The sequence below is a fragment of the Pseudomonas sp. Q12-87 genome (assembly GCF_001269755.1).
GTDB lineage: Bacteria > Pseudomonadota > Gammaproteobacteria > Pseudomonadales > Pseudomonadaceae > Aquipseudomonas > Aquipseudomonas fluorescens_S.
In genome coordinates, this window is sequence record NZ_LHVI01000028.1 from 1 (window position 1) to 115,065 (window position 115,065).

The following is a 115,065-nucleotide window of genomic DNA, read 5'->3' on the forward strand; positions in this document are numbered from 1 at the left end:
TTTGAAGTCCGCATCGGCGCTGTTGAGCGTGTAGGTGTAGGAGCCGTCGGCGTTGAGCACCAGGGTGCCGTAGGTGCCGGTGAACGTACCGGGCGTGATTGGGCCGGAGGCGACGTGGTCGGCGCCTTGGGTGTCGTTGGTTAGCACGCTGCCGGTCAGGGTCAGGTGGGTTTCCGAGGCGGTACCGTTGCTGTCGTCCACGGCTTTTGGCAGGTCGTCGACGATGTTCACGTCGAGGTTGCCGTTGGCGGTGGTGCCGTTGTCGTCAGTGACCACAACCGCAAACTGCTCACTGAGGCTGTTGGCGCCGTTGGCGTTTGGATGGGCTTCGTTGTCCAGCAAGGTGTAGCTGTAGCTCACGACGCCGGTGGTGGCGTTGTAGCCAGTAACGGTCAGGGTGTTACCCAACGCCGTGGTGATCGACTGAGGGAAACCGGCGGCCACACCGCCAGTGACGACGTTGATGCCACCGACGCTCAAGGTCTGCACCCCGTCCAGGGCCGTCACGGTGAAGGTGCCGTTTTGAGTCAGCGCTGGCGCATCGGGGCTGCTGCCGTCGCTGAGGTTTTTTTCCTGCAAGGAAAGCTCACCGCCCTCAGAGTCCAGGCCCACCAACACCACTGGGTCATCGTTGTTGTGGATTTGCAGCACCAGGTTGGCAGTGCTGGTGTCGCCATCGGCGTCGGTCAGGGTGTAGGCGAAGGTCTCGGTTCCACTTCCGCCACCGTGCAAGGCGACGAATTGTGGATCGCTGGTATTAAGGGTGTAGGTGTACGTGCCGTTGGGGTTGAGCACCAACGTACCGTAGGTGCCGGTGAACGTCCCGCCGATGATCGGCCCGCTGTCGGGCCCGACAGGAATACGGTCGGCGCCTTGGTGGTCGTTGGTCAATACATTGCCAGTGAGCGTAACCAGGGTTTCAGAGGCCGTGCTGGCGTGGCTGTCATCGATCGCTTGGGGCACGTCGTCGGTAATGTTGACGTCCAGGGTACCGGTGGCGGTATCGCCGTCGGTGTCGACTGCCACAACCGGGAATTGTTCGGTGATGTTGTTGGCACCGCCGCCTGCAGGATGGGTTTCATTGTCCGTCAGGGTATAGCTGTAGCTCACCACGCCGGTAGCAGGGTTATAACCGGTGATGGTCAACGTATTGCCCAGCGCCGAAGTGACGGATTGAGGAAACCCCGTGGGTACGCCGCCGGCGATGACGCTGATGCCACCGATGCTCAGGCTGCTCAGCCCGTCGGGAGCGGAGACGGTGAAAGTACCGCTTTGCACCAACGCCCCAGGATTGCTGGCCGAACCATCGGCCAGGTTGGCCTCGTTGGTGGTCAGTTCACCGCCTTCCACATTTACCCCATCAAGGGTCACAGGGTTATCCGGCGTTGGCGGGGTCACTGGCGGTACGGTTGCGTCATTGCCGTTGTCCGGCTCTGCCGCCAGGCGCAGCACTGGGAATTCGGGAATCCCGTTGAACCCGGCCGTGGGGAAACCGATCAGCGGATCGACCTGCCCGCCGACTTCTTCGAGCAGCACGAAACTGTGACCGCCGCCCAATCCTCCCGCTGCGTTACCGGCACCGGGGCCGGCAGCGGTGGCTTCGCCGGTCTGGGTCGGGTCGGCACCGGCGGCGATGGCTTGTTGCAGTTTCTGCACATCGGTCAGTTGCGCATCACTGGGAGCTGCAGCGTCCTGTGTGTCGACATGGGGCGCATGGTTGGCGAGCAACTGAGGAGTGAGGGTCAGATCGCTTCCGCGACCCAGCGTCAACGACTGGCCGTTCTGCAGATGCACCGCCACGGCCCCTTCGGCACCGGTGACCAGGTGTTCACCGGCATAGAGCCGATCGCCCTCAACCAGGGGCCGCCGCAAACCACCGGCCGCTTCTGCGAAAACCTGACCTACCACCTTGCTGACGGTACCGATGAGCGCTGCCATGTGCCTTTCCTCCGTTGCCAACCGCAGTCGGCACCTGTCTGGGTGAAGAATCCGTGCTTCGTTCGGCGATAAAAAATGCTGGAAAATCTGCCAGCTTTGACTGGGCAAGAAACGCTAGCTGTTTGCCACACCGACAAAAAACCGTCGCTCTAAATCGCCCTTTTCCTCGCCCGTTCGGCACTTCTTCACATCGCTTCGAAATATGAATGGAACTTTTATTTGACGTCTGAAAGCCGTCAGAACCCGCCAATTGAAAGGGTTTCGCTTTGAACAATGTGCCGGTTTTTTCCTAGGGCATAAGTTTTTTTCGGCATACCTGTTATGAGAAATTCTTCTTAGGCTTTCTCTAGAATGTTCTTAGCTGTGTTGTTACAAGGTTGAAACGGTTTTGATCTTTTTTACGTCAATATTTTGGCGACAGCCAAGCACTACGGACCAAGGAGATGCACCCCATGCGCGTTCTAACCCCCCTCTGCAGCGCGGTTTTGCTGGCCATGGCCTGCTCTTCTCAGGCGCAGGCCATGTCATTGACCGAAGCGATCCAGAGCACCATCGCGACTCACCCGGAGCTGGCACAACGGGTAGACAGTCGGCTGTCGGCCAATGAAGACGTCAAGGTCGCCAGGGGTGGCTTTTTCCCGTCGGTGGATTTGAACGCTGGTTATGGTCGCGGCTACAGCGACAACACCAATACCCGGGCGCTGGGCAACCATCACACCAATATCCTCACTTACACCCAGTCGGAGCTGCGCCTGCGGCAGATGATCTTCGACGGCTTCAACACGGCTAATGAAGTGGAACGCACCAAGGGAGTGGTCAATTCCCGGGCCTATTACGCCCAAGGCACCGCTCAGGATCTGGCGCTGCGCACCATCGAGGTGTACCTGGAAGTGCTCAAGCGCCGCGAACTGGTGACCCTGGCCAAGAACAACCTGCAAGCGCACCTGCGGGTCAACGACCAGATCGGCCTGCGTACCCAGCGCGGCGTGGGCAGCAATGCCGACTCCGACCAGTCCAATGCCCGTCGGGCCCTGGCGGAAAACAACTTCGATACCGCCGAAGTGGACCTGGCCGACGCCGAGGCAAACTTCTACAGCGTGGTCGGGCGCATGCCCGATGAACTGGAAGCACCGCCCTCGACCAAAGGCGAAATTCCTGCTGACTTGCGCGAAGCCCAGCAAAGCATGGTGGATAACAACCCGTACCTGAAATCGGCCCAGGCCGACATACAGTCCGCCGAAAGCCAGTATGAAGTAGCCAAATCGCCGTTCTATCCGCGTTTCGACGCCGAGGCGGCGGTAGGCGCCAACAACAACATCGGCGGCGAAGAAGGCCATGACAACAACTGGCGGGTCGGTGTGGTGATGAACTACAACCTGCTGCGCGGCGGCAGCGACAAGGCGCGGCTGGCATCCAATGCGCATCAGATCAACCAGGCCATGGACATCCGCAACAACGCCCTGCGCCAGCTCAACGAAGACACGCGCCTGGCCTGGAACGCGATGACCAACGCCCGCAAGCAGACCCCCACCGCGCGCGAATACGCCGACACCACCGCCCGCGTGCGCGCGGCGTACCAGGACCAGTTCGGCCTCGGCCAACGGACCCTGCTCGACCTGCTCGACAGCGAAAACGAGCTGTACAACGCTAACCGTCGCTACACCGAGGTGCGTTACACCGAGGAATACTCGATGTACCGGGTGCTGGCGAACATGGGCCTGCTGTTGCACAAACAACGGATCGTGCTGCCGGCCGACGCAATCGCCCAGACCGAAGTCAAAAACCAAGCACGGCTGCCCGAACTGAAGTAGCCCCGCCAAAAAAAGTGGGAGCGATCAACGTGACCAGCATGGAACCCGCAACGCCCGGCGCCGACCCGCGCCTGAATTTCGATGATCCCTTGCTGGACGGACTGTTGATCCTCTGCAAACTCCATGGCGCGACAGCCAGTCGTGCCAGCCTCAGCGCCGGGCTTCCTATGGCGCACCAACGTCTGAGCCTGGACCTGCTGCCGCGCGCAGCGGCCCGGGCCAGTTTGCAGGCGCGATTGCTGCGCCGCGACCTGGGCGACATTTCGCCGCTCAACCTGCCGGTGATGTTGATCCTGGCGGGAGGCCGCTGCGCGGTGTTGCGGCGCTGGGGCGAGGACGGCAAGGCGCTGATCCTGCCCAGCGAAGCCGATGGCGGCGAACAATGGGTCAGCCGCGAGGAACTGACCGCCAATTACAGTGGCCAGGCGTTATTCGCCCGGCCACGCCATGAACTCGAAGACCTGCGTTCGCCCCTGGTGCCGCGGGTCGAGGCGTGGTTCCGCGACACCTTGAAACTGTCGCGCTGGCTCTACAGCGACGCGATCCTGGCGAGCTTCCTGATCAATCTGTTGGGGCTGATGGTGCCGCTGTTCGTGATGCAGACTTACGATCGCGTGGTACCGAACCAGGCCACCTCAACCCTGTGGGTGCTGGCCGTGGGGCTGTTGATCGGCACTGGCTTCGAACTGGTATTGCGGGTGGTGCGTGCGCACCTGCTGGACACGGCCGGCAAGAAAACCGACGTGATTCTTTCCGCCACTCTGTTCGAACGCATCACCGGCATGGCGATGAAAGCCAAGCCGGTGACCATCGGCGGATTCGCCCAGAGCATCCACGACTTCCAAGGCCTGCGTGAATTTCTCACGGCGGTGACCCTCACCAGCCTGATCGACCTGCCCTTCGCCCTGCTGATGCTGGTAGTGATCGGCCTGCTGGGCGGCTGGCTGGTAGTGATTCCGGTGGTGGCGTTTCCCATCACGATTGTCTTCGCCATGATCATCCAGATACGCCTGCGCGACACCGTACAAAAAAGCCTCGCCCTCGGTGCCCAGCGCCAAGCGTTATTGATCGAAACCCTCGGCGGCCTGGAAACCCTCAAGGCCTGCAGCGCCGAAAGCGAACGCCAGCACCAATGGGAAAGCACCCATGGCGCCCTCACCCGCCTGGACAGCCATGCGCGCAACCTCTCGGCGTTGGCGACCAACGGCACCTTGTTTCTGCAACAACTGGCGGGCATGGCAACCATCGTCACTGGCGTCTACAGCATCATCGCCGGCAACCTCAGCGTCGGCGCGCTGGTGGCCACCTACATGCTTGGCAGCCGCGTGCTGGCTCCGCTCGGGCAGATCGCCGGGCTGATCACCCGTTACCAGCAAGCCCAGCTCACCATGCGCAGCACCGATGCCTTGATGGCCTTGCCCCAGGAACGCGATCCCAAGCAGCGGCCCCTGGATCGCACTCAATTGCAGGGTGCACTGGACGTCAACGGCGTGACCTTCCACTACAACGGCCAGAACGCTGCGGCACTGGACAATGTCAGCTTCAGCCTCAAGCCCGGCGAACGGGTCGGCATCATCGGCCGCAGCGGCTCGGGCAAAAGCACCCTGGCGCGCCTGGTGATGGGCTTCTATGCACCGGAGGAAGGCCAGTTATTGCTCGATGGCCTGGACCTGCGGCAACTGGATGTCGCCGACCTGCGCCAACAGATCGGCTATGTCGCCCATGACCTGCCGCTGCTGGCCGGCAGCCTTCGGGACAACCTCACCCTCGGCGCCCGCTATGTCAGCGACGGGCGCATGCTCGAAGTGGCGCAAATGACTGGGGTCACCGAATTGGCCCGCCAGCATCCCCAAGGCTTTGACCGCCCGGTGGGCGAGCGTGGGCAATTGCTGTCCGGCGGCCAACGCCAGGCCGTACTGCTGGCCCGCGCCCTGCTGCTCGACCCGCCGATCCTGCTGCTGGACGAACCCACCAGCGCCATGGACAACAGCAGCGAAGACGCCTTGCGGCAGAAACTCCATACCTACGTGCAAGGCAAGACGGTGCTGCTGGTCACCCACCGAACTTCAATGCTGAGCCTGGTGGACCGTCTGGTGGTGCTGGATAACGGCCGAATCGTGGCGGATGGGCCCAAAGACGTGGTTATCGATGCATTGCGCAAGGGACGGGTGGGGTCTGCGGCGGTTTAACAACTCATCCGACACCTGTAGGGCCGGGTACTGCTTTTGTGGCGAGGGAGCTTGCTCCCGCTGGGCGGCGAAGCAGCCCCAAGGCCATTCACCTCGCCGTGTCAGGTAGACCCCGTCGGCTGGTTTTACGACGGCTTCGCCGCCGAGCGGGAGCAAGCTCCCTCGCCACAAGAGCAGTGCTCGGCTTTATTTCCTTTAACCAACGGGTATCGCCCCATGTCTGCTCAAGCACCGGATCCAGTCGCCCGAAGCTACTTCGGCAGTTTCAGCAAAAGCGCCGAGAGCGAGTTCATGCCGGAAACCGCCGGCGCCGCGTTACAGGACTCCCCCCGCCGCTCGCGCGTCACCGTATGGCTGGCGGCCGGGTTGATCATCACCGGGCTGGTGTGGGCCAAATTGGCCGTCTTGCAGGAAGTCACCACGGGCGAAGGCAAGGCGATTCCGTCGAGCAAGGTCCAGGTGATCCAGAACCTGGAGGGCGGCATCGTCACCGAGATTTTCGTCCGTGAAGGCCAGATGGTGAACAAGGGCGACACCCTGCTGCGCCTGGACGACACGCGGTATCAATCGAACAAGGGCGAAAGCGAAGCCGACCGCTATGCCTTGACTGCTCAGGTCGAGCGCCTGTCGGCCGAAGCCGAGGGGCGGCCCTTCAAGCTTTCGGCGGAGGTGATCGCCAAGGCCCCGCAAGTGGCCGAGGACGAGCGCTCCCTGTACGAACAACGCCAGCGGCGCCTGGCCAGCGAACAACGGACCCTGACCGAGCAACTGCGGCAGAAGACCCAGGAGCTCGCGGAGTTTCGCTCCAAGCAAGGCCAGTTCAGTTCCGCCCTGGCATTGCTTCAGGAAGAAATGAACATGTCCGCGCCGCTGGTCGGCACCGGGGCGGTGTCACCGGTGGAAATCCTGCGGCTCAAACGCAGCGCCGTGGAGATTCGCGGCTCGCTCAATGCCACGACCCTGGCCATCCCACGGGCCGAATCGGCGATCAATGAAATCAAGAGCAAGATCGACGAATCGGAACAGACCTTCCGCTCCGACGCGGCCAAGGACCTCAACGAGAAACGCACCGAACTGTCGAAAATCACGGCATCGAGCATCGCCATCGACGACCGCGTGACTCGCACCACGGTGGTCTCGCCCGTGCATGGCGTGATCAAGCAACTGAAGGTCAACACCATCGGCGGCGTCGTGCAGCCAGGCAGCGACATGCTGGAAATCGTGCCCCTGGAAGACAACCTGCTGATCGAAGCCAAGGTCCGCCCCCAGGACGTGGCCTTCCTGCACCCGGGCCAGAAAGCCATGGTCAAGTTCAGCGCCTACGACTACACGATCTACGGCGGGCTCAGCGCCAAACTCGAACTGATCGGCGCCGACACCATCACCGACGACAAGGGCAACAGCTTCTATCTGATCCAGGTGCGCACCGATAAAAACCACTTGGGCGGGGATGCCAAACCGTTGCTGATCATCCCGGGGATGGTGGCGACGGTGGACATTATTACCGGGCAGAAAAGTGTCTTGGATTATCTGCTCAAGCCGGTGTTGAAGGCGCGGACCGAGGCGATGCGCGAGCGTTGATATCCTCGGAAAAATTCGTTGTTTGATAGGCCGCCTTCGCGAGCAAGCCCGCTCCCACATTTGATCTCCTGTGTACGAAAATTCATGTCCGTCGCAGATCCATTGTGGGAGCGGGCTTGCTCGCGAAGAGGCCCGCAAGAACAACCTCATTTTTCAGCATGATTACGCCGAAAAACCTCCTCCCCCATCGCCGCGATCTGCCCCTCGATCAACGCCTCGAATGGCCTCAGCAAAGGCTCAAAACTGATCGGCGCCTCTAGGGTCTGCAACGCCTGGACAATCGCTTCCACCGTCGACAACGCCCCCGGCCCCGGCGCCTTGCGCAAGCGGTAACGGGACACGCCACCTTCGGCCAGGGTCACCCTCGGCAACGCCGCCAGCAGCGGATTGAGGTGCAGCAGCTTGCGCGCCTTGCGCCAGGTACCGTCGGGCACGACCAATAGCAGTGGATCATCCGAGGGGGCATAGGCCTGCATCGGTTGCGCGTCTTCACCCGGAAACAGCAAGCGCGCCTGATAACCCGGTTGATTGAGCAACCCAGGCAAATCCTCGAACACCTCGCCCACGATCAACTCGGCATTGTTGAGCCCCAGGGCTGCCAGTCGGGCAGTGTTCAAGGCATGGTTCACTTCGCTGGGATGCTGCAACAGCAAGACTCGGGTGCGGCTGTCGAGGCTGGGGATCAACGGGCAGAGGCAATGGCTTTGCGGTCGCTGGCAGCGCGGGCATTGGATTCTGGACATGGTCAGGCCTGATTCAGTTGAGCTTTGAGCAAATCACGGAACGTCTGGATCAACGGTTCGCGGCTGCGGCCACGGCGCACGATCATTGAAAACGGCGCCTGGTAACCGAAGGTCGCCGGCAACAGCACGCGCAAATCGCCCTTGTCGACCCAGGCCTGGGCGTAGTGCTCGGGCAGGTAACCGACGTAGGCGCCTGAGAGCACCAGGATCAGTTGCGCCTCCATGCTTTCCACCGTCGCCGCGCTGTGCTTGAAGCCATGGCGGGCCAGTTCGGCCTGGCTCCAGTAACCGCGCCCGACCATGCGCTGCTGGGTAATGACTTGTTCGGGAATGCGCCGCTCGTTGAACAGCGGGTGGCGGTTGCTGCAATACAACCAGTGTTGCTCGCGGTACAGCGGCATGTAGACCAGCCCGCTCATGCGCGTGGAAAACGCACCGATGGCCAGGTCCAGACGGTTGTCCTGCACGCCGAGTTGCAACTCATAAGGGCTCATGACCGACAGGTGCAGGTGCACCGCTGGATGTTCCTGGCTGTAGGCGCCGATGGCCTCGGCGAACGGCAGGGCTTTGTCGCTGACGGTGGAGTCGATCACCCCCAGGTTCAGCGTGCCGCGCAATTCGCCCTTGAGCGCTGCGGCGTATTGCTCGAAGCCTTCGAGCTCGCCCAACAGGCGCAGGGTTTCCTGATGGAACAACTCGCCCTTGCTGGTCAGGCTGAACCCGCCTCGGCCGCGATGACACAGCACCAGGCCGAGGGCCGATTCCAACTGGCTCATGTAAGTGCTGATGGCCGACGTGGACAGGTTGAGTTCGTGCTGGGCATTGGCGAACCCCTGATGCCGGACCACGCTGACGAAAATGCGCAGCAGTTTCAGGTCGGGTAGAGCGTTGGCCATCAGATGCTCCTGAACGCTGGATGTATGGAGTTGCAGAGGCCTATGTGGCGAGGGAGCTTGCTCCCGCTCGGCGGCGCAGCCGTCGCAAACCCTGGCGACGCAGTCTGTCTGACTCACCGAGGTGAATGGTTTTGGGGCCGCTTCGCTGCCCAGCGGGAGCAAGCTCCCTCGCCACAGGGGCACCACGTCCACCAGGCCACACGGAGTACTGCACTGATTGGGAGTCTATCGCCCCGCCCGCCATTAGTTTAGAAAAATCTGAACTAAGTATTTGCCCCCAGCGATTCTTCACCGCAACGGCTTTTCGCAGAATCGGCCCCTGATAAATAAAACAACGATGAGGCCCTACCCGTGGACAAGATTCTTCACCAACCACTGGGCGGCAACGAAATGCCGCGCTTCGGCGGCATCGCCACCATGATGCGACTCCCCCATTTGCAAACCGCTGCCGGCCTGGACGCTGCGTTCGTCGGCGTGCCGCTGGACATCGGCACCTCCCTGCGCGCCGGCACCCGCTTCGGGCCGCGCGAAATCCGCGCCGAATCGGTGATGATCCGCCCCTACAACATGGCTACCGGCGCCGCGCCGTTCGACTCCTTGTCGGTGGCGGACATCGGTGACGTGGCGATCAACACCTTCAACCTGCTGGACGCGGTGCGGATCATCGAAGAGTCGTATCACAAGATCCTCGAACACAACGTCATCCCCCTGACCCTGGGCGGCGACCACACCATCACCCTGCCGATCCTGCGCGCCATCCACAAGAAACACGGCAAGGTCGGCCTGGTGCACATCGACGCCCACGCCGATGTGAACGATCACATGTTCGGCGAGAAGATCGCCCACGGCACCACCTTCCGCCGCGCCGTGGAAGAAGGCCTGCTCGACTGCGACCGCGTGGTGCAGATCGGCCTGCGGGCCCAGGGCTACACCGCCGATGATTTCAACTGGAGCCGCAACCAGGGGTTTCGTGTGGTCCAGGCCGAAGAGTGCTGGCACAAATCCCTGGCCCCGCTGATGGCCGAAGTGCGGGAGAAAGTCGGCGGCGGACCGGTGTACCTGAGTTTTGATATCGACGGCATTGACCCAGCCTGGGCTCCTGGCACCGGCACTCCGGAAATCGGTGGTCTGACCACCATCCAGGCGATCGAAATCGTCCGTGGTTGCCAGGGCCTCGACCTGGTCGGTTGCGATCTGGTAGAAGTCTCGCCGCCGTACGACACCACCGGCAATACCTCGCTGCTGGGCGCCAACCTGCTGTACGAGATGCTCTGCGTACTGCCCGGCGTGGTTCATCGCTGAGGTGCGCCCATGAACGAACAGGAGCAGGTTCTACACGCCGCCGCCGAGCTGGTATCGGCCTTCGCCCGCAATGACCGCGCCGCCTACTTTGGCGCGTTCACGGCCGACGCGAGTTTCGTGTTCTACACCCTCGAACAGCCGTTGCTGTCCCGTGACGCTTACCAAGCGTTGTGGGATCGCTGGCGGTCCGAGGATGGCTTCGAGGTGCTCAACTGCACCTCGAGCAACGCCTTCGTCAGCCTCCAAGGTGACGTGGCGATTTTCATCCATGACGTAGCCACCGAGCTGCGCATGCAAGGGGAGCGACACTTTAGCCAGGAGCGCGAAACCATTGTGTTTCGCCAAGAACAACAAGGCCTATGGCTGGCCTGCCACGAACATTTGTCCGCAATGCCGGAAGGGCTGCCATCCCCTTAGCCAAAACAGGCGACGCTCACATTCGATGAGCGCGCCTCGATGATCGGAGCAGATCATGAATAACAATAACGACAACAGCCTTACGCAAATCGAAACCTTCGGCGTCGAACAGATCCCGGACCACGAACGAACTGCCGGCCCGGGAGACCTGTTTCGCCTGATCTTCGGCGGCGCCAATACCTTCGCCACCGCCGTACTCGGCAGTTTCCCAGTGCTGTTCGGCCTGTCGTTCCAGGCGGGCGTCTGGGCAATTGTGCTGGGCGTGTTGGTCGGTTCGATCATCCTCGCCCCCATGGGCCTGTTCGGCCCGCTCAACGGCACCAACAACGCGGTGTCTTCCGGTGCGCACTTTGGCGTGCACGGGCGGATCGTCGGTTCGTTCCTGTCGCTGCTGACCGCCATCGCGTTCTTCTCGCTCTCGGTATGGAGCTCGGGTGACGCATTGATCGGCGGCGCCAAGCGGCTGGTCGGCGTCCCGGAAACCGACCTGAGCCTGGGCCTGGCCTACGGCCTGTTCGCCCTGCTGGTATTGACGGTGTGCATCTATGGCTTTCGCTTCATGCTGTGGGTCAACCGCATCGCCGTATGGGCAGCGAGTCTGTTGTTCCTGCTGGGCATCCTGGCCTTCGCGCCGACCTTCGACAGCCAGTTCGCCGGCACGGTCAGCCTCGGCCAACCGGGCTTCTACGCCGCTTTCATCGGCGCGGCGCTGGTGGCCATGAGCAACCCGATTTCCTTCGGCGCGTTCCTTGGCGACTGGTCGCGGTACATCCCGCGCAACACGCCCAAGCACCGCATCATGCTGGCGGTGATTGCCGCGCAACTGGCGACGTTGATCCCGTTCCTGTTCGGCCTCGCTACCGCCACCATCGTCGCGATCAAGGCGCCGGACTACATCGCCGCCAACAACTATGTGGGCGGATTGCTGGCGGTTTCGCCGAGCTGGTTCTTCCTGCCGGTGTGCCTGATTGCCGTGATCGGCGGCATGTCCACCGGCACCACGTCGCTGTACGGCACCGGTCTGGACATGTCCAGCGTGTTCCCTCGGGTCCTGTCGCGGGTCAAGGCGACGTTGCTGATCGGCTTGCTGTCGATTGCCTTCATCTTCATCGGGCGCTTCGCCGCGAACCTGGTGCAGAGCGTGTCGACGTTCGCCGTGCTGATCATCACCTGCACCACACCGTGGATGGTGATCATGATCATCGGCCTGCTGGTGCGACGCGGCTTCTATTGCCCCGACGACCTGCAAGTGTTCACCCGTGGTGAAACCGGTGGACGCTACTGGTTCAGCCACGGCTGGAACTGGCGCGGCCTGGGAGCGTGGATCCCCAGCGCATTGGTCGGACTGTGCTTCGTCAACTTGCCGGGGCAGTTCGTCGGGCCGCTGGGCGAGCTGGCCGGCGGCATCGACATCAGCCTGCCGGTGACCCTGGGCCTGGCTTCGCTGGTGTACCTGGTGCTGCTTGGGCTGTTCCCAGAGCCGGCGGCGGTGTATGGGCCGCAGGATCCGCGTAGCAAGGACTTTTCGGTGCCTATCGATAAAGCCTCCCTCAGACAGACCGCCTGACCTGAGCCAACGAAATATATGTGGCGAGGGAGCTTGCTCCCGCTGGGCTGCAACGCAGCCCTTAATCGCGACTGCTGCGCAGTCGAGCGGGAGCAAGCTCCCTCGCCACAAGGGCATCAATCAGCCGCCCTCACTATAAAAAAGACAATCGGAGACCCTCATCATGGCTTTGGATTTTATCGTCGTTCTTCTCTACGCCACCGGCATGATCGCCCTGGGCTGGTACGGCATGCGCCGCGCCAAGACCCGTGACGACTACCTCGTGGCCGGGCGCAACCTGGGCCCGGGCTTTTACCTGGGCACCATGGCGGCCACCGTCCTGGGTGGCGCGTCCACCATCGGCACCGTGCGCCTGGGCTACGTCCACGGCATTTCCGGTTTCTGGCTGTGTGGCGCCATCGGCCTGGGCATCGTTGGCCTGAGCCTGTTCCTCGCCAAGCCGTTGCTCAAACTGAAAATCTACACCGTGACCCAGGTGCTGGAGCGCCGCTACAACCCGGCCGCTCGTCAAGCCAGCGCACTGATCATGCTGGTTTACGCGCTGATGATCGGCGCCACCTCGACCATCGCCATCGGCACCGTAATGCAGGTGCTGTTCGGCCTGCCCTTCTGGGTTTCGATCCTGGTGGGCGGCGGTGTCGTCGTGCTGTATTCCACCATCGGCGGCATGTGGTCGCTGACCCTCACCGACATCGTGCAATTCTTGATCATGACCGTTGGCCTGGTGTTCCTGCTGATGCCGATGTCCATCAACGACGCGGGCGGCTGGAATGCGATGGTGGCGGCGTTGCCGGCCAGCTATTTCGATTTCACCGCGATTGGCTGGGACACCATCCTCACCTACTTCCTGATCTACTTCTTCGGCATCTTCATCGGCCAGGACATCTGGCAACGCGTTTTCACCGCCCGCAGCGAAGGCGTGGCCAAAGTGGCCGGCACCGCCGCCGGCCTGTACTGCGTGCTGTACGGCCTGGCGGGCGCGTTGATCGGCATGGCCGCCAAGGTGTTGCTGCCGGACCTGGAAAACGTCAACAACGCCTTCGCCAGCGTGGTGCAGACCAGCCTGCCCAGCGGCATTCGTGGGCTGGTGATCGCCGCGGCCCTGGCGGCCCTGATGTCCACCGCCGCGGCTGGCCTGCTGGCAGCATCCACCACGGTGGTCCAGGACTTGCTGCCGCGTCTGCGCAACGGCCGGGAAAGCGGCAGTGGCGACGTTCATGAAAACCGTATCGCCACCTTGTTGATGGGCGCCGTGGTACTGGTTATCGCCCTGGTGGTCAGTGATGTCATCAGTGCCCTGACCCTGGCCTACAACCTGTTGGTGGGCGGCATGCTGATTCCGCTGATCGGGGCCATCTACTGGAAACGCGCCACCACCGCCGGTGCGATTACCAGCATGTCGCTGGGCTTCCTGACCGCGCTGCTCTTCATGTTCAAGGACGGCCTGGACGCCAACACGCCGATCTATTACAGCCTGAGCGTGGCGCTGGTGAGTTTTGTGCTGGTGAGCGTGTTGTCGCCGCGTGCGAATGTGGTGGCGAAGGCGATCTAACCGGTACGACGCAGTACCCGTGGCGAGGGAGCTTGCTCCCGCTGGTGCGCGTAGCGCGCCCAAAGCCAGGCGCCTCGGTGTGTCAGAAAGGACGGAGGAGCTGATTGGGGTCTGCTTCGCAGCCCAGCGGGAGCAAGCTCCCTCGCCACAGATTGCATACAAAATAAAGATCGCAGTCTTCGGCCGTCTCGTTTGAAACGGTCGAAGACTGCGATCTCTCCAATATTCGGGTGTATTTACCGACGACGCGGCTGGCGGCGACGTTGTTCGTCATCCGTGCGGATCGGCACCGGTTGCAATGGCGGTTCGATCAGGCCAAGCGCGACACCGAGGTCGTGAAGCCAGTTCTGGATTTTCTCTTTCATCGTGGTGCCCCCTCAGGGTGGTACGAGCGGCAGAATGCTATGGCCCCTTCGCTCTGATCATAGTCCGATGTGCTACGCAATGCTCGTCTGTGTTTGCAATGATCTGTTACTGAATTGATCCAAATCCAACGCCGGGAGTTCAAGCCGATTTTGCCGCCAATAGGGGCGCTCGCGGCCAAGCCTGTTGTTGCAATTCGATCCAAGCGTTCAGGTTGGCCCCGACCATGCCCTTGCGCCACATCAACCATGTCGTCGCGCTGGCAAACGGCTCCGCCAGCGGATGCACCGCCACTCGCTCGCGGCCTGGCAGGCTGGCCAGCATCGACTCGGACATCAGCGCCACCCCGGACCCGGCGATCACACACGCCAGCATCCCCGGGTAGGACTCAATCTCCATCGCCCGGCCCATGCTCGCATGGTCATGGGCAAACCAGGCCTCCAGCCGCATGCGGTACGAACAGCCCTGGCGAAAGGTGAACACCGAACGCCCCTGCACATCCAAAGCGCTGCGCACCGGCGGATGATCGGCCTCGGTGATCAGCACCAAGCGCTCGTCACAGAGCGGCACGCCATCCAACCCCGCCAGTTCCAGCGGACCGTCCACCAGCGCGGCATCGAGACGGCCGGTCAGCAAGCCTTCGAGCAACTCACCGCTGGGCCCGGATTGCACTTGCAAATTCACCGCCGGATACGCGCGGTGATAACCGGCCAGCAGATCCGGCAAATGAATCGCCGCCGTGCTGTACATCGTGCCCAGCACAAAATCGCCGGCGGGTTGCCCACCCTGCACGGCCGCGTGGGCTTCGTCATGCAAGGCGAAAAGCTTGGTCGCGTAGTCCAACAGGACTTTTCCCGCCGGTGACAACTGCAAACGCTGACGCTCGCGCAGGAAAAGATCCACGCCCAATTGCTCTTCAAGCTGCTTCAGCCGGGTCGACAGGTTCGACGGCACCCGGTGCAAGCGCTCGGCGGCCCGGGTGATGGAACCTTCCTCGGCCACAGCCTGGAATATCCGCAGTTGGCTGAACTCCATAACCTTCTCCAAAAAAGAACAAGTTACTAACTATTATTCATTTTTAATGAAAGTCAATCAGTCCTAGCCTGACGGTCATTCGCCTCAATGCTGGAGAACGACCATGTCACCTCTTATTCGTCTGCTCGGCAGCTTCATCGCACTGATGATGGCCATGGGCATCGGCCGTTTTGCCCTGACGCCCCAGTTACCTCATTTGATCGGCGAAGGTCAGATCGACTTGACCGCCGCCGGTCTGATTGCCGCCGCCAACTACCTGGGCTATTTCCTCGGCGCGCTGGACGCCATGTTCGCCCGTCGTCCGGAACAGGTGCGCCGACGACTGCTAGGCGGCCTGTGGCTCTGTGTGCTGCTGACCCTGGCATCGTTCTGGGCGTGGGGATTCTGGCCGCATCTGGCGCTGCGCTTCGGGACCGGGGTGGCGAGCGCCTGGGTGCTGGTGATGATCACGGCCCTCAGCCAACCTTTGGCAGCGGCGGCCGGACGGCCACGGCTCGGCGCACTGGTGTTTGCCGGCCCGGGGCTGGGGATTTTCCTGACGGGTTTGCTCGCCCTGGGATCGAACCTGCTGGGCCAGCGTTCCGCGATTTTGTGGCTGGTGTATGCCGGCGTGGCCTTGGCGATGTTGCTGATGATTTTGCCAATCCTGCCGCAAACCAGTGCAACCGCGGCGGTAGCTGTGGCGGCGCCGCCCACCTCTTCGCCAAACCGTGGCATCGCCCGGCTCGGCGTGGTGTACGCCTTGTACGGCGTGGGTTACATCATTCCGGCGACGTTCCTGTCACAAATGGCCTCGGCGCAGTTCCACGGCCAATGGCAGGCGGACCTCTTTTGGCCCTGCTTCGGCTTGGCCGCCGCCATCGGCGTGCTGCTGGTGAGCTTGCGGCGGCCGGCCTCGAACACCACAGCATACTGGCTCATCGGCACGCTTTGGCTGCAAGCCGCCGGCGTATTTGCCTGCCTGCTGGGCAGCGGACCGGGCCTGGCGCTGGGCGTGATCCTGTGTGGCACGCCGTTCCTGGCTTGCATGCAACTGGTAATGCAGCGCTCCCGGGAACTGGCTCCCCACGCCACCCAGCGCAACGCCGGGCTGTTGACCGCCTGCTTTGCCGTGGGCCAGCTCAGCGGCCCGCTGCTGGCGGCGCTGAGCAGCCATTTCAACGGTGGCTTGCAGCCGGCGCTGATCGTTGCCGGCAGTGGCTTGGTACTGGCCGGCGGCTTGCTGCTGCGGCCCGTCCAGCAAGGCGCGGCGAGCCGATGCAGCCAAACCGCCCTGCGCTGATCAGGCCTGGCCGGCAGCGCTGAGGGTTTTGTCGAGGAGCGTGGCCGGCTCGCGCCGCGCCAAGGCGAAATACAACACCCCGCCGAGGAAGCAACCGGTGAACCAGGCGAAATTGGCCATCGGTTGCAGCACGGGCGTGAAGGTGATCGCCACACCCATCAGCGTCGCCGGAAGCAACGCCTTCACGGCGGTCCAATTGACGCCGCCGCTGTAGTAATACCGCCCGCTCGGCCCGTCATTGAACAGCGCATCCACGTCGATCTGCTGTTTTTTGATCAGGTAATAATCCACCAGCAGGATGCCGAACAACGGGCCGATAAACGCCGCCAGCACGTCCAGGGTGTAGTGAATCACCTCAGGATTGTTGAACAGGTTCCACGGCGTGATGAACACCGATGCCACGGCGGCGATCATGCCCCCGGCGCGCCAGCTGATCTTGCTGGGGGCGACGTTGGCGAAGTCAAAGGCCGGGGACACGAAATTGGCGACAATGTTGATGCCGACGGTGGCGGTCACAAAAGCGAAGGCGCCCAACAACACGGCCACATTGTTGTCGATACGCGCCACGGTGGCGATCGGGTCGTGAAGCATTTCACCGAATACCGGCAAGGTCCCGGACACAATCACCACCGTCACCAGGGAGAACGCCAGGAAATTCACCGGCAGCCCCCAGAAATTGCCCCGGCGCACGTCAGACATGCTTCGGCAATAACGGCTGAAATCGCCGAAATTCAGGGTCGGGCCGGAAAAGTACGACACCACCAGCGCCGTCGCCACGATCACCTGGCCGAACGCCTGCCAGCCGGACAGCGACTTTTCCGCCAGGGTGAAGCTGATGTTGCTCCAACCGGCCTTCCAGACAATCCAGCCGGCCAGCAAAAACATCACGGCGTACACCACGGGCCCGGCCCAGTCGATAAAGCGACGGATCGACTCCATCCCCGTCCAGAACACCAAGGCCTGTACGCACCATAGGCTGAGGAAACCGAACCAACCCAGGTAGGACAAACCGGCAAAATGTGGCGTCGCATAAACTTCCATTGCCGGGAAAAACCGCAGTACCACAATGATCAGCGCGCTGGAGGCCAGGTACGTCTGAATCCCGTACCACGCCACGGCGATCAAGCCGCGGATCACCGCAGGAATATTCGCCCCGAACACCCCAAACGCCAGCCGACAGATCACCGGGTACGGCACCGCCGCTTGCTGGCTCGGCCTGGCCACCAGGTTGGCGATCAGTTGCACAATGCAGATCCCACCCAACAAGGCGATCAACACCTGCCAACTCGCCAACCCCAACGCAAACAGGCTGGCGGCAAACACATAGCCACCGACGCTGTGCACATCACTCATCCAGAACGCGAAGATGTTGTACCAATTCCATTTCTGCGGCAGCGGGCCCAGGTCTTCGTTATAGAGGCGGGGGCTGTAGCCGTTGGGCAATTGCTCGGACATTGCGGGGCTCCTTTTGAGTACCGCCGTGCCCCCGGGTCGACCTGCTCACCATACTGCGCACGGGAGCCGGCATGGTTTGTATACGCGTTGCTACGCAGAATGCGTGCCATAGCGGCTAAATGTGAGACAAGCCGGGGTGTGCAGCGACGGTTAAAGCCGGGCAAGAGCAGGCATGCGCCCACGAAAAGGGCGCGGGTGCATGCTAAAGGTGCAAGATTTTGTATACAGCGAAGGTCAACCTGTGGCGAGGGAGCTTGCTCCCGCTGGGGCGCGAAGCGGCCCCTTCGAACATGCCACCTCGGTGTGTCAGCTTGGATTGAGTGCACCTGGTTTGGGGCTGCTTCGCAGCCCAGCGGGAGCAAGCTCCCTCGCCACAGGAATTGTGTGCAGTTAGCTCAATTCGATGCGATCGGCATGAATGACAATTTGCCCATTCTTGTACAGCGCACCAATGGCTTTCTTGAAGTTGCCCTTGCTCACGCCAAACAGGCTGCTGATCAGCACCGGGTCGCTCTTGTCACTGACCGGGAGGGTGCCGTTGTTCTCGCGCAACTTGGCGAGGATCTTGGCGTTGAGGCTGGTGGCGGCTTCCTGGCCCACCGGCTGCAGGCTCAGGCTGATCTTGCCGTCCGGACGGATTTCCTTGATGAAACCTTTTTCCTGTTTGCCGGCACGCATGAACTTGAAGATTTCGTTCTTGTGGATCAAGCCCCAGTGCTTGTTGTTGATGATCGCCTTGAAGCCCATGTCGGTGGCTTCGGCAACCAGCAAATCGACTTCCTGGCCCGGCGTGTAGTTGGCCGGCGTCTTGTCCAGATAACGATCCAGGCGCGCCGTGGCGGTAATGCGGCGGGTGTGTTTGTCGAGATAGACGTGCACTACACAGTATTCGCCTGCGCTCATCTGACGCTTTTCTTCGGAGTACGGCAGCAACAGATCCTTGGGCAGGCCCCAGTCCAGGAACACACCGATGCTGTTGACTTCAACCACTTTCAGGCTGGCAAATTCACCGACCTGGACTTTTGGTTTCTCTGTGGTTGCGATCAGTTTGTCGTCGCTGTCCAGATAAATGAAAACATTGAGCCAATCTTCATCTTCACTGGGAATATCCTTGGGGATATAACGATTGGGCAGCAGGATCTCGCCATCCGCACCGCCATCCAGATATAAACCGAAGTTAGTGTGTTTAACCACTTGCAAACTGTTGTAGCGCCCGACTAAAGCCATTTCCAATACCCTCATTGCGTGGGCGGCATTCTACCCGGTTTTGCCGTGCGATTCGTGGCTGCCGGCAAGGTTTGCCAGGCAAGCCCAGCGCAGCCATTGATTTTCCTGGGTTTTTGGTCAGTGCCCGGCCATTCGTCAGCCAGATAGCGGTTCGTACCGCGTGCCATCGGCGCCAGGTTTTTTCTGAGGTTGTTATTTAAAACAGTGGGTTAGGCAATAATTGCAGCATAAATCGGCGCTGCATCAATCGTGGGCACGAATAATTCAGGAGGATATTTGCCAAGCTATTGTCAAGTATTTCCTGTACTATGCCTGGCCCAATTAATTATCTACAGGTTAATGGCCGTCATGCGCGTAAAAGCATCCAACAGCAAAGCAAAGCCAGCTCCAGCCGTTGAAACCAGCGAGTCGATCAACGACCAGATCGCTGCGTTCCTCAAGTCCGGCGGCGAGATCCAGCAAATTGCCAAAGGCGTCAGCGGCCAGACATTCGGCCCGTCCAAGCAGATCAGCCTGGGCAAAAAGTAACCTGCGCGTCACCTGGTCCCAAAGCGCTTTGAGCTTCGAAGCGCTTGGACTGGAAGCCCTCTCCGCCCTCTTCATTTTCCATCAATCGACGAACGGCCTTCGCTGCCGAGCATTCGCCGGTATCCTTGCACCTCTCTAGCTCAAGCGTTTCAGCTTACTGACCCTTCCTGCTCCTCGCTATTTCATGGAGTGAAGCATGCGTATTTCCATTGTTCTGCTGATCAGCCTGCTGTCCTGCTCGCTGGCTCACGGGCAGGTGTTCCAGCGCGAACTCGGCGACTTCGACCTCAAGCTCGGCACCACCCCCAGCCGCAGCATGGCCGAGGGCCTGGTCACGCCATCGAGTACCGGCTCGTTTCATGGTGGGTTGGACCTGAGCCACGACAGCGGCTGGTACGTCGGCCAGTGGTCACCCAGCGCCGGCTACTCTGCTGACCTTGAGGTCGATTCCTACATGGGCTTTAAACAACCCTTCGACCAGACCCTTGGCTACGAAGTCGGCCTGATCCACTACAGCTATCCCACCGCCGATACCCTCGACAGCCAGGAGTTCTACGGCGGCCTGACCGTGCTCGGCAGCCGCTTCGGCGCAGCCCTGAGCAACGACCCGGACAAACAGAACAGCACGTTGTTCGCCGACCTCGGCGGTAATGTGCCGTTCGGCATCGGAGTCAGCGCCAAATACACCACCCACCAACTCAATACGCCGGTCTCGGTCGAGAACGGTTATGTAGGCAGCTTCAGCGACTGGTCGTTGAAAATTTCCCGTCCATGGAGAGGGATCGACTTGGACCTGATCTACAGCGACTCAAACCTGCGTGGCAGCAGTTGCTCGGCATATTCGGGCCACAACAGTGAATGCGACAGCCTGCTGACCCTCAAGATGGCGCACCCTTTTTACTAAGCGTTACTCATTAGTCGGCTGAACTGCCGCGCGCCTGCGATGCTCAAACAAAACAGCTACACCTTCGCAACCATGCCCTCGCAAGGACTCGCTCATGTCGCGCTGGTTAATACGTACCGCCATGCTCCTTACCCTGCTGCTGAGCGTCACGGCCTGCAGCCGCATCGGCCTGGCCTATCGCAACCTCGACCTGATCATCCCTTGGACCCTCAATGATTACCTGGACATCAAGGGCGAGCAAAAAGACTGGTTCAACGAACGCCTCAAGGAACACCTGACCTGGCACTGCACCACACAACTGCCCGGCTACCTGGACTGGCTGGACCGCCTGAAGACCATGGTGCAAACCAATCAGGTAACCGACGAAGCCCTGCAACAGCGCACCCGGGAAGCCAAAGCCGCCATCGCCGAAACCGCCCGGGAAATCACCCCGTCGGCCATCGAACTGCTGCAAGGCTTGAGCGACGACCAAGTCGATGACATGGACGCCGCTTTCGTCAAAGACCAGCGTAAACGCCAGCAGCAATACCTCAAGCCGACCTTGCAGGAGCAGATCCAAGAACGCAGCGAGCGCATGGAAAAGCGCCTGAACGACTGGCTCGGCCCGCTCAACATTGCCCAGCGCCAGCGAGTCGTGGCCTGGTCAACGGCCCTGGGCGACCAGAACCAGCAATGGATCGCCAACCGCGCCCATTGGCAGAACCAGTTCAGCGCAGCCGTGGCCCAGCGCCACAGCCCTGACTTTCCGAAACGCATCGAGCAACTGCTGGTCAACCGCGAAAGCCTCTGGACCCCGGCTTATCGAGAGGCCTATGACAAGACCGAAGCCCAGGCTCGTAGCCTGTTGGTGGACCTGATGGCCGAAAGCACGCCGCCCCAGCGGGAGCAGTTGCTGAAGAAAATCGATGGGGTGAAGAAGGATTTCAGTGATTTGAAGTGTTTAAAAGCGACACGATCTTAAAACCAACACACATCCCCTGTGGGAGCGGGCTTGCTCGCGAAGGCGGCACATCAGCAGGAATAACTACTGACTGACACACCGCCTTCTCGAGCAAGCCCGCTCCCACAGAGGTCTGTGTTTAGCTGTCAGGCAATCTGCGCCTTGGACGCGAGATCATCAAAGGTAAACTCATCCAGCGCATCCTCCTGCTCATCCAGCACCTGGCGCGGATGATCATTGCCCGGAATGCTGCTGTCGATCAGGCTCAACAACCGCGAGCCACGAGGCGTCAGTACAAAGTTCTCGCCATTGCCGCCCTCTTCCTCCGGCCGCGGCTCGATATAGCCGCGCTCCAGCAGTAACTTTTCGTACTCCCCGGCGACCGCTTTCAGATGATCGAGGTTCTCGATCTCCTCGCCTGCGGCTGCCTTCTGCGCCGCATACTGCTCCGCGTAAGGGCGAGGGGTGAAGCTGTGGCCGGCGCCGTTCTGCACTTCGTGCAACAACCGTTCGATCAAGTCCCAGTTATAAGTCGTCATCCTGGTCCATCCTCCAAAGAGTGAGATGCGTACTTAGGTTGTGACCGAGGCGCTACGCCGCCGTTCAGCCGGGTTTCCGGGCGGTCTATACCTTGAACCGACCAACGGCCTGTCGAATTCACCGAAGGCCAAACGACCAGTTGCTGAAGCGCCCACTCAGCGGCTCTGCCATATAGGAGAAATCACTATGAACGTAGAGAATCATCCAGTCGTCTCGCGGGAAGAATGGCTCGCAGCCCGTCGCCAGCACCTGGCCCAGGAAAAAGCCTTCACCCGCGAACGAGACAAACTCAGCGCCGAACGCCGCGCCCTGCCCTGGGTGAAGATCGACAAGCCCTACCGTTTCCAAGGCCCCCACGGCGAACTGAGCCTGGCCGACCTGTTCGGCGGCCGCAGCCAACTGATCGTCTACCACTTCATGTTCGGCCCCGGCTGGACACAAGGCTGCAAAGGCTGCTCATTCCTGGCCGACCACATCGATGGCGCCAACCAACACCTGGCCCACCACGACGTCGCCGTGGTGGCCGTCTCCCGCGCACCCTTCTCCGAGTTCCAGCCATTCAAACGGCGCATGGGCTGGGCCTTCGACTGGGTCTCATCGAACGGCTGCGACTTCAACCCCGACTTCGGCGTCACCCTCAATGCCGAAGACGTCGCAGCTGGAAAAGCCACCTACAACTACGAAAAATCCGACAGCACCGAAGGTGAACTCCCCGGCCTCAGCGTCTTCTATCGCAACGACGCCGGCGACATCTTCCACACCTACTCCACCTACGCCCGCGGCCTCGACATCCTGATCGGCACCTACAACTATCTCGACCTGACGCCCAAGGGCCGCAACGAAGAAGAAATCATGGACTGGGTGCGGCATCACGATAAATACGACGAGGCCAAGCCCCACGGCTGCTGCCACAGTTGATGCGCCAACCCGCACAAGTCGAGCGCGATCCCCGTGGCGAGGGAGCTTGCTCCCGCTCGACTGCGCAGCAGGCGCCTGCGCTGCCTGCCGACATAAATAGCGGGGTAATGAAAGGATGGGCAACCGAGGGACGCCTGTTTTCCAGACGAGAACCGGACCAGACTACGATTAAAAAGACAGGCCGATCTCGCTTGGTCTGTCTCGAATCCCCAACTCCGGCGACGTCTGGGGACGACTCAGGCGAAAGCGAGCTTTCTTACCTGCAACAAATCAACATGCTGACGAGCCACCCACAGATCGTAAGCATCCTGCATGGCCAGCCAACTCTCCGGCGAGCGGCCAAGCGCTACAGACAGCCGCAACGCCATTTCAGGCGAAACGCGGCTAGTGCCCTTCAAGACACGGCTCAGTGTCGAGGGGGCTACACCGAGTTTTTCTGCCAGCTCACGGCCGCTGATGCCGTTCGGTTCCAGATAAATCTCGGTAATAAACTCCCCAGGGTGGGGAGGGTTGTGCATGTTCATCAGTGGTAATCCTCGTAGTCCAGGACATAAGCGTTTCCGTCGCGAAACTCGAACGTCAGCCGCCAGTTGCCACTCACCATGACTGACCAGCGCCCACGCATTTCGCCTTTTAGCGGGTGAAGGCGGAAACCGGGAATGTCCATATCATCAATCGTCATGGCTGTATTCAAGGCCGCTAGCTGCATTCGTAGTCGCTTGGCATGAGCGGGTTGCATGCCTGCCGTACTGCCCGTTTCGAAGAGCTTGCGTAGCCCTTTGTGTTGAAAAGACTTGATCATGGGAAAGCCTAGCATGTTGCGCAACACGCAACAAAAATATGATGCCCCTCGAAACGCTCAAGATATTTATTTAACGACGAGCCAGATTGAGGGAGGATCGAAAAGGAAAACTATGAAAACGAGCGACTCGTAGGGCGGCCATTTCATAGCACGAAATAGTTCATCCCCGGCGGCCCTGCTGGGCCTGTATGTAATGGCGAAGAAGCTGATTGATGCGTGCCTGATAACCCTCGTCCTGCCCCTTGAAGTACTCCAGCACATCGGCATCAAGGCAAATAGTCATCGCCTGCTTTACCGGCACACGCAGCTCGGCGCGACGGTAGAAATTCTCCCCCAGTTCGGGGATATCGCTGGTGTCAATTTCCGCATCATTCAACTTGGCCAGGCGTCCCCAGTCAGTTTTCGACGTTTTCGACATAACGTATGGTCTCCTGCTTAGTGGCTTTTCGGCGGAGATGATGCGGACGACATCCGTCCCGCCGTTCGGTGTACACGACCACGCCAATCATCGCTTTGATCAAGCCGATGGTTCGACGCAGGGTGCCTCTTCACCGAAGACTACTGCCGAAACCGTCCCTCTGAAATCAGAAGCATCCCGTAAAAAAGTACGAAAGATCCTGCACAGACGTGGAAACCTCCTGCGAAACAGACGGACAGAATTACAGCAGGTCGTAGTGAAGGAAACGGGGACTTGCTCCGCTATCGTGATGAAGTAGGAAGAGGCTAAGCCACATGGCTGCTGATACGGCTAAACACAATCCTTAGGCCGAGCACCGCTCCGTGGCGAGGGAGCTTGCTCCCGCTCGACTGCGCAGCAGTCGCCTGCTTTGCCTGACCTGTCGCAGCGCCAAAGCCCACCGCTGCAAGGCCAAAGGTCCTACACAAAGCTCGGAAAGCGGCGTCTTGTGGCTCGGGAACGGGGCGGCCTATAGTCCCCCTCGTCGCCCTAAAAGGTGATTCGGGTTTGGCGACCCGACTACAGAGAATGCGAAAGCTACCAGCTCATTGCAGGTACCGACGCACCCGCAAAGCCGCTATATTCCACGGCGGCTGTGCGCGGGAGATCTTCGGATCTGCCGGTTTTCTCTGTAACCGGTTCGCCAACCTGCGCACAGCCACCACCCAATCGTTTGGCGACGACTGAGTGATGGCTTTCAGCCAATCAAACAGAGATCTTCAAAATGAATCGATACATGCCCATCACTGGCATCGACTGCGTTCCAGCAACCTTGCTCATCGACACAGAAGCCCCGTTGGACGTCCTCTTCGAAACAGCCGACTACCGCATCCGCACCGTGACACAGCTGCTTGAGAATATCGCCTTCCGCTCGGATATCAGCTCCGACACGTTGGTGCTTTCCGACTTCTGCAAAATGCTGACGATATCGCTACGCGATGGGTGTGATGTGATGGATGTGCTTGGGAGACGGCTGCGAGCGCAAGCGGCAGGATGATGAAAAATGGGCGACTTGAAGGTCGCCCGTTTCGTATTCCTAAATCGACTTAGAGGCCCGAGACGCTAGCGACAGGAATACGCTCTTGCGGCTGAGTAATGTTGTAGACATGCTGTTCACACCGATCGGCAATAAACTGAAACTCCACCAAATAAATCTTGCTTCGTTCCGGGGTAAAAGTGCTTCTGATTGGGCCGCAGCGATACCCACTATTGATGCTGCTGCCGCTGGCGTACCCCGATACCTCAAACGGCTGGTCGGCGTCGGCCTGTACCTCCAATTGTGGGAAGTGTTTCAAGGTTGCGCTGTGAACCGTTTCGTTGACCTTGAAAATCCTACTGGGAACGTGTTGCCTGACGCTTTCATGATGACCTTGGCGTGCTGACCGTCGACTGACACCTTGTTCTGCTGAAGTTGGATACCGTTGTTAAGCAAGGTGGGAGAAGAGTCTCGGACGTTGGATTTGCAGGCTGGCAGTGTCAGAACCAGGCTGAATACTAATATCGTAGTTTTTTTTCATAAACACTCTAAGCGCAACATTTAATATTATGAGGAAAGGGGACAGATTTATTTTCGAGGCTCAGTCCTCGGCCGACCTCACTGTGTTCAAAGACGAGAACAACCACACCATTCATATAAGTCAAAGTAACCACATCCCCTCCCTCAAAACCTAGCTTCTTTCTTACACCAACCCAGCCTTTATTTTCGCGAAGCACCTCGTGCACGCCAGCATTTGCTTCATACCAAGCTACTGACCCAATTAGATTCAGCACGGACTGAAAAGTAACACCTAACTGAAAACCTGCCGCACTAGCCTCAGGAACCAACTCCGCATCTAAATTCGGCACATAAATCTTGCTCATCTATACATCCTCACCAAGCCTGCCATTTACCACCAATATACTTCAGACGACTACCATCCCTATCAAAATATTGTTGATACTTGGTAATGGTTCCGGGACTAAAATCCGAACTCGAGTCAATAACCCTAATCTCCAGGCCATCCTTGTATGTAAATTTATAATACTCACCACCACCGTGAACCCCACTACCTGGATGATATTGGAATTCACTTATTTCAGGATGCCCCTCCACAACAAACGCTTCCACATTTCCAGAAGTACCTGTTTTTGGCGGTTTACGTGTAAGAAAAAAGGGGACAGATTTATTTCCCGATTCAGCCCTGGACCTATTTATTTTCCCGATTCAGCCCTCGGCCGCCCCTGCCCTCGCTGCTCTACCCGCACACCAGCAATCCGCTCGACCTCATCTACGAAACGGCTTGTCCCCGTCAGTTGACCTCGCTGCAAAGCGTCGCGGATCAATTGAAGCTGATCAGTCGGAATGGCCTGACGCAAAAACTCCTCATACCGAAGCCGCCGCTCCATCGGGGTATCACCCAAGGCCAAGAAGCACGGATCAGCATCTAACCAGCCCCTCCGGACTCATCACCTACCCGGCTTCGATAGCTTGACCACGCATAGTCTGCGACATCGGCGACCATACGAGCGCGCACAGGATTCAATTCAATGTAACGACTACAAGCGAGCAAATATGAATCCGACTGAACCACACTGGATTTGTAACGACTTTCCCACAAGGTGCCTGAACGCCCTTCCAATCGATTGCGGTAGCGCGTCGCACGGGCAGCCAGTGATTTCATTATTTGCCCCAGTCCAGCGGTTGTTTCCCCAGGAGCTAGCAACAAATGGACATGATTCGTCATCAGGCAATAGGCGTAGACCTTTACCCCGAATGCATCTTTCAGCTCGCGCAGATCAGAGAGATAGCGCTGATAATCCTCTGCCACCGCGAACACCACCTGCCGGTTATGGCCGCGCTGCACTACGTGATGCGGGTAATTCGGTAAAACAATACGTCCCATTCTGGGCATATAGGGTTCCTCCATCCGTGGAAGCTTTCAGCGTAGCAGAGGATTTAAAAATAAATCTGTCCCCTTTTTTTTCCAATTGAGTGAGAAGCTAGCTGGGCGATATTGCACTCAAAAAACAAAAAAGAAACAAATTTATTTTATGCGCACACCTTTAGAACATTGGAATCACACTAACCATCATTCAACCTACAAATAATAGCAAATTCTGATATCGGTATCTCCATGCAACTCCCCTCCCCCGAGTCGAGAACATCTTGAACAACCACAATTCCTTTTAAAAAATCAAATTCAATATCAAAGCAGTTAAACTCACACTGCCTAGCTAAAACCTTATCAGATTCAGCTCTTTGCTGAAGAGCCTCCCGCAACACCGCACGAACGTGATCACTCAGCTCTTGCGCAACAAAACGCTCAATCAGACTATTAACTTCCATATTCCCTCCATCACTTTGGGAAAGCCGTATTAATAATTCCATTCCGGACATTAATCTTAATATTTGTGGTCGCAACTCCTGATTCATTAGTACCGATCACTTTCCCTAAATCGTACTCAACAATGAATCCGCCTGGTCCGTTAGGAGTGACCTTTCCATATCTCAACGCACTATCGACATAGCTTGAAACATCTCGCAAGGAGGTTCCTTCTGCAAACTTGCTTACGCCAAGAAAAAAGGGGACAGATTTATTTTCCCGACTCTGCCCTCGGCCGCCCCTGCCCTCGCTGCTCTACCCGCACACCAACAATCCGCTCGACCTCATCTACGAAACGGCTTGTACCCGTCAGTTGACCTCGCTGCAAAGCGTCGCGGATCAATCGAAGCTGCTCAGTCGGAATGGCCTGACGCACAAATTCCTCATACCGAAGCCGCCGCTCCATTGAAGTATCACCCAAGGCCAAGAAGCACGGATCAGCATCTAACCAGTCCCCACCAGCCTCATCACCTACCCGGCTTCGATAGCTTGACCATGCATAGTCTGCGACATCGGCGACCATGCGAGCGCGCACAGGATTCAATTCAATGTAACGGCTACAAGCGAGCAAATATGAATCCGACTGCACCACACTGGATTTGTAACGGCTTTCCCACAAGGTGCCTGAACGCCCTTCCAACCGATTGCGATAGCGCGTCGCGCGGGCAGCCAGCGCTTTCATTAAGCGCCCCAGTTCAGCGGTTGATTCCCCAGGGGCTAGCAACAAATGGACATGATTCGTCATCAGGCAGTAGGCGTAGACCTTCACCCCGAATGCATCTTTTAGCTCGCGCAGATCAGAGAGATAGCGCTGATAATCCTCTGCTACCGCAAACACTACTTGCCGGTTATGGCCCCGCTGCACTACGTGATGCGGGTAATTCGGTAAAACAATACGTCCCACTCTGGGCATAAAGGGTTCCTCCATCCGTGGAAGCTTTCAGCTTAGCAGAGGATTTAAAAATAAATCTGTCCCCTTTTTTTTGCAGAGCCGGTGTGCCGAACCAACGTGGAGACCATCTCTACGGGCAGGCGCTTTCTGGCCTTACAGTAGGCGCCCGTATGGGCGCTATTGGGTCTCATGCCACTACAAGACCGTTTGATGGCCAAGTCGTTGACGGCGTTCTGGCAGGAGCGATCGGCACTCATCGCTTGAGCTAAGAACATGGAGAGTGTTTCAGTCGGCGGAAACAGACGTTCCCGATGTTCTGGCAGGGCTGACTCGACGCGCTGTAACAGTTCGGGAGCGGTGAGAAGATTGAAAAATGCATAGGCGTCGCAGTTCGAGGCGTGTCGGTGAAAACGTTGCTGTTGATGCTGAAGAATTTGCCGTCTACGATCCATTGGGGCTGTGTCCTTGGTTTGCTGGTGTGTGTTCGCAACTATCACCGTAGTCCAAGACCAGCCCCTCTTCATTTTTTGCTTTCAGTTCAAGCGTTTAGCCGCTAAGGAAGTGCCATTCAAATCTGTCCCCTTTTTTCCTTTTGCACCGACTAATTATCGGCTATGGGCAGTACTCCACCGTATAATCACTCTCTAGTTCTTGTTGTATCGATTTGGCCAGTTGCATCCCTTCGGCTATGTGCCGAAGCTCTGCCTCAGGCGTGGTAAAACCAGAATCTGGCGGGTAGTCACTGTTGAACGTCGCCTGATACTCACCGTCCCACTTACTGATTTTGGCCCTCAACTCTTGAGAAATCGGCAGATCTTCAATATCAATGTGCCCCATTCTATCCGGATCTGGGCAGAATATCGGCCCAGCCAAATACTCACTTGTTAGTCTTAACCTGATCATGGCAATGGCTTCCAAGAGCTGACCGGATTAGCTCGAACCACGAAGCCGTTTGAGCCAACCCCAACAGCAATATTTTGTTCAACACCATTGTAAGTGATGCGATAAACGTTAGCCGAACCATTGGTCCCGACAACTTTTCCACGCTCAAGAGCATTCATCACAACATTTGGAATGTCATCCCGGGAGATCCCTTTATTGATAAAGTCGACCTCGTGTCGCTTGTAGATGTGTTGCAACCCGGCGGCATCAGTACCATTTTCCAGCCAGACGGTTCGGCCGTCTGGCAGTCTACGGATATCAACCACATTTTCTGGTGTGATCTTAGTGCCTACAGGCAAGCCCGAGATCAATTCGTCTCTTGTCAGAGTCGAACCTGACACTCCTTTTGCACCAGCAATACTATTTTCCGCCTCAACCAACCCGCTAAGATTACCCCCAGCCTTCGGAGTCAGTCCATTGCTAGTCTCAAGATAGAGCTTGCCGTCCGCCGCCAAAACCTCCGTATTTCCGGTCTTGGTGTTGATGACTCTGCGATAGCCGTCGGGCAAGCCGCCCGTCGTGTTGAACGAGGCCCCTGCTGAAGTACCTTCTCGGTAGCCTGTCGGCAGAGTGGCTTGTTCCGCAATACCACCATTCTTGCCCGTAGACGCTCCATTGCGAACAGCCTTGGCTTCTTGGAATTTATCAAGAGCCGCCTGAACCCTAGGAGAAACACCTCCTTCGCCAGCGCCAGGACCGCGTGCACCACCGGAGCCCGGTATCACCAACGCAGCCAAGCTTGTTGCATTTTCCCATTGGTCAGTGACCTTCGCCAGGTTCGTCAAGTCATCCAATGCACGCTCGGTCAACGTATCCTTATATTGCGTGCAGGTCGGAGTTGTACATTTAAGATCCTGCAACGCAGTCAAGCCGCCCTGAATCGAGGTAAGCAAGGATTTAGCAAAAGCTCCGCTTACGGCCTTCTCAGACCAATCAGTAATTTCATTACTTCTTTGTTCGTACTTCCCTCCTACCCACGTGTTTTTCTGACAAGTCTCGTTAGTACCACAAGCGTTCATATCCCCGACGAAATCACTCATGTCGTGGTGGTTGAGGTTGTTGTACTGCGTCGCATTGCCAGCCACATACGAGCCGGTCTGCAAACTATTCGCATCGTCGCCAGCTACGGCGGCAGCGGCCACTACGCCTAGCAGTTGCGAGGCCATCAGCATCAGGTGGTCGCGATACTCCGGACTCATCTGAGCCGACATCCGCCGCAATTGGTTAGCGAACGTCTCGTTCACACCTGCCGCCATGGCACCGACAGCGAAGTCGCTGCCCGACGCTTCAGCGATCATGCCGCCTACCAACGCATGTAGGGCGATCTTTTCCGGGCTGCCGGTCTTCAGGTCGAGGTTACCTACCTGATCGAAGGAGTATGCCGCCAGGGTGTTGTAGACCGTCGACTGCAGGATGCTCGCCAACGTAACGTCCCGACCGAAAGCTTTGGCGATCGCAGCCGCAGATGCGTTGTTGATCAGTTGCTGACCCGCAAAATGGCTGACGGCTTCGATCGAACCTAAGTCAATTACCGTCTTGCCATTGACCTGCTTGGTCATGGTCATATTGCCAAGATACTTATCGGCCACACCGGCAGTAATGGTCGCGATAGCCGCGTCGGTAAGGCCGTCTTTGCTGACCACCGCTTTCAACCCGGCACCCAGGTCGCCCTTGTTGTTGATGGTCGCAACCGTGCCGGTAGTTGCCAGGCTGGCGGCGCCTGCCAGGGTTGCACCGCTCAGGCCAGCGCCAGCAGGGCCAAGCAGGACGGTCATCAGAATGGCAATTATCAGCTGAGCTGCCGGGCCCAGACCGGAGTTCGAGTACTTGAAGCTGGTATGGATCTCTTGTACCTGTCGCCAGTCAACACCGCCCTGTGCATCCAGTTCCTTGAGCCACGCTAGCTTCGGATCGGCCTTGACCATCGCATCGATTGATTCGGTCACCGTCTGCTTGTTGATCTGCCGAACGTCCGCGTGGATTTTGCCCACCGCATTGATCATAAGGTCGCCTTGGGCCGTCAGTTCGCTCTGACGAAGGGTCTCGTCGGTACGACCTTTGCCCTTCATGGTGAACCAGACGGCACTGGACTTGCTTTTTTCATGACTCTCTTGACGCAGGTCCTTAACACCTTCAAATGTGATGTCGCCACCGCTGTCTATGATGAGGTCATTGCCGCTGTTGAGTTCCGCCGCTTGGTACCGCTGGTCTCCTCCACTCACCAGAGTCAGATCGCCCCCCGTAGTGATCTCGCTTCCGACATTGATGACCTTTGTAACCTCGTCGCGCTGTGTTTGCTTACTGCCCCAACTACCTTTTTTCTTCTTGTCATACAGCGAATAATCACTGTCCTGTGCAGCCAGCAGTTCAAGTTTGTCACCGGCTACCAGGTAGGCTTCGTCGCCAGCAGTGATGCGGGTCGAGATCAGCGTCATGTCCTTGCCGGCATCGAGGGTAACGTCGCCACCCGCCGTCAAACTGCTACCAACCTGCTTGACGTGATCCTCTTGCGTCGTGAGTTTCTTGGATTTGGAATAGGAATGGGTTTCATCCGCTGCGGAACTCAGCAGAATGTTTTCGACGGCCGTCATACCGATGTCACGCTTGGCGTCAATCTGACTGCCAATTTCAGCAATGTCTCGACCCGCACGGATAGTCATGTCCCGACCGATGTCGAGCGAAGAACCGTATTGAATGATACTGGAGGTCTGCTTTCCGAGGTTTCCGCTGTTGCGCTGCTCAGCGGTGACGATACTCACATCTCGACCGGCATCGATGCGCGTGTCTCGCCCACTATCGAGCACACCACCATTGCTGATGAAATCCCGCCCAGCATTGATACTCAGGTCATTTGCAGCCTCAATACGCGCGGCACTGTCGACGAACTCTCGATGCAGATGCGTGTTGTCACCAGTAGCGCCAACAGAACGCTCATTGATCACGTCTCCCAAGAGGGTGACCATGCTCACATCACGTCCAGCAATAACACCACCGGCCTTATTAATGATGTTATTGCCTGCCAGCAGATCCAACCGCGCACCCGCTTCGATCAGGCCACTGTTAACAAGATCGTTACCCGCCGAAGCACTAAGGTTGTTAGTCGCCCGCAAAGTACCGGCGTTCATCAAATCCTGACCAGCAATCAGCTTGACATCCGCCCCATGAATCAACGCCCCATTCGGCGCTAGGCGATTGTTCACCTGGGCCATATACAACACCGGCACCAGCACTTTCTCGCCGTTCACCTCATGCTCTTCCAGCCAGACGATGTCATGGGTCAACGCCGCGACTTGTTCCGAGGTCAGCGTCACGCCCACCGACAGGCCGAGCTCCTGTTTGCTGGCGATGGCGTTGTTCATCAGGTACTTGAACATGTCCTCATTTGAGGTTTGGCCGTCGATAAAGCGCTGGCCGGTGCGGGCAACTACTGCTTCCTGGATCAACTTCTGCTCATAGAAACCATCGCCCAGACGCTTGGCGCTTACATCCGGGTCGTAGCCAAGATTTTTCAGCAGGTAATCCGAACTCATGAATGACTTAAGGTCGGTGAGCACCGGATTGGTCTCGATCAGGTATTTTTGCGGCTTGGATTTGAAAGAGGTGTCCGGTAAGCCTTGAACCCGAGTGACTGTCAGGGCGGCCATTGGTGTGGTGACCACATTACCGGCCAGCGGGACGAGGTTGGTCGTTGGGTTCAGACTGGTGCCGTCGACATTGACAGCCTCCACTTCGGTAACGGCGACAGAGCCGCTGTGGCGGGCGGGCATTGGTGTAGAGTGGCCGCCGCTTTCAACGGGGGCACTGACGTTGAGCGCACTGGCGCTCACATTGCTGCCGGTGGTTTGACGAATGGTCGCGATCAGTTGTCGATCGCTGGAGGCCACTGGGGCGCTAGCACCGATCTGTACGCTACGCGCCTGTGTATCAGGCAGGTCCTGCTGACGCTGGGCGGTGCTGATCGAGGCGCTGTTCATGCTCCAGCTTTGTGGCCCGGAGTTGACTTGGGTCGCCTGTTGAGCCGACCCGCCTTGGCCGCTCAAGCGAAACAGACCGTTTTGCCCCGTGGGTAAACTGAAACCCGGAAGAGTCAATGGATTGACCTGTTGTTGTGCGAGGTTGGGCGGGAGCTGACCATTGATCTGTATAACGGCCGGCGTCACCTGGCCGCTGAGTTGGGTCGAGCCAACTTTGGAGGCACCACCGGTTAAAGTGACACCTTCACGCACTACACTGTTGGTGAGGTTTTGGCTTGCATTGATGTGCACCGCACCGCCGGCCTGTACGACGGCACTGGCGAAGTTCGAGGGACCATCGTAGGTGATGGTGTTTTCAAAGAAGACACCGTTTTTTACAAAAGCGGGAGCGTCGGTGCGCACGCCGTCGCTGTAATGTGCTGGGGTAAAACTGTAGTGCCCACCGGCAAACTCCGCCCATATCCCGCCGAAGTTGAAGAAACGCATCGCTTCGCCCCCACTGAGGCGTCCCCCTACACGGGAGATGGACTCAACACCCTGACTGTTCCATACGTGCAAATTTGGGCTAATAAAGTCGCCATCCCGATATCCGGCAGCTCCCGAATCATAGGAAGGGTCATTGGCGGCGTTGTAATCCATGATCTGATGCCACCGTGACAAGTTGTCGCCGGGGGCCGAGAGCGAGCGTCTAACGATGTAATCGCCCACCGCCGCACCCTCGTTGGTGAAGCTCTGCAGGTTCAACGTCAGGTCATTGCCTGCACTGATGGTCGAGGCGTTGTTGAGCAGCTCTCGACCGTTGCCCGTAAAATTTCGACCTGCGGCGATACTGGCGGATGCAGAGTCCTGGACGATTTGTGAGTGGTAGTTCTCCACCCAAACCAGATAGCCGGGAAAGTGCGGTTGAAAGCCATCAAACGAAGAACACGAATAACACTGAACCCCGATAGCACCCGACACCAACCCACCCGTAGCCTCGAACACATCCTTGCGGTTCTCGATACGATCCGCCGCCAGGTTCAAGTCGCCGCCGCTTTCAATCGATGCCGAGATATTGGCAATCGAAGCGCTCCAGGCGTTGCTGTCATCGCGACTGATGCTGATATTGCCCGTGCCATAGACATCGGCAAAACGGTTGGTGAAGTCGTTCACGCGCAACGCCATGTCCGCGCCGCTGAAGATCAAGCCATTCTGGTTGAGCAGGCTGGACGCGACCAGGCGCAGGTTGCCGCCGCTGCCCAGCGTCCCGTAGTTGTTGATTGAGCCGGCATTGACGGTCAGGGCGGAGGCGGCAGTCATGCGACCGTAGTTGTTGAGTTGTCCACCGATATTGAGTGTGGCGTCTCCCCCGCTGGCGATGCTGCCCCCGCTGCCCAGATTCATCGAGGCTGCCGTCAGGGCCAGGTTACCCAGGCTGCTGTAGCGCCCGTTGCCACCATAACTCCCGCCCAACGTAAGACTGATCGAACCATCACTGGCAATCAGCCCATCGTTACTCCAATTCCCCCCACTCCCCACCAGGCTGGTAGAAGCCAGCAACTGCCCAGAACCCGTTTGAGTCAGGTTGTTCACGTTGACGGTCAGTCGCCCCGCCTGGATTACGCTGCTGTTGGTCCAGTTGTCAGCGGTCAGCGTCAACCCGCCACGCGTGACGAGGCTGCCGCCTGCGTTGGTGATGTTGGCCGTGGAGATATCAAAGACGCCGTTGCCTACATGCAACAGGCTGCCGCCCAGGTTCTGGAAGCGTGACGCGTTGAGGATCAGGTCACTGTTAGCGCTTTCAACCGTGCCGTTGCGGTTATCAAACAACCCACCAATCTGAAAGTCGGTCTTGCCACCGCTACCCAACGCCCGCAACTGCCCAGTCTGGTTATCCAGGCTCGCCGCCTTGATCGCCAGGGTGCTGTCGCTCTCGATAATCCCCAGGCGGTTGTTCAACGCGCCGGTGAGGTTCAGATCGATCTGGCTGCCGGCAATCTGCCCGTCGTTATCTCCGCTGTTATCGAAGTCGTTACCGGTGACGCTGACCTTGCCCTTGGCATAGAGGCCGCCGTTGCGGTTATCGAAGTTGCGGGTTGCGACGATGGCGTCACCGGTCTGCGCCGAGATGCGCCCGCCGTAGTTGTCGACTCCGCCCAGCGCGGTCAGGCTCAGGCGTTGGGCCTGGGTGATGCCGCCCTGGCGGTTGTTGTTCAGGTCGTAGCCGTTTTTCAGCACGCCGGTCAGTTGCGTGGTGAGCAGACCTTGCAGGCTGGCGAGTACGCCGCCGCGGTTATCGACATCGCGCCCGACGAGAGTCACGTCACCGGCCTTGGCTTGAATGCGCCCGCTCTGGTTGTCGATATCGCCAGCCACGGTGAGTTTCAAAGCGCCCTGGCTTTGCACGACACCCTTGCCGTTGCCAAGGCTGGCCGCGTCGATTTGCACGCCGCCGTTCTGGCTGTAGATCAAGCCATCGGCGTCGTTCTGCACCGCGCCTGCGGTATTCAGGATGAGTTGATCATTGGCCGCGACGGTGCCGCGATTGCGGTTGTCCAGGCCGCCGGTAAGCAGGATCAGCAGGCCTTGGCTGGCGATCTGGCCACCCTGGTTGTTGATTTGCGTAGCGCGTTCGACGCGCAGTGGGCCGGCGCTGGCGATCTTGCCATTGGTGTTGGTCAGGGCGCCGAGCAAGTCCAAGGTCACGGCGGCGTTGCCGATCAGGTTGCCGCCGCTGTTATCCAGGCTGGTGCCGGTGAAGCTCAGGGCTTTTAGGGCGTTGACGGTGCCGCCGGCATTGCCCAGGGCCATGGCGTTCATGACGAGCAGAGCGCCGCTGTCGATCAAGCCGCCTTGGGCGTTGTTCAGCAAACCACCCGTGACAGTCAGGGTCTGATCGCCGCCGCTGGAAAGAATCCCGCCGCTGCTGTTGTCCAGGCTGGCGGCGCTGACGGTGAGTTTGTTCTGGCCGACCAGTGCACCGGCGCCGCTGTTGAGCAGCGCCCCGCTGAGGGTCAGGCCGATGTCTCCATTGCGGCTGGAGAGCGTGCCGTTGTTGCGGTTGTCGAGGCTGGTGCCGTTGACATCCACACCCTGCCAGCCGGAGATCAAGCCGTTCTGGTTGAGCAAGGTGTCGCCGTCGAGGCTCAGGCTCTGGCTGCTGATCAGCTTGCCGCCGCTGTTGTCGAGCTTCTGGCCGCTGAGAGTGAAGCTTTGGCTACTGGAAATCTCGCCGCCCTGGTTGTCCAGGTTGCGCAGGCCGTTGAGGGTCAGCGGGCCTTTTGCGGTGATGAGGCCATTGCGGTTGTTCAGGTCATGATTGCCCAGGTTCAGCGTGAGGGCCTTCTCGCCCAGCAAGCGCCCGCCGTTTTGGGTCAATGCGGCCAAGGTCAGGTTCATGTCGCCCTTGGTCGACACCTCACCGCCGTTGCTGGAATCCAGCGAGTCGGCGCGAAGGGTGAGGTTGGCTTGGGCGTTGATCAAGCCGTTGGCGCTGTTGTTCAGCGCCATGGCATCGAGGACCAACGCGTCGCCCGCCAGCATACTGCCGCCCTGGTTGTTCAAATCGCCGCTGTTGATTGTCAGTAACTGCGCGGCGTTGATGAGCCCCTGTGCCTGGTTATCCAGTTGCTGATCGATCGCCAGGACAAGATTGCCGCGACTGGTGAGCGTGCCGCCGTTGTTGTTCAGGCTTTGCGCCTGGGCATCGACGCTGGCCGCGCCAATCATGCCTTTGACGTTGTTCAGTGCCTGGACGATGCGCAGGGTCAAGCCCTGGTTGCTGAGCAGCCGGCCGGCATCGTTGTTGAGTTTTTTAGCCGTCAGGGTGAGGGCTTGGGCGCTGGAGATTTCACCGCCCTGGTTGTTCACGCCGTTGAGGTTTTTCAGCAACAGCGTGCCAGGGGCATTGATCAAGCCGCCCTGATTGTTGAGCTGGCCGTTGTTCAGGTCCAGGCTCAGCGAGGTGTTGCTGAACAGTTGACCGCCCTGTTGATCCAGGCCGGACACCGATGCGGTCAACGCACCTTGGCTGCCGATGCGTCCGCCGTCCTGGTTGGTGACCTGGGCAGCGTTGAGGCCCAGCGTGCTGCCGCTGTTGAGGCGGCCGCTCTGGCTATTATTGAACGCGCCGGTGGTAACGGTGACCGCGCCTTTGCCGCTGATGCTGCCCTGCTGGCGGTTGTCCAGTGAGGTACTGGTCAGCAGCAACGCGCCGTCAGTCACCAGCTCGCCGCCTTGGTTGTCGAGTCGCCCCAGGCTCTGCACGGTAAGGTCCGCCGCGCTGGAGAGACTGCCCCCGGTGTTGCTCAGGTTGGCCGCGCTGACCTTCAATGTGCCTTCGCTGCTGAGCTGGCCTTGGGCGTTGATCAGATCGCTGCTCAGATCGATGCGTTGATTTTGTTGGCTGATCAAAAAGCCGCCGCTGTTATCCAACGATCCGCCGTCGAGGCTCAACTGGGCCTTGGCACTGAGCAAGCCTTTGGTGCGGTTGAGCACTTTGTCCACGGTCAACTTCAACGTTTGGCCGGCGAACACCTGGCCGCCATCGCTGTTGTCGAAGCTCTGACCTGCCAGCATGACGTCGGCAGTGCCCGTCAGCTCGCCGCCACGGTTGTCGAGCTCATCAACATTGAGATCCAGCGCTTTTGTCGCGCCGACCAGACCGGCCTGACGATTGTCGAGGCTCGACGCTTTCAGCGTCAGGGCGTCGGTGCTGACCAGCGTGCCTTTACGGTTATCCATTGTGGCGACGGTGGCGGTGAGCCCGGTCTTGCCGGCAATGCTGCCGGCACGGTTGTCCAGGCGATTGGCAACCAGTAGCAACGCACCGTCGGCGATCAACGAACCGCGCTGGTTGTCGAGTGTGTTTTTAACGTTCAGGTCAAGCTGAGCACGGCTGCTGATCAGGCCGTCGCTGTTGTCCAGGCTGTCGCTGCGACTGTCCACGGACGCGGCAGAGATGACCCCCTTGGCGTTGATCAACGCCTGCGCAGTTCTGAGCGTCAGGCCTTGGTTGCTGATCAGTTTGCCGCCGCTGTTATCGAGGTTCTGCGTCGCCAGGGTGAACGCCTGTTGGCTGGAGATTTCTCCGTTCTGGTTGTTGACGTCCTTTAGGTTGCTCAACAGCAACACACCGGCGGTGTTGATCAAGCCGCCCTGGTTATTCAACTGGCCCTGATTCATGTCCAGGCTCAGGCTGGTGTTGCTGAACAATTCGCCTAGCTGTTGATCGAGCCCGGTGACCGACGCGGTCAAGGCCTGGCTGCTGGCGATACGGCCAGCGGCGTTATTCACCTGGGCTGCAGTGAGTTTGAGTGTGTTGCCCGAGGTCAGGCGCCCACCCTGGCTATTATCAAGCGCACCGGTGGTGACTTGGGTCGCGGCCTTGCCCGAAATAAGGCCCTTTTGGCTGTTGTCCAGACTGGCGCTTGTGAGGGTCAAGGTGGCATCGGTGCTGATGGAGCCGCCCTGGTTAATCAATCCATCCGCGCTGGTAATCGTCAACGCACCCGCGCTGCCCAGGCTGCCAGCAGAGTTGTCGACGCTGCCCGCGTTGACTGTCAGTTCGCCCTCGCTGCTGATCAGGCCTTTGCTGTTCAACAGTGCGCGATCGAGCGTGATCACCAAGCCATTTAGGCTATCGAGTGCGCCTTCGCTGTTGTCGAATGTGCGACCGATCACGCTTATGCTGCCTTGGGCGTGGATCAGGCCTTTGCTCTGGTTGATGAGCTGATCGACTTTCAATTCAAGGTCAGTGCCGGCAATCAGTTTGCCGCCCGCGCTGTTGTCCAGCCGCTGGCCGCCGACCTTCACACCCAAACCGGCGGACAGTTCGCCCGCGCGGTTATCGATCTGCCCGACCTGCACATTCAGCGCTTTTGTGGTGCCGACCAATCCGCCGTTGCGGTTATCCAGTGTGTTGCCGGTCAGGCTCAGGTTGCCTTGGGAGACCAGTGCACCGCCCTGCTGCTGCAAGGTATCGATGACAGCGGTGAGGTCGGTCTGGCTGGAGATGCGACCGAGGCCGTTCTGCACTTCGGCGGCTTTGAGGTTGAGCGGGCCGACGCTGGTCAACAGGCCGCCGCTGTTATCCAGTCGCGTGCCTTCGACGTTAATGCCGGCCTTGCCGGTAATCAGGCCGTTGTTACGGTTGTCCAGTTGCGCGACCGTCAGTTGCAATGCTTTATCAGCGCGAATGTTGCCGCCGCGGTTGTCGAGCGAATCGCTGCGCACGGTCAACAGGTCATTGCCGGTCAGACGACCGCCACGGTTGTCGAAACGGCCGGTTTGCAGATCGAGCACGCCTTTGGCAGCCACCGTACCCAGCAGCTGATTGTCCAGTAGGCCGCTGATGCGCGCGGTCAGGGTGCCGTCGCTGATCAGCTGTCCGCCGTTGCGGTTGTCCAGGCTCGCCGCCTGGATACCCACAACCTTGCCCGAACCGAGCACACCGTTGCGGTTGTCCAGCGCTCCGCCAAGGGTGACGTTCAAGGCATTGTCGCCCAGGACCTGGCCGTTGCTGTTATCGAGCGCCATCGCGTTGAGCCGGGTCAGGCCAGCGCTGGAGATTTCGCCATCCAGGTTGTTCAGCGTCCCGTCGACGTTGACGGTCAAGTCGGCGTCGCTGCCCAAGGTGCCACTGCTGTTATCCAGGCTGGCTGCGCGCACATCAAGGCCATTGGCCGAGACAAGACCTTTGGCATTGCTCAATGCTTGGGCAACAACCAGGTTGAGGCTCTGCTTGCTGACGATAGAGCCGGCACTGTTGTCCAGGCTCGTGGCGACCAGGCTGAAGGCCTTGTCGCTGGATATCTCACCCTCGCGGTTGTTGACCGCCGCCAGGTTTTTCAACACCAGCAGACCCGGGGTGGTGATCAGACCGCCCAGGTTATTCAATTGCCCGTGGTTGAGGTCGAGGGCAAGGCTGGTGTTGCTGACCAATTGGCCGTTCTGTTGATCCAGACCGGTAACGCTGGCCTCCAGGGCCTTGGCGCTCGCTAAGCGACCGTCGGCGTTATTCACCTGGCCTGCCTTTAGCCGCAATGTGTCGCCGCTGATGACGCTACCGCCGAGGTTGCTCAGGGTCGCGGCGCTGTCGATGTTCAATGCGCCGATGCTGGATATTTGACCGGCGTCGTTATTCATCCCGACTGCTTTGATACTGGCCGTGGTGTCGCTTTTCACGCTGCCTTGAGCGTTGAGCAACTGACCACGCAGGGCCAGGTTCAAACCTTGTTGGGCATAAAGCGAACCCTGGCGGTTGTCCACTTCGCTCGCGTCAACGGCCAAGGTGGCACGGGTGGAAACCAGACCCTTGCTTTGGTTGATCAGGCGTTCGAGGGTCAGGCGCAGGTCGCCGTAGGCGATCAATTTGCCGATGCTATTGTCCAGCTCGCTGCCGGCCAGCACCAAAGCACCCTGGCTCGACACTTCGCCGCCTCGGTTATCGAGCTTGCCGACGTTGAGGCCTGCAGCCTGGGTGGTGGTGACCACGCCGCCCTGGCGATTGTCCAGGCTCGCCGCGCTGAGGGTCAGCAGCCCCGCCGATGAGAGCAGACCGGCCTGATTGAGCAACTGCGCCGAGAGGGTGGCCGTGAGTGCGCCGTCACTGAGCAGACGACCGGCGGTGTTATCCAGCGACGCAGCATTGAGTCGGGCGCCCTTGGTGGCGGTGAGGCGACCGCTCTGGTTGTTCACCTGGCCGCTGGCATTGATGTCCAGTACTTGCCCGGCTGATACCAGGCCCGCCACGTTATCCAGGGCAGCGACGCGCAACGTGACGTTACCCAGACTGTTGAGTTGGCCGCTGCTGTTATTCAACTGCCCAATATTGGCCGTCAGGCTGCCATTGCTGCTGACGAGGCCTTGCACGTTGATGAGCTTATCGGCAGTTAAATCCAGGGTGTTGCTGCTCAGCACCCGCCCTTTGTTCTGGTTGTCCAGAGTCGCGGCTTTGACCGAGGTGGCTTGCCCGGCGCTCAACGTCCCGCCCTGGTTGTTCAGCGTTTGCGCAACGTTGGCCGTCAGGCTACGACTGGCGACGATGCTCTTGCCGTTGTTGTTCAGGTTCTGCGCCGTAACGCTCACATCACCCGTCGCATTGCGCGTGGTATCGGCGTTGACGCCGGCTTCGATGATGCCGTTGTTGCTCAATAGCCCACCGGCGTTGAGCACGATGCTGTCGCGCGCCGCGAGGGTTTGCTGGTTGGTCAGGTCACCTTGGGTTTGAACGTTCAGCGCAGTGCCGGCATAAACCGGTCCCTGGGCGTTGAGACTGGCGGCCTTGACGCTCACCGCACCGCTGGCGGATGTCTCTGCCAGGCTCAACTGACCGTTGGCGTCGAGCTGGATATCACCGCCGCTGGCGATCAGTTTGCCGTCCAGCTTCACCCCGACACCGGCCTCGGTGCCCACCAGTTTGATGGCCCCGGCGTACATGCCACCCAGCGCCGAAGAGTCGATGGCCAGTTGCGGTTTGGCGCTGCCATCATCCGCGCGGGCGGTGGCGTTGAGGGTGTTGGCGTCGACGTCGTTGCGGCCGGCGACGATGGTCAGGTTTTTCGCCTGGATCTCGGCGTTGATTTTCGCGCTGCGGGTGATGATTTCGAAACGGTCGACATTGTTCGCATTGAGGCCCGCGCCTTCGATGGCGACGCTGCCCTGGTCCACTTGATAGCGGTTCAATTGGCCATTTTCGACAATCGGCTTACCGGTGCTCAAGGTCACTTGCGGGCTGTTGATGAAGCCGCAGCCGTTGCAAGTGATGCCGTAGGGGTTGGCGACGATGACGTGAGCCGACTGCCCCGCTACTTCGGTATAGCCGCGCAATTGGCTGGGGTTGCCGCCGTTGACTTCGTTGAGGATGGTCGTGGCGGCCGTGCCATTGAGATTCGGGTTGCCGAGGATGATCCCGCCCAACTGAGTCGATTGGGTGCGGGACGTGGCGTTGTTGAGGATCACACCGTTGCTGCCGACGTTGTAATCGCTGAACTGGTTATGAGACAGGCCGTTGCCGTTGGGCTTGGCGATGTTGACGATGGGCACGCCGTTGCCTGCCCGGTCCAGGCCGGTGCCCGGCGCACTGACCACAATGCCTTCGGCCTGGGCCCACATCGGCTGCCAGAACATGACGTTGGCCAACAGGAACGCCAGGCCACGCTTGGGCATGCCCCAGAATTGCTCGCGGGGTTGCAAGGCAGCAGAAGGTTGGCGGGCCAGGAAAGTGTATTGGCGGTCGTCCATGATCAAGTCTCGTCGCAGCGAAATTAGAGGAATGCATCCACGCGGAAGTAGATCGGCGCTTCGCGCTCGGTCAGGGCATCCGGGCGCTCCAGGGAGTGGGCGAAGGTGACGCTGGCACTCAGGTGCTCACCACGGGCGAACAACTCCACCGCGTTGCTCGACATGCGCCCGTGCTGGTCACCGTTGTAGCGGTCACCCCGAATCGCACCCTGGTCATAACCGAGGCTGGTGCCGTACTCGGCGAACACCGGGCGCAGCCATTCCAGGGTTACCGGGCGACTCCAACGCAGGTCGTTGCGCCAGTAGCCGCCGCTGTCACCGGAGAGGGATTAGTCCTTGTAGCCGCGAATCGACGACTGGCCGCCCAGGCTCATGCGCTGCGGACTGAACAGCACGTCTTCACTGCGCTGGCCGGTCATCAGGCTGCTGAAGCTGAAGGATTCGTCCCACAGCTTGAAGGGCTGCAAGTAACTGGCGGTGGCGGTGTATTTGCGATAGCGGGCGTTGGCCTGGCCGGGGCCGGGATCGTTGTCGTCCTGGGCATCAAAAGCGCCGATGCCTTGCTGCATACCCAAGTCCAGGTTGACGAAGGCATTGCCGAGCCGACGGCCATGGTTGATGCCGAACTGGGCTTCGCTCAAGCGATTGCTGCTCACCGCCAACTTGCTGTCTTCGATGAAGTTGTTGGTGCGCAAGTACGCAAGGCCAGTGTTGAGGGAGGTCTTGCTCAGGGCGTCGCGATGAATCACCCGCTCGACCCGCAACTGATGGTTCTGGCTGTCGCCGGTCTGCTTGAAATTGAAACCGTTGGCCGGGATTTGCGAGCGATACTCGCTCTGGCTGTAGGTGTAGCTGACGTTCCACCAACCCAAGGGCAAGTTGTAATTGAGCATGGCGTTGTTGGAGGTGTGCTGGTGGTCGGTCATCGCGTCATGACCGCCGCGCAACATCAGCTGATCGGCCAAGCCCAGCGGACTGTCCCATTCGAAGCTGGTGCCCCACTGCTGCTCGCCCGTGCTGCGCTGGCCGTCGTTGCTGCGCGACAAGCCTGCGCGCCAAGGCTTCTTCGGTTCGTTGGTCACACGTACTTCACTGCCACCGACGCTCTGCCCAGGGGTCAGCTCCATCTTCGCCTGGTTCGACGGCAGGCGATTGAGCTGGTCCACCATCTGCTCGATCTCCCGCAGGTTGACCAGGTCGCCGGCCTTGCCAGGGAATACCATCGCCAATTCGCGGTCCGAGAGTTTGCTGTTCTCGGCCCCCTTGAGCCCTTCAAGCCGTCCTTCCACCACCAGTACATTCAAATGTCCAGAAGACAAATCCTGCTGTGGCAGATAGGCGCGGCTGGTGACCAGGCCTTTGTCGATGTAGTGGTCGGTGATGACTTTGAGCAACTCGTTGAGCTGCGGCACGCCCAGGCATTGACCGATGTAGGGTTTGAGCAGTCCCTCGCGCTCGCTGGCGGAGAGGCTGTCGGCGCCTTTGAGCTCGATGGTCTTGATCGGGAAGCAGCGAGTCTGCGCCGGAGCGGTCGGCTCGATCGGCGCAGCGGCCTTGCCCGGCAGGTCCTGGAGTTCCTCGAGACGACGGCGCTGCTCTTCGAGCAAACGATTCTGGCGCTCGCGGATCAGGTCGGTGTCGCCAGGCGTGGGGGCGGCGTGAGCCAGGGTCAGCGGAGAAAGGCATAGCAAAGCCAGGCACAACCTCGCCCAAAAGGCGGGTGAGGACATGGTCGATCCCTCGAACAAAAGTGACATCAAAATAGTGGCGCGATGTTAATGAGCCATCATTTTGGCGTCAACTAAATGGTTTGAACTTCAAGGCTATTGCTGAAACCGTTCATCTGAAATCAGAAGCCTCCGGTACACATGTGTGAAAGATCCCAGGCAGAGCCAGAAACCTCCTGCGAAACGGACAGACAGGCCAACAGCTCGCCGTCAATGAACTTTCCAGCCAACCCCGGCCTCAACCCCTTACCTGCCCAACAAGGAATACGAGGCCTCTCATGAAAACCCTGTTGAAACTCACCCTCGCCGCCACCCTCACTTGTGCCCTGCCCGCCTGGGCTAACTGCACGCCTGAGGAAGCGACCATCAAGCGTGAACAACTGGCGGATAAAATCGCCAAGCTCACCGAACAGGACCCATCCAAGGCCAAGGAGATGAATGACCAGTTGCAGGCCATGGATCTGGAAACCTCCAGCAAGGACGTGCCGGATAAATGCCAGTTGATCGATAGGCGCATGCATGAGCTGGAAGAAGCGCAGAAGAAGGCGGAGTGACTCCCCAGACCTAACACCGCCAGCTTTTGTGGTAAGCGAGCTTGCTCTCTCACCACAAGGTTTAATTAGCCATAAAAAAACCGGACCCAAGGTCCGGTTTTTTTATGGAGCATTACTGCCGCTTCATTCAGCGGCTGGCGCTTCTGGCTTGCGGCGCTTGAGCGGGGCCAAACCGTCCTTGCTCACCAGCGATGGGGTGTCGCTCTTCGGGCGGTTGGCGGTCTTGCGCTTGGTCGGGCCCTTGGCGCCGGCTTTTTTCTTGTCGCCCTTGGCGTCGACTTTTTTCTTCTTCACACCGACAGCCTTGCCCGAGGCCTTGACCTTTTTAGGTCCGCCGTAGGTGCCTTTGACTTCCTTGATGGTGCGGCGCTCGAAGCTCTGCTTGAGGTAGCGCTCGATACTCGACATCAGGTTCCAGTCACCGTGGCAGATCAGCGAGATCGCCAGGCCATCGTTGCCGGCACGGCCGGTACGACCAATGCGATGCACGTACTCGTCGCCGCTGCGGGGCATGTCGAAGTTGATGACCATGTCCAGGCCGTCCACGTCCAGGCCACGGGCGGCGACGTCGGTGGCGACGAGGATTTTCACGCCGCCTTGCTTGAGGCGGTCGATGGCCAACTTACGGTCTTTCTGGTCCTTTTCACCGTGCAGCACGAACGCCTTGTAATCCTGGGCCACCAGGCGACCGTAGATGCGGTCGGCCATGGCCCGGGTGTTGGTGAACACGATGGCTTTTTCGTAGGTCTCGTTGGCCAGCAACCAGTTCACGATCTGCTCTTTGTGCTGGTTGTGGTCAGCGGTGATGATCTGCTGGCGAGTGGTGGAGTTGAGCTGGCTCACCGCGTTGAGCTGCAAGTGCTCGGGGTTGTTCAGCACCTTGGCGATCATCTCGCGCAGGCCCGAACCACCGGTCGTGGCGGAGAACAGCATGGTCTGCTGGCGGTTGGTGCATTCGTCCACCAGGCGCTGTACGTCTTCGGAGAAGCCCATGTCCAGCATGCGGTCGGCTTCGTCCAGCACCAGCACTTCGACTTCCTTGAGGTCGAGGTTGCCGGCGTTCAATTGCTCGATCATCCGCCCCGGCGTGCCGATCAGAATGTCCGGCACCTTGCGCAGCATGGCGGCCTGGACCTTGAAATCTTCGCCGCCGGTGATCAGGCCGGACTTGATGAAGGTGAATTGCGAGAAGCGCTCCACTTCCTTCAAGGTCTGCTGGGCCAGTTCACGGGTCGGCAGCAGGATCAGCGTCTTGATGCTGACGCGGACCTTGGCCGGGCCGATCAGGCGGTTGAGGATCGGCAGCACGAACGCGGCGGTCTTGCCACTGCCGGTTTGCGCCGTCACCCGCAGGTCACGCCCCTGGAGCGCGAGCGGAATAGCCGCTGCCTGCACCGGCGTTGGCTCGACAAATTTAAGCTCGGCCACGGCTTTGAGCAGGCGTTCGTGCAGGGCGAATTGGGAAAACACGGGTGCTACCTCGAAGAAATGCAAAAAAACAGCTGCATAGGGTAACGGTTTCGAGCGCGAAGGCCGAGTTTCTTTATACAAACGGCAGTAAATCAATGGATTTTTATAGGGCGATTCTTCATCAACAGTCACTTCTGCGGGCTTAAATGCTCTAATCGCCCTGTCGCGTCTCTATAGAAGAACCGTTTCGTCCATGGACATCAAACAACTCTGGGTCAACATCCAAGACCTCTGGGGTGCCCTTGACCAGCACCCGCTCCTGCATTCCAGCCTCGCCCTGATGTTGCTGCTGGTCATTGCCTTGGTGCTCGGACGCGTGGCGCGCTACCTGATCCTGCACGCGGCCAAATTGCTTGGCCGTCAACCGGCATTGCATTGGGTCAACGACCTGCGCCAGAACAAAGTCTTCCATCGCCTGGCGCAGACTACGCCGTCGCTGATCATCCAGTTTGGCCTGCACCTGGTGCCGGAGCTCAGCAAGACGAGTCTGATTTTTCTCGGCAATATCGCCACAGCCTTCACCGTTCTGTTCATGGTGCTGGCCTTCAGCGCCTTGCTCAGCGCCCTGCTGGATGTCTACGCCCGTACCGAGCATGCCCGCACGCGCTCGATCAAAGGCTACGTGCAACTGACGAAGATGGTGCTGTATGTGTTTGGCGCGATCATCATCGTCGCCACGCTGATCGACCGTTCGCCGCTGTTGCTGCTGTCGGGCCTGGGTGCGATGTCGGCGGTGATCCTGTTGGTCTACAAGGACACCCTCTTGTCGTTCGTCGCCAGTGTGCAGCTGACCAGTAACGACATGTTGCGGGTCGGCGACTGGATCGAGATGCCTCAGGTCGGCGCCGACGGTGATGTGGTGGACATCACGCTGCACACGGTCAAGGTGCAGAATTTCGACAAGACCATCGTCTCGATTCCCACTTGGCGGTTGATGTCCGAGTCGTTCAAGAACTGGCGCGGCATGCAGCAGTCTGGCGGACGACGGATCAAGCGCAGCCTGTTCATCGACGCCAGCGGCGTGCGTTTTTTACATGACGAGGAAGAGCAGCGCCTGACCCAGGTTCGCCTGCTGACCGACTACATCGGCCGCAAGCAAGCCGAACTCAAGGCCTGGAACGAAGCCCAGGGCAACGTCGCGGCAATGTCGGCCAACCGTCGGCGCATGACCAACCTGGGCACCTTCCGCGCCTATGCCCTGGCCTATTTGAAAAGCCACCCGGAGGTACAGCCGAACATGACCTGCATGGTCCGCCAACTGCAGACCACCGCCCAAGGCATCCCGCTGGAAATCTATTGCTTCACCCGCACCACTGCATGGACCGACTACGAACGCATCCAGGGGGATATTTTCGATTACTTGCTGGCGGTCATGCCGGAGTTCGGGCTGAACCTGTATCAGCAGCCGAGCGGCACGGATCTGCGCTCGGGGTTGCTGCCGGCAATGCTGGGCGCGAGTTCTATTTCAGAGCCGCAGAAGCAGGTGGTCTGAACCTAAAACACATCACCCTGTGGGAGCGGGCTTGCTCGCGAAAGCGGAGTTTCAGGCAACGGATATATCGACTGAAACGAAGCCTTCGCGAGCAAGCCCGCTCCCACAGGGATCAGCGTGTAGCTGGCGATTGGCGGATCCCCAACCGACTGATCCACACCGCCGCCAGGATCACCGACCCGCCCAGCAACAGCCGCCCCAGTGCCTCATGCTGGTTCCAGATCAGCAGGTTCACCAGCAGCCCCACCGGCACGTGCAGGTTGTTCATCACCGCCAGCGTCCCGCCATTGACCAGGCAGGCGCCTTTGTTCCACCAATACAACCCCAACGCAGTGGAGACCAGGCCAAGGAATACCAGCACGCCCCATTGCAACGGCGCTTCAGGCCAGAAGTTGGTTTTGCCGAACAGCAGGAAGGCCGGCAGCGCCACGGCCAGCGCGCCCAAGTAGAAATAGCCGAAACGCCGGTAGTGCGGCAGGTCGCTCGGATGGCGCGCCACCAAATGCTTGTACAGCACCTGCCCCGCCGCGTAGGTGAAATTGGCCAGTTGCAGCAGCAAAAAACCCATGAAGAAATCCGGATTGATCCGGTCGTAGCGAATCACCGCCGCGCCGGCCACAGCCACCAGGGCCGCAATCAGCGCCCAGGGATTGAAGCGGCGGTTCAGCGCATCTTCGATCAAGGTCACGTGCAGGGGCGTCAGGATGGTAAAGAGCAACACCTCGGGCACCGTCAGCACCCGAAAGCTCAGGTACAGGCACACGTAGGTCACACCGAACTGCAAGGCACCAATCAACAGCATGCCGCGCATGAACGCCGGCTCCACCTGGCGCCAGCGTGTCAGCGGAATGAACACCAGCCCGGCCAGTAAGACCCGCACCAGCACGGCGAAGTAGCTGTCCACATGCCCAGCCAGGTACTCGCCGATCAGGCTGAAGGAAAACGCCTGGATCAGCGTCACAAAAAGTAGATAGCCCATACGCCCCTCGTTTCGAATGGCGGCGAAGATAGCGGGTTTTGGTGGTTGTCGCTAACCGCAATAGCCAGACCAGCACTGGACACTGTGGGAGCGAGCTTGCCCGCTCCCACAAGGGTTGCGCGGCGAGCCATGGAATCCCAGGCAAAAAAAAGCCCGATCTCGCTAAAGCGTTCAATCGGGCTGATGCACTCAGGAGCAACAAGTGCGAAGGGAGGTTCGATGCGCAGAACGGTTTGAAGGGAAGCGCCAGGTCACTAGACCACCTGGCGATTACCCGAGGATTAACGGATCAGGCGACCTGGGACAGCTTGGCGTTGGCCTGATTCAGGCCCTTCTCCTGGAAGTCGCCGCCCAGATTCATGCCTTCGGCATGGATGAAGGTCACGTCGTGGATGCCGATGAAGCCCATGACTTGGCGCAGGTAGGGTTCCTGATGGTCGGTGCTGCCACCGGCATGGATGCCACCGCGAGCAGTCAGCACGAAGGCGCGCTTGCCGGCCAGGAGGCCCTGGGGACCGGTGGGGGTATATTTGAAGGTCACGCCGGCACGCAGCACGTGGTCGAGCCAGGCTTTCAGAGTGCTCGGGATGGCGAAGTTGTACATCGGTGCAGCCATCACCAGCACGTCGGCGGCCAGCAATTCATCGGTCAGTTGGTTGGAGCGCTCCAGCGAGGCGTTTTCGATGTCGTTGCGCTGCTCGGCGGGCTTCATCCAGCCACCCAGCAGATTGGCGTCCAGGTGCGGCACAGGGTTGATGGCCAGGTCCCGAACGCTGATTTCATCGGCCGGGTGCGCGGCTTTCCACTGGCTGATGAAGGTCTGGGTCAGTTGACGGGAAACCGAGTCTTGCTGGCGGGCACTGCTTTCGATGATCAGAACGCGGGACATGGCTTGTAGGCTCCATCTGAGAATGTTGTCAGTCGATGGAGTGAAGGTTAAACGCGAGCATATCGATGAAAAAGCGCAAATAACTGCTGTAAAGCATCGATAATTTCGTTTATAAGCGAAGCAAGCAGTGTCGCTGCCTGCTCTGGCCTATTTCGGCTGGCAGGTCAGCTGGATACGCAGCTTGATGATATTGCGGTTGAACTTGGCCGTGGCGTTCTTGAACTTGCCGGCGGCGACTTCGATCCGGCGGGTGCGAGGCGCTTCGGGGCCGTTGCGAAACACCACGGTGCAGGCCGCGTCGGTGCTGCCGTAGTTGTTGACCTGGATGGAGCCGATGTCGGCATCAGTGTCATAGGCGGTGTAGTCGATGCTCAGGCCGTTGAGGTGTTTCTCCACATCGATCGGGTACGCAAACGCAGTCAGCGGCAGCAAGGCCAGCAGCGCACAACAGATTTTCTTCATTCGGCAGTCTCCACAAGGGACCGCCAGCTTAGGACAAGAGGAGCTCAATATGAAAGCGCCCCGCGTGACCCTTGATCAATGGCGAACGTTGCAGGCGGTGGTGGACCACGGTGGTTTCGCCCAGGCCGCCGAAGTGCTGCATCGTTCCCAGTCATCGGTGAGCTACACCGTGGCCCGCATGCAGGATCAACTCGGCGTGCCGCTGCTGCGCATCGACGGACGCAAGGCTGTGCTGACCGAGGCCGGTGGCGTGTTGCTGCGCCGCTCCCGGCAGTTGGTTAAACAGGCCAGCCAGCTGGAAGACCTTGCCCACCACATGGAACAAGGCTGGGAAGCAGAGGTGCGCCTGGTGGTCGACGCCGCCTACCCCAACGCCCGCCTGGTACGCGCCTTGACCGCGTTCATGCCGCAAAGCCGTGGCTGCCGGGTGCGCCTGCGTGAGGAGGTGTTGTCCGGTGTCGAAGAAGTGCTGCTCGAAGGCGTGGCCGACCTGGCCATCAGCGGCTTCAGTATTCCCGGTTTCCTGGGCGCGGAATTGAGCGATGTCGAGTTCGTCGCGGTGGCCCATCCCGAGCATGCCCTGCACCGTCTCAATCGCGAGCTGAACTTCCAAGACCTGGAAAGCCAGTTGCAAGTGGTGATCCGCGACTCCGGTCGCCAGCAACCACGGGATGTCGGCTGGCTCGGCGCCGAACAGCGCTGGACGGTGGGCAGCCTGGCCACCGCCGCGACGTTTGTCGGCAGCGGCCTGGGCTTCGCCTGGCTGCCTCGGCACATGATCGAACGGGAACTCAGAGAGGGTTTGCTCAAGCGTCTACCCTTGGAACAGGGAGGCACCCGCAATTCCACCTTCTATCTGTTCTCGAACAAGGAAAAGCCCCTGGGCCCGGCCACGCAGATCCTCATCGAACTGCTGCGCACCTTCGACACCGCGCCGCTGGATGCTCCGTTCGCCGCCCCTGAACAAGCCTGACAAGGACTTCACCGATGGCCTATTTCGCCCACGAAGATTGCAATTTGCACTACGAGGAATACGGCCACGGCGCGCCCTTGCTGCTGGTTCACGGGCTGGGCTCCAGTACCCGCGACTGGGAAAGCCAGATCCCGGTGTTTTCTGCCCGTTATCACCTGATCGTGGTGGACGTGCGCGGTCATGGGCGTTCCGACAAACCGCACGAGCGCTACAGCATCGAAGGGTTCAGCGCCGACTTGATCGCCCTGATCGAACATCTGGACCTCGGCCCCGTGCATCTGGTGGGCTGGTCCATGGGTGGCATGATCTGCTTTCAACTGGCGGTGGACCAACCCGGTCTCATCAAGAGCCTGTGCATTGTCAACAGCGCGCCCGAAATCAAAGTCCGCACGCCCGATGACTGTTGGCAATGGTTCAAGCGCTGGAGCCTGATGCGTATCCTCAGCCTGGGAACCATCGGCAAGGGCCTGGGCGCGAAATTATTTCCCAAACCCGAGCAAACCGAGTTACGCCTGGAAATGGCTCGGCGCTGGGCAAAAAACGACAAACGTGCTTATCTCGCCAGCTTCGATGCCATCGTCGGATGGGGCGTGCAGGAACGGCTGTCGCAAGTGGCCTGTCCAACCCTGGTCATTTGTGCCGACCACGACTACACCCCGGTGGCGCTGAAAGAAGCCTATGTAAAGCTGCTGCCCGATGCTCGGCTGGTGGTGATCGCCGATTCCCGGCACGCTACCCCGCTGGATCAACCCGAACGTTTCAACCAAACCCTGCTCGAATTTCTGACCGCAGTCGACTCCACCACTCAGGACCACTGACCCCATGCTGAAAAAAATTGCCCTCGCCGCCGGCACCGTACTGTTTGCCGCCAACCTGATGGCCGCGCCAGCGCCACACGTATTGCTGGACACTACCAACGGCCAGATCGAAATCGAACTGGACCCGGTCAAGGCCCCCATCAGCACCAAGAATTTCCTTGGGTACGTGGACAGCGGGTTCTACAACAACACGATCTTCCATCGCGTGATCCCAGGCTTCATGGCCCAGGGCGGCGGCTTCACCACACAGATGCAACAAAAGGAAACCAAGCCGCCGATCAAGAACGAAGCCAGTAACGGCCTGCACAACGTTCGCGGCACCTTGTCGATGGCCCGCACGTCCAACCCGGACTCGGCCACCAGCCAGTTCTTCATCAACGTGGCCGACAATGCGTTCCTCGACCCGGGCCGTGACGCCGGTTACGCGGTGTTCGCCAAAGTGGTCAAGGGCATGGACGTGGTGGACATCATCGTCAATTCCCAGACCACTACCAAACAAGGCATGCAAAACGTGCCGATCGACCCTGTGCTCATCAAGTCGGCCAAGCGCATCGACTGAGGCGGCACACGGCAAGCCTGAGCGGCGACGGCAATCCCGCGCCGCTCATAGCAAAAAGGAGAGCCCCTGCCAGGGCATTTACAGATGGTTTATCGCCGCTTCGAAACACTGATCGATATCTTCCGCGACGCCCCAACCTCGGCCCCGCCGAACCGGGTCCTGCCCTTCTACACCTATTACCTGAAACAGGTCTGGCCCAGCTTCGCCGTGCTGCTGGTGGTGGGCCTGATTGGCGCGCTGATCGAGGTCGCGCTGTTCAGCTACCTGAGCCGCATCATCGACCTGACCCAGGGTGCGCCCAACGTCAACTTCTTCAAGGACCATGGCCTGGAACTGGCCTGGATGGCGGTGGTGGCGCTGGTCTTGCGGCCAATCTTCGTGGCCCTGCACGACCTGCTGGTGCACCAGACCCTGAGCCCCGGCATGACCAGCCTCATCCGCTGGCAGAACCACAGTTATGTGCTCAAGCAGAGCCTTAACTTTTTCCAGAACGACTTCGCCGGGCGCATCGCCCAGCGCATCATGCAGACCGGCAACTCGCTGCGTGATTCAGCCGTACAGGCCGTGGACGCCTTGTGGCATGTGCTGATCTATGCGGTCAGCTCGCTGGTGCTGTTCGCTGAAGCCGACTGGCGCCTGATGATTCCGCTGCTGATGTGGATCGCCGCCTATATCGGCGCGCTGTGTTACTTCGTGCCGAGGGTCAAGGAGCGCTCGGTGATATCGTCCGACGCCCGCTCCAAGCTCATGGGCCGGATCGTCGACGGCTACACCAACATCACCACCCTGAAGCTGTTCGCCCATACCAACTTCGAGCAGCAATACGCCCGCGAAGCGATCCAGGAACAGACCGAAAAAGCCCAACTGGCAGGCCGTGTGGTGACCAGCATGGACGTGGTCATCACCAGCATGAACGGGATGCTGATCGTCGGCACCACCGGGCTGGCCCTGTGGCTGTGGACCCAGTCGTTGATCAGCGTGGGCGCCATTGCCCTGGCGACCGGGCTGGTGATTCGCATCGTCAACATGTCCGGCTGGATCATGTGGGTGGTCAACGGCATTTTCGAAAACATCGGCATGGTCCAGGACGGCCTGCAGACCATCGCCCAACCGGTCAGCGTCACCGACCGCGACCAGGCCAAGCCCCTGACGGTGGCCCGTGGCGAGGTGCGTTTCGAGCACGTGGATTTCCACTACGGCAAGAAAAGCGGGGTGATCGGCGATCTCAACCTGACTATCAAGCCGGGCGAGAAAATCGGCCTGATCGGCCCGTCTGGCGCAGGTAAATCCACCCTGGTGAACTTGCTGCTGCGCCTCTATGACGTGCAGGGCGGGCGCATTCTCATCGACGGCCAGGACATCGCCGAAGTCGGCCAGGAAAGCCTGCGCGAGCGCATCGGCATGATCACCCAGGACACGTCGCTGCTGCATCGCTCGATTCGCGACAATTTGCTTTATGGCAAGCCCGACGCCACTGACGCGCAACTCTGGGAAGCGGTCCACAAGGCCCGTGCCGATGAGTTCATCCCACTGCTGTCGGACTCTGAAGGCCGCACCGGTTTTGACGCCCATGTCGGCGAGCGCGGCGTGAAACTCTCCGGCGGCCAGCGCCAGCGCATCGCCATCGCCCGGGTGCTGCTCAAGGACGCGCCAATCCTGATCATGGACGAAGCGACCTCAGCGCTGGATTCGGAAGTCGAGGCGGCGATTCAGGAAAGCCTCGAGACCCTGATGCAAGGCAAGACGGTGATCGCCATCGCCCACCGCCTCTCCACCATCGCTCGGATGGACCGCCTGGTGGTGTTGGAAAACGGCCGCATCGCCGAAACCGGCAGCCACGCCGAGCTGCTGGCCCATGGCGGGTTGTACGCCCGGTTGTGGCAGCACCAGACGGGTGGGTTCGTAGGGATAGACTGATGTCTACCTGACACAGTTGCCCCTGTGGCGAGGGAGCTTGCTCCCGCTGGGCTGCGCAGCAGCCCCAACAAGGTTGAGCTCCACCCGGCTCTATGGGGTGACGCTCGATTTTCAGGGGCGCTTCGCACCCCAGCGGGAGCAAGCTCCCTCGCCACATAGTCTTGTGCGAATCGACAAGGTCAGCCCAACAACCAAGGCCTTTCTGAAAAATTCTGTCCAGCAATCATCCTGCCCACACAGCCACGGCATACTCCCCGCCGACCACGGCCAAAACCGCCACCGTCCATGACGCTGGCGGTTTTTTTATGCCGCTGGATTTGTCGCCACACTCTGCTGTACTCAGCTCAGGTTCTGGAGATGAACCTGTCGTAATCTGCTGGATGCATAACCGATTATCACGACTGTTTTTCAAGGATGCTTATGTCTTTATTCAAACGTTCAACGACTGAGTTGTTGGGTACGTTCTGGCTGGTGTTGGGCGGCTGCGGCAGCGCGGTATTGGCCGCTTCCGGGATTGGCGTGCTGGGGGTGGCCCTGGCGTTCGGCCTGACGGTGCTGACCATGGCGTTCGCCATTGGGCATATCTCCGGCTGCCACCTGAACCCGGCCGTGTCGGTGGGCTTGTACGTGGGCGGGCGGTTTCCGGCCAAGGAATTGCCTGCCTACATCATCGCCCAGGTCATCGGCGGGGTGTTGGCCGCCGCGCTGATCTACGTCATCGCCAGCGGCAAGGAAGGCTTTGACCTGGCCGCGTCCGGCCTGGCCTCGAACGGCTACGGCGAGCATTCGCCCGGTGGCTATTCAATGGCGGCCGGTTTTGTGACCGAGCTGGTCATGACGGCGATGTTCATCCTGATCATCCTCGGCGCCACCGATAAACGCGCACCGGCCGGGCTGGCACCGATTGCCATCGGCCTGGCCCTGACGCTCATTCACCTGATCTCGATTCCGGTCACCAACACCTCCGTCAACCCGGCCCGCAGTACCGGTCCGGCGTTGCTCGTCGGCGGCTGGGCCATCGAGCAATTGTGGCTGTTTTGGCTGGCACCGCTGTTGGGTGCTGTCATCGGCGGTGTCTCGTACCGCTGGTTGGCCAACGAAGAAAGCTGACTCACACCCGCGAAGATCAGCACTGTCGATAGGGCAGTGCTGCTTTCGCCTCTTCGGCATAGGCCAGCACGCCCTCTTGCTCGCGCACGAGGAAGTCCGCCACCGCCGCCTTCAACCCCGGATGCCGCAAGTAGTGCCACGAGCGGGTAATCACCGGCTCGAACCCGCGAATCAGCTTGTGTTCGCCTTGGGCACCGGCATCGAAGCGCTGCAAACCCTGGGCGATGGCATAGTCCATGCCTTGGTAAAAACAGGTTTCGAAATGCAGGCGGTCGAACTCCGCCAGGCAGCCCCAATAACGCCCGTAGAAACTGTCCCCGCCCACCAGGCTGAACGCCATCGCCACCGGCCGTGAACCTTGCTTGGCCAGCACCACGCGAATGGCCTCGGGCATGCGCTCGGCCAGCAGGCTGAAGAACGCCCGGGTCAGGTACGGCGCCTGCCGTCGCACCGCGTAGGTGTTGGCATAACAGGCGTAGACAAAATCCCACTGGGCCTCGTCCAGTTGATGGCCTTCGAGCCACTCGAACTCGATGCCCTGCCCCGCCACTTGTTCACGTTCCTTGCGCATCTGCTTGCGCTTGCGTGAACTGAGCGCGTCGAGAAAATCCTGGAAGTCCCGGTAACCACGATTTTGCCAGTGATACTGACAGCCAATCCGCTGTAACCAGCCTTCTTGTCCGGCCAGCGCCGCATCGGTGAAGGCATCGGTGAAGTTGATATGGGCGCTGGAAAGGCCTTCGATTTCCAGATAACCCGGCAGGCTGCCCAGCAGCTCCAGGCCATCCTCGACACGGGCCGCCAGCAATCGCGGGCCGCTGACCGGACTGAACGGCACCGCCGTCAGCAACTTGGGGTAATACTCGATCCCGGCCCGGGCACAGGCATCGGCCCAGGCGTGGTCGAACACGTATTCACCGTAGGAATGCCACTTGCGATAACTGGGCAGTGCCGCCAACAGACGACCGTCTTCAATGTGCAGCAAATGCTCGGCCTGCCAGCCCGATTGCGGGCCGAGGCTGGCACTGTCTTCCAGGGTACTGAGGAAGGCGTGGCGCAGGAACGGTTGATTGGCGGGTACCAGGGCGTCCCATTCTTGCGGCGCGATGGTGGATAGGGTGTCCAGTACGTGAAGCGGCATGCAGTTCCTCGATATCCAGACAATGGATGGAGCGAGTATCGCCGATCCGGACGGTAGGAACGAGATGCAGGGTACTTTTTTACGGGCTTGGGTGATGAATGATCCAAAATAGGATATTGGCGGTACTACTCGATACCTTGCTGCTCGAGAAAATCAGTTATTAGAGGTCGCCCCTTTCCTTATTTGCGAATATTCTTCATTTCCGCCGCTCCGAGATTTAAATTCTTAAAGTATTTTTCCTGTTCCGCCCCCTTTGCTAATGCGATCATTTTTTTGTCAGCCCCTGCAATGATTCTAAAATCCCTCAGACTATGCCTGGTCACTCCGGATTTATATATGTGATCTCTGGCAAACTGATACTCCACCTTGGCAGCCTCCAACACCTTGACACTGCGTTGATACTCAGCCATCGCAGCAAGTTTTTCATCCAGCAGCCCAGGATGACTATAGAACTCATAAGTTAAATAATCCGCTCTCCGAGAATCGGCGACATCTTCATAGAATCCCATTCTCTTCTTGAGAACCGCTACATCTTTAGGTCTAATTTTTTTTATGGACGCTGGACTTGCAATGCCTAACCCTGCTTTATCTGGATTAGTTCTTAGAAAACTCTCAGGAATACTTGTAGATCCGGGACGGTATTTAGCGGACGCCGTGGTATTAGTGAAAAACCTTATAAGACCCCCAAAAGAAACATGCCCCGTCGGATCCACATTATTAATCGGATCCCCTTCGCAATACATGTAAGCATTCAAGCCCCCTTTACCAAACGGACTCAAGTTGTCCGGACTGTGAAACCTCATCAATCGCGGGTTGAAGACCCGGTAGCCATTGCCTAGAAAATACCAACCGCTTTGCGTTTCGCGCCGCTCGCCGTTGTAACCCAAATGACTGTTCGCCGAGCTGCCTTCAACCCGATGGCCATAGGGTGAATACGCAATACTCGTGAGTCCCCGCCGAGTAACTTCACCCATCACGCTGTTCTTATCATCGCCCATCAGCAATATGGGACTGGCATCACCACCGGTTTGGCACTCGGCGAGCACCACGCCCTCTGCACGCACGAAGGTTGTGCTGACAGTCCCGCTGACCTCACTCGCCAGCTCATCGTTTCGGTAGAACCGATGCTCTTTGCCCTCGGACGTAGTGCGCCCGATCAAGCTATCGAGTGCGTCGTAGTGAAAGCGGGTGGTCGGCTCATCGGGCGAGGCACCGAAGTTGGTAATGGGGTGATTGGACCCAAGATCTGAATCCGCCATGATCGACTCTCCAGGTGAGCTATGGTGGCCTGAGGAAGTAAGCACGCTTTCCGGATACGGCGAAACTGTCAGGGTTGACAGGTGGTTGCCCATACAGCACTTCAGGCAAATACGAAGTAAAAAAAACCCCACCAAAGGCGGGGTTCAAAGGAGCTTTAACGGATGAAGCAAGAACGCTGTATCAAATCAGCACCGTTTAGAACACGTACTGAGCGCGCATGACAAAACCGTCGCCGTCGTCGTCGCCATTGGCGTTGGTGACTTTGTCGGTCTTGGCCTTGATGTAGGCGGCGGAGATTTTCACCGCTTCGTTGGCGTACCAGTTCACACCCAGGTTGTGCACTTTGGCTTCGGCGTCGCCCACGTCGCGGGTGGCGCTGGCGGTGGTGATGTTGTCGTCTTCGACGGTCATGCTGTCGAAGCGATAGAACACTTCCCAGGCACCGATGGATTTGTTCTGGGGCTTGATCGCGTCGAACTTGCCGACTTTATAGCCGCGGGATTCGCCGGTGAGGGTGTAGGCACCCTGGACATAGAAGCCGTGGCCCTTGATGTCTTCAAAGCCGTCGGCATCCGCCTTTGTCTTGCGAGTGATGTACTCACCCTGGATCGACGCCGGGCCCATGGCGAAAGCGGCTTCCAGGCCGAACGCGGTGTCGCGGTCGTAGGAACCGGCCGGCGAGTTATTGGCGCCGCCCAGTACCGGACGGTTGCCGTTTGTGCCGGCGTCGTTGCCGCCGAGGGTTTCAACGCCGCGCATGCCCAGGCGGGAGCGATAACGGGCGTCGAACACGGTGTCGGAAACATCACGCGAAGCTACGTTCAGACCGAAGTGCAGGACATTGCCGGCGTCATGCATCGGCGCGAAAACGAAGCGACCATTGACCTGCTTGACGCTGTTGCCGTCGGTGTCGTTGTTGTCTTTGCTGAACACGCCGGCCGACGCGTAGAACGAATCGGCGAAGGTGCTGGACGCCTGCAAGCCCATGCCGTTCTGATGGCTGTTGGCCCAGTCGATCAAATCATAGGCCGCGTTACGCTCAGGTGCGGTGACCCACTTGGAACTGGTGGCTTTTTCCAGGCCGAAGTCGGGGTCGAAACGGCCGACTTTGATCGAGACCGGTTTGAAGCCGTTGTAGGCCAGGGACGCCTCGTCGAAGTAGCCGTCATCGGAACTGCCACTGTTGTGGGACATGTCGTAGTTGATGGTGTAGGCCCAATCCGTGTACAGCACGCCGGACAGTTCCAGGAAGGCGCGACGGATGTACGCGGCGTCGGCGGTGTCACCGTTCTTGGTGTAGAGACCGTCGAACTGGCTGTAGTCAGCCTGCACACGACCGCCGAGCTTGAAGCTGAACTCTTTGTCGGTGGTAGCGACCTCAAGGCCGCCCTTGGTTTTGACCACGATATCGGCGCCGTCGGTGGTGACGGTGCCGGCGAAAGCCTGGGCGGTTACTGCCATTGCCAGTGCGCTGGCGGCAACACCTGCGAAGTGCTTACGGATCATCGAAGAATTCCCCTGTTGGTAGTCTATGCGTTAGAAAACACGCGGAACTGGGCCCGCTGGTGTTGGGAGGGGATCTTGGCGATGGGTGATGTCAGGCAAGTTGCCATCAGATAAAGATTTTATGACAGTGGAACTTTTTACTTCGAAAGGAAATAACTGAGAAGCAGCGGCAAGGGGTGAGCTGCAAGGGGCAAGTTAGAGCAGTCGGGGTGGGTACAGGAACTATGAGTGGTGACGCTTACGTTCAGCCGCGAGTTTTTCAGCAAGGTGATCCAGGTTGGGAATCGGGGCTTCAGGCAGCTTTTTGAGGGTCGCCTGCATCAGGCGCATCTGGCGGATAAACCGCCGGCAGTTGGGGCAGAACATCAGGTGGTGGCGCACCATCAGGCGCTCACGGAAACTCAGTTGGCCGTCGAGATAATCGCTGGAGCGCGCGACTTGTTCCTTGCAGGTCAGCATTCGCCGGTTTCCTCGAAATGTTCCACGGTCGCGAAGACCTTCAGTCGGGCGCGATGCAGCAGCACGCGTACGTTGGAGAGCGAGATGTCGAGTAGATTACAAATCTCTTCCGGCTCCAAGCCCTGGCGTTCACGCAGCGTCAGCACGCTGCCTTGCAGTTCCGAGAGGCTGAGCAAAGTATGTTCAAGGCAATCGCGGAGTTCGTCCATCGTCAACAGTGCTTCCGGCGTGTCCTGGTGCCAGGCGAACGGCGCCTGCAGCCAGTGGCCGTCGGCGGCGAAACGATCATCGCCCAGGGTACCGTGGGGTGACGGAAGATCATTGAGCGGCACTTCCCGACGGTTTTGTTTGTAACGCCCTTTGGCAGCGTTGGCCGTGATGGTCAACAACCACGTCTTGAGGCTGGAACGTCCCTGGAAGCCATTGAGGTTGCGCACCACCGACAGCCAAGCGTCCTGCACCACTTCGTCGGCATGGCGGCTACCGACGATGGCATAGGCTACCGCGCGCATAGCGCCCTGGTAGGTGCTGACCAGTTCCCTGTAAGCCTGTTGCTCGCCGGCCAGCAGGCGTGTGAGCAGTTGGGTGTCAGTGGTGACCGTCATACAAAACCCGTTGCCTGGCGATGTTATGTGGCGAGGGAGCTTGCTCCCGCTCGGTTGCGTAGCAGCCGCAAAATCTTGGGGCCGCTTCGCAGCCCAGCGGGAGCAAGCTCCCTCGCCACAAAAGCGATCGATCAACGCTTGCGCAGGATCACGCTACCAATCGAATAACCAGCGCCGAACGAGCTGAGCACCGCCACAGCGCCGCTGGGCAGGTCGTCCTGGTATTTGTGAAACGCAATCACCGAACCAGCCGAACTGGTGTTGGCATAACGGTCGAGAATCACCGGTGCTTCCTCTTCAGTGGCTTCGCGGCCGAGCAGCTTGCGCACGATCAGGTGGTTCATGCTCAGGTTGGCCTGGTGCAGCCAGAAGCGCTTCACTTCGCCGACGCTCAGTTGGTTTTCTTCCAAGTGGGCACCGATCAATTCGGCCACCATCGGGCAGACGTCGCGGAACACTTTGCGGCCTTCCTGGACGAACAGCTTGTCGCGGCTAGCGATGCCTTCTTCGGCGGCGCGGTTGAGGAAACCGAAATTGTTGCGGATGTTGTTGGAGAACTTGGTGAGCAGTTTGGTGCTGACCACGTCGAACTGGTACGGCGAGGTCGCCTGGTCCGCCCGTTCGATGATGACGGCGGTGGCCGCATCGCCGAAGATGAAATGGCTGTCGCGGTCACGGAAGTTCAGGTGGCCGGTGCACACTTCCGGGTTGACCATCAGGATCGCCCGGGCCTGGCCCAGTTGCACACTGTTGGCCGCCGCCTGGATGCCGAAGGTTGCCGAGGAGCAGGCCACGTTCATGTCAAAACCGAAACCTTCGATGCCCAGGGCCTCCTGAACTTCGATGGCGATGGCCGGGTACGGACGCTGCAGATTGGAACAGGCGACGATCACCCCGTCGATGTCGGCAGCGGTGCGGCCGGCGCGTTCCAAAGCCTGTTTAGCGGCACCGACAGCCATTTCGCAGAGCACCGACCATTCGTCGTTGGAGCGTTCAGGCAGGCGCGGCGTCATGCGTTGCGGGTCGAGGATGCCGTCCTTGTCCATGACAAAGCGGCTCTTGATGCCAGAAGCCTTTTCGATGAACGCCGCATTGGATTCGGTCAATGCCTCGACTTCACCGCGCTCGATGGCGTCGGCGTTGTCGGCGTTGAATTGGGCGACATAGGTATTGAAAGATTGCACCAGCTCTTCGTTGGAAATGCTGTTGGCCGGGGTGTACAGGCCGGTGCCGCTGATGACGACGTTATGCATGGTCGTGTCTCTGATCTGTTCAGGCAGAAAGTATTGGCACCGACGTACCAATACGCAAAGGGACTTTTCCCATCCCGGGAAGCAGCCCTGGCATCGCTTTATTCCGATCCGCCCGTGGCATTGAAGCTCAAAACCACGGGACCGGCATTTATAGGCGCGAAGTTTGCCATAAACCCGGGGGGATTGGCTCATTCTCCCTTACTTAACGCCATAACCCCTGTGGGAGCGGGCTTACTCGCGAAAGCGGTGGGTCAGCTTGCATCAATGTTGAATGTGCAATTGCATTCGCGAGCAAGCTCGCTCCCACAGGGGTCCGGTGGTGTTCAGCTGATTGGGTTTCAACCCTCCACCTGCCCCCACTGCTTGCCCAGGCGCTTATCGGAAATCGGCACCTTGGTCCCCAGTTGCTGGGCGAACAGCGATACCCGGTATTCCTCCAGCCACCAGCGGTACAGCTCCAACTGCGGGTCGCGCTTGCCTTCCTGGGCGTGTTTGCTGGCGCGGGCCTGGTATTGGGCCCAGAGGTTCGACAGTTCGCCGCTCCAGACCCGGTCCTTTTGCACCTGGCTGCCCAGCTTCTCGAAGCGTTGCTCGATGGCCTTGAGGTAGCGCGGCATTTCCTTGAGCCACTGATGCGGGGTTTCGCGCACGAAGCCCGGGTACACCAGATGGCTAAGCTGTTGCTTGATGTCGTTCAGTGCCACGGCCTGGGCCAGGTCGATCTTGCCCTTGAAGCGCTTTTGCAGGCCGTGCCAGAGCTTGAGGATGTCCAGGGTCAGCTTCGCCAGGCGTTCAGCATGCTCGGTCCAGCCGCCACGCTTGCGCTCGGCCAGGGCAGCGAGCGCGGCGCCGTCGCGGGGCAGGCTCGCTTCGCCTTCGAGCACGCAGCTGTCGAGGCTGGTAAGCAGGATGTCTTCCACCAGGCCGTCGATGCGGCCCAAGTCGCGGTACAGCAGGCCCAGTTCCGTCAGCCCCGGCAGCTTGCCGCGCAGGAATTTGGCCGACTCGGCCAATTGCTGCATCAGCAAGCGCTGCAACGCGCGGCGATGTTGGAATTCGGCTTCGGCCGGTGTGGGAAAACGGCCTTCCTTGACCACGCCACCCTCTTCCACCAGCGCCGGATAGACCGTCATCGACAACCCGGCGATCTTCTGCTGGGTTTTCTCGGCCACCGGCGCGAAGACTTTTGCCTCCACCGGCGCCTGGCTTTTGGCCGTTTGCGGCACGGCCAGGGCCGCCTGGCTGGCTTCGGCAAAACGCGCCGTCAGTTCGGCCAGGTCACGGCCTTCGCCCAGGAATTTGCCTTGGGCGTCGACGATTTCCAGGTTCATGCGCAGATGGCTTTCCACCTGCTGCGCGGCTTCCGCCCAGGCTTCGTCGCTGACCCTTGCGCCGGTCATGCGCAACAGCTCACGGCCCAGGGCTTGTGGCAACGAACCTTCGGCGAAGGTGATGCGTTGCAGCGCCGCCTTGACAAAGTCGGGCACCGGCACGAAGTTCTTGCGCAAGGCCTTGGGCAGGTTGCGCACCAGGGCGATGCACTTGGCCTCGATCATCCCCGGCACCAGCCATTCCAGGCGCTCTGGCGGCAGCATCGGCAGCAACGGCGCCGGCACGCGCAAGGTCACGCCGTCGCGCGGATGGTTGGGCTCGAAGTGATAGCTCAGCGGCAAGGTCAGGTCACCGACGCGCAACGTGTCGGGGTAATGCGTGGCGGTGACTTCACTGGCCTCGCGGGCCAGCACATCTTCTTCGCGCATGATCAGCAACTGTGGATCTTTCTGGCTGTTGATCCGGTACCAACTGTCGAAGGTCGCGGTCTGGTGGATCTCGGCCGGCAACCGTGCGTCGTAGAAGGCGAACAGGGTTTCCTCGTCCGCCAGGATGTCACGGCGACGGGCCTTGGCTTCCAGCTCGTCGAGCTGTTCCAGCAAGCGGGTATTGGCGCTCAGGCATTTGGCCTTGGACTGGATCTCGCCACGCACCAGCGCCTCGCGGATGAACAACTCACGGGACACCACCGGGTCGACCGGCCCGTAGTGCACCGGTCGGCGACCGACCACGATCAGCCCGAACAGGGTGATCTGCTCATAGGCCACCACTTGTCCACGCTTCTTCTCCCAATGGGGTTCGAAGTGGTTTTTCTTGATCAGGTGCCCGGCCAGCGGCTCGATCCAGTCTGGTTCGATCTTGGCCACCATACGCGCGTACAGCTTGGTGGTTTCCACCAGCTCGGCGGTCATCAGCCACTGTGGGCGCTTCTTGCCCAGGCCCGACGACGGATGAACCCAGAAACGCCGCTGACGGGCACCGAGGTAGTCGCCGTCTTCGGTTTTCTGGCCGATCTGGCTCAGCAGGCCCGAGAGCACCGCTTTATGCAGTTTCGGGAAATCCGCCGGCTCCTTGTTGAGGCTCAGTTGCATGTCCCGGCAGATGAGGCTCAATTGCCGATGGGAATCGCGCCATTCGCGCAGACGCAAGTAGTTGAGGAAGTTCTTGCGACACCAGTTGCGCAGCGGGCTGGCGGTCAATGCCTGGCGCTGCTCCTCGAAACCGCGCCACAAATTGACCAGCCCGGCGAAATCCGAGTCCGGGTCTTTCCATTGGGCGTGGGCCTGGTCGGCAGCCTGTTGGCGCTCGGGCGGACGCTCGCGCGGATCCTGGATCGACATGGCGCTGGCCACGATCAAGACTTCCTGCAAACTGCCCAGCTTCGCCGCTTCCAGCAGCATGCGGCCCATGCGCGGGTCCACCGGCAAGCGCGCCAACTGGCGGCCCAGCGGGGTCAGTTGACTGTTGCGATCCACCGCCGACAGCTCTTGCAGCAGGTTGAAACCATCGCTGATGGCCTTGCCGTCCGGCGGCTCGATGAACGGGAAGTCGGTGATCTCGCCGAGGCGCAGGTGCAGCATCTGCAAAATCACCGCCGCCAGGTTGGTGCGCAGGATCTCCGGGTCGGTGAATTCGGGCCGTCCGAGAAAATCTTCCTCGCTGTACAGCCGCACGCAGATCCCCGGCTCGACGCGCCCGCAACGGCCCTTGCGCTGGTTGGCGCTGGCTTGGGAAATCGCTTCGATGGGCAGGCGCTGGACTTTGGCGCGATAGCTGTAGCGGCTGATACGCGCGGTGCCGCTGTCGATCACGTAGCGGATGCCCGGCACGGTGAGCGAGGTTTCGGCGACGTTGGTCGCCAGCACTACACGGCGGCCCGGGTGAGACTGGAAGATCCGTTGTTGTTCGGCCGGCGACAGGCGCGCATACAGCGGCAGGATCTCGGTGTGCTTGAGCTGGGCCTTGCGCAGCATCTCCGCCGCATCGCGAATCTCGCGCTCGCCCGGCAGGAACACCAACACATCGCCAGGGCTGCGGCGCTCGCTGCGCTCGTAGGCGGCGATTTCGTCGAGGGTGGCGAGGATCGCTTGGTCGACGGTCAGGTCGTCCTCGACGCGGTTGCCCTCCTCGTCCTGCTCCAGGGTCAGCGGGCGATACCAGGTTTCCACCGGGAAGGTGCGCCCCGAGACTTCGACGATGGGCGCGTCATCGAAGTGTTTGGAGAAGCGCTCCAGGTCGATGGTCGCCGAAGTGATGATGACTTTAAGGTCAGGACGGCGCGGCAGCAGAGTCTTGAGATAACCCAGCAGGAAGTCGATGTTCAGGCTGCGTTCGTGGGCTTCGTCGACGATAATCGTGTCGTAGCGCTCGAGGTAGCGGTCGTTCTGGGTCTCGGCCAGCAGGATGCCGTCGGTCATCAGTTTGATCAGGGTGTTGGCGTCGCTCTGGTCCTCGAACCGCACCTGATAACCCACCAGCGCCCCCAACGGCGTCGCCAGCTCCTCGGCCACACGGCTCGCCACGCTACGGGCGGCGATCCGGCGCGGCTGGGTGTGGCCGATCAGGCCATGCTGGCCACGACCGATTTCCAGGCAGATCTTGGGCAACTGGGTGGTTTTACCCGAACCGGTTTCGCCGGCAATGATCAGGACCTGATGCTTGAGCAAGGCGTCCTTGATTTCGTCGCGCTTGGCGGCGATCGGCAAATTGTCGTCATAGCGGATCACCGGCAGGCTGGCCTTGCGCGCCAATACCTGGTCGCACGATGCTTGCATGCGCACCACCCATTGGGCCAGCTTGGCCTCATCGGGCTTCTTGCGCAGCTCGAGCAACTGACGCCGCAACCGGTGACGGTCGGCGAGCATGGCGTGGTCGAGGTTTTTCAGCAGCTTGTCGATAGCGGGGGCTTGGTCAGTCATCAGGTACGCAGGGGTCGTCGGTTTGTGCAGGGGGCGGATTGTCGCAGATTTGTGCGCAAGACGACGAATGCAACCCGTTTAATGGTCAAGCAGGCTTTTGTGGCGAGGGAGCTTGCTCCCGCTCGGTTGCGCAGCAGCCGCAAAAACTTGGGGCCGCTACGCGACCCAGCGGGAGCAAGCTCCCTCGCCACATGAGGCTTCGTTTGTCTGCCGGGTTATTCGTTGTCCAGGTCTTTTCGCCGATACGGGAACACGTCGATCACTTTCCCCGCCCGAATCGCCTCTTGCAGGCTTTTCCAGTAATCGGCGTTGTACAGCTCGCCATGCAACTGGTCGAACAACTTGCGCTGCCCCGCGTCGGCGAACAGGAACGGAGGGAATTCCTCGGGGAATACGTCCAGTGGCCCGATGGAATACCAGGGCTCGGAGGCCATTTCGTCTTCCGGCGTGCGAGGTTGGGGGATGTGCCGGAAGTTGGCCTCGGTCAGGAAGCAGATTTCATCGTAGTCGTAGAACACCACGCGGCCGTGGCGGGTCACGCCGAAGTTCTTGAGCAGCATGTCGCCAGGAAAAATGTTCGCTGCCGCCAGTTGCTTGATGGCCAGGCCATAGTCTTCCAGCGCCTCGCGCACCTGGGCCTCGTTGGCGTTTTCCAGGTAAAGATTGAGCGGCGTCATGCGCCGTTCGGTCCAGCAGTGGCGAATCAGCACCGTGTCGCCTTCCACCGACACCGTCGAGGGCGCCACGTCCAGCAGTTCTTCCAGGCACGCCGGCTCGAATTTACTCAAGGGAAAGCGGAAATCGGCAAACTCTTGGGTATCGGCCATGCGCCCGACCCGGTCGACACTTTTCACCAGGCGATACTTCTCGATCACCGTGGCCCGGTCGACGTTTTTCGATGGCGAGAAGCGGTCCTTGATGATCTTGAAGACCGTGTTGAAACCCGGCAGCGTGAATACACTCATGACCATGCCGCGCACGCCCGGCGCCATGATGAACTGGTCGTCGGTGCTCGCCAGGTGATTGATCAAGGCCCGGTAGAACTCGGACTTGCCATGCTTGTAGAACCCGATGGAGGTGTACAGCTCGGCGATGTGCTTGCCCGGCAGGATGCGCTTGAGAAAACCGATGAATTCGGCCGGCACCGGCACGTCCACCATGAAATACGAGCGGGTGAACGAGAAAATGATCGACACCTGCGCCTCGTCGGTGATCAGCGCATCGATCTGGATGCCCCGGCCTTCACGGTGCAGCAATGGAATCACCAGCGGCCACTGGTCATCCCGGGTGAAAATCCGGCCCACAAGGTATGCGCCCTTGTTGCGATAGAGCACCGAAGAAAACAGCTCCACGGTCAGCTCCGGGTCCTTGCAGACCCAGTCCGGCAGGTTCTCTCGCAGTTGGGCTTCAAGGCGTTGCAGGTCGCCCGGCAAATCGGCGTAATCCTGGCTGAAACGGTAGTCGGCAAAAATTTCCGTCAACATCCGGTCCAGTTGCCCCTGGGGTTTGTAGGTGCGGGTCTGGGCGGCACGGGCCCGGCGCAAGCTGGGCCGGGTGGTGTGGATAAACATGGTGCCGTCGCTGATCAGGTCGTGGCTGAACAGCCCGCAGAAGATCGAGTTGTACCAAGTCTCCGACAGTTCATCGTCAAAACGCAAGTCAATCAAGCTGATGTAGGCGCTCTTGACCAGCGGCCAGCAGCCCACGTCCATCAGCGCGTCGGGCTCGAATGCCTTGCGCAGTCGCGCCACGGTCTCGAAGACTTTTTCTTCATACAAGTTGATGCGCGCCGCCGAGGCCGTTTGCGCCTCCAGCCACTGGGCCTGTTCGAACCGGGCGCGGGCGCCGTCGGTGATCTGCCGGAAATGCTCACGATAATCATCGAAGCCTTCGAGGATCGAACGGGCGATATCGGTGGCGGGCCATGGCTGCGGCATAGGGTGAACCTCGGCGGGTCATGCTTGTTATTGGCGACTGAGCTTAGAGGCCAATCGCGCGGCAACGCAACCATTGCCATCGGTCTTTCGGGCGGCGACACTTGCCGCCCCAAACAAGGAAGGAATGACTCGTGAACCCCGTCGATATCCTGCGTTTGCTGTCACTGGCCGCCATCTGGGGGGCGAGCTTCCTGTTCATGCGCATCATCGCCCCCGTCATTGGCACGATCCCCACTGCATTTTTCCGCGTGTCCATCGCCTTCGTCGGGCTGCTGGTGATCCTGGCCCTGATGCGCGTCGACTGGAATTTTCGCGGCAAGCTGAAAGTGGTGATGGTGCTGGGCCTGATCAATTCAGGCATTCCGGCGACGTTCTACTCGCTGGCCGCCCAGGTTCTGCCGGCCGGTTATTCGGCGATATTCAACGCCACCACGCCGCTGATGGGCGTGTTGATCGGCGGCTTGTTCTTCAGCGAAAAACTCACCACTGCCAAAGTCAGCGGCGTGTTCCTTGGTTTGCTCGGCGTCGGCATCCTCACCCGTGCCGGCCCGGTGGCGTTCGACCTGCAATTGCTGATGGGCGCCCTCGCCTGTCTGCTGGCGACCACGTGTTATGGCTTCGCCGGGTTCCTCACCCGCCGCTGGCTCGATCATCAAGGCGGGTTGGACAGCCGCCTCTCGGCGCTGGGCAGCATGTTCGGCGCCACGGTGTTTTTGCTTCCAATGTTTGGCTACAGCGTCATCAGCCAACCGCCGGCCAGTTGGGGCGGCTGGAGCGTCTGGCTATCGCTGCTGGGGTTGGGCCTGGTGTGCACGGCGCTGGCGTACATCCTTTATTTCCGCTTGCTCAGTTCCATCGGCCCGGTGAAATCCATGACCGTGACGTTCCTGATTCCGCCGTTCGGCGTGTTGTGGGGGGCATTGTTGTTGGATGAGCCGTTGGGCATGGCGCATTTGTATGGCGGGGTGTTGATTGCGGCGGCGTTGTGGTTGGTGCTCAAGCCTGGGGCGGTGAAACCGGATGCGGCGCCGGCCCGGTAGGGTGTCGGTGTGGCGAAAAATGCCTTCGCGAGCAAGCCCGCTCCCACAAGGCCTGCACAAGACCTGTGGGAGCGGGCTTGCCCGCGAAAGCGATTTAACAGTCAGCAAAAAATCTAACGGTCAGCGGCTTTTACGAAACACAAACACCAACCCGACGATGATCAGCCCCATCCCCAGCCAGCTCAACAACGCCAACCGGTTGCCGAACACCAGGTAGTCCATGATCGCCGTCACCGCCGGCACCAGGTAGAACAGACTGGTGACATTCACCAGGTTGCCCCGGGCGATCAGACGGTACAGCAGCAACGTTGCCAGCACCGACACCACCAGCCCCATCCACAACACCGGCACGATGAAGCCCGTGCTGTACTCGACGTGAAACGGCTGGAACGGCACGAACACCGCGCACAGTACGAGCCCGGCCAGGTATTGCACCGGCAGTGTGCCCAGGGGATTGTCGGTGATGCGCTTCTGCATGATGGAACCTGCCGTCATGCTCACCAGCGCGAGCAACCCGTAAAGCATTCCCGCCAGGGACATGCCAGCCAGGCCGATGCCCTGGTACACCACCATGACCAGCCCCACCAACCCGAGCATCAGGCCGAACATCCGCTGCCAGGAACGCTGACGCTCCATGAGCACCACCGTCAGGATCGGCTGAACACCCATCAGGGTCGCCATCACCCCAGGGGTGACGTTCATTTGCAGGGCCAGCAGATAAAAAATCTGATAGGCGCCCAGCAGCACCAACCCGGTGGCCGCCGCGTACAGCATCGGTTTGCCGGGCTTGGGCAGCTTGAACTTGAGCAGTGGAATCAACAGCACCAGCGCGCTCAACGCAATGGCAAAACGGATCAACAGGAAAGCGAAAGCGGAAGCATGGGCCAGGCCCAGTTTGGAAAAAATCGCCCCGCTGCTCCATAGCAAAACGAACAGGCTCGTGGAAGCCGCCGCCAATAAGGCGTTTTTGGAAACGGAAAACATGAGATACCACCTGTAGTCAGGCAAAAGCCAACTCAGCCGAGGCTGAAGTCCAGTAGTTGTTCCAGGCGAGCACAGGGGATGACAGCAGTTGCCGATCAGCCCTTGGCGCCAACACCCGGCGGTGATACGACGGCGTACACCGGTGGGTTACTGGCAGGTGGGGGGTATTGACCGATCTGCGCAGGCTGCTGATTCCCGCACGGCACGACGCCAGCGCTGAACGCTGGAACGACAACCGCGATGACAGGGGATGCAGGCATGAGCCGATCTCTTGGAGGGTGGGTTCGAAAACCCAAGAGCGCTGACTATAACCAGCGCTCGAAGTGTTACGCAATGTTTAAACGAATAACCAGTAGCCAAGGGCCGTCAGCACCGCGACCGCCAATATCGGCCGCATCACCCGGTAGGCCTTGGGGTGCTTGCGTTTGAATTGCTTGACCCTACCGCTGATGCCGTCGCTGAACGACTTGCTCCAAGCATAAGCGCGGTTAATCCCGCCGACACGTTCGTCATCGAGGTTCTGCGGCGCGGTAGCGCGGCCGAGAAAGGCGCTGATGGCACGGTTGAGACGGGTCATCAACCGGCTTTTCAGCGGGCGCTCAACGTCACAGAACAGGATTACGCGGGTTTGCGGCGTTTCATTCTTGACCCAGTGCACATAGGTCTCATCGAACATGACGTCTTCGCCGTCGCGCCAGGCATAGATCTGCCCATCGACGAAAATCCGGCAGTCATCGGAATTGGGCGTGGACAGCCCCAGGTGATAGCGCAAGGAGCCGGCGAACGGATCACGGTGGGGATTCAAGTGGCTGTCGCCCGGCAGCAAGGCAAACATTGCCCCCCGGACATTGGGGATCCGGTTGACCAGCTCGACGGTGCGGGGGCACAGCAATTCAGCCGACGGCAGCGCTTTGTCGTACCACTTGAGGTAGAAGCGCTTCCAACCTTTCTTGAAGAACGAACCAAAACCGGCATCGTTGTTCTTTTCCGCCGCGCGGATGTATCCCTCGTCAAACAGGTGCATGGCCTCGTCGCGGATGACTTGCCAGTTGTCCTTGAGCACGTCCAGCTCGGGAAATTTGCTGCGGTCCAGGTAAGGCTTCGAGGGCACGCCGGAAAACAGGTACATCAAGGCGTTATAGGGCGCGAACAATGCCGAGTGGTTGACGAACTGGCGCAAGACCGGCAAACGCGCCTTACCGCGCAGATGCACATAAAGCGTGCTGCCCAAAAACAGCAGCAACACCGAGGCCTTGGCGACAAACGAAACGGTCATTTTACAACTCCTTGTCCAAAAACAACTGACGCAACGCCATCAGCCCGACGCAGCAGCCGGCCATGTTATAGATCGCAGCCTGGCCAAGAAACCGCCCGACGCAACATTCACTGTTGAAAATCACGCAACAATGCCCTTCTTAACATGCTTGACCTGAACGTTGGCTGACGTCGGTCAAACGTCTTTCCCGATCCCGCCCACCACATCAAGGAGCAAGGGCTTCTGTGGCGAGGGAGCTTGCTCCCGCTCGACTGCGAAGCAGGCGCCTGCGACTTGATGCGGATCGCCTGTTTAGGGGTGCTTCGCACCCCAGCGGGAGCAAGCTCCCTCGCCACAAGAGCGCCCACCGTATCCGTTGCCGTTACTGTTGAATCTCCTGCTCGGTAAACAGATCGCTGAACAACATGCTCGACAGATACCGCTCGCCCGAGTCCGGCAGGATCACGACGATGGTCTTGCCTTGCATTTCCGGTTTTTCCGCCAGGCGCACCGCCACGGCCATCGCCGCGCCACAGGAGATCCCGCAGAGAATGCCTTCTTCCTGCATCAGGCGCAGGGCCATGGCCTTGGACTCCTCGTCGGTGACTCGCTCGACCTGGTCGACAATCGACAGGTCGAGGTTCTTTGGCACGAACCCGGCGCCAATCCCCTGGATCTTGTGAGGGCTGGGCTTGATCTCCTGCCCCGCCATCGCCTGGGTAATGACCGGTGAAGACTCGGGTTCGACGGCTACCGAGAGAATCGGTTTGCCGCAGGTGTTCTTAATATACCGCGACACGCCGGTAATGGTTCCGCCGGTGCCCACGCCCGCGACCAGGACATCCACCGCACCATCAGTATCGTTCCAGATTTCCGGCCCGGTGGTTTTTTCATGGATTGCCGGGTTCGCCGGGTTATCGAACTGCTGCGGCATGAAGTATTTGGATGGATCGCCGGCGAGGATCTCGGCAGCCTTTTCGATGGCCCCTTTCATTCCCTTGGCCGGTTCCGTCAGCACCAACTCGGCGCCCAGGGCCTTGAGCACTTTGCGTCGTTCGATGCTCATGGAGGCCGGCATGGTCAGCGTCAGCTTGTAGCCGCGGGCGGCGGCGACGAAGGCAAGCCCAATGCCGGTATTGCCGGAGGTTGGCTCGACGATAGTCATGCCAGGCCGCAGCTTGCCCGAGCTTTCAGCGTCCCAGATCATGTTCGCGCCGATACGGCACTTGACCGAATAACCTGGGTTACGCCCTTCGATCTTGGCCAGGATGGTCACGCCGCGCGGGGCAATGCGGTTGATCTGCACCAAGGGCGTGTTGCCAATGGAATGGGCGTTGTCAGCGAATATGCGGCTCATGGCTGGGGTCCTTAATGCAGCGGGAATTTAAGCGCTTAAAGGTAAGCCTGTTGCTAAAGGGCGTCCAGTTGCACCGAACGTTCCAGTTGTTACAACAGTCAATGGCTTTAATAACGCTGGAGACTGATTGCCATGAAGCGTCGATACAGCTGGCCCCTGTGGGGGCTCGCCGCCATCGTTGCGGTGCTGGTGGCCCTGCACTTCACGCTGCCTTACCTGGTGCGCGACTACCTCAACGACAAGCTGGCCGACATGGGCGATTACCGCGGACAGGTCACCGACGTGGACTTGGCCCTCTGGCGCGGGGCCTATCGGATCAACGGCCTGAAAATCGTCAAGGTCGACGGCAAGGTCCCGGTACCGTTCGTCGATGCGCCGCTGGTCGATCTGTCGGTCAGTTGGCACTCGCTGTGGTACGACCATGCGGTGGTGGCCGAAGCGGAGTTCGCCCGCCCCGAAGTAAATTTCGTCGACGGCGGGACCAATCGACAGGACTCCCAGACCGGCCAGGGCACCAACTGGCGCGAGCAACTGAGCAAATTGCTGCCGATCACGTTCAACGAAGTGCGGATCAGGGACGGCAAGCTCACCTTCCGCAACTTCAACTCCAAGCCACCGGTCAATCTGCGAGCCACGGACGTCGATGCCAGCTTCTACAACCTGACCAACGTCGTCGACACCGAAGGCAAGCGCGACGCCCGCTTCGAGGGCAAGGCCCTGGTGGCCGAACACGCGCCGCTTGAGGTGCAAGCCACCTTCGACCCGCTGAGCAATTTCGAGGATTTCGACTTCCGTCTGCGGGCCCGGAACATCGAACTCAAGCGTCTGAACGATTTCGCCGCGGCCTACGGCAAATTCGATTTCAATGCCGGCCACGGCGACGTGGTAATCGAGGCCCAGGCCGATAACGCCAAGCTCAGCGGCTATATCAAGCCATTGTTGCGGGACGTGGATGTATTCGACTGGCAGCAGGATGTGGAAAACAAAAACAAGAACATCTTCCGTTCGGTCTGGGAAGCCTTGGTAGGGACGGGCGAAACGGCCTTGAAGAACCAGCGCAAGAACCAGTTCGCAACCCGGGTGGAGCTCAGCGGCAACGTTCATCAGCAGGACATCAGCGCCTTCGAAGCCTTTTTGCAAATCCTGCGCAACGGTTTCGTCCAGGCGTTCAACGCTCGCTACGAGCAGCCAGCGCCCTCCAACGACTAGGACTTGCGCGTGACAGCACAGCTGCCGACCGGCTCCGCCGCCGCTATTGCCGTTCCACGCTGCAGCGAGTCCCAACCCAGGCACGCGAGGGCCAGCGAACGCGGTACCGCCTCACGCCCGCTGCTGTAGCGACTGATACTACGAGCACTGACCCCAAGGGCTTCGGCCGCTTTGTTCAGCGGCAGGCCGGTACGGGCGCGCCAACTGATGAAGATGCGGGTATTTTCATCCACGGCGTTTTGCGCCAGCGCGTCCAGGTACAACGTATCGGCACCGATCTGGATATCCAGTTCGGGCCATTCCACGCTCCAGCCATCGTCGCCCAAGGTCGCACCGCCAAACGCCTCCTCTTCAAGCAACGGGCGCAAGCCTGGGTAACGTTGCACATCGACGCTCAGGTCCAGCGTCAATTCTTGTCCGTTGATGAACGTCAGTTCGAGACTGAACGGCAATAAAACCTGCACGGTCGAGAGCCGCGGTCGTTTCATCGACAGCATCGTTGCCAATCCTCCAACAATTGCACCTGATGGCCCCTGACCCAGTCCAGCGCTTCTTTGATGATCAACGGCGGCGCCCGGCCCACCATCACTTCGACGGTTTCCAGGCTCAGGACCACGTCCAATCCGCCGCCGGTGAGGTGGACATGGGGCGGTGGGTGATCCCTTTCGCGCAGTTGAATGCGGTACGTATTTTTGATCGATATTTAGTTGTCATGCGTCAAACATATCGCCAAATTGGCGATATGCAATACTGGCAAGCAGCCGAGACTGAGTCAACATGTGACGCCCCATTCAGAGACTGAATACGGCGTCTGCGTTCACAGTCGGCGGGACCTCGCGTTATAGTCGGGGCATGTCATTTATTTCGTGCGCCCTGCCCCGCCAGGCCGTCGACCCCGCTCGAGGAAACTGCAGATGAAGTTCGAAGGCACCAGCGCCTACGTGGCCACCGATGATCTGAAACTGGCCGTGAATGCCGCTATCACCTTGGAGCGGCCGTTGCTGGTCAAGGGCGAGCCGGGCACTGGCAAGACCATGTTGGCCGAACAACTGGCCGAGTCCTTCGGCGCGCGACTGATCACTTGGCATATCAAGTCCACCACCAAGGCCCACCAGGGTTTGTATGAGTACGACGCGGTCAGCCGCCTGCGCGATTCGCAGCTGGGCGTGGACAAGGTCCATGACGTGCGCAACTACTTGAAAAAGGGCAAGCTCTGGGAAGCCTTCGAGTCCGAGGAGCGAGTGATTCTGCTGATCGACGAAATCGACAAGGCCGACATCGAGTTCCCCAACGACCTGCTGCAAGAACTCGACAAGATGGAGTTCTACGTTTATGAGACCGATGAAACCATCAAGGCCAAGCAGCGACCGATCATCATCATTACCTCCAACAACGAAAAAGAACTGCCGGACGCATTCCTGCGCCGCTGCTTCTTCCACTACATCGCCTTCCCCGACCGCGTCACCCTGCAGAAAATCGTCGACGTGCACTATCCGGACATCAAGAAAGACCTGGTCAGCGAAGCGCTGGACGTGTTCTTCGACGTGCGCAAGGTACCGGGCCTGAAGAAAAAACCTTCCACTTCCGAACTGGTGGACTGGCTCAAGCTGTTGATGGCCGACAACATCGGCGAAGCGGTGTTGCGCGAACGTGATCCGACCAAAGCCATCCCGCCATTGGCCGGTGCCCTGGTAAAGAACGAACAGGATGTGCAATTGCTCGAGCGCCTGGCGTTCATGAGCCGTCGCGGCACGCGCTGATCCTCTTCGTTAACAAGAGCGAGGGCGATTGCCATGCTGCTTAACCTGTTCAATGAGATGCGCGCCGCCAAGGTGCCCGTGTCGGTGCGCGAACTGCTGGACCTGATCAATGCGCTGAAACAGCGGGTGATCTTCGCCGACATGGACGAGTTTTATTACCTGTCCAGGGCGATCCTGGTCAAAGACGAACGGCATTTCGACAAGTTCGACCGGGCCTTCGCTGCGTATTTCAACGGCTTGGAAAAACTCGACGATCATCTCCAGGCGCTGATTCCCGAAGACTGGTTGCGCAAGGAATTCGAGCGTTCGCTGACTGACGAAGAACGGGCGCAGATCCAGTCCTTGGGCGGTCTGGACAAACTCATCGAAGAATTCAAGAAACGCCTCGAAGAACAGAAGGAACGCCACGCTGGCGGCAACAAGTGGATCGGCACTGGCGGCACGAGCCCGTTCGGCTCCGGCGGTTTCAACCCCGAGGGCATTCGTGTCGGCGACGCGGGCAAGCGTCAAGGCAAGGCCGTGAAAGTCTGGGATCAGCGCGAGTACAAGAACCTCGACGACCAAGTGGAGCTGGGCACCCGCAACATCAAGATCGCCCTGCGTCGCCTGCGCAAGTTCGCCCGCCAGGGTGCGGCTGAAGAGTTGGACATCGACGGCACCATCGACCACACCTCCCGGGACGCAGGCCTCTTGAACATCCAGATGCGCCCGGAGCGACGCAACACCGTGAAGTTGTTGTTGCTGTTCGATATCGGCGGCTCGATGGACGCTCACGTGAAGATCTGCGAAGAACTGTTCTCAGCCTGCAAGACCGAGTTCAAGCACCTGGAATATTTCTACTTCCACAACTTCGTCTACGAGTCGGTGTGGAAGAACAACCTGCGCCGCACCTCCGAGCGCACCTCGACCCAGGACCTGCTGCACAAGTACGGCGCCGACTACAAAGTGATTTTCATCGGTGACGCCGCCATGGCCCCTTATGAAATCACCCAGGCCGGCGGCAGCGTCGAACACTGGAACGAAGAAGCCGGTTACGTGTGGATGCAGCGTTTCATGGAGAAGTACAAGAAGCTCATCTGGATCAATCCGTACCCCAAGGACACTTGGGGCTACACCGCTTCGACCAACATCGTGCGCGAGTTGGTGGAAGACCGGATGTACCCGCTGACCTTGCGGGGGTTGGAGGAAGGGATGCGGTTTCTTTCCAAGTAGATCTTTGTTGCCTGACAGGACCTCTTCGCGAGCAAGCCCGCTCCTACAGGGATCTTATGTACGACGGAGATCCAGTGTGGGAGCGAGCTTGCTCGCGAAGCTTTTCAGCGCTTCAAAAACACCTGCAAACACTCCACCTGCTGCCGATGCGCAACCTCCTGCACCACCGGTCGCAACCGCACCTGCGTTCCTGGCAGGCATTGCGCCAGCCGCGCCAGGGCCAATGGCGTCAGGGCGCCCAGGCGTGGATAGCCGCCAATCGTCTGCCGGTCGTTGAGCAGCACGATCGGCTGGCCATCCGGGGGTACCTGCACGGCGCCCAGCGGGATGCCTTCGGAAATCATCGGCGCCCCCTGGTATTCCAGCGCCTTGCCCAAAAGCCGCATACCCATGCGGTCGGCGCGGCTGTCCAGCGTCCATAGGCTGTTGAACGCATCGAACAAGCTCTGTCCCGCGAACTCGCCATTCTGCGCCCCCAGGATCAAGTCCAGCGGCGCGGTCTGTTGGAAATCCGGAATCAACCTGTGCGGCATGGGCCGCGGCGTTGCCGAGCCTGAGTAGCTCAGGTGCGCACCGCGCTCCAGCGCCCTGCCCCGGCCGTCCAGGCCACCCAGTTCCTCGCGCACCACCGTCGCCCGGCTGCCCAGCACCGCCGGCGCATCGAATCCGCCGGGAGCGGCCAGGTAGGCCCGGGCGCCGAGCACAGGCTGGGTAAGCGCCAGGGACTGTCCTTTACGCAGGCTGAAAAAACGCCACGAAGCGACTGGCTGGCCATCGATTCGTGCCCCCAGGTCCGCCCCGGCCAGCGCCAGCACGCAATCGTCTTCGGCCAGCACCGTAAAGCCGCCAAGGGTGATTTCCACCGCCGCCGCGCCCAAGGGATTACCGAGCATCCAGTTGGCCCAGGCCATCGATAGCCAGTCCGCGGCGCCGCCCTGGGTCACGCCCAGATGTCTAACACCGAAACGGCCGGCGTCCTGCAACAGGCACAGCGGGGTGCTGGCCTGGATCGATAAACGGCTCATGCCTGGACCTCCAGCGGTGTGTCATCGCCGCCCAGCGCAACGAATTCGGCATGGTCTATGGCAGCGAAACGCACGGTATCGCCAGGTTGCATCAGGCTGTAGCCGTCACGCTCGCGATCAAACAGTTTGGCCGGGGTACGACCGATCAGGTTCCAGCCACCAGGCGACACGACCGGATACGCCGCGGTCTGACGCTCGGCAATCCCGACGCTACCTGCCGCCACGCGCTTGCGCGGCGTGCCGAGGCGCGGCGCGGCCAGCACTTCGTCGACCAGCCCCATGAAGGCGAACCCTGGCGCGAAACCCAGGGCGAACACTTGGTATTCACGCTCGCTGTGGCGGCGGATCACTTGCTCCACCGTCAACCCGCTGCGGCTCGACAGCAGGCCCAATTCTGGCCCGACACAAGGGTCGTACCACACCGGCAGTACATGGCATTGGCCGGCCATGCGGGCATCGGGTGAAAGACCATTCAATGCTTCGTGAACCAGCTCCCGAGCCTGCGAGGGCGTCAAGGCGAGCAAATCGTAATGCACCATCAGCGTGGTATAGGACGGCACCAAGTCGATCAGATGTTCGGCGAATACGGCTCGCAAGCGCTCGCTGGCCGCGAGCATCCACGGCATATTGGCTTCGGCGATTTCATCGAACAGGCGCACCATCAGGCAGTCCACCGCCACCACTTCCAGGCGTGGCTTCATGGCGCGCTCTGCCGGTCCAGGGCTTCGCGAATACGTTGCACCGCGGCCACGGAACTGGCGTTGTCACCGTGCACGCACAAGGTGTTGGCCCTCAGGTGCAATGCGCTGCCGTCATTGGCGGTCAGCGCATCGCCGCGAGCGATGGTCAGGGCTTGCTCGATGATGACCGCCGGATCGTGGTGTACCGCACCCGGCGTTTGTCGCGACACCAGATGACCGGCACTGTCATAGGCACGATCGGCGAAGGCTTCGAACCACAGGGTCAAGCCGTATTCATCGCCCAAGGCTTGGGCTGCGCCATTGTCCCGGGTCGCCATGAGCATCAAGGGCAGCGACGAGTCGTAGGCGGCCACCGCCTGGATCACCGCGCGCAGTTGCGCCGGGTTGGCCATCATGTCGTTGTACATCGCCCCGTGGGGCTTGACGTAGCTGACCCGTCCGCCCTGGGCCCGGCAGATGCCGTCGAGCGCGCCGATCTGGTAATGCAACAGGTCCTGCAGTTCCTGGGCGCCATAGGCCATGGAACGGCGGCCGAAACCTGCCAGGTCCTGATAGGCCGGGTGCGCCCCGATCCGCACGCCATGGCCCAGGGCCAGGCTGACAGTCTTGCGCATGATGCTTGGGTCGCCGGCGTGGAAGCCACAGGCGATGTTGGCGCAATCGATGAAGGGCATCACCTCGGCGTCCAGACCCATGGTCCAGTTGCCGAAGCTTTCGCCGATGTCGCAGTTCAATAGCAGGCGGTTCACGGTGAACGCTCCTGTAGGATCTTTTTTATTTAACAGCGGGACAACAGCCTCGCCGCTTATCGGTTATTCGGCTTCCAACTGCTTGCCTTGGGTTTCCGGCAGGCTCAGGGCCGCCAGGATCACCACGCCGTAAGACACCGCGGCGAAGGCGCCGATGCCCACGCTCAGTGGTACTTTCTGGCTCAGCAGGCCGATCAACAGCGGGAACAGTGCCGCCACCGCCCGGCCAATGTTGTAGCAGAAGCCCTGCCCCGACCCGCGGATCCGCGTAGGGAACAGTTCGGTAAGGAACGAGCCCATGCCGCTGAACATCCCAGACGCGAAGAACCCCAGGGGAAAGCCCAGCCAGAGCATCACGTTATTGCTCACCGGCACTTGGGTGTACAGCAGCACAATAGTGAACGAGCCGACAGCGAACAGGACGAAATTTTTCTTACGCCCGAGGATGTCCGACAGATACGCACTGATGACGTAACCGACGTAGGAACCGACGATCACCATTGCCAGGTATCCGCCGGTGCTCAATACGCTCAAGCCGCGCTCATTTTTCAGGAACGTCGGCAACCACGAGGTAATCGCGTAATAACCACCCAGGGCACCGGTAGTCAGCAGCGAGGCGCGGATGGTGGTGAAGAGAATGCCGGGAGCGAAAATTTCATAGAACTTGGCCGGGTTGCTTGGCGTTTGCCGGGCCTTGGCCTGGTTATAGACTTCCGGATCCTTGACCAGCCGACGGACGAAAATCACGAATATCGCTGGGACGATGCCGAGGATGAACAAGGCGCGCCAGGCGTCTTCCGGCGGTAGCACCGAGAACAACAACGCATACAGGATCGCCGTCATGCCCCAGCCCAGCGCCCAACCCGACTGCACCATGCCCACCGCCTTGCCACGGTCCTTGGCGCGAATCACTTCGCCCATCAGCACCGCACCGGCGGTCCATTCGCCGCCGAAGCCGAAGCCCATCAGGGTGCGGGCGATCAGCAACTGTTCGTAGCTCTGGGCAAAGCCACACAGGAAGGTGAAGAACGCGAACCACAGCACCGTCAGTTGCAGGGTGCGCACCCGACCGATGCGGTCCGAGAGGATGCCCGCCACCCAGCCGCCGATGGCCGAGGCGATCAGCGTGCTGGTGTGGATCAGTCCCGCCTGCCCGGTGGTGATGCCCCACATCGCGATCAGCGTCGGCACGACGAAACTGAGCATCTGCGTGTCCATGCCGTCCAAGGCGTAGCCAACCTTGCAACTCCAGAATGTCCGACGCTCCTGCTGGTTGATGTTGCGATACCAGTCAAACGGCCCGGAACGGGCCTGGGGGGTGGGGACGCCGAGCGTGTCGGGTGCACTCATGGTGGTTCTCCGCAGTTTTATTGTTCTAAGCCTCGACGACGCAAACGTAGAGACCGGATGCCCCGATTCTTGAGCGGGCACGCCATCGCGTCCAACGAATAAAACCTTGGTTGGGTCATAAGAAAAAGTTGATTGGTTGCATCGGTGAGTCTGACTGAACACCGTTGTGGCCCAGCTGCACACCGTTGTGGCGAGGGGATTTATTCCCGTTGGGCTGCGAAGCGGCCCTGATAAGGCCACCACATGTGTCAGGCAGGATCATTTCTAGTGCTGCATTGAGGCCTGCTTCGCAGCCCAGCGGGGATAAATCCCCTCGCCACAAAAGCACTTCGACCGCGGTGCAATCAGAGCCCGCGCAAATCCCGCTCTTCAATCGGTCGGCTCTGGCGCAGGCGCTTGCCACCCAGCACCACCCAATCGATCAGGCGGAACAGGCATTCCAGGCCGAACGACAACAGCATGGCGCCGCTGATGCCCCAGATCATCGCCTCGGGCGTGAGCAGGATCTGGTAGCTGTAGCCATTCCAGGTTTCCTTGCGAATGTCCGGATCGGCGGCCAACGCCACTTGCAGCAGGCGGATGTACCACGGCCCCTGCATCGCCTGGAATTGCTTGTCCAGGGCCTGCTGACGCACCAGCAAGGTGTTCAGGCTGTCGGCGTCGCTGCGAAAGATCGGGTCTTCGCTGGCACGGTAATGAGCCACCAGGGCCTGCATGTCGCCTTTGAAAAACTGATTGGCGGTGCCCTGGAACCCTTGCAGGCCGGTCTGCGCCTCGATCAGGTGGGCTTCGACCCGTTTGGCATAGTCGTTGATGAAGCCCGGTACTTGCACCCCGACCAGCAGGCCCACCGCGAACAACACCAGGCGTAGATAACTGAGCAGCATAACGTGACGTCCTTATTCGGTCCGACCGTGACTGACGCATTCGCCGCGTCGCCACAGGCTCCATTGGCCCGGTTCATAGCGGGTCCAGTTTTCGTTTTCGGTCAAGGGTTCGGTGGCGATCACGGTGACCACATCGTTGGGCGTGGTTTCAGCCTGGAAATCGACGATTACATCCACATCCTTGAGCCTCGCCGGGCCGAACGGCGCGCGGCGGGTGATCTGGGCCAGTTTGGTCGAGCAATAGCAGAACAGCCAGTCACCATCGCTCAGCAGGCAATTGAACACGCCTTTGCTGCGGTATTCGGCGCAGGCCTCAAGCAGCGAAGGTAACAGTTGCTCGACCTCAACCGGTTCCGGAAATGCCCCGCGCACGCGGTTGAGCAGGTCGCAAAACGCCGCTTCACTGTCGGTATCGCCGACCGGGCGATAGAAGCTCACACCCGGCTGGAAATCGGCGAGTTGGCCGTTGTGGGCGAAACACCAGTTGCGCCCCCACAGCTCTCGCACGAATGGGTGGGTGTTGGACAGGCAGACCTTGCCGACGTTGGCCTGGCGAATGTGGCCGATCACCACTTCGCTCTTGATTGGATAACGCTGCACCAGGTTTGCCACTTCCGACTCGCTGCTCGCGGCCGGGTCCTGGAACAGGCGCAGACCACGGCCTTCGTAGAAAGCGATGCCCCAGCCGTCGCGGTGTGGCCCGGTCTTGCCACCGCGCTGCATCAGCCCGGTGAAGCTGAACACGATATCGGTCGGCACATTGGCACTCATGCCCAATAACTCACACATGCTCGAACTCTCGCTTCAAGGGGCAGGCCTGCTACAGGCGCGGTTCGATACGCGAACGCTGGGGGTTGCTCGGCACGGGCGGGCGACCGTAGCGATCATCCCCGGCCACGCCGAACGGCGGCTCGTCTTGCGGTTCATCGGCGGCGGCAGCGGCTTTTGCGGCGGCAGCGCGCTCCTTGCGAGCGTTGGATGCACGCTCGATAGGAAAGCGGATCAACACCAGAACCAGGTAGAGGCCGAAAGCGATCATGCCGTACATGAGCAGATCGGACACGGCCCGCCAGGCGTTGTTGCCAACCTTGAACAACGCGTCCAGGGCGACAATGGCCACGGCCGGGGCGACCTTGTCCTTCACAGGGTCGACAATGGTGGGGCTGAACAGCAACACCGCCATCAACAGCCGCAGCGGCTCGCGCAACCAACGCCACATCCAGCGGGTCATGCGCATCCACACCAGCAGGCAGCCCAGGGCGGCGAAGGCGTAGAGGCCCCAGGCGATCAGATAGTCGTTCTCGGTCATGGTGTCCATGGCAAGGCAGGCAAAGAGACGCTTATAGTAACGGCTTTTCGCTCGTCAGGCTGCCCCGGTGTCTGCACAGTGGCCGGTGTGTCCGGTTCGATGGACTGGACAGAACTAACCAGGCCGGCCGCTGGTCCCTTTTTCGTACAATGTTCGAGAGTCTTCCATGTCCCTATCTGCCCACGTTTCCAACGCCCCGATCGCCCGCAAGGACCCGGGTGTTGACCCGTACGCCTGGCTGCAGGAGCGCGACACCGACGCCGTGCTCGACTACCTCAAGGCTGAAAACAGCTATCAGGAGGCGCAACTTGCCGACCAGGCCGGACTGCGCGAAACCTTGTTCCAGGAGATCAAGGGCCGGATCCTCGAGACGGACCTGTCCCTGCCCTCGCCCTGGGGCCCCTACTTGTATTACACCCGCACCACGGCCGGTGATGAATACCCGCGCCACTACCGCTGCCCGCGTCCGGCCGACGACAGCCTGACCGTGGACGAAAGCCGCGAACAATTGCTGCTGGACCCGAACGAGCTGGCCGGCGGCGGTTTCTTTTCCCTCGGCGCCTTCAGCATCAGCCCCGACCACCAGCGCCTGGCCTACAGCCTGGATACCTCGGGCGATGAGATCTACACGCTGTTCGTGAAGGAATTATCCAACGACAAGGTCAGTGAACTGTCCTTCGAGGACTGTGACGGCAGCATGACTTGGGCCAACGACAGCCTGACGCTGTTTTTCGGCGAGCTGGACGAGACCCACCGCCCGCACAAACTCTGGCGCTATCGCCTGGATGGCACTGCCGCCGAAGAGGTGTTCCATGAGCCGGACGGGCGTTTCTTCCTGCATTGCTACCGTTCAAGCTCTGAACGGCAACTGATCCTGTCCCTGGGCAGCAAGACCACCAGCGAAATCTGGGTGCTGGACGCCGCGCAACCGCAGCAGCCCTTCACCTGCCTGGCGCCACGGCGGGAAAACCATGAATACGACGTCGACCACGGCCTGCTCGATGGCCAGTGGGCGTGGTTGATCCGCAGCAACCGCGACGGCATCAATTTCGCGCTGTACCAGGCCGCCGATACCGGCGTGGCACCGACCGAGGCCGACTGGCAGAACCTGATCGCCCACAGCGACACCGTGATGATCGACGGCCTGAGCCTGAACGCCGGGGCCTTGACCCTGAGCTTGCGTGAAGGCGGCCTGCCCATCATCGAAGTTCATCCACAGGGCTTGCCGGCGTATCGGGTGCAACTGCCGGACGCGGCCTACAGCCTGCATGTGCAGAACAGCCTGGAGTTCGTCAGCGAGCGCATTCGCCTGCGCTACGAGGCCCTGAACCGCCCGGCACAGATCCGCCAACTGGACCTGGCCAGTGGCGAACAGGTCGTCCTCAAGCAAACGCCGGTGCTCGGCCCATTCGACGCCGATGCCTACGTCAGCCAGCGGCTATGGGCCACGGCACCGGACGGCACGCAAGTGCCCATCAGCCTGGTGGTCAAGCGCGAAACCCTCGGCAAACCTGTGCCGCTGTATCTGTACGGCTACGGCGCCTATGGCGAAAGCCTCGACCCGTGGTTTTCCCACTCACGGCTGAGCCTGCTCGATCGTGGCGTGGCGTTTGCCATCGCCCACGTGCGCGGCGGTGGCGAGCTGGGGGAAGCCTGGTACCGCGCCGGCAAGCAGGAGCACAAGCCCAACACATTCAGTGATTTCATCGCCTGCGCCGAGCATTTGATTGCCAACGGTTTCACCACTGCCGAGCAGTTGGCGATCAGCGGCGGCAGCGCCGGTGGCCTGTTGATCGGCGCGGTGCTCAACCAGCGCCCGGAGCTGTTCAAGGTGGCGATCGCCGAAGTGCCGTTCGTCGATGTCCTCAACACCATGCTCGACCCGGACCTGCCCCTGACCGTCACCGAATACGACGAATGGGGCAACCCGCAGGAGCCAGACGTCTATGATCGGATACGCGCCTACGCCCCCTACGAAAACGTCAGCGCCCAGGCGTACCCGGCGCTGCTGGTCATCGCCGGCTACAACGACAGCCGCGTGCAGTACTGGGAAGCCGCCAAGTGGGTGGCGAAATTGCGGGCCACCAAGACCGACGGCAACCCGTTGCTGCTCAAGACCGAACTGGGCGCCGGCCACGGCGGGATGAGCGGTCGCTACCAGGGATTGCGTGACGTAGCGCTCGAATATGCATTTGTCTTGAAGGTTTTAGGGCTGGCCTGAGGAACTCCGTGGGGCGGCCCGGTCTTAGGGAACGATGCAGCCTCAAAAATGTGGGAGCGGGCTTGCTCGCGAAGGCGGACTGACATTCAGCTGATGTGTCGACTGACACACCGTCTTCGCGAGCAAGCCCGCTCCCACAGGTATTTCACCCAAACACGTAGCAGCCACAAGAAAAAGACCGTGACGATATGTCAGAACCGACCTTATTGAACAAAGAAATCCGCGACTGGCTGATGGACTGCGGTCTGTTCGACCAGTTGCTGCCCGTGGACTTCGCCGCAGCCTCGGGCTATTTCAGCATCAGTGCCATCGCCGAGGGCGAGGCGATTTTCCGCGAAGGCGATGCCGGCAGCTTCATGTGCATCATCCACACCGGCCAAGTGGCCGTGCAGAAAACCGGCCCCGACGGCCAACCGGTGACCATTGCCACGTTGCGCAGCGGCCGGGCATTCGGCGAAATGGCCGTGCTCGATGGCGAGCGACGCTCGGCCAGTTGCATTGCCGCCAGCAATTGCCAGTTGCTGAACCTGGGCAAGGATTCGTTGGAAAAAATGCTCAACGACGCACCCAAGATCGCCGCCAAAATCATTCGCGCCCTCGCCGTCTCCCTGTCCAAGCGCCTGCGCATGGCCGATGGGCAGCTGCTGTCGCAGCAGGTCTAGCCGCAAAACCCCAGAACCTGTGGGAGCGGGCTTGCTCGCGAAGGCGTCGGATCAGTCAGCTCCATGTTGCCTGACACACCGCTTTCGCGAGCAAGCCCGCTCCCACAGGAATCCATCGCTTATAGGGCTAGCCACCCGGCGACTTGGCCTTCGGCGGTTTCGGTTCCATGCCCGGTATCGGCTGGTCCTTGGGCGGCCGGGGCATTTCGATGGGCGGCAGCAAGGGCGGCCCGCCGTTCGCCGGGGCCACTTTGGGCACGCCGTTGGGCGTGACCGGCGGATACGGCATGGGAGTGGCGGTGCCTGGCGAGCCAGGGACGCTGGAGGGGCTGACCGGAATCGTCGGCTGCTGGGCCTGGGCGTAACTTATTGAGAGCGCCGCCAGGGCAATGGCCGTTAGAATGATGCACTTCATCAATGGCTCCGTGGCTATTGTCTACCTTCAGGCTAGTCCTTACCGCGCCGGTTTGCCCTCCTCTTGAGATATCCATGAAACGTTTCGTTCTGCTCGACACCACGCCCATCCCTGATAACGGCGGTGCCCTGTGCCTGTTCGAGTATGGCGAAGACTTCGTCATCAAGATCCAGGGCGGTGACGGCGGGCAGTTGATGAATACCCGCATGCACGGTTCCGAAGACGCCCTGGCAGAGATTCCCTGCCGCAAGGTTGCCGGCCGTCCTGGCTCGCGCGTGCTGATCGGCGGCCTCGGCATGGGATTCACCCTCGCCTCGGCGCTCAAGCACCTGGGCAAGACCGCCGAGGTGGTGGTGGCCGAGCTGGTGCCCGGGGTGGTGGAGTGGAATCGGGGGCCATTGGGAGAAAAGGCCGGGCGACCGCTGTCGGACCCGCGCACCGTGATTCGCATGGAAGACGTGGCCAAGGTGCTGCAAGCCGAGCCCCAGGGTTTCGACGCGATCATGCTGGATGTCGACAACGGCCCCGAAGGCCTGACCCAGAAAGCCAACAGCTGGTTGTATTCGGCCGGCGGCCTGGCAGCCTGCGCCAAGGCCCTGCGGCCCAAGGGTGTGCTGGCAGTGTGGTCGGCCAGCGCCGATCGGCAGTTTTCCGACAAACTGAAGAAGGCCGGTTTCAAGGCCGAAGAGGTGCAGGTGTTCGCCCATGGCAACAAAGGCACCCGTCACACCATCTGGATTGCCGAGAAGCTCAAGGGCTAAGCTAAACTGTGCTCAACCGTCATCAGTCTTTTCTACAAAGGTGAACCCATGAGTTCGTCAACGCCACCGTCCAACACCGCCAAGCTGGACCGCATCCTCGCCGATGCCCAGCGCGACCGGGAAATGGGCTACCGCGACAAAGCCCTGAAAATGTACCCCCATGTCTGCGGCCGCTGCGCCCGTGAGTTTTCCGGCAAGCGCCTGAGTGAATTGACCGTTCACCACCGCGACCACAACCACGACAATAACCCGCAGGACGGTTCCAACTGGGAACTGCTATGCCTGTATTGCCACGACAACGAGCACTCGCGCTACACCGACCAGCAATATTTCGGCGACGGCTCCCTGAGCACTCCAAAAATTGCCAAGGCCACCCATAACCCGTTTGCGGCGCTGGCCGGGTTGATGAAGAAAGACGAGTAGCTGTCATTACCAGAGAGCTTTCCAGTCTGTAAGGCCGCCTTCGCGAGCAAGCCCGCTCCCACAGAGATTTCCAGCATCCTGGGGAGCGGGCTTGGTCCATTGACTCTCTCCAACGCTCACGAAACCCTGTGGGAGCGAGCTTGCTCGCGAAGGCGATGCACCCTTCACCACCAATCGCGAAACTGACCACCCTCCACCATTCCCCGTATAATCGCGCCTTTTCCCCAAAGGCACCCGCCCGTGGCCAACAAACGCTACAGCTGCATCGGTCTGTTCAACCCCAAGTCACCGGAAAACGTCGGTTCGGTCATGCGCGCCGCCGGCTGCTACGGCGTGGCGTCGGTGTTCTACACCGGCAAGCGCTACGAGCGCGCCGCCGACTTTGTCACCGATACCAAGAAGGTCCACTACGACATCCCGCTGATTGGCATTGACGACCTGAAGAAAATCCTGCCCCTGGGCTGCGTGCCGGTGGCGGTGGAACTGGTGGACGGTGCGCGTCCGCTGCCTGAGTACACGCACCCGGACCGGGCGCTGTATATCTTTGGCCCCGAAGACGGTTCGCTGGACAAAGACATTCGTGACTGGTGCGAAGACGTGGTGTACATCCCCACCACCGGTTGCATGAACCTGGCCGCCACCGTCAATGTCGTGCTGTACGACCGCATGGCCAAGGGCAATAACACCCGTTCGGGGCCGCAATTCCGCTGATCGGTGCGAAATCCGATTGAACAAGGCCAGCGCTCGGGCAGTCAGCTTTATACCAATCCCCACACTGGAGACAGATCATGAGCGATAACAATCCGTTCGAGCCAATCGAGAGCACCCCGTTCCAATCCCATCCGCCACAGAACGTGCATGGCTGGGAACGCATTGGCTCACTGGCTGGCGGTGTGCTGATGATGGGCAAGGGGCTGCGCCGTGGCGGTGTGATCGGTCTGGCTCAACTGGCTATCGGCGGTATGGCATTGGCAAGGGGTATCACCGGGCATTGTTCGGCCAAGTCGCTTTTGGAGAAGAATCGCCAGAACCTGAACAGCGCCCGCGCCCGGATCGAACAGGCCGGTGATGAGCTGACTCGCATGAAAGCCAATGCCGAGGCGGCGACGGGTACAGCTACTGTGACGGGGAATGATTCGCTGAGTTCACCGCGGGCTGGCCTTTGATTCAATAGGTGCGGTGAGGCTGATAGCCTCTTCGCGAGCAAGCCCGCTCCCACAGTAATCCAGTCATACACAAATGATGTGTTCACTGAAGATCCACTGTGGGAGCGGGCATGCTCGCGAATGCGGTACTACTGAAGTAACCGGCTATCAAGCACAGTAGAAGGCCCATCCAAGATGCTTTCACTGAGCTGCACAAACTCCTTGGTATCGACTGTCTCCAAGCGCATCGCCCCCTGCAACACATCATCCAGCGAACGCTTGTTGCGGGTCTTCAGGCGAATCTCGCGGTCCAGTTCCTGTAGCAGCAATACCGCCTTGGCCACCGTCGCGGGGCCGATCTGTTCGCCGCGCAAGGTCGTCACGCTCCGACTGTCACGGGCGAGCCGGTCATTGAGGACCTGATAGCGTTCATCGCTCATACCGCCGGCACGGCGCAGCAGCTCGATGGCGTAGTACTCGGTCAACCCTTCGCTGATCCAGTCGCTACGATCCTGGTCGTTGATACGCGCAAGCGCCTGCACCAATTCACGCAGCAACGGACTGGCACCTCGCTCGCTGACCAGGGGCGGACGGCTGTGCAGATAGATCGAGTCATGGCCGGCCTGGGCGCCGCGCCACAACGGGTCCCCCGCGCCGACGATCAACAATTTGGCCGGATGGCGCGGCACCAACGCTTGCACCTGCGGCCAGACAAACGTCAACAGCGTCAGAACATCCATCCGGCGCATGCCCTGGCCCCGGGGCGAGGCCACGGTGACCTCGGTTTCCCCCAGGCGGGTGCGACGGCTGCCAAGCTTGCCGGCAAGCATCCAGCCGGTGGGACGGTCGAACAGCCGCGAAGGGTTGTCGATGCGAAAGCGTTGCTTGCCGATGCGCGGCCAAGGCGTCTCGATGCTTGTCCAACCGTCGGGCAATTCAACGTCCAGGCGGGCCACCAGTTCGACGCCGTCCTGCTGGTCGAGCTTTGCCGACGGCACCAGGTCATCGCCGCGCAGCAAGGCCCAGGTCGGGGTCATGCGGGTTTCGAAGGTGGCGTTCTTGCGGGCATGACCGATACGCACCCGGTAGCTCAGGCTCGCCTTGTCGGCCGTTGGACGCCAGACGCCGCGCGCTTGCTTGCCGGGACTCAACTGCCATTGACCGTCTGCCTTGAAGTCGCTGTAGCGGCTGCCGTCACCCAGGTCGAAATCCAGGCTGCGCACCGCCGAACCCCGTGCCAACGTCAGGCGCACCTCGGCCTGATCGCTTTGCGGCAACAGGTGCACGTGATAATCCAGATCGACTTTCTGCGCCGCCCATAACGGCCCGCACACCGCCAGCAGCCCGGCCGCCAGCATCCGTTTCAATCCAGCTGCCATGAATTCTCCCTGGTCGTGCAATACCCGGCGATTCAGCCGGCGCGGAAAATCAGATGATCTTCCCAATCCTCTTCCGCCACGCTGCCTTCGGCCAACATGCGCCCGGACTGGGAAATGCGTTCATGGTGCACGGCATCACGGTCGCCGCAGACCAGGTGGTGCCACAAAGGCAGGTCCTTGCCCTCGCTGACCAATCGATAACCGCAGGTCGGTGGCAGCCATTTGAATTCATCGGCCTTGCCCGGCGTGAGCTGGATGCAATCGGGAACGAAGTCCCGACGGTTGGGGTAATCGGTGCACTGGCAGGTTTTCAGGTCCAGCAGTTTGCAGGCGATACGTGTGTAATAGACGGTGTTGTCGTCTTCGTCTTCGAGCTTTTGCAGGCAGCACAGGCCGCAGCCGTCGCACAGCGATTCCCATTCCTGCGAATCGAGCTGATCGAGGGTTTTGCGTATCCAGAACGGTTCGACTTTGGCGGCCATGGTTCAAGTATCAATATCAAATGGTGAAAAGGCCGACAGTCTAGTGCCGGGGCCTCTCAAGGCCAAGCATTGGCGACTGTCGGTATGGCGGGGCTTGTCAGGCCGTGCGCTGGAACGTAGGTTGCTTCATTCACTTCTTCAATCCGGTCACGTAACCCATGAGCGCTAACTCCCGCATTGCCGATTACGCCATTCATCCCCAATTCATCGAGCGCTGGTCGCCCCGCGCCTTTACCGGCGAAGGCATTGCCGAAGAAACCCTGCTGGGCTTTTTCGAGGCTGCGCGCTGGGCACCCTCGGCATACAACTCGCAACCGTGGCGTTTCCTTTATGCGCGCCGCGACACGCCGAACTGGGAGCGTTTCCTGGGCCTGCTCAATGAATTCAACCGTGGCTGGGCGCAACATGCCTCGGCGTTGGTGATCATTGCGTCAAAAACCACTTTCGCCGTGCCTGGCGCCACCGAAGAAACTGCGGCGCTGTGCCACACCTTCGACACCGGTGCGGCCTGGGGCCACCTGGCACTGCAAGCCAGCCTCAGCGGCTGGCACACCCATGGCATGGCCGGTTTCGATCAGGAACTGACCCGCCAAGAACTGAAGATCCCGCAAGGCTATGCCCTGCACGCCGCCGTGGCGATTGGCAAGCTGGGCGACAAATCCACGCTGGCCGAATACCTCCAGGCCCGCGAAACCCCGAGCCCGCGCCGGCCGTTGAGTGAGCTGGTGGCTGAGGGTGATTTCACTTTGTAAACCCATTGAGTGATCACTGAAACAACCACTGTGGGAGCGGGCTTGCTCGCGAAGGGGCCAGTACATTCAACAAATATGTTGATTGACACACCGCCTTCGCGAGCAAGCCCGCTCCCACAGAATCTTATCGTGGTTCAGTAGCCCCGGCTGAAATCCACTTCCCCGCGTAGCGTTTCACCGGCCTGGTAGGCCTGCAGGTTCTCCAGGAACAACTGCACCATCATTGGCGGTGAGGTCGGAGCGGAGCTGTGGCCGGTCAGCAGCAGGCCCCAGGCGGTCCAGAACGGATGGCGTTGCGGCAGCGGCTCCTGGCGGCAGACGTCGATGACCGCACCGGCCAAATGACCATCTTTCAACGCTTGGACCAGGTCCGCGTCCACCACCGCCACGCCGCGCCCAACGTTGATGAACAGCCCGCTGGGCTTGAACTGCTTGAACAGCGCCGCGTCGTACAGGTCGTGGGTGTGGGGGGTGTTGGGCAGCAAGTTGATCACGTAATCCACCTCACCCACCAGCCGAGGCAGATCCTGCAGCGCTCCAACTTCGATGAATGGGGCCAACTCACGGGCTTCGCTGGCAATGCCATACAACTGCACGCCAAACGGCAGCAGAAATTGGGCCACGCGCTGGCCGATATCGCCGGTCCCGACGATCAACACCTTGCGCCCCGCCAGGCCCTGCCCCTGGCGATTGTCCCACTTGCGCTCGACCTGGCTGACCAAGCGTGCCAGCACCTCGCGCTCGTGGCCGAGCATATAAGTCAGTATGTACTCGGCCATCACCTGGCCAAAAATGCCCACCGCGCGGGTCAAGCGATAATCACGGGTCAGGCCCTCGGCCAGTAACGGCGTGATGCCCGCCCAGGTTGATTGCAGCCAGAGGGGTCGGTGACCCTGACGCAACAGGGTGGCCAGCAGATCGGGCTGACCAAGCCAGATCGGGCAATCGGCGGCCAGACGCGACAGTTCAGCGGAATCGCCGCTGGTCAGGACTTCGATCTCGGGTGCAGCCTGGCGCAACAGCTGGGCGTATACCGCGTGGTCGTGTTCGGCAATCAGAACGCGCATGAATCAAACCTTTCAAAAACAGTGCGGACGACCGCCGACGGAGTGTCGCTCCATCCAGGCGGGCATCGCCAATAAATCATTCCAGTGTTTCAAGAGGCCCCCAGGACGGGTGCCTGAGGATACCGTCAGACCGGGTCGTTGCGTCGCAGCAACTCTTCGGGCAGGTGTTCGATGTATTCATCCTCGGCCGGTGGCATCTGCAGGTGGTAACCCTGGCTGTCGAGGTTTTCCAGCACCTTGTTAATGTCTTCCCGGGACAGCTCCCGCTCGGGGCTCAGCACCAGGTCGAAGGCATGGATCGCCTTGCCAAAGGCCGCCATCAATGGCTCAGGCACACGCTTCAAGGCATCACTCTTGAGCACATACAGGTACATCTCGTTTTTCTTCGAGCTTCGGTAGATGGAGCAGATACGTTTCAAGGCTGTTCTCCGGCAGTGGCCAGGCTGTCGAGCAGCGCCTGGCCCATCAATTCGCGACGCCAGCCACGCAGCGAATCGGGCAATTGGTAAGGGCCCTCGGGGAAGCCGCTCTTGATCAGCGCTTCGAGGGTTTTCTTGCGCAGCATCAGTTCCGGTGCGATACCCAGGCGCTCGGCTTCAGCCTGCCCCAACGCCCGCAGGCGCTTGACCAGCGCCGAGGCCTCGATAGGCAATGGCTCGGCCACGGCCGGGGGCCATTGCTCAGGCGGTACGCTGGCGGCGCGCTTGATCAGATCCAGCAGGAACTCGCCATCCTGGCGCACGGTACGCGGATGCATGTCTTCGATTTTCGCCAGCGCGCCGAGGTTATCCGGCTGCGTGCGGGCCAGGGGCCACAGCGAATGCTCACGGATGATGCGGTTGCGCGGCAGGTCACGGGCGCGCGCCTCGCGTTCGCGCCAGGCGCACAGCTCACGCAGCACGGCCAACTGAGCCCGGGAAAGTTTCCAGGCCAGCTTGGCCTCGCGATAAACCTCATAGGAGTCCACTTCGCGACGGAGGTTGGCCACCAGTTCGGCACCGTCCTCCAATACCCAGGCAGATTTTTCGTCGGACAGTTTTGGACGCAGCTGTACGAAAACTTCCGCCAGATGCACCGCATCCTCCGCGGCGTAGCTGATCTGGGTGTCAGACAGGGGCCGTTGCAACCAGTCAGACCGGGTCTCGCCCTTGGGCAGCTCGATACCCAGCACTTCCTGCACCAGCCGCGAGTAACCCATGGAGAAACCCAGGTTCAGGTAGGCGGCGGCCAGTTGAGTATCGAACAAGGGCGCGGGCAGGCTGCCGGTCAGGCGCAGCAGCACTTCAAGGTCTTCACTGCACGCGTGGAGCACCTTGAGCACCGCCGGGTTTTCCAGGAGCGCGGCCAAGGGTTGCCAGTTGTCGATGGTCAAGGGGTCGATCAGGTAGGCACGCTTGCCGTCGCCAATCTGCAGCAGGCCGGCAATCGGATAAAAGGTGTCGACCCGCATGAATTCGGTGTCGAGGGCGACGAATGGCAACTGTTGCCATTCGGCGCAAAACTGCCCGAGGCTATCGTTGTCGCGAATCCAATGAATATCGATGGCCACACGGCTCTCCCTTGAAGAATGGCGCGCAGTATATATCGCCGTCAGCGATTGCGAGCATCCATAGAGCATGAGCCTGAGAGAAATCGCCTTCGCAAACGCAAGAATAGTCCTACATCCGGATCTAACCGGTCTTACGCAGTACATAAACCCGCGTCAACGCAAAACCGGGCAGGAAATCCTGATGCCACAGCACGGTGAAACCGGCCTGGCGGAACTCGGCTTCAATCTCGGCCTTGACGGCCAGCCTTCGTTGCGCCGAATGGCCGATGTTGAGGCGCCCCTCGATTTGAACCGACACGATCACCGTGTCACGACTGACCCGATGAAATTCGCGCAGCAACGCCAGGCGATGCTCGCTGGCGCTGATGTGCCGAAACAGTTGCAGACAAAAAATGCAATCCACAGCGTTCGCCGACAGCCCAAGGGTGAACGCCGAGCTGGGGAACGTCTTGACCCGTTCGAGTAACGCACCGCCATGGTGGGTAAGCGCATGATCGAGCATGTCCGCAGACGAGTCCGCCGCCAGGATCACCCGATTGGCATGCTCGGCCAGCACCGGCCAGTACCGCCCCGCCCCACATGCCACATCCAGCACCAACCCCGGCTCGCCGGCCGCTTTCAAGGCATTGCGCACCATCTGATCGTCACGCCAGAGCGCCAGGCGCAACCGTCGAGGCGCCGGCTGGCAGCAAACCTGCGCATGCTCCTGGTCATGTTGCCTGGCGAACTCAAGCTCAACGGTGGATGGGGGTGGCCCGGACATACGAACAGCTCTTGGAAAGTGAATGGATGACAGGTTAACCAACACTGCGTGAAAAAAAGGTGTAGGCGATCACTCCCGGGCCAGCACGCCGTCGATTACCGCGCCGCGACAACTGGCGAACATATCCAGGTCCGGGTTGTAGACCTTGCTGTTGACCTCCAACAGCCCGAGCATCGAATGAAACAGGTTGTCCTGGCTCAGGGGCTTCTCGCGACTCAGCTGCAGGCAATGGGTGTCGACCGAGAAGGACTTCTGGTAGCTGTCGGAGAACCAGGCCAGCATCGCCACATGCTTCTGTTGTTCCGGGGCGAGCATGTAAGGGGTGCCGTGGAGGAACAGGTTGTATTCACCCAGGGATTCACCATGGTCCGACAGGTACAACATGGCCGTGTCGACCTTGTCCTGATTGGCCCGCAACAAGTCGATCAAGGTCGACAGCACGTGGTCGGTATAGACCAGGGTGTTGTCGTAGCCGTTGACGATGCTCTCGCGGCTGCAATTGTTCAGCGCGTTGCTTTCGCACACCGGGGTGAAATGCTCGTACTCCTTGGGATAACGCTTGAAGTATTCCGGGCCGTGGCTGCCCATCTGGTGCAGCACCAGCACGGTGTCCTTATCAAGCGTGTCGATGAAATGCTGAAGTCCCTGGAGGAGGATTTCGTCACGGCATTCACTGCTGGCGCAAAGGGCCGGATCCTTGAGATTGCTGACATCCTGCAAGGTGACCCGGTCGCACGTGCCCTTGCAGCCGGATTGGTTGTCCCGCCAGATCACGTCCAGCCCGGCGCGCTTGAGCACATCCAGCAGGCCCTCTTCATTCTTGGCCTTGCTGGCGTCGTAGTTCTTGCGCCCCATGTTGGAAAACATGCATGGCACTGATACAGCGGTTTCGGTGCCGCAGGAGTGGACATCGGTGAAAGCGATCAGGCCAGCTTCCTTGTTTAGCTTCGGCGTGGTGTCGCGGTTATATCCAAGGATGCCGAAGTTCTCGGCACGAGCGCTCTCCCCCACTACCAGTACAGTCAGGGACTTGCGTGCGTGGGTTTGCCAGGCCGGGTTACGGATTGCGTCTTCACCGAGAGCGATGAACGGCTGCTTGGCCGATGCGACTTGCTCGCGCAGGTAACCGATCGATGCGCCGATGTAATTACTCGGCACGATCATCAAGCGCAGTTCATGATGGTTGCGAAACAGTGAAGACAAACCCTGATAGTTGGCCAGGGCAACCACGCCGATCACCGCGGCCGAGGCCACGCCGACCAATAGCTTACTTAGCAAATCCTTGGGCCAGCGCCGATAATTAATCGGAGTCTTGAACAATAACCAGGAGGGCAAAACGCCTAATAAGCCGATATAGGCAAACAACTTCAACGACAACAGGTCACGAACTTCCGTGGCATTGGTTTCGGCAAAGTTGCGCAACATGCCGGCATCGATCAGCACGCCGTATTGGGCCATGAAATACGCCACGCCAGCGCTGATCAGAAACAGGACCATCAGCACAGGCTTGAGCACCGGACGGAACGCCACGAGCGTCAATACCAGGTTGAACGCACAGAAAATCATCACACCGAATGCCAGGCACATCAGCAGGCCTCGGGCATCAGCCGTCGTGATCGCTTGCAAGTGTTGCCAGAGCACGACGTTGAAACCCAATAATAAAAAGGCACTGGCGACCAGCGTCACCCACTCGGGGCGCACGGCTTTGATTAACGGCATGGTGATTGACGGTTTCCTGAAAGTTGCTCTTTAAAAAAGAAATGCGGTAGCGAATGTGAAAAATTCGTTTCCTACGGCAGCACAAACTTTAGGTAGCCCACCATCAATTTTTCGTGAAAAAGTTGCCATTAAATAATTTTTTAAGCAGCACGCCACAAACTTTAACCCGTCTGCAGCATGCGGCCGGGCACCGCTTTAAGCTTGATTCAGGTACCAGCGCCAGTCCTGCTCCCCCACCTCGCCCATGAATTGCCGGTACTCGGCGCCCTTGACCGCCAGGTAAACGTCCAGAAACGCTGTGCCAAAGGCTTCCCGCGCCCAGTTCGAGGCTTCAAGGGCGCGCAAGGTGGTGAGCCAGTCGGTCGGCAGCAATTCGGTTGCCTGGGCATAACCGTTGCCTTCAACCGGCGAGCCGGGATCGCATTGCTCGCGGATACCACGATGGATGCCGGCCAGTATCGCCGCCGCCGCCAAGTACGGGTTGGCATCGGCGCCGCAAATACGATGTTCGATGTGCCGCGACGAGGCCGGGCCGCCGGGCACCCTCAGGCTGACCGTGCGGTTGTCTACGCCCCAGGTCGCAGCCAGCGGTGCGTAGCTGTTGCTCTGGAACCTGCGGTAGGAGTTGGCGTTAGGGCAGAACAGCAGCAGCGAATCGAGCAGGGTGTCGAGCATGCCGCCCACCGCGTGACGCAGCAGCGGCGTGCCGTCGGCGGCTTCGCTGGCAAACAGGTTGTTGCCGTCCCGGTCCGCCAGGCTGACGTGCATGTGCATGCCGGAACCCGCCAAGTGATCGAATGGCTTGGCCATGAAACATGCCACCATGCCGTGCTTGTGCGCCACGCCCTTGACCAGCCGCTTGTAGCGCACCGCTTCGTCCATGGCTTGCAAGGCATCGGGGCGGTGCTGCAGCGTGATTTCCACCTGTCCGGGCGCGTATTCGGAAATCGCTGTGCGTGCCGGAATGCCTTGCAACCTGCACGCGGCATACAGGTCTGCCAGAAACGGCTCGATCTGTTCCAGTTCGCGCAAACCGTAGACCTGGGTGGCGCGCGGTCGGCCGCCGTCGGCGTCCCGCGCCGGTTGCGGCCGGCCCTGGCTGTCGCGCTGGGCGTCCAGCAGGTAGAACTCCAGCTCTGCGGCCATCACCGGGTAATAACCGTCGGCCTGCAAGGCCTCGATCACCCGCCCAAGCAGATAACGTGGATCGGCAACCGTCGCGGGCATCCCTTCCTGGGGGTGCATGGCGACCTGCACGGCGGCTGTCGGGATGAGCCGCCACGGCATGCGTTGCAAGCTACCGGCGATGGGATAGGCGCGGCAGTCGATGTCGCCGACGTCCCACACCAATCCGGAGTTTTCCACGTCATCGCCATTGAGGGTCAGCCCGAGGATCGTGCTGGGCAACGGCCGGCCACTTTCGTAGACCGCCAGTAACTCGTCCCGATGCAACAATTTGCCTCGAGGCACGCCATTGCTATCGAGGATGAACAGCTCGAACAATTCGATATCTGGGTGTTGTTCAAGGAATGCGTGGGCGTGTTGCACGGGTGCGAAAGAGAGTTGGGCAAGGCTCATGAGCAGGCTCGTATTTGCATGTCGGACGACGACAGGGCGCCGTCAGTCTGTGTCCGTCTTCGACGGGCACCACGAAGGATCAACAGGCAATACGAAAATCCGGAGGACGGGCATGACGACAGTGCCACAGCGCCCAGAAGGCCAGTTCGGAGGGCAACGCACTGAGGGATGGGGTGCCGGCAGGCGTGAGTCTGCCGACCGGATCAATCGCGGCGAATGAAGGGTGCGAGAATGTTAGAGGCCGACCGTCCATGAGCGCATCACAGCAAGTACATCGAGCAAGCGTTGCACGACACCCAGGGAGCTTAAACCTGGATTTGACGGAGCTTGGATCGTGGCAGGCTAAACAATGGATAAACCAAACACTCGTTGATCGGAGGTCGTGTTCCCTACATTATCTGTCCCACTCCCGACCGTGAAATAGCCTGCATGGCATTTTCCTGGGACCATCGTTCCGTTAGGATCACCAGCCTGGTTTGCGCAAGATCCGCGCAAGGAAGCACAGCGAGAGACAGAACGGATGCTGAACAGTAATTCCCTCAGAAAGCTCGATATGCAAGACCTCATGGTGTTTAGCGCCGTGTACGAGCAAAGCAGCGTCTCTGGCGTGTCCGAGGCATTGTGTGTCAGCCAGTCAACCGTCAGTTACTGCCTCAAGAAATTGCGGACCTGTTTCGAAGACGAACTGTTTATCAACACCCGCACCGGCATGCGCCCCACCGACCGAGCCGAGGGCATGTACGACCATGTGCGGGCCATTTTGCAAAGTATCAATTTGTGCCATGCCGGCGCGCCAACGTTCGACCCGACGGGGCAAGCCGTCACGTTCAATATCTGCGCACCGGAGTATTTCGAACACCTGATCCTGCCGCACCTGCTGCGGGGCTTCGATTACGCCGATTTGCCGGTGATAGTCAACGTGCACAAGCTACAGGCCGACATACCCGCCCAGGAACTGCGCGACGGCAGTCTGGACTTGGTGATCTGCTTCGGTCCGAACTTCCACAGCAATCATGCCGACTTCAAATCCCGGCAACTGCTGGAGGAAGACCTGGTCTGCGTCGTGGATAAACGGGCGACGCCGCTGGAACCGCAACTGAGCCTTCAGTCCTTCGTCCAGCGCCGCCACGTTTTCCCGACGCCCTGGGCCTCCGCCACCAACATGGTGGACGGCTGGCTGTCGCAACAGGCACAACAGCGGCAGATCGCCGCTCGCGCCAACAGCTACAGCGCCGCATTGAAATTGATCACCGGTACCGACTTCATCCTGACCCTGCCCCGTCGCATCCAGAAACTGCTGGCCAGCGAGGCAATCTTCAGTCATCACGAAGCGCCCAGAGGCCTGCCCGGTTTCACCTTGAACATGCAGTGGAGCCAGGCCGCTGACCAGGACAGCGCCAACACCTGGCTGCGCGAGCAGATCATCAAGGCCTGCGTCACACGCGACGCTTGATCGTCAATTGCCGATCAAGGCCTTGGCATAAGGGCCGCGATCGATGTCGAGGATTTCCACGCACAACTGCACCGAAACATCGGCCGGCCATGGGCCGAGCTCCTGGATAACGGCCAGCAGGCTGTCGGCCAGTTGCTTCTTGATTTCCGGCGAGCGGCCGCTCAGCAAGGCCAGCTTCACGTGCACGAAACCCCGTTCCCCCATGCCCGTGCCTACCCGGAAAGTTTCAAGTTTCACGGCCCGGCTCTTGATATCGGACTCGGCGGCGAACTGACCGGACGCCACCAGCGCGTTGTTCAGGCGCAACAGTGCGACATCGGCTTTCAACCCGGCCAGATTAGCGGTGTACTCCATGTGCAGGTGAGGCATGTGTTCGACTCCTTTTCGAAAATATGACGATGTGGTTTCAGCCGCACAACCTTACCTCGACTCGCTTCGCTGAGGCAGGATTTTGTTTCGTCGTTTCACGCTTTCACGGTTGTGCCGAGACGACGCGCTCGCCCATGAAAGCCTCCAGCCGGGAGCGTAACCAGCGTTCGGCCGGATCACTGTCGACATGGCTCAGCCAGACCATGGACAAGTCCAGCGTCGGGGTCGTGAAGGGAAAGGGTTCGCTGAACAGTTGCCCCGAAGCGGCCATGGCGGCTGCGGTGTAGTCCGGCAAACTGGCGATCAGATCAGTGCCGGCCAGCAACGCCGGCAATGCGCTGTATTGCGGAACCGAGAGCACCACTTGGCGCGTGCGACCGATTTCGGCCAGCCATTCGTCAGCAAAACCGGCTACGTTGGCGGTGTGGGACACCAGCACATGAGGCCGCGAGCAGTACTCATCCAGGGTCAGCGGCGTATCCGACGCATCGGCGCGCAGTACGCGGGGCTGGATGTGTCGCAACAATTTGCGCTTGGCATTGGCCGGCAGCCCGCGCGTCTGGCTGATGCCCACGGTGATATCGCCCGATGCCAGCAAATCGGGGATACGCCAGTAGTCGACGTGCTGGACCACAAACACGATGTTCGGCGCTTCTTGCCGCAGGCTGCCCAATAGCGGCGGCAACAGGCCGAACTCGACGTCATCGGACAGGCCAATGCGAAACGTCATGGTGCTGCTGGCAGGCTCGAAATCGTGCGTCAGGCTCAAGGCCACCGACAGCGAATCCAGTGCCGGCGAAAGATGCCGGATAATTTCCTCGGCCCGGGCCGTCGGCTCCATGCGGTGACCGACGCGAATGAACAGCGGATCATTGAACATCTTGCGCAAGCGATTGAGGGCAGAGCTGATGGTTGGCTGGCCCAGGAACAGTTTTTCCGCCACCCGCGTCACGTTGCGCTCAAGCATCAGCGTTTCGAAAACCACCATCAGGTTGATGTCGGCCTTGCGCAATTCGTTGCGATTCATCCCCTGCCCCCGATTCCTTGACCCAATGCAGTGTAGGAAGGCCGGGGGCTGCGCGTCTATGCGCCGAAAGCCTCACTTCACCGTCATGGACTTCAATCCCAAGGCCATGATGCGTTCATCCATACCCAGGCCCAGGGCCTTGGGACTGATTGCATCGGGCAAACGAAAATGCACGCGCACCTGCCCATTGACGCCAATCGTTTCGCGAATGGCCGGCGTCAGGGGCAGTTCCAGGGTGTTGTCCTGCATACGTGTGAATTGTGTCGACAACGCCGCAACGCCGTTGATCGAAACCTCGACGCGCTGACGCGTGTGCTGCGGCTGCACGAACGCCGCCGCCTCGATGCTAATGACCCGGGCCTCTGGCGGCACCCGAAAGATCATCTCAGCCTCGCTCCCCTGGGACCAGACGCCCCACTCCTCGACGCGGCCCCAACCGCTGACCAGCATCCCATGGCTACGACTGAAAACCTGGCGCTCGCCGAGCTTCACTTGCACATCAAGCGTTTCGTCGGCGAACGGCGGGCAGTGGGCGCACGTTTTCCAGCCCGGCGCCAGGACCACGAGGCCGTCGACGCGGGTCAGCAGATCGGTCTGGCGATTGACGGTTTGCGTCGCCAGCAGCGTGGCGCGACTGTCGAGAATGTACAGCGAATCCGCGTCATACCGGCCCGTGGCAAGCATCTGGTCGGCATGGCGCTGCGCTTGCTCGATCACCCGATTGCCCATGCGCCCCAGGTAGACCCCATCGGTCTCCAGGCCATAGGTCAAGGCGTATTGGCTGCTCAACATCCAACTGTCCGGCTGGTTCTGCGGCATCAACGTCCGGACTTTTGAATAGTGTCCGGCGGCGCTGGCCCAGAAAGGATCAACCAGCGAGGTCGGCCAACTCGAGGCGGGCGCGATCATCCGACTCTTGCGCAGGCCGGCCCATCCAGCGTGGGTATCCAGGATCTGCACCACCACGGCAATCGCCAGCAGACACACGGCGGCCCGCGGTTTGTTGCCGCGGATCACCAGGAAAATCCCGGCAAACACGATGGCATAGAACACCGGCCAGAACATCCGACCGGCCGCGCGAAACACATTCGCCGCCTTTTCAAGAATGTCTGGCAGCCAATAATGCACACTCACCATGCCGATACCGAGGGTATTGGTCAGGGAAAAAAGCGTCAGCCCGATCAATGCCCACAGCAATAACCGCCTATGGCGCACCGCGCGGACAAAACCGGTACTGCCTTGCAGCAGCGCCACACCGGCGCAGATCGCCAACATCAAGACGCCCAGCCCCAGATAGTTGAACCCCTCGTAGTCGCCCGGGCCCTGAGGCATGTCTCGCAACGTGTGCGACCAGCCACTGGGGTTGATCAGCGACATGACGTTCAGGCGATACAATCCATAGCCGCCCGCCACCGTCCCGCCGCCAACACTGAAATAACCCGCCTGCCAGCAGCAGAACGCGACGAGTAGGAACAGTCCCGCCAGTTCAATCAACGCATCGCCTCGGGACATCCGACGCCTGACGGCCTGAGTGGCGAGGTCAGCCACCCAGATCAACGCCACCATGGCCAACAGGTATGCGTGCACCAACGCCGTCGCAGCCAGCAGCGCGCCCCAGGCCAGCCGGCGCCTGTGCAAGTCGGGCCGCAGCGCCAGGTACAGGGCGGCCAGGATCAGGAAGTGCCCGGACAGGGACAGATGCCCGCCCATGCGTAGGAACATCGGAGGCGAAAACACGAACAAGCCCGCGCCCAACAGCCTGATCCACACCGACGGCGTCAGCAGGCCAACCAGTTTCCAGGCGAACCATGCTTGCAAGATGAAACAGGTCAGCAGCCACAGGCCAAAATACTGGAATGTCTCGGGAAGCCAGGCGCTGAAGGGCTTGAACAGCAATGCCAGCAGCGGATTGGAATCGGAAAAAATGATGCCGTTGCCCAGTTCCAGGCCATAGGAAGGATTCATTCCCAATGGAAAGGTCCAGGGCGAATGACGGAAGAACGCCCAGCCCATGTAGTGGGTCGCCGCGTCGCCCTCCCCCAACCAGGCAATGTTCGTCGGGTCCAGCACCCGGGGGCCTATCACCAATAAAAAGGCCAACACACCCAACAGCACGGGCAGCGAGGAAATCAGGTAGTGCTTGCCACGAACGATCATCGATACGTCCAGAAATTATGCAGAATGAAGGTGAACACCGGAATGATCAGCGCGACGGCTGCAATGCCGGCCAGGTAACCCAGGCCGGCATTTTGGGCGATCCAGGCAACCAGCATCGCCAGCCAGAAACCGCCAATTGAAACCACCAGGAAACGGCCAAGGGTGCGGCCATGCAACCTTGCGGAAAAGCTCCAGAGGGTGTTGATCAGATACGACAGCACGGTCGCTACTACGAAGGCGAAACCATTGGCCAGCGGCGGATTCGCCAGGATCAGGTGCATGAACAGCACAGCGGCCACCACGTGCACCCCGGTAACGACCAGGCCCGTCAGGGCAAAGCGCAAGGCACGTCGCAACAACGGCGATTGCGTCCAGGTCACGGCTTCTGCGCCAGGCAGAACACAGTCAGGCCGGCGATACGGTTGGCGCCCATGAACGGACGTTCCAGGCTGCACAATGACTTCAGCACGCCATTGACCAACGGAGAATGCCGCGACAGTTGCGACTTGGCCGGCACCTCGGAACGGGCGCGCGGCAACAGGCGCAGGGCGGCGGCAATGGGGAATACCAGGCCGAAATAATATGCACCTTGTTGCACCTGCAAACCGGCCTGCGCCACGACGCGCTCCAGTTGCCCAAGGGTATAGCGGCGCTTGTGCTCGAGAAAATCATCGTGGCCGCTCCAGAGAAACTGGAACGCCGGCACCGTGATCAGGAAGCGACTGCCGGACGGCACCTTGTCGACATACATCTTGAGCAGTCCCACGTCATCATCCACGTGTTCAAGCACATCCATCAGCAACACCAGGTCGGCGTCCAGCGCATCGATGGCCCGTCGGTAGCGGACCGGTTTGCCGGCGGTGCTGGCATCGGAGTCGGCGGGATAACTGATGTCCACGCACCAGGCCTGGGCCGTATCGGTATGGGTCAACAAATGATGGGAGAAAAAACCCGAGCCGGCGCCGACGTCCAGCAGCGTCCTGGCCGAGGTGCCCTTGAGCATGTGGAGCATGGCCCGCGCTTTCGAACGGTAATACCAATGCCGGTCGATATCAGGGCCCAGGATGTCGGTTTCCTTGAGATCCATGGTCAGTCCTTGGCGTCATAGACGCGCCGCACCAGGAAAACCGGCCGACGCTTGGATTCGATATAGGTACGGCCCAGGTATTCACCCAGCACGCCGATGCCGATCAGTTGCAAACCGCCCAGGAACGTGACCGCCACCATCAGCGAGGCATAACCCGGCAGGTCGACCCCGGAAATCAAGGTGCGCAGCACGATGAAGATGGCGAATGCAAAGGACACCAGCGAAACGCAAAGCCCCAGGTACGTCCAGATACGCAGCGGTTCGGTGCTGAAGCTGGTGATGCCTTCGAGGGCGAAATTCCATAGGCGCCAGCCGTTGAACTTGCTTTCGCCGGCCGCGCGCTCGGGCCTGACGTAATCCACATGGGTGGTTCGAAAACCCACCCAGGCAAACAGCCCCTTCATGAAGCGCCGGGACTCGGGCAGCGTTTGCAAGGCCTCGATCACGCAGCGATCCATCAAGCGAAAATCGCCGACGTTTTCTGGCAGCTTGTGGTCGGCGATTCGATTGTGCAGACGGTAGAAGCCGTTGGCCGAAACTTGTTTGGCCCAGGAGTCGGAGTCGCGGTTGATTCGGTGTCCCAGCACCACTTCGGCGCCGTTGCGCCAATGAGCAATCATTTCCAGGATCACTTCGGGCGGGTCCTGCAAATCGACATCGATCGGCACCACCGCTTGGCCGCGAGCGGCTTGCAGGCCGGCACTCAACGCCGCCTCCTTGCCGAAGTTGCGGCTCAGGTCGACGATGCGGATACGCGGGTCGGCCTTCTGCCGTTCCAGCAACAGCACCAAGGTGTCGTCAATGCTGCCGTCGTTGACGAACACCAGCTCCAGGTCAACCAGCGACTCACGGGCGAAGACCTGGTCGATCCTGGCGATGAATAGATCGATGGACTGGACTTCGTTATAAACCGGAATGACAAGCGAAAGCGCTAGACGCCCCTGTAGATCCGCTCCTGGATATTCAGTCACTTGATGGCTCTTTTTCTTATAGTGTTTTGGTCCCATCGGGCTTCCGGCCCTTGGCGTCGAAACGTATTAAGCAGGAGCGGACAAGGCAACGCAAGGATCAAACCTGAACCGTAACCCGTCGGCTGCTCGCAACATGACTTTTTTCCTACAAAGGGTCGCATGACCGATCCAGGCTCACTCCCAGCAACACTTGATAACCGATGGAAACGATTTCCCCATGGCCAAAATCGTCCACTTGGCTAGGCTTGCAGCCACATGTTCCACACATGTCATGACTGAATATCGCAGGGAGCGAACCCATGTATTTTGAGATCTATCGACAGACCCGAGGCACCCCGAACACTGGCAAAGGCCAATGGCGCTGGCGCCTGAGGGCCGGCAACCACGAAACGATCGCCAGTGGCGAATCCTATGTGAACAAGGCTGACTGCCTTCACGTCATCGGCCTGATCAAGAACGTCCAGGGCGAGACGCCGGTAAAAGAGATCTGAACAGCGCCGTGGGAGCTCGGCCTTGATCGAGGGTTGAATCACTGTGGCGAGGGAGCTTGCTCCCGCTCGACTGCGCAGCAGGCGCGATGCTTCAGGGCCGCTTCGCAACCCAGCGGGCACAAGCGTCCTCGCCAGAGAGATTCTGATTTTTTGCTGTGACGAAAGTTTTCAGGCAGGTAGGGTATACGAACCAAAGCAGGAGCCCGGTGCAATGACTCGATCCATCCCCAATCGCGACTGGCTGGTGCGTGCGCCCGAATCGCGGAAAATGGAACGCATCGAGGCTTATTTCAGTGGCCATGGCTACAGCACCCATCGCCATGACACCTACGCCATCGGAATCACGCTTTCCGGCGTCCAGAGCTTCAACTATCGCCACAGCAAACGTCATAGCCAGCCTGGCGGCACCATCGTCTTGCACCCGGACGAGGTACACGATGGCGAAGCTGGAACGAGCGAAGGTTTTCACTACCGGATGTTCTACATAGAACCGTCGCTGATCCAGCAAGTACTTGGGGGCAAGCCATTGCCCTTCATCGAAGGAGGATTGTCCAGCGACCCACGCCTCAACATCGCGACCCGTCGATTATTGAATGGCATGGATCATCCCCTCGATCCGCTAGAAGAAGAGGACGCCCTCTACGACGTGGCCCAAGCACTCGACATCGCGGCGGGCAGCCGACGCGGACGGCGGCTGATCGACTACCCGGCGGCGGAACGTGCCCGCCTGTTCATCCACGATGCCCTCGACCAGGTGATCACGCTGGATGATCTGGTGCAGGCAAGCGGCAGGGACCGATGGAGCTTGTCACGAGACTTTCGTGCGCTGTACGGCACCAGCCCCTATCGCTACATCACCCAGCGACGTCTGAATCAAGCCCGTCACCTGGCGTTCCAGGGCATACCGTTGAGCGAAGTGGCCCTGGCTTGTGGATTTTACGATCAAAGTCACATGACCCGGCTGCATACCCAGGCCTTCGGCATCTCACCGGCACGCTGGCTGAACATGCTGCGCTAAGGCAGCCGCTACGCGCCGCAAAAAGCTGCACGATCATCCAATACTCACGTTGGCCCGGACAATAAAGTAGGACGCACCAACAGACCAAGGAGTATGCCTCGATGACCGTTTATTCCCCGATCAACTTCGCCCAGAAATATGCGCTCTTCCAAGAACAGTGGATGCCGAAAGTCGTGGCTGAAATGAACGATTACCAATTCAAGATCGCCAGGCTCGAAGGCGATTTCATCTGGCACACCCACGCTGATACCGACGAAACCTTCATCGTTCTGGAGGGCGAACTGCGTATCGATTTTCGTGACGGCGCCGTGACCATTGGCGCGGGCGAGATGTATGTGGTCAAAAAGGGCGTCGAGCATAAGCCCAGCGCCGCCCAGGAAGTGAAACTGCTACTGATCGAGCCACGCGGTGTCATTAACACCGGCGAAGAAACCAACGAGCGCACGGCGATCAATGACGTCTGGATCTGACTGAGCCAGGCTCAATCGTATTCAGCTTCCTGATGCTCGCCCAACAACCGCCGCTGACGAGGTGTCGCGGCGGCCAGGACCTCGGGATTGAATCGCCAGTGCAGATAAGGCGAAAACTTCTGCGCGACCATCCGCCGACCATAGTGCACCTGGAGCATGTATCGCGTGCGGTCGGCGGTCCGGTTGTCGCTGCCGGCGTGCCATAGCTCGCTGCGCAATATCAGCACATCCCCTGCCCGGCACAGTATCGGTTGTGCGGTACGCCCTTGCCATTGCGTTTCACCTGCAACCGGCGCCCGACCGGCCTTGTGGCTGCCAGGGATGACCTGTGTGGGGCTCAAGTCCGCGTCGATATCGTCCAAGTAAAACTGTGCGGTAAACACCTGCACCGGCAGTTCAAAGCCAGGCTCGGCCAGCAGGCTTGGCGGCAATGGCATCGCCAGGTAATCCAGGTGCAACGGGGCCCCGGTGAAACCGGGATGGTAGCGCCAGGCTGTCTGGCCAATGATGTGGCAATCATCGCCCAAGGCCGCCTCGGCCAGTTCGATCACTGCGCCCACATCCAGGAACGGCAGCCAGAACGGATCGCGATTGAACACACATTTGTAATGATCGATCACGCCGCTGTAGTCCCAATGCTGAGGCTGCAATTGGTCGATGGCATGGCGCAGGTCGGCAATTTGTGCGGCGCTCAATACCCCAGGCAGCAGGACGAAACCGTCCCGGTGCAGGGCTCGCAGATTCTCGCTGACAGACACGGCCACACCTGCCTCAGGTACGGAAGCGGCCGGTCAGCTCTGCCAGGTTTCTCGACAGGCTGGAAAGCTGCTGGCTGGCGTGCATGCTCTGGGCAGAATTGGCAGCCGCCTCGTTGGACAAATCCCGTATATCAGAAATATTACGGGCTATTTCCTCGGTGACGCTGCTCTGCTCTTCACAGGCATTGGCGATTTGCGCGGCCATGTCGTTGATTCGCTGGATCGAACCACCGGTGCCGCTGAGCACCTGATCGACACCCGCGGCCCGTTCGACGCTGTCCCGAGCTTTGCTGCTGCCCACTTGCATGGCTTGCACCGCTTTGGCCACACCGGATTGCAGGCGTTCGATGCGGACCTGGATGTCCTTGGTCGAATCCTGGGTACGCGCCGCCAGCGCCCTGACTTCGTCGGCCACCACGGCAAAACCACGGCCCTGCTCGCCCGCGCGTGCTGCCTCGATGGCGGCATTCAGCGCAAGCAGGTTGGTTTGTTCGGCGATGCCACGGATCACTTCAAGCACGGCGCCGATGCTGGAAGTTTCCTGGGCCAATGCTTCAATAGTGCCCGAGGCGCTCTCCACTTCCTGGGCCAACTGACGGATCGACTCGATGGTGCTGCTGACCACCGCGGCGCCATCGCGAGACTGGCTGCTGGCTTGCTGCGCCGCGTCGGACGCGCCTACCGCGTTGTGGGCCACCTCGTGCACGGCGGCGCTCATTTGGGTCGCAGCGGTACTGACCTGATCGAGCGCAGCATGCTCGCTACTGATCAGTTGATCATTGGTCGCGGCCATTTGAGCCATGGCCCGCGCGGCGGCATCAACTTCTCCGGTGACCCGGCCCACCTCGGCAATCAACGGCTGCAATTTGTCGAGAAAGCGATTGAAGGCACTGCCGAGCTGCCCCAACTCGTCAGCCGAACGTACTTCGAGGCGACCCTTCAGATCACCGCCGCCCTCTGCAATCTGCTCGACGCGGTGCAACAGCCGCCGCATGGGACGCAGCACAACCATCGGCAGGGCAACAATCAGCAGGATGCAACCCAGCAGCCCAATCAACAGGATGCCCCCTTGCTGCACGCCGACAGCCTGGCCATGGTCAATCGCCGCCTGCCCCTCACGAAGCGACGCTTCATCCTCCAACTCGCCCAGCTTGTCGATGGCATCACGCATGGTGTCGAACTTGCTTTCACCATCGCCAAAACTTAGCGCACTGGCCGCCTGCGGATTGCTCGCGGCTTGCTCGACCACTTGCCGCGAAACCTGCGACCATTGGGCAAAACGGTCATTGAACTGGCTGACCAGCGCCAAAGCCTCGGCACTGGGCTGCATCGCGGCATACTTCTGCACACGATCATAAGCTTGCTTGAGATTGTCTCGGTGACTGGCACGCAGCGCCTCGACATGACTGCCCGCATTGCCACCGAGGAGGCTCCGCTCGGCCACGAATGCCTGGTAAAGATCGCGATCGGCGTTGAGCAACAGACTGATCGCCGGCAAATAACGCTTGGTCAGTTGCGTGCTGGACTCCGTCACCTGGCCGATACCGCGCATGCCCGACCAGCCCATCAGCACCAACAGCAGCGCCAGGAAAGCAATGGGCAGGGTGATTTTCCAGCGAAAACCCAGATCGGCAAAGAAGCGCGGCATGGGGGTGACTCCTTTCATGGCATTGACTAGCTCATCGGCATGGATGCATTGAGCTATAGCCCATTTGTCGCATTGTCACAAAGAAGTGACAGGGTTGATCGCGCTTCGAGGGGTTAGTAGGAGCCTGCGCTTAAGTGATGTTTCTGATGCGGTTGGCCACGTTCAACGCAGCGGTATTGATAAGAGAACCAGAAGTTTTATCTGACAGTAGCCCCTTACCTTATTTCCAGAATTGTCCTACGCATCAGCTTGTTGCTGACTTTCTGGAGGAAGCCCTATAGTCCAGGGGTCGTACATACGGTCGACACGGGTTTGGCGACTCGAAAACAAATGTTCAGAAGCTTCCGCGAGTTTGCGGAACGCGTCTGTGCGCAATATGCTGCTTTCCGGTAGCTGTGCGTGGGAGACCTTCGGGTCTGCCGGCTTTCTCCATTTGTTCCGGTTCGCCAACCCGCGTACAGCTACCACCTTGTCGTTTGGCGACGTTCAAGGCGGCTCACAATCAAATGGAAACTGAAATGAATAAATATATGGCTCTCACCAGCAATGCCGACGATCAACCTCTCTTCGTCGATACCACCGCACCGTTACACATACTGCTTGATACGGCAGGCTATAGAATTCGCGCGGTCACCCAACTACTAGAAAACCTCGCAATGCGAGGAGACATTCCGAGTGACTCGGTAGTCCTTCAGGATTTCGCACAACTGTGCTGCATTCCGTTGAGGGATGGTTGCGACATGCTTGATGTCATCGCCCGACGCTTGGACGCAGAGCCGGCCTAGTATTGAAGGGCCTCTCACGGGGCCCATTTCGTCAAAACGCGCATGGTTCGATTACACCGAAACCCTCCCGTTTGCCCGGACTCCATTAATCACATAAGCTGATCAGTATGAATACACACACCTCGGAGGCTCCGATGGCTACCACAAAAAAAGTCGAAAAAGCGCGCAGAAAAGTCACTCACGAAGAGCTGACATTTCTTGACGTTCGACAAGCTGCACGTGATGGTCAGAAAGTGTTCGATAAATTTGTAATCACTGGCAAGCTTCCTATTACGAAGTAGGCGTGGATGCCAGACGTTAAAATTTCCGCACTTTTTGAAGAAATACAGAACTGGAAAAATATTGCCGCACACTTTTATAACTACAAAGTGTGCGGCGAGCTTCCGGCTATCTTTGGCAGAGATGAAAAGCTCGATCTGAGCGATATGTGTCACATCCATTTGGCGAGCACTGTAGAAACACAAGCTCGCTGGACTCAAATCGGCCGCCAGTACTATCGCACAGCCCTAACGGAAAACCCTGACAACGACTTCTGGCTTATTTATGCATATGATGACTTCAAAGATGCGTACCTACTGCTGACGATCATTGGGCCAGACGCTCACAACCGTAAGGAATGGGGATCGTTTTTACGTACGGTTCATAGTGACATTGTGGAACCTTGGATTGTGGGAAAAATCACTTTTCCTGAGCTAGATGACTGACGGCATCTAACTCTAAGCAAAATATTCGTGCTCCCACTTGCCTTCAACGGTGATGATCAGTGCTCGGGGCTTGTTCACAAATCACGCGCTCGATTGCTTGATGATTTCCCATCGTAGCAGCCGCACAATGGCATTACACCATCACAAAGGAGACAATCGTATGTCGAAGAAACGTAACGGTGTCCCCGAGATCCCCCGTGACGACTATGTGTATGGCCACACAACCGATCTCGTGTCGCAACTCACAGTGATATTTGATCCAAAAGGCGGCCTGACTATAGCCGAAGTTGACCCCAGTTCCATTCACCGCAAGCTGTCGCACCCAAAGACCAAGGGTGACAAGATCATTCTGTCCACCCCTGCAAATGATTTCAGCTTGCAAGGGACCTATACGCAGGAATTGCAGACCCGTTTCGACTACCTCGCAGCGGTGGACACAAACACAATCGCTGATGACCAAGGGCCGACGAGATTCGACGGTTACGTGGTGAGTGCAGCCACCGTCAGCGTGATCACTGAGCCGTTGCAATCCCTTCACGAGAAATCGATCTTCCAACCGCTCGTTACTTTTCTAATCCTAGATCCAGACTTCGTTGCTTCGCACGAACCATTGGGCTGGCACCTGGCTTTGACTCGGCACATGGACACCCCCTACCTACGCTCAAGCCGCCTAGGTGTCGTCGTAGATCATGACTTGAGAGCACACCCTGCAATCAATGCCCGCCAACTTCCATATTACGGCGATTATCTGCTACCCAGCCATGTTTCTCTGATCTATGCCTCGGCAGATAAGAGAGACACGATTGGCAATCGCATGATTTGTTATTGCGACAACATTGCCCGGCAGATTCTGGATCAGTTCAAGAAGTACGGAATAGCAGCAGTGCTGAAGCAGAAAAGCTTTCGAGTAGGTTCTGCTGTGTGTATCGCCATTCCCCATCCGGAACAAAAAGTCCCTGTTTAGCCGGTTCTTTACGTCGATCACATGAATCATGTGTAATTTGGCAACATCAAACGAACGTCAAGTGGACCTGCCGGGAATAGCTAGTTGGATGGGCCATAAAATAGGGTTGAATCCAAATCGACCCTTCGATATTATGGACCCACGTTAAAGCGACCCACCCGGTCAAATAGGAGCCACACAATGTCTCGCACTTTCGTTTATGCCCGCGTATCGACCAGCGATCAGACAACTGACAACCAAGTCCAAGAAGTGCAACGTGCCGGGTTCGATGTGCAGGCGAATCGGGTGGTGGTTGAGACGGTATCGGGTTCGGTAAGCGCCAACGAACGCAAAGGGTTTCAATCCCTCCTGCACAAGATGGAAGCCGGAGACGTGCTGATCGTGACTAAGCTGGATCGTCTAGGACGTAACGCCATGGATGTACGCGCCACTGTCGAACATCTGGAGTCAATAGGTATCCGTGTTCACTGTCTCGCTCTTGGCGGTGTGGACCTGACAAGTGCAGCGGGCAAGATGACAATGCAAATCCTTGGCGCTGTCGCTGAGTTCGAACGTGACTTGCTGATCGAACGCACACAAGCGGGTTTGGCCCGTGCCAAGTCCGAAGGTAAGACGTTGGGTCGCCCTGTTGCAACTGCCACCATCGAAGGTGTGAAAGCCTGCAAGGCAAACGGCCTGACACAAGCTCAGACGGTCCGTCACCTATCTATCGGCCTCACTACAGTGAAGCGCTACTGGAAGGCTTCATAACCTCCGCGACTCCCTCTAAAGGATTTCACGACGCCCTAGAGCCCCGCCTTCGCGGGGCTTTGTCGTCTCTGTGTTTGAGAACGCTTCAACTTATTTTCAAAAAGCACCAGCATCCAATGGGGGACTATGGTTTTTGTTAAGTGGGTGTGACGGGGCGCCAGATTATATTTCCAGCCAAAAAACCAAACGACTATCGAAGCGCATCAAAAAAAAATCGGGGAGGGGGGGGATAATTTCCAGATGCCTTCGTGCTATCTCCAGGATCGTAGAGCGCCATCCTTGAATCAGATATCGTTCTATCCCATCGCTCAATGAATATCAGAAATTTATTGTAGTCATCCGCATATGTTTGAAGCCACTTGCCTATCCCTTCGCACACAGCAAGATAGAATTGATGGAGATTGAAATAATAGATGTCACCTACACCTTGTGCTTCCTCTGGCACGCTTCCTATCGATATTGAAATTCGTCGAGCCTTCTTCTTTAATACCTTGTTTGAATCAAGATTCGACATATGCAACATTCCATTTCTCACCTCCCAAAGTTCGTCGGCGGTGACGCCTATAGGCTTCAAGTCAACATAAGCGTCAAGCCATCTGCTAAACACGGCACGCTCTGATGGTTTCTTGTCGTAACCATATTCAACATGTGCAATGCTGTCGATACAGGACATGAATAGCTTGGCAGCAGATGCATAGTGCTTGTTATTGAAAAGGAGTTTGTAGGCCAACAAAAAATCGTCGTTAATAAGATCGGCATAGTGAAATGTATTGTCTCTTGTATATTTTGCCAGCCAATCATCCATGACGCTTTTTTCTCCCATCTCCTTATTCACGTCATCCATATCTAGTGGAGCGTGATCCGAGACATAATTTATCGAGGGCTTTCCGTCGAGAATTATTGTGATTTCATAGAGTGGTGTCCGTGTTTCGTGCGGCTCAAATACATGCTCGAATAGTTCAAGCGCTGTACCCAAGCGACAGCGTGCAGTATACGCACCGATTGTCAAACCTACTGGAGCTTTCGTTAGTGTTGCCTTTTGATAATCCCGCTCTACCGAAGCTTTCAGGTACGCAAGTTTGTCTTCATCCGCGCCATCAACTTCGTAGCGTATATATCCGAGAAAGCCTACCCTTTCTTGTGCGTCTGCAATCAAGTAGAAGCTGTAAATTGTTTCCCTCACGCTTTGCTCTCCCTGTTGCCTTGGCTACTTCTGCAAGTGCTTCTCGTGCTTTTCAATGAGTTCCGCAGTCCAGTCTGTAGACCCGCTCCAGCGTTTCAACTCTTCACCGCAGACGCTGCAATCTATAGAGCCCGGATCTCGTACAGGGAATTTTTCTCCTGTGAGCTTGTAGATGGAGCCACATTTACTGCAAGTAGTTTCATTATTCATACACACCTCCAGTCATTATGTCGTCTGCCCCAACACAACTCGATCAGCCACCAAAGACCGTAGGTTTTTCTATCAGTGAAATGCTGTATTCGCCGTAGGTCAGTGTTTGATGCAATTCAATTTCAGCAGCCGCAATCCATTCGCTCCAGATTTGGTCGATGTCGTCGGAACATTGCCTCACGAAGTCGACGGTTAGAAATGCCTCCCACTCGCCTCGAAGATCGAAATCGTCATAGTTCTTCCCCGGTTCAAAGTCCACCGTTTCATCTACCTCGATGGTGTCCGGCTTGCCATGTGCAATGGTGTCACGGAAGTTTTTCAACTCTTTGATGGAAGAGTACGGACGCACTGAAAAGTCAGGTTCCAATCTCAGTGCCTTCAATACAATCTCAACCTTCTTGTCGAACCACCGCCTTTCCTTAAAATCCGCAACCTTCTGTTCTCCAATGAAGTTAAGGCGCGATTCAAAAGTGAACGCCAACATCACGAGGCAGGCAGTGATGTCGAGAGCGATTCCATGCCGGTCTCCTGTCGCCTCCTTTTCCTCGATTCGAGTCTTAAGGTAATGAGCTGTATTGGAGATGTCATTGTGTATGTGAATGTTCTTCTTGGCCGTCTTTTGCACCCGAAGCTTTGTCATACCACGTCCTTGATACAGTGCCTGTACCGTCCAGAGCTTACGCCACGTACTGGACGCTCGCCATGCCATCCTGCCACCATATGGCCTCATCATCACTTCAAGGAATGAGCTATGTCAGCAAAAAGGACTCTCGGCATCGTGCTTGCGGTTGGCCTCGCGTACATCGTAATCAAGGGCGTAGCCAACGACACATCGCAGTCCAAAGCATCCGCATCTAACGGCGTCTATGTCGATGAAATGGCTGAACGACAGAAAGAAGCAGAGCGGGTTGCCACCTTGGAATCCTTCACCGCAGCAGACATTGCAGAAGCTTACAGCCGCAACACTTATGCTGCCGACATGACCTTTAAAGGGAAGCCTTTCAAGGTGACGGGCACCATAGCCAGCATCAACACCGATTTCCGAGGCAAGCCATACGTCACCATG

At 59.6% G+C, this 115,065-nt stretch carries 102 protein-coding genes and 5 pseudogenes (1 of these 107 only partly in view); 41 read left to right on the forward strand and 66 right to left on the reverse strand.

What is annotated here, in order from left to right; translation table 11 throughout:
- Window positions 1-1,938, reverse strand: a 1,938-nt coding sequence (locus AD663_RS19490) for a retention module-containing protein (protein ID WP_157062728.1), incomplete at its 3' end; no start/stop codon positions are given.
- A gap of 452 nt (window positions 1,939-2,390) precedes the next feature.
- Here AD663_RS19490 and AD663_RS19495 point away from each other — a divergent pair.
- The 3 genes from AD663_RS19495 to AD663_RS19505 all read left to right on the forward strand — a co-directional run bounded on the left by AD663_RS19495 (window position 2,391) and on the right by AD663_RS19505 (window position 7,519).
- Window positions 2,391-3,749, forward strand: coding sequence for a TolC family outer membrane protein (locus AD663_RS19495; RefSeq protein ID WP_003184125.1), 1,359 nt, complete (start codon window positions 2,391-2,393; stop codon window positions 3,747-3,749).
- 29 nt (window positions 3,750-3,778) lie between these two features.
- Complete coding sequence (locus AD663_RS19500) at window positions 3,779-5,938, forward strand: type I secretion system permease/ATPase (protein ID WP_053214380.1); 2,160 nt, start codon at window positions 3,779-3,781, stop codon at window positions 5,936-5,938.
- A gap of 216 nt (window positions 5,939-6,154) precedes the next feature.
- Entirely contained in the window at window positions 6,155-7,519 is a 1,365-nt protein-coding gene (locus AD663_RS19505; RefSeq protein WP_003184129.1) for an HlyD family type I secretion periplasmic adaptor subunit, read from the forward strand.
- 146 nt (window positions 7,520-7,665) lie between these two features.
- Here AD663_RS19505 and AD663_RS19510 read toward each other — a convergent pair whose 3' ends face one another.
- Together AD663_RS19510 and AD663_RS19515 are read right to left on the reverse strand one after the other, a co-directional pair.
- The gene (locus AD663_RS19510) at window positions 7,666-8,262 is read right to left on the reverse strand and encodes a tRNA-uridine aminocarboxypropyltransferase (RefSeq protein WP_003184131.1); all 597 of its coding nucleotides are present in this window, start codon (window positions 8,260-8,262) and stop codon (window positions 7,666-7,668) included.
- Window positions 8,263-8,264: 2 nt separating this feature from the next.
- On the reverse strand, window positions 8,265-9,158 hold the full coding sequence (locus tag AD663_RS19515) for a LysR family transcriptional regulator (RefSeq protein ID WP_003184133.1): 894 nt from the start codon (window positions 9,156-9,158) through the stop codon (window positions 8,265-8,267).
- 351 nt (window positions 9,159-9,509) lie between these two features.
- On the opposite strand from AD663_RS19515, the gene speB reads away from it, so the two are divergent.
- The 4 genes from speB (at window position 9,510) to AD663_RS19535 (ending at window position 13,996) form a co-directional block, all read left to right on the forward strand.
- A complete protein-coding gene (gene speB, locus AD663_RS19520; protein WP_003184135.1) occupies window positions 9,510-10,460 on the forward strand; it encodes an agmatinase in 951 nt (316 codons plus the stop codon).
- A gap of 9 nt (window positions 10,461-10,469) precedes the next feature.
- Window positions 10,470-10,877, forward strand: a complete 408-nt coding sequence (locus AD663_RS19525) for a nuclear transport factor 2 family protein (protein ID WP_053214381.1) — start codon at window positions 10,470-10,472, stop codon at window positions 10,875-10,877.
- Window positions 10,878-10,929: 52 nt separating this feature from the next.
- Window positions 10,930-12,444, forward strand: a complete 1,515-nt coding sequence (locus AD663_RS19530) for a cytosine permease (protein ID WP_172680624.1) — start codon at window positions 10,930-10,932, stop codon at window positions 12,442-12,444.
- Window positions 12,445-12,607: 163 nt separating this feature from the next.
- Window positions 12,608-13,996, forward strand: coding sequence for a sodium:solute symporter (locus tag AD663_RS19535; protein WP_053214383.1), 1,389 nt, complete (start codon window positions 12,608-12,610; stop codon window positions 13,994-13,996).
- A gap of 236 nt (window positions 13,997-14,232) precedes the next feature.
- On the opposite strand, the gene AD663_RS29395 is transcribed toward AD663_RS19535, so the two are convergent.
- Both AD663_RS29395 and AD663_RS19540 read right to left on the reverse strand, forming a co-directional pair.
- Complete coding sequence (locus tag AD663_RS29395; RefSeq protein WP_003184145.1) at window positions 14,233-14,361, reverse strand: PA1414 family protein; 129 nt, start codon at window positions 14,359-14,361, stop codon at window positions 14,233-14,235.
- A gap of 139 nt (window positions 14,362-14,500) precedes the next feature.
- Window positions 14,501-15,394: a LysR family transcriptional regulator gene (locus AD663_RS19540; RefSeq protein WP_003184149.1), complete on the reverse strand. Its 894-nt coding sequence runs from the start codon at window positions 15,392-15,394 to the stop codon at window positions 14,501-14,503.
- A 103-nt stretch (window positions 15,395-15,497) separates the two neighbouring features.
- Between AD663_RS19540 and AD663_RS19545 the strand changes: the two genes are divergently transcribed.
- Window positions 15,498-16,676: an MFS transporter gene (locus AD663_RS19545; RefSeq protein WP_053214384.1), complete on the forward strand. Its 1,179-nt coding sequence runs from the start codon at window positions 15,498-15,500 to the stop codon at window positions 16,674-16,676.
- On the opposite strand, the gene AD663_RS19550 is transcribed toward AD663_RS19545, so the two are convergent.
- Both AD663_RS19550 and AD663_RS19555 read right to left on the reverse strand, forming a co-directional pair.
- Window positions 16,677-18,131, reverse strand: coding sequence for an NCS1 family nucleobase:cation symporter-1 (locus AD663_RS19550; RefSeq protein WP_003184151.1), 1,455 nt, complete (start codon window positions 18,129-18,131; stop codon window positions 16,677-16,679).
- Window positions 18,132-18,521: 390 nt separating this feature from the next.
- Window positions 18,522-19,358 carry a S1 RNA-binding domain-containing protein gene (locus AD663_RS19555; RefSeq protein WP_033046200.1) on the reverse strand — a complete coding sequence of 279 codons (837 nt, stop codon included), beginning with the start codon at window positions 19,356-19,358 and terminating at the stop codon, window positions 18,522-18,524.
- A gap of 339 nt (window positions 19,359-19,697) precedes the next feature.
- Between AD663_RS19555 and AD663_RS19560 the strand changes: the two genes are divergently transcribed.
- From AD663_RS19560 to AD663_RS19570, 3 genes are all read left to right on the forward strand, one after another.
- Window positions 19,698-19,886, forward strand: a complete 189-nt coding sequence (locus AD663_RS19560) for a hypothetical protein (RefSeq protein ID WP_018607615.1) — start codon at window positions 19,698-19,700, stop codon at window positions 19,884-19,886.
- A gap of 196 nt (window positions 19,887-20,082) precedes the next feature.
- Window positions 20,083-20,790, forward strand: coding sequence for a TorF family putative porin (locus AD663_RS19565; RefSeq protein WP_003184154.1), 708 nt, complete (start codon window positions 20,083-20,085; stop codon window positions 20,788-20,790).
- 94 nt (window positions 20,791-20,884) lie between these two features.
- Window positions 20,885-21,751, forward strand: coding sequence for a DUF6279 family lipoprotein (locus AD663_RS19570; protein WP_053214385.1), 867 nt, complete (start codon window positions 20,885-20,887; stop codon window positions 21,749-21,751).
- 125 nt (window positions 21,752-21,876) lie between these two features.
- Here the strand turns inward: AD663_RS19570 and AD663_RS19575 are convergent, their stop codons facing one another.
- Complete coding sequence (locus AD663_RS19575) at window positions 21,877-22,269, reverse strand: hypothetical protein (RefSeq protein ID WP_053214386.1); 393 nt, start codon at window positions 22,267-22,269, stop codon at window positions 21,877-21,879.
- 187 nt (window positions 22,270-22,456) lie between these two features.
- Here AD663_RS19575 and AD663_RS19580 point away from each other — a divergent pair, with 187 nt between their 5' ends.
- The gene (locus AD663_RS19580) at window positions 22,457-23,188 is read left to right on the forward strand and encodes a thioredoxin family protein (protein WP_053214387.1); all 732 of its coding nucleotides are present in this window, start codon (window positions 22,457-22,459) and stop codon (window positions 23,186-23,188) included.
- A 236-nt stretch (window positions 23,189-23,424) separates the two neighbouring features.
- Here AD663_RS19580 and AD663_RS19585 read toward each other — a convergent pair whose 3' ends face one another.
- From AD663_RS19585 to AD663_RS19595, 3 genes are all read right to left on the reverse strand, one after another.
- The gene (locus tag AD663_RS19585; protein WP_343228933.1) at window positions 23,425-23,802 is read right to left on the reverse strand and encodes a HigA family addiction module antitoxin; all 378 of its coding nucleotides are present in this window, start codon (window positions 23,800-23,802) and stop codon (window positions 23,425-23,427) included.
- The gene (locus AD663_RS19590; protein WP_053214388.1) at window positions 23,712-23,990 is read right to left on the reverse strand and encodes a type II toxin-antitoxin system RelE/ParE family toxin; all 279 of its coding nucleotides are present in this window, start codon (window positions 23,988-23,990) and stop codon (window positions 23,712-23,714) included. The genes AD663_RS19585 and AD663_RS19590 overlap by 91 nt, the downstream gene beginning before the upstream one ends.
- 160 nt (window positions 23,991-24,150) lie before the next feature.
- Window positions 24,151-24,408: a BrnA antitoxin family protein gene (locus tag AD663_RS19595; protein WP_003184160.1), complete on the reverse strand. Its 258-nt coding sequence runs from the start codon at window positions 24,406-24,408 to the stop codon at window positions 24,151-24,153.
- A 763-nt stretch (window positions 24,409-25,171) separates the two neighbouring features.
- Here AD663_RS19595 and AD663_RS19600 point away from each other — a divergent pair.
- Both AD663_RS19600 and AD663_RS29655 read left to right on the forward strand, forming a co-directional pair.
- Window positions 25,172-25,444, forward strand: a complete 273-nt coding sequence (locus tag AD663_RS19600; RefSeq protein WP_053214389.1) for a hypothetical protein — start codon at window positions 25,172-25,174, stop codon at window positions 25,442-25,444.
- Window positions 25,445-25,529: 85 nt separating this feature from the next.
- Window positions 25,530-25,829 carry a hypothetical protein gene (locus AD663_RS29655; RefSeq protein WP_157062729.1) on the forward strand — a complete coding sequence of 100 codons (300 nt, stop codon included), beginning with the start codon at window positions 25,530-25,532 and terminating at the stop codon, window positions 25,827-25,829.
- Window positions 25,830-25,971: 142 nt separating this feature from the next.
- Here AD663_RS29655 and AD663_RS28975 read toward each other — a convergent pair whose 3' ends face one another.
- From AD663_RS28975 to AD663_RS19635, 9 genes and pseudogenes are all read right to left on the reverse strand, one after another.
- Window positions 25,972-26,307 (reverse strand): hypothetical protein, encoded by a 336-nt coding sequence (locus AD663_RS28975; RefSeq protein ID WP_157062730.1) that lies wholly within the window; start codon window positions 26,305-26,307, stop codon window positions 25,972-25,974.
- Window positions 26,308-26,317: 10 nt separating this feature from the next.
- On the reverse strand, window positions 26,318-26,554 hold the full coding sequence (locus AD663_RS28980) for a hypothetical protein (protein WP_157062731.1): 237 nt from the start codon (window positions 26,552-26,554) through the stop codon (window positions 26,318-26,320).
- 83 nt (window positions 26,555-26,637) lie between these two features.
- Window positions 26,638-27,338, reverse strand: a pseudogene (locus tag AD663_RS28565) (transposase).
- Window positions 27,339-27,508: 170 nt separating this feature from the next.
- A complete protein-coding gene (locus AD663_RS19610; RefSeq protein WP_053214391.1) occupies window positions 27,509-27,772 on the reverse strand; it encodes a hypothetical protein in 264 nt (87 codons plus the stop codon).
- Window positions 27,773-28,020: 248 nt separating this feature from the next.
- A complete protein-coding gene (locus AD663_RS19615; protein ID WP_003184166.1) occupies window positions 28,021-28,722 on the reverse strand; it encodes a transposase in 702 nt (233 codons plus the stop codon).
- A gap of 71 nt (window positions 28,723-28,793) precedes the next feature.
- Window positions 28,794-29,153: pseudogene (locus AD663_RS19620) on the reverse strand (IS4 family transposase); the annotation flags it as partial.
- 160 nt (window positions 29,154-29,313) lie between these two features.
- The gene (locus AD663_RS19625; protein ID WP_050551582.1) at window positions 29,314-29,604 is read right to left on the reverse strand and encodes a hypothetical protein; all 291 of its coding nucleotides are present in this window, start codon (window positions 29,602-29,604) and stop codon (window positions 29,314-29,316) included.
- Complete coding sequence (locus AD663_RS19630) at window positions 29,601-42,839, reverse strand: filamentous hemagglutinin N-terminal domain-containing protein (protein ID WP_053214392.1); 13,239 nt, start codon at window positions 42,837-42,839, stop codon at window positions 29,601-29,603. The genes AD663_RS19625 and AD663_RS19630 overlap by 4 nt, the downstream gene beginning before the upstream one ends.
- Before the next feature lie 23 nt (window positions 42,840-42,862).
- Window positions 42,863-44,569, reverse strand: a pseudogene (locus AD663_RS19635) (ShlB/FhaC/HecB family hemolysin secretion/activation protein).
- A gap of 275 nt (window positions 44,570-44,844) precedes the next feature.
- Here AD663_RS19635 and AD663_RS19640 point away from each other — a divergent pair.
- On the forward strand, window positions 44,845-45,120 hold the full coding sequence (locus tag AD663_RS19640) for a hypothetical protein (RefSeq protein WP_003184171.1): 276 nt from the start codon (window positions 44,845-44,847) through the stop codon (window positions 45,118-45,120).
- A 123-nt stretch (window positions 45,121-45,243) separates the two neighbouring features.
- Here the strand turns inward: AD663_RS19640 and AD663_RS19645 are convergent, their stop codons facing one another.
- Entirely contained in the window at window positions 45,244-46,590 is a 1,347-nt protein-coding gene (locus AD663_RS19645) for a DEAD/DEAH box helicase (protein ID WP_003184173.1), read from the reverse strand.
- A gap of 193 nt (window positions 46,591-46,783) precedes the next feature.
- Between AD663_RS19645 and AD663_RS19650 the strand changes: the two genes are divergently transcribed.
- The gene (locus tag AD663_RS19650; RefSeq protein WP_003184176.1) at window positions 46,784-48,082 is read left to right on the forward strand and encodes a mechanosensitive ion channel family protein; all 1,299 of its coding nucleotides are present in this window, start codon (window positions 46,784-46,786) and stop codon (window positions 48,080-48,082) included.
- A gap of 112 nt (window positions 48,083-48,194) precedes the next feature.
- Here the strand turns inward: AD663_RS19650 and AD663_RS19655 are convergent, their stop codons facing one another.
- The 3 genes from AD663_RS19655 to AD663_RS19665 all read right to left on the reverse strand — a co-directional run bounded on the left by AD663_RS19655 (window position 48,195) and on the right by AD663_RS19665 (window position 50,412).
- A complete protein-coding gene (locus AD663_RS19655) occupies window positions 48,195-49,061 on the reverse strand; it encodes a carboxylate/amino acid/amine transporter (protein WP_003184178.1) in 867 nt (288 codons plus the stop codon).
- Between the two features lie 289 nt (window positions 49,062-49,350).
- Window positions 49,351-49,950 (reverse strand): FMN-dependent NADH-azoreductase, encoded by a 600-nt coding sequence (locus tag AD663_RS19660; RefSeq protein ID WP_003184179.1) that lies wholly within the window; start codon window positions 49,948-49,950, stop codon window positions 49,351-49,353.
- A gap of 147 nt (window positions 49,951-50,097) precedes the next feature.
- Window positions 50,098-50,412 carry a hypothetical protein gene (locus tag AD663_RS19665; protein ID WP_003184181.1) on the reverse strand — a complete coding sequence of 105 codons (315 nt, stop codon included), beginning with the start codon at window positions 50,410-50,412 and terminating at the stop codon, window positions 50,098-50,100.
- Between the two features lie 49 nt (window positions 50,413-50,461).
- Here AD663_RS19665 and AD663_RS19670 point away from each other — a divergent pair, with 49 nt between their 5' ends.
- From AD663_RS19670 to aqpZ, 5 genes are all read left to right on the forward strand, one after another.
- A complete protein-coding gene (locus AD663_RS19670) occupies window positions 50,462-51,385 on the forward strand; it encodes a LysR family transcriptional regulator (protein ID WP_003184183.1) in 924 nt (307 codons plus the stop codon).
- A gap of 14 nt (window positions 51,386-51,399) precedes the next feature.
- On the forward strand, window positions 51,400-52,203 hold the full coding sequence (locus AD663_RS19675; protein ID WP_053214393.1) for an alpha/beta fold hydrolase: 804 nt from the start codon (window positions 51,400-51,402) through the stop codon (window positions 52,201-52,203).
- 4 nt (window positions 52,204-52,207) lie between these two features.
- Window positions 52,208-52,762 (forward strand): peptidylprolyl isomerase, encoded by a 555-nt coding sequence (locus AD663_RS19680; RefSeq protein ID WP_053214394.1) that lies wholly within the window; start codon window positions 52,208-52,210, stop codon window positions 52,760-52,762.
- 84 nt (window positions 52,763-52,846) lie between these two features.
- Window positions 52,847-54,679: an ABC transporter ATP-binding protein gene (locus AD663_RS19685; RefSeq protein WP_053214395.1), complete on the forward strand. Its 1,833-nt coding sequence runs from the start codon at window positions 52,847-52,849 to the stop codon at window positions 54,677-54,679.
- A gap of 420 nt (window positions 54,680-55,099) precedes the next feature.
- Window positions 55,100-55,789 (forward strand): aquaporin Z, encoded by a 690-nt coding sequence (aqpZ, locus tag AD663_RS19690; protein ID WP_003184193.1) that lies wholly within the window; start codon window positions 55,100-55,102, stop codon window positions 55,787-55,789.
- A 16-nt stretch (window positions 55,790-55,805) separates the two neighbouring features.
- Here aqpZ and AD663_RS19695 read toward each other — a convergent pair whose 3' ends face one another.
- From AD663_RS19695 to aceK, 8 genes are all read right to left on the reverse strand, one after another.
- Window positions 55,806-56,930, reverse strand: coding sequence for a GNAT family N-acetyltransferase (locus tag AD663_RS19695; RefSeq protein ID WP_053214396.1), 1,125 nt, complete (start codon window positions 56,928-56,930; stop codon window positions 55,806-55,808).
- A 179-nt stretch (window positions 56,931-57,109) separates the two neighbouring features.
- A complete protein-coding gene (locus AD663_RS19700) occupies window positions 57,110-58,189 on the reverse strand; it encodes an RHS repeat-associated core domain-containing protein (RefSeq protein ID WP_053214397.1) in 1,080 nt (359 codons plus the stop codon).
- A 196-nt stretch (window positions 58,190-58,385) separates the two neighbouring features.
- Window positions 58,386-59,696: an OprO/OprP family phosphate-selective porin gene (locus tag AD663_RS19705; RefSeq protein WP_003184201.1), complete on the reverse strand. Its 1,311-nt coding sequence runs from the start codon at window positions 59,694-59,696 to the stop codon at window positions 58,386-58,388.
- A gap of 222 nt (window positions 59,697-59,918) precedes the next feature.
- Window positions 59,919-60,155 carry an anti-sigma factor gene (locus AD663_RS19710; protein WP_003184203.1) on the reverse strand — a complete coding sequence of 79 codons (237 nt, stop codon included), beginning with the start codon at window positions 60,153-60,155 and terminating at the stop codon, window positions 59,919-59,921.
- Window positions 60,149-60,760, reverse strand: coding sequence for an RNA polymerase sigma factor (locus tag AD663_RS19715; protein ID WP_003184206.1), 612 nt, complete (start codon window positions 60,758-60,760; stop codon window positions 60,149-60,151). Before AD663_RS19715 ends, AD663_RS19710 begins: the two co-directional genes overlap by 7 nt.
- Before the next feature lie 131 nt (window positions 60,761-60,891).
- The gene (locus AD663_RS19720) at window positions 60,892-62,013 is read right to left on the reverse strand and encodes a beta-ketoacyl-ACP synthase III (RefSeq protein ID WP_003184207.1); all 1,122 of its coding nucleotides are present in this window, start codon (window positions 62,011-62,013) and stop codon (window positions 60,892-60,894) included.
- 338 nt (window positions 62,014-62,351) lie between these two features.
- A complete protein-coding gene (gene hrpA, locus AD663_RS19725) occupies window positions 62,352-66,263 on the reverse strand; it encodes an ATP-dependent RNA helicase HrpA (protein WP_053214398.1) in 3,912 nt (1,303 codons plus the stop codon).
- 215 nt (window positions 66,264-66,478) lie between these two features.
- Window positions 66,479-68,200, reverse strand: a complete 1,722-nt coding sequence (gene aceK, locus AD663_RS19730) for a bifunctional isocitrate dehydrogenase kinase/phosphatase (RefSeq protein ID WP_003184211.1) — start codon at window positions 68,198-68,200, stop codon at window positions 66,479-66,481.
- Between the two features lie 131 nt (window positions 68,201-68,331).
- Between aceK and AD663_RS19735 the strand changes: the two genes are divergently transcribed.
- Window positions 68,332-69,240: a DMT family transporter gene (locus AD663_RS19735; protein ID WP_053214399.1), complete on the forward strand. Its 909-nt coding sequence runs from the start codon at window positions 68,332-68,334 to the stop codon at window positions 69,238-69,240.
- Between the two features lie 120 nt (window positions 69,241-69,360).
- On the opposite strand, the gene AD663_RS19740 is transcribed toward AD663_RS19735, so the two are convergent.
- The 5 genes from AD663_RS19740 to cysK form a co-directional block, all read right to left on the reverse strand.
- Complete coding sequence (locus AD663_RS19740; RefSeq protein WP_003184215.1) at window positions 69,361-70,224, reverse strand: DMT family transporter; 864 nt, start codon at window positions 70,222-70,224, stop codon at window positions 69,361-69,363.
- Window positions 70,225-70,319: 95 nt separating this feature from the next.
- Window positions 70,320-70,484, reverse strand: coding sequence for a hypothetical protein (locus AD663_RS29110; protein ID WP_172680621.1), 165 nt, complete (start codon window positions 70,482-70,484; stop codon window positions 70,320-70,322).
- A 77-nt stretch (window positions 70,485-70,561) separates the two neighbouring features.
- Window positions 70,562-71,500: an aspartyl/asparaginyl beta-hydroxylase domain-containing protein gene (locus AD663_RS19745; RefSeq protein ID WP_003184217.1), complete on the reverse strand. Its 939-nt coding sequence runs from the start codon at window positions 71,498-71,500 to the stop codon at window positions 70,562-70,564.
- Window position 71,501: 1 nt separating this feature from the next.
- Entirely contained in the window at window positions 71,502-71,624 is a 123-nt protein-coding gene (locus AD663_RS29405; RefSeq protein WP_256217232.1) for a hypothetical protein, read from the reverse strand.
- 237 nt (window positions 71,625-71,861) lie between these two features.
- Window positions 71,862-72,836, reverse strand: a complete 975-nt coding sequence (cysK, locus tag AD663_RS19750) for a cysteine synthase A (protein WP_003184219.1) — start codon at window positions 72,834-72,836, stop codon at window positions 71,862-71,864.
- Window positions 72,837-72,968: 132 nt separating this feature from the next.
- Here cysK and AD663_RS19755 point away from each other — a divergent pair, with 132 nt between their 5' ends.
- On the forward strand, window positions 72,969-74,045 hold the full coding sequence (locus AD663_RS19755; protein ID WP_053214400.1) for a DUF748 domain-containing protein: 1,077 nt from the start codon (window positions 72,969-72,971) through the stop codon (window positions 74,043-74,045).
- Here AD663_RS19755 and AD663_RS19760 read toward each other — a convergent pair.
- Together AD663_RS19760 and AD663_RS19765 are read right to left on the reverse strand one after the other, a co-directional pair.
- The gene (locus tag AD663_RS19760; protein ID WP_053214401.1) at window positions 74,042-74,542 is read right to left on the reverse strand and encodes a DUF2442 domain-containing protein; all 501 of its coding nucleotides are present in this window, start codon (window positions 74,540-74,542) and stop codon (window positions 74,042-74,044) included. The genes AD663_RS19755 and AD663_RS19760 overlap by 4 nt on opposite strands.
- Window positions 74,530-74,759 (reverse strand): annotated as a pseudogene (locus AD663_RS19765) (DUF4160 domain-containing protein). The gene AD663_RS19760 and the pseudogene AD663_RS19765 overlap by 13 nt, the downstream one beginning before the upstream one ends.
- A gap of 200 nt (window positions 74,760-74,959) precedes the next feature.
- Here AD663_RS19765 and AD663_RS19770 point away from each other — a divergent pair.
- A complete protein-coding gene (locus AD663_RS19770; protein WP_003184225.1) occupies window positions 74,960-75,805 on the forward strand; it encodes a MoxR family ATPase in 846 nt (281 codons plus the stop codon).
- Between the two features lie 33 nt (window positions 75,806-75,838).
- Window positions 75,839-77,017, forward strand: a complete 1,179-nt coding sequence (locus AD663_RS19775) for a VWA domain-containing protein (RefSeq protein ID WP_053214402.1) — start codon at window positions 75,839-75,841, stop codon at window positions 77,015-77,017.
- 104 nt (window positions 77,018-77,121) lie between these two features.
- Here the strand turns inward: AD663_RS19775 and AD663_RS19780 are convergent, their stop codons facing one another.
- The 7 genes from AD663_RS19780 to AD663_RS19810 form a co-directional block, all read right to left on the reverse strand.
- Entirely contained in the window at window positions 77,122-78,042 is a 921-nt protein-coding gene (locus AD663_RS19780) for a biotin-dependent carboxyltransferase family protein (protein WP_053214403.1), read from the reverse strand.
- On the reverse strand, window positions 78,039-78,743 hold the full coding sequence (gene pxpB / locus AD663_RS19785) for a 5-oxoprolinase subunit PxpB (RefSeq protein ID WP_003184232.1): 705 nt from the start codon (window positions 78,741-78,743) through the stop codon (window positions 78,039-78,041). The genes AD663_RS19780 and pxpB overlap by 4 nt, the downstream gene beginning before the upstream one ends.
- Window positions 78,740-79,492, reverse strand: coding sequence for a 5-oxoprolinase subunit PxpA (locus AD663_RS19790; RefSeq protein WP_003184233.1), 753 nt, complete (start codon window positions 79,490-79,492; stop codon window positions 78,740-78,742). The genes pxpB and AD663_RS19790 overlap by 4 nt, the downstream gene beginning before the upstream one ends.
- Window positions 79,493-79,555: 63 nt before the next feature.
- A complete protein-coding gene (locus tag AD663_RS19795) occupies window positions 79,556-80,842 on the reverse strand; it encodes an MFS transporter (protein WP_003184235.1) in 1,287 nt (428 codons plus the stop codon).
- A 344-nt stretch (window positions 80,843-81,186) separates the two neighbouring features.
- Window positions 81,187-81,729 (reverse strand): DUF2937 family protein, encoded by a 543-nt coding sequence (locus AD663_RS19800; protein WP_003184238.1) that lies wholly within the window; start codon window positions 81,727-81,729, stop codon window positions 81,187-81,189.
- Window positions 81,730-81,741: 12 nt separating this feature from the next.
- Complete coding sequence (locus AD663_RS19805) at window positions 81,742-82,518, reverse strand: class II glutamine amidotransferase (RefSeq protein WP_003184239.1); 777 nt, start codon at window positions 82,516-82,518, stop codon at window positions 81,742-81,744.
- Between the two features lie 31 nt (window positions 82,519-82,549).
- Window positions 82,550-83,047 carry a hypothetical protein gene (locus AD663_RS19810; RefSeq protein WP_003184240.1) on the reverse strand — a complete coding sequence of 166 codons (498 nt, stop codon included), beginning with the start codon at window positions 83,045-83,047 and terminating at the stop codon, window positions 82,550-82,552.
- A 157-nt stretch (window positions 83,048-83,204) separates the two neighbouring features.
- Here AD663_RS19810 and AD663_RS19815 point away from each other — a divergent pair, with 157 nt between their 5' ends.
- Entirely contained in the window at window positions 83,205-85,259 is a 2,055-nt protein-coding gene (locus AD663_RS19815) for a S9 family peptidase (protein ID WP_053214404.1), read from the forward strand.
- 188 nt (window positions 85,260-85,447) lie between these two features.
- Complete coding sequence (locus AD663_RS19820) at window positions 85,448-85,921, forward strand: cyclic nucleotide-binding domain-containing protein (protein ID WP_003184242.1); 474 nt, start codon at window positions 85,448-85,450, stop codon at window positions 85,919-85,921.
- A gap of 127 nt (window positions 85,922-86,048) precedes the next feature.
- On the opposite strand, the gene AD663_RS28575 is transcribed toward AD663_RS19820, so the two are convergent.
- Window positions 86,049-86,336: a hypothetical protein gene (locus tag AD663_RS28575; protein WP_083455181.1), complete on the reverse strand. Its 288-nt coding sequence runs from the start codon at window positions 86,334-86,336 to the stop codon at window positions 86,049-86,051.
- A gap of 74 nt (window positions 86,337-86,410) precedes the next feature.
- Between AD663_RS28575 and AD663_RS19830 the strand changes: the two genes are divergently transcribed.
- The 4 genes from AD663_RS19830 to AD663_RS19845 all read left to right on the forward strand — a co-directional run bounded on the left by AD663_RS19830 (window position 86,411) and on the right by AD663_RS19845 (window position 88,686).
- Entirely contained in the window at window positions 86,411-87,097 is a 687-nt protein-coding gene (locus AD663_RS19830) for a spermidine synthase (protein ID WP_003184244.1), read from the forward strand.
- Window positions 87,098-87,145: 48 nt separating this feature from the next.
- Window positions 87,146-87,520 carry a YajD family HNH nuclease gene (locus AD663_RS19835; protein ID WP_003184246.1) on the forward strand — a complete coding sequence of 125 codons (375 nt, stop codon included), beginning with the start codon at window positions 87,146-87,148 and terminating at the stop codon, window positions 87,518-87,520.
- 240 nt (window positions 87,521-87,760) lie between these two features.
- Entirely contained in the window at window positions 87,761-88,231 is a 471-nt protein-coding gene (locus AD663_RS19840) for an RNA methyltransferase (RefSeq protein ID WP_003184248.1), read from the forward strand.
- Between the two features lie 77 nt (window positions 88,232-88,308).
- A complete protein-coding gene (locus AD663_RS19845; protein WP_003184253.1) occupies window positions 88,309-88,686 on the forward strand; it encodes a DUF2892 domain-containing protein in 378 nt (125 codons plus the stop codon).
- A gap of 128 nt (window positions 88,687-88,814) precedes the next feature.
- Here the strand turns inward: AD663_RS19845 and AD663_RS19850 are convergent, their stop codons facing one another.
- Window positions 88,815-90,044 carry a hypothetical protein gene (locus AD663_RS19850; protein WP_053214406.1) on the reverse strand — a complete coding sequence of 410 codons (1,230 nt, stop codon included), beginning with the start codon at window positions 90,042-90,044 and terminating at the stop codon, window positions 88,815-88,817.
- Between the two features lie 32 nt (window positions 90,045-90,076).
- Window positions 90,077-90,526, reverse strand: a complete 450-nt coding sequence (locus tag AD663_RS19855; RefSeq protein ID WP_053214407.1) for a YcgN family cysteine cluster protein — start codon at window positions 90,524-90,526, stop codon at window positions 90,077-90,079.
- 158 nt (window positions 90,527-90,684) lie between these two features.
- On the opposite strand from AD663_RS19855, the gene AD663_RS19860 reads away from it, so the two are divergent.
- Window positions 90,685-91,278, forward strand: a complete 594-nt coding sequence (locus AD663_RS19860) for a nitroreductase family protein (RefSeq protein WP_003184258.1) — start codon at window positions 90,685-90,687, stop codon at window positions 91,276-91,278.
- Window positions 91,279-91,412: 134 nt separating this feature from the next.
- Here the strand turns inward: AD663_RS19860 and AD663_RS19865 are convergent, their stop codons facing one another.
- From AD663_RS19865 to AD663_RS19890, 6 genes are all read right to left on the reverse strand, one after another.
- Window positions 91,413-92,345: a D-2-hydroxyacid dehydrogenase gene (locus AD663_RS19865; protein ID WP_053214408.1), complete on the reverse strand. Its 933-nt coding sequence runs from the start codon at window positions 92,343-92,345 to the stop codon at window positions 91,413-91,415.
- A 125-nt stretch (window positions 92,346-92,470) separates the two neighbouring features.
- The gene (locus AD663_RS19870; RefSeq protein WP_003184263.1) at window positions 92,471-92,764 is read right to left on the reverse strand and encodes a YcgL domain-containing protein; all 294 of its coding nucleotides are present in this window, start codon (window positions 92,762-92,764) and stop codon (window positions 92,471-92,473) included.
- Window positions 92,761-93,894: a ribonuclease D gene (rnd, locus tag AD663_RS19875; protein WP_053214409.1), complete on the reverse strand. Its 1,134-nt coding sequence runs from the start codon at window positions 93,892-93,894 to the stop codon at window positions 92,761-92,763. The genes AD663_RS19870 and rnd overlap by 4 nt, the downstream gene beginning before the upstream one ends.
- A 121-nt stretch (window positions 93,895-94,015) precedes the next feature.
- On the reverse strand, window positions 94,016-94,657 hold the full coding sequence (locus tag AD663_RS19880; protein WP_003184268.1) for a class I SAM-dependent methyltransferase: 642 nt from the start codon (window positions 94,655-94,657) through the stop codon (window positions 94,016-94,018).
- A gap of 69 nt (window positions 94,658-94,726) precedes the next feature.
- Window positions 94,727-96,376 carry a phosphoethanolamine transferase gene (locus AD663_RS19885; RefSeq protein ID WP_053214410.1) on the reverse strand — a complete coding sequence of 550 codons (1,650 nt, stop codon included), beginning with the start codon at window positions 96,374-96,376 and terminating at the stop codon, window positions 94,727-94,729.
- A 195-nt stretch (window positions 96,377-96,571) separates the two neighbouring features.
- The gene (locus tag AD663_RS19890; protein ID WP_053214411.1) at window positions 96,572-97,954 is read right to left on the reverse strand and encodes a glutamine synthetase family protein; all 1,383 of its coding nucleotides are present in this window, start codon (window positions 97,952-97,954) and stop codon (window positions 96,572-96,574) included.
- A 520-nt stretch (window positions 97,955-98,474) separates the two neighbouring features.
- On the opposite strand from AD663_RS19890, the gene AD663_RS19895 reads away from it, so the two are divergent.
- On the forward strand, window positions 98,475-99,407 hold the full coding sequence (locus AD663_RS19895) for a LysR family transcriptional regulator (RefSeq protein WP_053214412.1): 933 nt from the start codon (window positions 98,475-98,477) through the stop codon (window positions 99,405-99,407).
- Window positions 99,408-99,410: 3 nt separating this feature from the next.
- On the opposite strand, the gene AD663_RS19900 is transcribed toward AD663_RS19895, so the two are convergent.
- The 6 genes from AD663_RS19900 to AD663_RS19925 form a co-directional block, all read right to left on the reverse strand.
- Window positions 99,411-99,776 carry a 5-carboxymethyl-2-hydroxymuconate Delta-isomerase gene (locus AD663_RS19900; RefSeq protein WP_053214413.1) on the reverse strand — a complete coding sequence of 122 codons (366 nt, stop codon included), beginning with the start codon at window positions 99,774-99,776 and terminating at the stop codon, window positions 99,411-99,413.
- A gap of 103 nt (window positions 99,777-99,879) precedes the next feature.
- Window positions 99,880-100,803, reverse strand: a complete 924-nt coding sequence (locus tag AD663_RS19905) for a LysR family transcriptional regulator (RefSeq protein WP_053214414.1) — start codon at window positions 100,801-100,803, stop codon at window positions 99,880-99,882.
- A 72-nt stretch (window positions 100,804-100,875) separates the two neighbouring features.
- Complete coding sequence (locus AD663_RS19910; RefSeq protein WP_053214415.1) at window positions 100,876-102,960, reverse strand: DUF6311 domain-containing protein; 2,085 nt, start codon at window positions 102,958-102,960, stop codon at window positions 100,876-100,878.
- The gene (locus AD663_RS19915) at window positions 102,957-103,340 is read right to left on the reverse strand and encodes a GtrA family protein (protein WP_003184285.1); all 384 of its coding nucleotides are present in this window, start codon (window positions 103,338-103,340) and stop codon (window positions 102,957-102,959) included. The genes AD663_RS19910 and AD663_RS19915 overlap by 4 nt, the downstream gene beginning before the upstream one ends.
- Window positions 103,337-104,047, reverse strand: coding sequence for a bifunctional 2-polyprenyl-6-hydroxyphenol methylase/3-demethylubiquinol 3-O-methyltransferase UbiG (locus AD663_RS19920; protein WP_053214416.1), 711 nt, complete (start codon window positions 104,045-104,047; stop codon window positions 103,337-103,339). The genes AD663_RS19915 and AD663_RS19920 overlap by 4 nt, the downstream gene beginning before the upstream one ends.
- Window positions 104,048-104,049: 2 nt before the next feature.
- Window positions 104,050-105,018, reverse strand: coding sequence for a glycosyltransferase family 2 protein (locus AD663_RS19925; RefSeq protein WP_003184289.1), 969 nt, complete (start codon window positions 105,016-105,018; stop codon window positions 104,050-104,052).
- A 299-nt stretch (window positions 105,019-105,317) separates the two neighbouring features.
- Here AD663_RS19925 and AD663_RS19930 point away from each other — a divergent pair, with 299 nt between their 5' ends.
- From AD663_RS19930 to AD663_RS19940, 3 genes are all read left to right on the forward strand, one after another.
- Window positions 105,318-105,509: a DUF1508 domain-containing protein gene (locus AD663_RS19930; protein ID WP_003184291.1), complete on the forward strand. Its 192-nt coding sequence runs from the start codon at window positions 105,318-105,320 to the stop codon at window positions 105,507-105,509.
- A 211-nt stretch (window positions 105,510-105,720) separates the two neighbouring features.
- Complete coding sequence (locus AD663_RS19935) at window positions 105,721-106,527, forward strand: AraC family transcriptional regulator (RefSeq protein ID WP_003184293.1); 807 nt, start codon at window positions 105,721-105,723, stop codon at window positions 106,525-106,527.
- Between the two features lie 101 nt (window positions 106,528-106,628).
- Window positions 106,629-106,997, forward strand: a complete 369-nt coding sequence (locus AD663_RS19940; RefSeq protein WP_053214417.1) for a cupin domain-containing protein — start codon at window positions 106,629-106,631, stop codon at window positions 106,995-106,997.
- A gap of 11 nt (window positions 106,998-107,008) precedes the next feature.
- On the opposite strand, the gene AD663_RS19945 is transcribed toward AD663_RS19940, so the two are convergent.
- From AD663_RS19945 to AD663_RS29665, 3 genes and pseudogenes are all read right to left on the reverse strand, one after another.
- The gene (locus AD663_RS19945) at window positions 107,009-107,755 is read right to left on the reverse strand and encodes a phytanoyl-CoA dioxygenase family protein (protein WP_053214511.1); all 747 of its coding nucleotides are present in this window, start codon (window positions 107,753-107,755) and stop codon (window positions 107,009-107,011) included.
- A gap of 13 nt (window positions 107,756-107,768) precedes the next feature.
- Entirely contained in the window at window positions 107,769-108,557 is a 789-nt protein-coding gene (locus AD663_RS29660; protein ID WP_371261222.1) for a methyl-accepting chemotaxis protein, read from the reverse strand.
- A 69-nt stretch (window positions 108,558-108,626) separates the two neighbouring features.
- A pseudogene (locus AD663_RS29665) lies at window positions 108,627-109,421 on the reverse strand (MCP four helix bundle domain-containing protein); the annotation flags it as partial.
- Between the two features lie 500 nt (window positions 109,422-109,921).
- Between AD663_RS29665 and AD663_RS19955 the strand changes: the two are divergent.
- The 4 genes from AD663_RS19955 (at window position 109,922) to AD663_RS19970 (ending at window position 112,606) form a co-directional block, all read left to right on the forward strand.
- Window positions 109,922-110,188, forward strand: a complete 267-nt coding sequence (locus AD663_RS19955) for a hypothetical protein (protein WP_003184301.1) — start codon at window positions 109,922-109,924, stop codon at window positions 110,186-110,188.
- 287 nt (window positions 110,189-110,475) lie between these two features.
- Window positions 110,476-110,892 (forward strand): type II toxin-antitoxin system YafO family toxin, encoded by a 417-nt coding sequence (locus AD663_RS19960; RefSeq protein WP_003184303.1) that lies wholly within the window; start codon window positions 110,476-110,478, stop codon window positions 110,890-110,892.
- Between the two features lie 160 nt (window positions 110,893-111,052).
- A complete protein-coding gene (locus AD663_RS19965) occupies window positions 111,053-111,856 on the forward strand; it encodes a hypothetical protein (RefSeq protein WP_003184304.1) in 804 nt (267 codons plus the stop codon).
- A 180-nt stretch (window positions 111,857-112,036) separates the two neighbouring features.
- Window positions 112,037-112,606: a recombinase family protein gene (locus AD663_RS19970; protein WP_003184305.1), complete on the forward strand. Its 570-nt coding sequence runs from the start codon at window positions 112,037-112,039 to the stop codon at window positions 112,604-112,606.
- 190 nt (window positions 112,607-112,796) lie between these two features.
- Here AD663_RS19970 and AD663_RS19975 read toward each other — a convergent pair whose 3' ends face one another.
- Window positions 112,797-113,789: a hypothetical protein gene (locus tag AD663_RS19975; RefSeq protein ID WP_256217233.1), complete on the reverse strand. Its 993-nt coding sequence runs from the start codon at window positions 113,787-113,789 to the stop codon at window positions 112,797-112,799.
- Between the two features lie 253 nt (window positions 113,790-114,042).
- Entirely contained in the window at window positions 114,043-114,639 is a 597-nt protein-coding gene (locus AD663_RS19980; protein WP_003184309.1) for a hypothetical protein, read from the reverse strand.
- 111 nt (window positions 114,640-114,750) lie between these two features.
- Between AD663_RS19980 and AD663_RS19985 the strand changes: the two genes are divergently transcribed.
- On the forward strand, window positions 114,751-115,065 hold the 5' portion of the coding sequence (locus AD663_RS19985; RefSeq protein ID WP_003184311.1) for a hypothetical protein. 168 nt of this gene lie beyond the right edge of the window; the window shows 315 of its 483 coding nt (coding positions 1-315); the start codon lies at window positions 114,751-114,753; its stop codon lies beyond the right edge, outside the window.

Excerpts from the sequence above, each read along its gene's own strand:
- AD663_RS19515 (WP_003184133.1), bottom strand. The coding sequence starts at position 9,158 with ATGGCCAACGCTCTACCCGACCTGAAACTGCTGCGCATTTTCGTCAGC.
- AD663_RS19550 (WP_003184151.1), bottom strand. The coding sequence starts at position 18,131 with ATGTCCGAGCAATTGCCCAACGGCTACAGCCCCCGCCTCTATAACGAA.
- AD663_RS19655 (WP_003184178.1), bottom strand. The coding sequence starts at position 49,061 with ATGGGCTATCTACTTTTTGTGACGCTGATCCAGGCGTTTTCCTTCAGC.
- AD663_RS19615 (WP_003184166.1), bottom strand. The coding sequence starts at position 28,722 with ATGCCCAGAGTGGGACGTATTGTTTTACCGAATTACCCGCATCACGTA.
- AD663_RS19890 (WP_053214411.1), bottom strand. The coding sequence starts at position 97,954 with ATGAGCCTTGCCCAACTCTCTTTCGCACCCGTGCAACACGCCCACGCA.
- AD663_RS19865 (WP_053214408.1), bottom strand. The coding sequence starts at position 92,345 with ATGCGCGTTCTGATTGCCGAACACGACCACGCGGTATACGCCCAGCTG.
- AD663_RS19965 (WP_003184304.1), top strand. The coding sequence starts at position 111,053 with ATGTCGAAGAAACGTAACGGTGTCCCCGAGATCCCCCGTGACGACTAT.
- AD663_RS19810 (WP_003184240.1), bottom strand. The coding sequence starts at position 83,047 with ATGGACACCATGACCGAGAACGACTATCTGATCGCCTGGGGCCTCTAC.
- aceK (WP_003184211.1), bottom strand. The coding sequence starts at position 68,200 with ATGCCGCAGCCATGGCCCGCCACCGATATCGCCCGTTCGATCCTCGAA.
- AD663_RS19775 (WP_053214402.1), top strand. The coding sequence starts at position 75,839 with ATGCTGCTTAACCTGTTCAATGAGATGCGCGCCGCCAAGGTGCCCGTG.
- hrpA (WP_053214398.1), bottom strand. The coding sequence starts at position 66,263 with ATGACTGACCAAGCCCCCGCTATCGACAAGCTGCTGAAAAACCTCGAC.
- AD663_RS19650 (WP_003184176.1), top strand. The coding sequence starts at position 46,784 with ATGGACATCAAACAACTCTGGGTCAACATCCAAGACCTCTGGGGTGCC.
- AD663_RS19540 (WP_003184149.1), bottom strand. The coding sequence starts at position 15,394 with ATGGAGTTCAGCCAACTGCGGATATTCCAGGCTGTGGCCGAGGAAGGT.
- AD663_RS19565 (WP_003184154.1), top strand. The coding sequence starts at position 20,083 with ATGCGTATTTCCATTGTTCTGCTGATCAGCCTGCTGTCCTGCTCGCTG.
- aqpZ (WP_003184193.1), top strand. The coding sequence starts at position 55,100 with ATGTCTTTATTCAAACGTTCAACGACTGAGTTGTTGGGTACGTTCTGG.
- AD663_RS19670 (WP_003184183.1), top strand. The coding sequence starts at position 50,462 with ATGAAAGCGCCCCGCGTGACCCTTGATCAATGGCGAACGTTGCAGGCG.
- AD663_RS19700 (WP_053214397.1), bottom strand. The coding sequence starts at position 58,189 with ATGGCGGATTCAGATCTTGGGTCCAATCACCCCATTACCAACTTCGGT.
- AD663_RS19575 (WP_053214386.1), bottom strand. The coding sequence starts at position 22,269 with ATGACGACTTATAACTGGGACTTGATCGAACGGTTGTTGCACGAAGTG.
- AD663_RS19940 (WP_053214417.1), top strand. The coding sequence starts at position 106,629 with ATGACCGTTTATTCCCCGATCAACTTCGCCCAGAAATATGCGCTCTTC.
- AD663_RS19630 (WP_053214392.1), bottom strand. The coding sequence starts at position 42,839 with ATGGACGACCGCCAATACACTTTCCTGGCCCGCCAACCTTCTGCTGCC.
- AD663_RS19910 (WP_053214415.1), bottom strand. The coding sequence starts at position 102,960 with ATGATCGTTCGTGGCAAGCACTACCTGATTTCCTCGCTGCCCGTGCTG.
- AD663_RS19960 (WP_003184303.1), top strand. The coding sequence starts at position 110,476 with ATGCCAGACGTTAAAATTTCCGCACTTTTTGAAGAAATACAGAACTGG.
- AD663_RS19805 (WP_003184239.1), bottom strand. The coding sequence starts at position 82,518 with ATGTGTGAGTTATTGGGCATGAGTGCCAATGTGCCGACCGATATCGTG.
- AD663_RS19625 (WP_050551582.1), bottom strand. The coding sequence starts at position 29,604 with ATGATCAGGTTAAGACTAACAAGTGAGTATTTGGCTGGGCCGATATTC.
- AD663_RS19770 (WP_003184225.1), top strand. The coding sequence starts at position 74,960 with ATGAAGTTCGAAGGCACCAGCGCCTACGTGGCCACCGATGATCTGAAA.
- AD663_RS19885 (WP_053214410.1), bottom strand. The coding sequence starts at position 96,376 with ATGCCGTTAATCAAAGCCGTGCGCCCCGAGTGGGTGACGCTGGTCGCC.
- AD663_RS19895 (WP_053214412.1), top strand. The coding sequence starts at position 98,475 with ATGCTGAACAGTAATTCCCTCAGAAAGCTCGATATGCAAGACCTCATG.
- AD663_RS19660 (WP_003184179.1), bottom strand. The coding sequence starts at position 49,950 with ATGTCCCGCGTTCTGATCATCGAAAGCAGTGCCCGCCAGCAAGACTCG.
- AD663_RS19860 (WP_003184258.1), top strand. The coding sequence starts at position 90,685 with ATGAGCGCTAACTCCCGCATTGCCGATTACGCCATTCATCCCCAATTC.
- cysK (WP_003184219.1), bottom strand. The coding sequence starts at position 72,836 with ATGAGCCGCATATTCGCTGACAACGCCCATTCCATTGGCAACACGCCC.
- AD663_RS19755 (WP_053214400.1), top strand. The coding sequence starts at position 72,969 with ATGAAGCGTCGATACAGCTGGCCCCTGTGGGGGCTCGCCGCCATCGTT.
- AD663_RS19880 (WP_003184268.1), bottom strand. The coding sequence starts at position 94,657 with ATGTCCGGGCCACCCCCATCCACCGTTGAGCTTGAGTTCGCCAGGCAA.
- AD663_RS19545 (WP_053214384.1), top strand. The coding sequence starts at position 15,498 with ATGTCACCTCTTATTCGTCTGCTCGGCAGCTTCATCGCACTGATGATG.
- AD663_RS19815 (WP_053214404.1), top strand. The coding sequence starts at position 83,205 with ATGTCCCTATCTGCCCACGTTTCCAACGCCCCGATCGCCCGCAAGGAC.
- AD663_RS19570 (WP_053214385.1), top strand. The coding sequence starts at position 20,885 with ATGTCGCGCTGGTTAATACGTACCGCCATGCTCCTTACCCTGCTGCTG.
- AD663_RS29660 (WP_371261222.1), bottom strand. The coding sequence starts at position 108,557 with ATGGCTCAAATGGCCGCGACCAATGATCAACTGATCAGTAGCGAGCAT.
- AD663_RS19955 (WP_003184301.1), top strand. The coding sequence starts at position 109,922 with ATGAATAAATATATGGCTCTCACCAGCAATGCCGACGATCAACCTCTC.
- AD663_RS19740 (WP_003184215.1), bottom strand. The coding sequence starts at position 70,224 with ATGTTTTCCGTTTCCAAAAACGCCTTATTGGCGGCGGCTTCCACGAGC.
- AD663_RS19510 (WP_003184131.1), bottom strand. The coding sequence starts at position 8,262 with ATGTCCAGAATCCAATGCCCGCGCTGCCAGCGACCGCAAAGCCATTGC.
- AD663_RS28975 (WP_157062730.1), bottom strand. The coding sequence starts at position 26,307 with ATGAGCAAGATTTATGTGCCGAATTTAGATGCGGAGTTGGTTCCTGAG.
- AD663_RS19590 (WP_053214388.1), bottom strand. The coding sequence starts at position 23,990 with ATGATCAAGTCTTTTCAACACAAAGGGCTACGCAAGCTCTTCGAAACG.
- AD663_RS19905 (WP_053214414.1), bottom strand. The coding sequence starts at position 100,803 with ATGAATCGCAACGAATTGCGCAAGGCCGACATCAACCTGATGGTGGTT.
- AD663_RS19675 (WP_053214393.1), top strand. The coding sequence starts at position 51,400 with ATGGCCTATTTCGCCCACGAAGATTGCAATTTGCACTACGAGGAATAC.
- AD663_RS19820 (WP_003184242.1), top strand. The coding sequence starts at position 85,448 with ATGTCAGAACCGACCTTATTGAACAAAGAAATCCGCGACTGGCTGATG.
- AD663_RS19685 (WP_053214395.1), top strand. The coding sequence starts at position 52,847 with ATGGTTTATCGCCGCTTCGAAACACTGATCGATATCTTCCGCGACGCC.
- AD663_RS19640 (WP_003184171.1), top strand. The coding sequence starts at position 44,845 with ATGAAAACCCTGTTGAAACTCACCCTCGCCGCCACCCTCACTTGTGCC.
- AD663_RS19610 (WP_053214391.1), bottom strand. The coding sequence starts at position 27,772 with ATGGAAGTTAATAGTCTGATTGAGCGTTTTGTTGCGCAAGAGCTGAGT.
- AD663_RS19495 (WP_003184125.1), top strand. The coding sequence starts at position 2,391 with ATGCGCGTTCTAACCCCCCTCTGCAGCGCGGTTTTGCTGGCCATGGCC.
- AD663_RS19535 (WP_053214383.1), top strand. The coding sequence starts at position 12,608 with ATGGCTTTGGATTTTATCGTCGTTCTTCTCTACGCCACCGGCATGATC.
- AD663_RS19525 (WP_053214381.1), top strand. The coding sequence starts at position 10,470 with ATGAACGAACAGGAGCAGGTTCTACACGCCGCCGCCGAGCTGGTATCG.
- AD663_RS29395 (WP_003184145.1), bottom strand. The coding sequence starts at position 14,361 with ATGAAAGAGAAAATCCAGAACTGGCTTCACGACCTCGGTGTCGCGCTT.
- AD663_RS19900 (WP_053214413.1), bottom strand. The coding sequence starts at position 99,776 with ATGCCTCACCTGCACATGGAGTACACCGCTAATCTGGCCGGGTTGAAA.
- AD663_RS19835 (WP_003184246.1), top strand. The coding sequence starts at position 87,146 with ATGAGTTCGTCAACGCCACCGTCCAACACCGCCAAGCTGGACCGCATC.
- pxpB (WP_003184232.1), bottom strand. The coding sequence starts at position 78,743 with ATGAAGCCACGCCTGGAAGTGGTGGCGGTGGACTGCCTGATGGTGCGC.
- AD663_RS29110 (WP_172680621.1), bottom strand. The coding sequence starts at position 70,484 with ATGCCTGCATCCCCTGTCATCGCGGTTGTCGTTCCAGCGTTCAGCGCT.
- AD663_RS28575 (WP_083455181.1), bottom strand. The coding sequence starts at position 86,336 with ATGAAGTGCATCATTCTAACGGCCATTGCCCTGGCGGCGCTCTCAATA.
- AD663_RS19710 (WP_003184203.1), bottom strand. The coding sequence starts at position 60,155 with ATGCTGACCTGCAAGGAACAAGTCGCGCGCTCCAGCGATTATCTCGAC.
- AD663_RS19980 (WP_003184309.1), bottom strand. The coding sequence starts at position 114,639 with ATGACAAAGCTTCGGGTGCAAAAGACGGCCAAGAAGAACATTCACATA.
- AD663_RS19595 (WP_003184160.1), bottom strand. The coding sequence starts at position 24,408 with ATGTCGAAAACGTCGAAAACTGACTGGGGACGCCTGGCCAAGTTGAAT.
- AD663_RS19665 (WP_003184181.1), bottom strand. The coding sequence starts at position 50,412 with ATGAAGAAAATCTGTTGTGCGCTGCTGGCCTTGCTGCCGCTGACTGCG.
- AD663_RS19855 (WP_053214407.1), bottom strand. The coding sequence starts at position 90,526 with ATGGCCGCCAAAGTCGAACCGTTCTGGATACGCAAAACCCTCGATCAG.
- AD663_RS19720 (WP_003184207.1), bottom strand. The coding sequence starts at position 62,013 with ATGCATAACGTCGTCATCAGCGGCACCGGCCTGTACACCCCGGCCAAC.
- AD663_RS19795 (WP_003184235.1), bottom strand. The coding sequence starts at position 80,842 with ATGAGTGCACCCGACACGCTCGGCGTCCCCACCCCCCAGGCCCGTTCC.
- AD663_RS19780 (WP_053214403.1), bottom strand. The coding sequence starts at position 78,042 with ATGAGCCGTTTATCGATCCAGGCCAGCACCCCGCTGTGCCTGTTGCAG.
- AD663_RS19705 (WP_003184201.1), bottom strand. The coding sequence starts at position 59,696 with ATGATCCGTAAGCACTTCGCAGGTGTTGCCGCCAGCGCACTGGCAATG.
- AD663_RS19800 (WP_003184238.1), bottom strand. The coding sequence starts at position 81,729 with ATGCTGCTCAGTTATCTACGCCTGGTGTTGTTCGCGGTGGGCCTGCTG.
- AD663_RS19695 (WP_053214396.1), bottom strand. The coding sequence starts at position 56,930 with ATGCCGCTTCACGTACTGGACACCCTATCCACCATCGCGCCGCAAGAA.
- AD663_RS19920 (WP_053214416.1), bottom strand. The coding sequence starts at position 104,047 with ATGGATCTCAAGGAAACCGACATCCTGGGCCCTGATATCGACCGGCAT.
- AD663_RS19600 (WP_053214389.1), top strand. The coding sequence starts at position 25,172 with ATGAATCGATACATGCCCATCACTGGCATCGACTGCGTTCCAGCAACC.
- AD663_RS19680 (WP_053214394.1), top strand. The coding sequence starts at position 52,208 with ATGCTGAAAAAAATTGCCCTCGCCGCCGGCACCGTACTGTTTGCCGCC.
- AD663_RS19555 (WP_033046200.1), bottom strand. The coding sequence starts at position 19,358 with ATGGCTTTAGTCGGGCGCTACAACAGTTTGCAAGTGGTTAAACACACT.
- AD663_RS19505 (WP_003184129.1), top strand. The coding sequence starts at position 6,155 with ATGTCTGCTCAAGCACCGGATCCAGTCGCCCGAAGCTACTTCGGCAGT.
- AD663_RS19715 (WP_003184206.1), bottom strand. The coding sequence starts at position 60,760 with ATGACGGTCACCACTGACACCCAACTGCTCACACGCCTGCTGGCCGGC.
- AD663_RS19845 (WP_003184253.1), top strand. The coding sequence starts at position 88,309 with ATGAGCGATAACAATCCGTTCGAGCCAATCGAGAGCACCCCGTTCCAA.
- AD663_RS19745 (WP_003184217.1), bottom strand. The coding sequence starts at position 71,500 with ATGACCGTTTCGTTTGTCGCCAAGGCCTCGGTGTTGCTGCTGTTTTTG.
- AD663_RS19760 (WP_053214401.1), bottom strand. The coding sequence starts at position 74,542 with ATGCTGTCGATGAAACGACCGCGGCTCTCGACCGTGCAGGTTTTATTG.
- AD663_RS19930 (WP_003184291.1), top strand. The coding sequence starts at position 105,318 with ATGTATTTTGAGATCTATCGACAGACCCGAGGCACCCCGAACACTGGC.
- AD663_RS19935 (WP_003184293.1), top strand. The coding sequence starts at position 105,721 with ATGACTCGATCCATCCCCAATCGCGACTGGCTGGTGCGTGCGCCCGAA.
- AD663_RS19850 (WP_053214406.1), bottom strand. The coding sequence starts at position 90,044 with ATGGCAGCTGGATTGAAACGGATGCTGGCGGCCGGGCTGCTGGCGGTG.
- AD663_RS19830 (WP_003184244.1), top strand. The coding sequence starts at position 86,411 with ATGAAACGTTTCGTTCTGCTCGACACCACGCCCATCCCTGATAACGGC.
- AD663_RS19970 (WP_003184305.1), top strand. The coding sequence starts at position 112,037 with ATGTCTCGCACTTTCGTTTATGCCCGCGTATCGACCAGCGATCAGACA.
- AD663_RS19560 (WP_018607615.1), top strand. The coding sequence starts at position 19,698 with ATGGCCGTCATGCGCGTAAAAGCATCCAACAGCAAAGCAAAGCCAGCT.
- AD663_RS19580 (WP_053214387.1), top strand. The coding sequence starts at position 22,457 with ATGAACGTAGAGAATCATCCAGTCGTCTCGCGGGAAGAATGGCTCGCA.